The organism is Pseudomonas sp. DF5, assembly GCF_058148225.1.
Genome location: NZ_JBYVYM010000004.1, coordinates 229,509 through 319,095, shown reverse-complemented (window position 1 = coordinate 319,095; position 89,587 = coordinate 229,509). Strand labels below are relative to the sequence as shown.

The window sequence follows — 89,587 nt, the reverse complement described above, 5'->3', positions numbered from 1 at the left end:
CGCCCAGGCCCACCCGGATGAAATGGAAAAACTCGGCTTCGCCGCAGGCTCCATGGGACCAAAGGTCCAGGCGGCTTGCGAGTTCGCCCGCCATACTGGAAAGGTCGCGGTGATCGGCTCACTCGCGGACATCGAAGCGATCACCCAGGGCAAGGCCGGCACCCGCATCAGTACAGCGACGCCTGGCATTAGCTATCAATAAAAAGAAACTCCGGGGGCAGGCGTGAGGTCTGCCCTGATTCAATGCCTTTGAAGGAGAGACGCCAATGGCTACGTTCGAACCCGGACACCTGCACATCGAGCGGCATGCGCTGAACAAGGACGATTACAGCTACAACCTGCACATCGAATACAAAATTGCTCAGGATCCCAAGGAAGGCCAAGGCATGCTCTTCACGCTGCGTGGTTCGGTCGAGGGCAAGGAGCTGAATGAAGCGTTTTTTCTGCCCAAGGACCAGGCCTTCGACTTCGCCCGCCATGCCACGCGCATTGCGCAAAAGTACGGCATGCCCAAGACCGCCAACATCGGCGCCATGCACAAGTACTACGACGAAATGTTTGAAGACGTGCGAGCCCAACTCGACGTCAAATCCGGCGACCCGGTAAAACCCGAACACCTGGGATAAAACGGTGAACGCTGAACCTGTGGGAGCGGGCTTGCTCGCGAAAGCGGTCTGACAGCCAACATCGACAGTGACTGACACTCCGCTTTCGCGAGCAAGCCCGCTCCCACAGGTGATCATCGTTGTCATGAAGTCCTGCGCCAGATTTCACCATTGACCCGCCCCAAGGCATACTTGCCAACCTCCGCACTCCAGAACCAAACCGCCCCATGCGCATCCACGTCAGTTTCATCGACCGCGTCGGTATCACCCAGGAAGTCCTGGCCTTGCTCGGTGGGCGCAATCTCAATCTGGATGCGGTGGAAATGGTGCCGCCGAACGTCTACATCGACGCCCCGACCTTGAGCCCGGCCGTGCTCGAAGAGCTGCGCGATGCGCTGTTCAGCGTGCGCGGCGTGCAAGCGGTGACGGTGGTCGACATCCTTCCCGGCCAGCGCCGTCACTTGCAGCTCGATGCGCTGCTCGCCGCCATGACCGACCCGGTGCTGGCCCTGGACAGCGCCGGCAAGGTGCTGCTGGCCAACCCGGCATTGATTGCCCTGTACGGGCGCGAACCGGCAGGTGAAAGCATCAGCGAGCTGTTTGCCGACCCGGCGCTGCTCGACACATTGCTGGAAAACGGTTTCCGCCTGCCGCTGCGCGAGATCACCGTCAACGGCCAAACCCTGCTGCTGGACGCCACGCCGATCACCGACGCTGGCGCCCTGCTGACCCTGTATCAACCGAACCGCATCGGTGAACGCCTCTCGGCGCTGCACCACGACCATGCTGAAGGCTTCGATGCGCTGCTCGGCGAATCCCCGGCGATTCGTACGCTCAAGGCCCGCGCCCAGCGGGTTGCAGCCCTCGATGCGCCGCTGCTGATTCAGGGCGAAACCGGCACCGGTAAAGAACTGGTGGCCCGTGCCTGCCACGCCATCAGCGCCCGCCACAGTTCGCCGTTCCTGGCCTTGAACTGCGCGGCACTGCCGGAAAACCTCGCCGAAAGCGAACTGTTCGGCTACGCCCCCGGCGCCTTCACCGGGGCGCAACGGGGCGGTAAACCGGGGCTGATGGAACTGGCCAACCAGGGCACGGTATTTCTCGACGAAATCGGTGAGATGTCGCCGTACTTGCAGGCGAAATTGCTGCGATTCCTCAACGATGGCAGCTTCCGTCGGGTCGGTGGCGATCGCGAAGTGAAGGTCAACGTGCGAATCCTCAGCGCCACCCACCGCGATCTGGAAAAAATGGTCAGCGAAGGCGCCTTCCGTGAAGACCTGTTCTATCGCCTCAATGTGTTGAATGTCGAAGTTCCGCCGCTGCGCGAGCGAGGCCAGGACATTCTGCTGCTGGCGCGCTACTTCATGCAGCAGGCCTGCGCGCAGATCCAGCGCCCGGTCTGTCGCCTGGCTCCCGGCACCTACCCGGCGCTGCTGGGCAACCGCTGGCCAGGCAACGTGCGGCAATTGCAAAACGTGATCTTCCGCGCCGCAGCGATTTGCGAAAGCAGCCTGGTGGACATCGGCGACCTCGACATCGCCGGCACTTCCGTGGCACGCCAGAGCGACATCGAGGTCGACAGCCTCGAACAGGCCATGGAAGCGTTCGAGAAAGACCTGCTGGAAAAGCTCTACGTCAACTACCCCTCGACCCGCCAACTGGCCAGCCGCCTGCAAACCTCCCACACCGCGATTGCTCATCGGTTGCGTAAGTACGGCATACCCAATAAGCCGTAAGGCTTGTGGCTGAAACACAATCCCCTCAACACCACAAAACCCTGTGGGAGCGGGCTTGCCCGCGATGGCGATATGAAATTCAACATAAATGTTGAATGCGACGGCCTCATCGCGGGCAAGCCCGCTCCCACAGATTCTGCGCGGGTTTTCAAAATCGTTTTCAAAAGCGACCTCCAACTGTACTGAAAGCGCTACAGTGGAACGATATCGATACACCCTGTCCTAATCAGCGCTGCGCAAGGCTTTGATCCACCTAGGCTTTTTTCTTCGGCTTGAGCTGTAGCGATTTCGCTACAGTCGCAGAAATGCAACGACCCGCACAAATATCTAAATCATTGTTTTTAAACAATAAAATAACATTGGCCGCATTTTTGCTTAGTAACCTCCCATAAAGCAGGGTTTTTGCCCCTGCATTCCATCGCGTCCACCAGACGAGTCTGGCCCCCTTAGGAGTTTCCATGAGCGAGTTGCGTTTTACTGAAGATCACGAATGGCTGCGCACCGAAGCTGACGGCACCGTTACGGTCGGCATCACCGCTTTCGCACAGAACGCACTGGGCGACGTGGTTTTCGTACAACTGCCTGAGCTGCAGTCCTACGACAAAGGCGCAGAAGCCGCCACCGTGGAGTCGGTAAAAGCTGCCAGCGGCGTGTACATGCCTCTGGACGGAGAAGTGGTCGAGACCAACCCGGCCCTCGATAGCAGCCCTGAACTGGTCAACGAAGATCCGCTGGGCGAAGGCTGGTTCTTCCGCTTCAAGCCAACCGACGCCTCGGCTGTCGGCCAACTGCTGGATCAAGACGCTTACGACCGTCTGATTGCCCAAGCCTGAGGAGCGCCGACATGACTCAAGTCAATCTGACGACCGCCAACGAATTCATCACCCGCCACATCGGCCCGCGCGCAGGTGATGAGCAAGCCATGCTCAACAGCCTGGGCTTTGATTCCCTGGAAGCCCTGAGCGCCAGCGTGATTCCCGACAGCATCAAAGGCACCAGCATCCTCGGCCTTGAAGACGGCCTGAGCGAAGCCGATGCCCTGGCGTTGATCAAATCCATCGCCGGTAAAAACCAGCTGTTCAAGACTTACATCGGTCAGGGCTACTACGGCACTCACACGCCGTCGCCGATCCTGCGCAACCTGCTGGAAAATCCGGCCTGGTACACCGCCTACACCCCATACCAGCCAGAAATTTCCCAGGGCCGTCTCGAAGCGCTGTTGAACTTCCAGACCCTGATCAGCGACCTGACCGGCCTGCCGATCGCCAACGCCTCGCTGCTGGACGAAGCCACCGCTGCTGCCGAAGCCATGACCTTCTGCAAACGCCTGAGCAAGAACAAAGGCAGCCACGCCTTCTTCGCCTCCGTTCATTGCCACCCGCAAACCCTCGACGTTTTGCGCACCCGTGCCGAGCCTTTGGGCATCGACGTTGTGGTGGGCGACGAGCGTGAACTGACCGACGTGACGCCGTTCTTCGGCGCCTTGTTGCAATACCCGGCCAGCAACGGTGACGTGTTCGACTACCGCGAACTGACCGAGCGCTTCCACGCGGCGAATGCGCTGGTCGCGGTCGCTGCTGACCTGCTGGCCCTGACCGTGCTGACCCCGCCGGGCGAGTTCGGCGCCGACGTGGCCATCGGCAGCGCGCAACGCTTCGGCGTTCCGCTGGGCTTCGGTGGCCCGCACGCAGCGTACTTCTCCACCAAGGATGCGTTCAAGCGCGACATGCCGGGCCGTCTGGTCGGCGTTTCCGTGGACCGTTTCGGCAAGCCGGCCCTGCGCCTGGCCATGCAGACCCGCGAGCAACATATCCGTCGCGAGAAAGCCACCAGCAACATCTGCACCGCCCAGGTTCTGTTGGCCAACATCGCCAGCATGTACGCCGTGTACCACGGCCCGAAAGGCCTGACGCAGATCGCCAATCGCATTCATCACCTGACCGCGATCCTCGCCAAAGGCTTGAGCGCACTGGGCCTGAGCGTCGAGCAAGCCAGCTTCTTCGACACCTTGACGATCAAAACCGGCGCGCAAACGGCGGCCCTGCACGACAAGGCTCATGCGCAGAAGATCAACCTGCGCGTGGTCGATGCTGAGCGTCTGGGTCTGTCCCTCGACGAAACCAGCAGCCAGGCTGACGTCGAAACCCTGTGGAACCTGCTGGCCGACGGCAAGGCACTGCCGGACTTCGCTGCATTGGCCGCTTCGGTCCAAAGCACCCTCCCGGCCGCACTGGTTCGCCAATCGCCAATCCTCAGCCACCCGGTGTTCAACCGTTATCACTCCGAAACCGAGCTGATGCGCTACCTGCGCAAACTGGCGGACAAGGACCTGGCCCTGGATCGCACCATGATCCCGCTGGGTTCCTGCACCATGAAACTCAACGCCGCCAGCGAAATGATCCCGGTGACCTGGGCTGAATTCGGTGCCCTGCACCCGTTCGCTCCGGCCGAGCAAAGCGCCGGTTATCAGCAACTGACCGATGAACTGGAAGCGATGCTCTGCGCCGCCACCGGTTACGACTCGATCTCCCTGCAACCGAACGCCGGTTCCCAGGGTGAATACGCCGGTCTGTTGGCGATCCGTGCCTACCACCAGAGCCGTGGCGAAGACCGTCGCGACATCTGCCTGATCCCGTCGTCCGCCCACGGCACCAACCCGGCCACCGCCAACATGGCCGGCATGCGTGTGGTTGTGACCGCGTGCGATGCCCGCGGCAACGTCGACATCGAAGACCTGCGTGCCAAGGCCATCGAGCACCGCGAACACCTCGCCGCGCTGATGATCACCTACCCGTCGACCCACGGTGTGTTCGAAGAAGGCATCCGTGAAATCTGCGGCATCATTCACGACAACGGCGGCCAGGTGTATATCGATGGCGCGAACATGAACGCCATGGTCGGCCTCTGCGCACCGGGCAAGTTCGGCGGCGACGTATCGCACCTGAACCTGCACAAAACCTTCTGCATCCCACACGGCGGTGGCGGCCCGGGCGTCGGCCCGATTGGCGTCAAGTCGCACCTGACGCCGTTCCTGCCGGGCCACGCCCAGATGAAACGCAAGGAAGGCGCGGTCTGCGCGGCACCGTTCGGCAGCGCGAGCATTCTGCCGATCACCTGGATGTACATTCGTATGATGGGTGGCGCCGGCCTCAAGCGCGCTTCGCAATTGGCGATCCTGAATGCCAACTACATTTCCCGTCGCCTCGAAGAGCACTATCCAGTGCTGTACACCGGCAGCAACGGTCTGGTGGCGCACGAATGCATCCTCGACCTGCGTCCGCTGAAAGACAGCAGCGGCATCAGCGTCGATGACGTGGCCAAGCGCCTGATCGACTTCGGCTTCCACGCCCCGACCATGTCGTTCCCGGTGGCCGGCACGTTGATGATCGAGCCGACCGAGAGCGAATCCAAGGAAGAACTGGACCGCTTCTGCGACGCCATGATCCGCATCCGCGAAGAAATCCGCGCGGTGGAAAACGGCACGCTGGACAAGGATGACAACCCGCTGAAAAACGCCCCGCACACCGCTGCGGAAATCGTCGGCGAGTGGACTCATCCGTACAGCCGCGAGCAAGCCGTTTACCCGGTAGCGTCGCTGATCGAAGCCAAGTACTGGCCACCGGTCGGTCGCGTCGACAACGTGTTTGGCGATCGCAACCTGGTCTGCGCCTGCCCGTCGATCGAAAGCTACGCTTGATCTAAGGGGGGCGAGTTGCTCGCCCCCCTCAAGAACACCGCACTCTCTGTAGGAGCGAGGCTTGCCCGCGAAGGCGATTTCATATTCAGCATTGATGGTGGCTGATACAACGCCTTCGCGGGCAAGCCTCGCTCCTACGGTTTCATCTAACGCCTATAACAAGAAAACCGGAGAACAACCATGTCGTTAAGCGTGTTCGACCTGTTCAAAATTGGTATCGGCCCCTCCAGCTCCCACACCGTCGGCCCGATGCGTGCCGCTGCGCGCTTCGCCGAAGGTCTGCGCCGTGAAGGGCTGCTATCGGCAACCACCTGCGTCAAAGTCGAGCTCTACGGCTCGCTCGGCGCCACCGGCAAAGGCCACGGCAGCGACAAGGCCGTATTGCTGGGCTTGGAAGGCGAACACCCGGACACCGTGGACACCGAAACCGTCACCGCCCGCCTGCAAGAGATTCGCAGCAGCGGTCGCTTGAACCTGCTCGGTGAACACAGCATCGCGTTCAACGAGAAAGAACACCTGGCAATGATTCGTAAACCGTTGGCCTATCACCCCAACGGCATGATCTTTCGCGCGTTCGACGCGGCCGGCCTGCAAGTGCGCAGCCGCGAGTATTACTCGGTCGGTGGCGGGTTCGTGGTCGATGAAGACGCGGCCGGTGCCGATCGCATCGTTGAAGACGCCACACCGCTGACCTTCCCGTTCAAAAGCGCCAAAGACCTGCTTGGTCACTGCAGCACCTACGGTTTATCGATCAGTCAGGTGATGCTGACCAACGAAAGCGCCTGGCGCCCGGAAGCAGAAACCCGCGCCGGCCTGCTGAAGATCTGGCAAGTGATGCAAGACTGCGTCGCCGCCGGTTGCCGCAACGAAGGCATCCTGCCCGGTGGACTGAAGGTCAAACGGCGGGCGGCGGCGCTGCATCGGCAACTGTGCAAAAACCCGGAATCGTCGCTGCGCGATCCACTGTCGGTGCTGGACTGGGTCAACCTGTACGCCCTGGCGGTCAATGAAGAAAACGCCAACGGCGGACGCGTGGTCACTGCGCCCACCAATGGTGCAGCCGGCATCATCCCGGCGGTGCTGCATTACTACATGCGCTTCATCCCCGGAGCCAACGAAGACGGCGTGGTGCGTTTTCTACTGACGGCCGCTGCAATCGGCATTCTGTACAAGGAAAACGCCTCGATCTCCGGCGCCGAAGTCGGCTGTCAGGGTGAAGTCGGCGTTGCCTGTTCCATGGCGGCCGGGGCCTTGTGCGAAGTGCTCGGCGGTACGGTGCAGCAGGTGGAAAACGCGGCCGAAATCGGCATGGAACACAACCTCGGCCTGACCTGCGACCCGATTGGCGGACTGGTGCAAGTGCCTTGCATCGAGCGCAACGCCATGGGTTCGGTCAAGGCCATCAATGCGGTGCGCATGGCCCTGCGTGGCGACGGTCAGCACTTCGTCTCCCTCGACAAGGTCATCCGCACCATGCGCCAGACCGGCGCCGACATGAAAAGCAAATACAAGGAAACCGCCCGTGGCGGTTTGGCGGTCAACATTATCGAGTGCTGATGCGCGCATCTGCACTATTTTCAGGAGCTGTATATGTCCACCGAACAACTGTTGAAGACCCCGTTGCACGCACTGCACCTCGAACTCGGCGCCCGCATGGTGCCGTTCGCCGGTTATGACATGCCGGTGCAATACCCGTTGGGCGTGATGAAAGAACACCAGCACACCCGTGATCAGGCCGGGCTGTTCGATGTGTCGCACATGGGCCAGATCCGCCTGACCGGCGCCAACGCCGCCAAAGCCCTGGAAACCCTGGTACCGGTGGACATCATCGACCTGCCGGTGGGCATGCAGCGCTACGCGATGTTCACCAACGAGGCCGGTGGCATCCTCGACGACCTGATGGTCGCCAACCTCGGTAATGACGAACTGTTCCTGGTGGTCAACGCCGCCTGCAAGGACCAGGACCTGGCGCACCTGCGCAAGCACATCGGCGACCAGTGCACCATTGAACCGCTGTTCGAAGAGCGTGCCCTGCTGGCGTTGCAAGGCCCGGCCGCCGTCACCGTGCTCGCGCGCCTGGCGCCGGAAGTTGCGAAGATGACCTTCATGCAGTTCACCCGCGTGAAACTGTTGGGCGTGGACTGCTTTGTCAGCCGTTCGGGCTACACCGGCGAAGACGGTTACGAAATCTCCGTGCCGGCGGCCAACGCCGAAGCGCTGGCTCGCGCCCTGCTGGCCGAACCGGAAGTCGAGGCCATCGGCCTCGGCGCCCGCGATTCCCTGCGCCTGGAAGCCGGTCTGTGCCTGTACGGCCACGACATGAACACCGAAACCACGCCGATCGAAGCAAGCCTGCTGTGGGCCATCTCCAAGCCTCGACGTGCCGATGGTGCGCGGGCCGGCGGCTTCCCTGGCGCCGAAACCGTGTTCGCCCAACAGCAAACCGGTGTCAGCCGCAAGCGCGTTGGCCTGCTGCCGCAGGAACGTACACCGGTGCGTGAAGGTGCAGAGATCGTCAACGAAGCTGGCGAAATCATCGGCAGCGTTTGCAGCGGCGGCTTCGGTCCGACCTTGGGCGGTCCTTTGGCCATGGGTTACCTCGACAGCGCTTATACCGTTTTGGAAACGCCAGTTTGGGCCATTGTGCGTGGGAAAAAGGTGCCTTTGCTTGTAAGCAAAATGCCATTTGTTCCACAACGCTACTATCGTGGCTGATTGACTGTTTCTATAAGTAACGCGGTTGCGTTAACAGTGCACTAATCTGTAACGCAACCGCCATAAAATAGTGCATGTGTTTCGTTTATGAACGTTACTTATAACAATCGAAAAGCAATGAACAACTCGATCGAATAAGCCCGCACTAGTGACCACTCTAATTGCCATCAACCTGAGGAAATCCGGGCCTTCGCGGGGCTTGTTTTTTCTCCCGTAGTTGGCGTAGAGTTTGTTCACTGTGTTTGCATGGGTCGCTTGGAAATCGTGACCTGGGCAGTAGCCTACAAGTTAGCTACATCCCGTTCGACGTCTTCTTACTCTCCTGCAACCAGCCCCAGTACTCTTTCACGAGAAGGAGACTGTCATTCATTTTTGCGTCAAAGGAAATAAGAAATGTCCCAACGTCAGAGCGGTACCGTCAAGTGGTTTAACGACGAGAAAGGTTTTGGTTTTATCACTCCAGAAAGCGGTCCGGATCTGTTCGTGCATTTCCGCGCTATTCAGGGCAACGGCTTCAAGAGCCTGAAAGAAGGCCAGAAAGTGACGTTCGTTGCTGTGCAAGGCCAGAAAGGCATGCAGGCTGACGAAGTACAAGCAGAAGGCTAATCTTCTGTTACGAAAAAGCCCCTGATGCTGACATCAGGGGCTTTTTTGTGCGCGCAAATCCGTAAAATGGCTTCTTTTTTCCGTTCTGAGGCAGCCATGTCGAAACACCTGCTCAACCCCCAAGGCGACTTTCCCGCCGTCGGCCTGGGTCGTCGCCTGGCAGCGATGTTCTACGACTTCCTGCTGTGCACCGCGCTGCTGATCGTCACCAGCGGCATTTACAAGATGATCCAGATGGCGATCATCGGCGAAGACCGAATGCGCACCCTGACCGAGGCCGGCGCCCTGGACGGTGACCCACTGCTGTCGACGGTGCTGCTGTTCGTCCTGTTCGCCTTCTTCGCCAAGTTCTGGACCTGGTCGGGCCAGACCCTGGGCATGCAGGTGTGGTGCATCCGTGTGCAAAACGCCGACGGCTCATCCATCAGCCTCTGGCAGGCGCTGCTGCGCTTTGTGGTCTCGATCGCGTCCTGGCTTTGCCTCGGGCTGGGGTTCTTCTGGTCGCTGTTCGACAAGCAGAAGCGCGGCTGGCATGACATCTACTCCAACACCCAGCTGGTACGCATTCCAAAGAAGACAAAATAACTGTGGCGAGGGAGCTTGCTCCCGCTGGGGTGCGAAGCGCCCCCAAATGCGGCTGCTGCGCAACCGAACGGGAGCAAGCTCCCTCGCCACAACAGCTCTTGCCACAGTAAGTGTCAGGCGTTGCCGGCCAGCTTCATCCGCGCCGCCTGCGTGAAATCGAGCATGCGCTTCAACGGCCGAATCGCCTGCGGAATCAACGCCGGGTCGACGAAGATCTCGTTGGTCCCCTCCTTCAAGCTCTTCAGCGTGCGTTCAAGGGTGTTCATCGCCATCCACGGGCAATGCGCGCAACTGCGGCAAGCCGCGCCGTTACCGGCCGTTGGCGCTTCGATAAAGACCTTGTCCGGGCACAGCTGCTGCATCTTGTAGAAGATGCCGCGGTCGGTGGCAACGATCAGGGTCTTGTTCGGCAGGCTTTGCGCAGCAGCGATCAGCTGACTGGTGGAACCCACCGCATCGGCCAATTCGATCACGGCGGTCGGCGACTCCGGGTGCACCAGAATGGCCGCGTCCGGGTACAGCGCCTTCATGTCTTCGAGCTGCTTGGCCTTGAACTCTTCGTGAACGATGCAGGCACCGTCCCACAGCAACATGTCTGCGCCGGTCTTGCGCTGGATATAAGTGCCCAAGTGCTTGTCCGGGCCCCAGATAATGGTTTCACCGTTATCCATCAGGCTTTCGACGATTTCCAGCGCGCAACTGGAAGTCACCACCCAATCCGCCCGGGCTTTGACTGCTGCCGAGGTGTTGGCATATACCACCACCGTGCGTTCCGGGTGCTGATCGCAGAACGCCGAGAACTCGTCCACCGGGCAACCCAGGTCCAGCGAGCAGGTCGCTTCCAAGGTTGGCATCAGCACACGTTTTTCAGGGTTGAGGATCTTGGCGGTTTCGCCCATGAATTTCACACCGGCGACCACTACGGTCTTGGCCGGGTGAGCATTGCCGAAGCGGGCCATCTCCAGAGAGTCGGAGACGCAGCCACCGGTTTCTTCGGCCAAGGCCTGAATGACTGGATCGCAATAGAAGTGGGCAACCAGCACCGCGTCCTGAGCTTTGAGCTCGGCTGCGATGGCTGTGCGGTAATAAGCCTCTTCCTCGGCCGTCAGCGGCTTGGGCTGCTTGGCGTCGAGGTGGGCTTGAACCAGAAGGCGTTCGGAAATCTGCGTCATGTTCGCAAGACCTGCAGGCGCTTTCGCGCGAAAGTCGAGTATACACCCGGCTCCGGACCCTTCGGGGTACCGCCGGGAGAGTGAGTATTCATCAGGCACGGACAGCGTTGAAGCTGCGCAAGGCTACAGAATATCCGGTGGATGCAAAAGATGATTCTGACCTGCGTCACGCAGAGCGATCCCGGGCGAGGACAACCTCAAATCGCGGGCAAAAAAAAACCCGGAAATCCTCACTTACGTGGGCCTTCCAGATTTTTTAAAATGGTGGGTCGTGTGGGATTCGAACCTACGACCAATTGGTTAAAAGCCAACTGCTCTACCAACTGAGCTAACGACCCGCTGTGTGGTGGCGCGTATAATACTGATTTTTAAGGACTATTCAACACCTAATTTGAAATAAATCAAAAATAAGGTGTCGGGTCGCTGATTCCGGCCGCTGCAAAGCCTTCTGCACGCAGACGGCAGCTGTCGCATTTGCCGCAAGCACGGCCGTTATCGTCCGCCTGATAGCAGGAAACGGTCAGCCCGTAATCGACGCCAAGCTTCACGCCCGCCTGAACGATCTGCGCCTTGCTCAGGTTCTGCAGGGGCGCCTGGATACGGAAGCCATTCCCTTCTACACCGGCTTTGGTCGCCAGATTAGCCATGCGCTCGAAGGCTTCGATGAACTCGGGACGGCAATCCGGGTAACCGGAATAATCCACCGCGTTTACACCGATAAAGATGTCACGCGCACCCAGCACTTCGGCCCAACCCAACGCCAGGGACAGAAACACCGTGTTGCGCGCCGGCACATAGGTCACCGGAATGCCTTCGCTCGGCGCCTCCGGTACGTCGATGGAACTGTCGGTCAGGGCCGAGCCGCCGATACCGTTCAGGTTCAGGCCGATCACCTTGTGCTCGATCACACCCAAGTCGCGGGCAACACGCTCGGCGGCCTGCAGTTCGGCACGGTGGCGCTGACCGTAATCGAAGCTCATGGTGTAGCAGCTATAGCCTTCGGCACGGGCCATGGCCACGACCGTCGCCGAGTCCAGGCCGCCGGACAGCAGGATGACCGCACGTTTTTCAGCAGTGTTCAGTTGTTCAGTCATTTCAGCGCCCCGGCTCGTCATTCCAAAGATATTTATGCAGCTGCAGTTGCAGACGCACAGGCAGATTGTCCGCCACCACCCAGTCCGCCAGGTCACGCGCATTCAGGTCATGGTGGCTCGGCGAGAACAGGACTTCGCCGGCACGCTCGTTCAAACCGTACTGAATCAGCTTGGACACGGCCCAGTCATAGTCTTCCCGCGAGCAGATGACAAACTTCACCTGATCGTTGGGCGTGAGCAGTTCTATGTTCTCGTAGCGGTTGCGGTGGGCTTCTTTCGAACCCGGGGTTTTCAGGTCGACGACGCGACTGACCCGTGGATCGACCGCCGAGATGTCCAGTGCACCGCTGGTTTCCAGCGACACTTCATAACCGGCGTCACACAACTGCTTGAGCAAGGGAATGGCATTGGGTTGTGCCAGGGGCTCGCCACCCGTGACACAAACGTAGCGCGGGCGAAAACCGGCCACTTGCTCAAGGATGTCGTCGAGCGTGCGAATGGTGCCGCCTGTGAACGCGTAGGCGCTGTCGCAGTATTGGCAACGCAATGGGCAACCGGTCAGGCGCACAAAAACAGTGGGCAGCCCGGCAGTCCGCGTTTCACCCTGCAACGAGTAGAAAACTTCGGTGATTCTCAATGTGTCTTGCATAGTCGCCACGGGCGTAACAGCTAAACAGGCTGTCCGCCTCCGTCAGGCACTTCAAGGAACCCCGCCAACGCGCAGATCCCAAAAAGCGTGTTTCATAAAAAGGGCATGAATTCTAACGAAAAAACCCGCGACAAGCGCGGGTTTCTTCAAAACGGGCTAAACAGGCTTACATGCGCTGCAAGTCCCGTTGCGCCAGCTGAGCGGCGGAAGTGCCCGGATATTGGGACACGACCTGTTGCAGAATGCCTTTGACCCGGTCGGTATGACCGAGACGACGCTCTACATCAGCGAGCTTGTACAGCGAATCAGGCACTTTGGGGTGCTTGGGGTACAACTGCGAAACCTTGGCAAATGCCTGACCTGCACCTTGCAGATCGCCTTTGGCCAGGTTCACTTCACCCAACCAGTACTGGGCGTTGCCCGCGTATTGGCTATTCGGGTATTTGCGCAGGAATGCGGCGAAAGCCTGGCTGGCCTTGTCGAAATCCTTGGCTTTGATCAGGTCGAAGGCTGCATCGTAATACAGTTTTTCCTTCGCCGGATCAGCCGGCTCGCCACCCGCGGCCGGGGCTTGAGCGGCAGCCGCTCCCGCACCTGCGCCGGCTGCTGCACCGGGGGCATTCAAATTGCCACCGGCGGAAGAATTATCAGGAGTCGCGGCTGGTGCAACGCCGGTTCCTATGCGCCGATCAAGATCCTGATATCGCTCCAGGTTCTCTTGCTTCATGCGCGCTACATCGTTTTGCAGAACTTCGATGATGCCTTGTTGGCGCGAGATCTGCTCCTGCATCGATTGCAGTTGGTTGAACAGCTCGCCCTGTGCCGAGACAGGGGCCGAAACCCCTCCCCCGGCATAGGCGCCGTTCGTACCGTAACCCGCAGGCGGATAACTGCTCCCGCTATTGTTATAGCCGGAGTTGTCCTCGACCACAGGAACCGCAGCCCACACCGCAAGCGGTGCGAGACTGAGAGCCAAAACAGTTACAGCACGACGGCACGTTCGCATGACGAATTACTTACGCAGTTCGACGCGACGGTTTTGAGCCCAGGACTGCTCGTCGTTGCCGGTAGCAACTGGACGCTCTTCGCCGTAGGAAACCAGTTCCAGCTGAGCTGGGGAAACACCTTGCAGTACCAGGTAGCGCTGAACGGCTTTCGCACGACGCTCGCCCAGTGCCATGTTGTACTCACGAGTACCACGTTCGTCGGTGTTGCCTTCCAGAACAACGCGAGCGCCGTTTGCTTTCAGGTCTTTGGCGTGAACGTCCAGAGCGCGCATGGCTTCTGGCTTCAGGTCCGAGCTGTCGTATTCGAAGTAGAAGGTGGTGATTGCGCGCAGAGCAGCTTCTTCGCTCAGGGAGCCGTCAACAGCACCAGTGTTAGCGCCGTAACCAGCGTTTGGATCAACAGCGCCTTCACCGGCGTTGTCGCCGCCTTTGGACGAGCAACCTACAGCTACAGCCATGGCCAGAGCCAGCGCAGCAAATTTACCAAACTTCAGCATTTCCATCGTGAAACTCCTAATGAACCCCAGTGTGTTAAGTAAAACGTATAGCGCCGCGTCAGTTCAGGTAAGGGGACCAGGACGGTTCTCTGACTTCGCCTTGTGCGGTAGGAAGCGGGAGCCTCACGCGTCCATTAATGGACACGAGCATCAAGACTCCCCGGCCCTGCTGGCGGGTGGCGTAGATTACCATGGTGCCGTTGGGCGCAACAGTAGGAGACTCGTCCAGAGTGCTATCAGTGAGGATCTTTACACTACCGCGCTGCAAATCCTGGGCCGCCACCTTGAAGTTGGTGAAACCGTCCTGGCGGTGAATCATTACCAGGGTCTTTTCATCGGCCGACAGTTTAGGGTTGGCGTTGTAGTTACCGATGAAGGTCACACGCTCCGCTCCACCACCGCCTGCGCTGGTTTTATAGATCTGAGGCTTGCCGCCACGGTCGGAGGTGAAGTAGATGGTCGAACCATCCTTACCCCAGAACGGTTCGGTGTTGATGCCAGGACCATTGGTGACTCGAGTGATCTGACGCGACCCCAGGTTCATCACGTAGATGTCCGGGTTGCCGTCTTTCGACAATACGAATGCCAGGCGATTGCCATCCGGCGACCAGGCTGGCGCGCCATTCAGGCCTTCGAAGTTGGTGATCTGCTCACGGCGACCGGTGTCGATGTTCTGCATGAAAATGCGCGGACGCTTCTGCTCGAACGACACGTAGGCAATGCGCTTGCCATCCGGTGCGAAACGCGGCGACAGGATTGGCTCGCGCGATTGCAGCAGCGTCACGGCACGGGCACCGTCGTAGTCCGAACGTTGCAGTGTGTAGCGAGTGTTCTTCTCGGAGAAACGCTCGGCCGTCACGTACAGCAGACGCGTCGAGAACGCACCTTTGATACCGGTGAGTTTTTCGAACGACTGGTCGGAGATGTAGTGCGCCATGTCGCGCAGTTGATCGACGCCGCCCGACACGCTGCCGGTCAGCACTTGCTGCTCGGTGGCGACGTTGAACAGTGCGTATTGCACCTGCAGGCGACCGCCCGCCGGAACAATACTGCCGACCATGACGTACTGGGCACCCACCGCCTTGAAGTCACGGTAGATGATTTCGCTGGCCTGGCTTGGCTGGCTGATCATGTTCTGCTTTGGAATTGGCGCGTAGTAACCCGAATTGCGCAGGTCGTTACCGATAATCTCAGCCATGTCGTCCGGCAGCACGCTGCCGCCCTGGAAGCCGAAAGGCACAACGGCAATTGGAGTTGCCTGGGAGCTGCCACTGCTGACCAGGATATTTTTTTCATCTGCCGTGGCCAGTCCTGCAAAGCAGAACATGACTACAAGCAGTCCTCGAAGAAGGTTTCTCACAAGGCTAGATCCTCAGGTGTGAATGTCATCTTGAATGAACGATAGGGTGCGAAATCAGCTGGCTTCAGACCCTGCATTTCGGTCAATCGACCAATATTTTTTACAGCCGCGACTGCAGAACTGTCGAACGGCGCGTCACCGCTGGAATGAGCAACCGAAACACCGGAAATCGTTCCGTCAGGGAGCATGTTGATTTGCAGAATCACCTTCATGCCCTTGCGGGCCGACGGTGGCTGCGCCCAACCTTCAGATGCTCGCGAACGAATCAGATCATCAAAGTTACCCGCGGTTTCATCGCCCTGCTCATCCGCCAAAGCCTGCTGACGCTCGGTCTTATCGGACAGCAAGTCAGCCAGAGCCTGAGCCTTCTTGTCCTCTACCGATTTACGTGCCGCATCCTGCGCTTTCTTCTTCGCGGCATCGGCAGTCGCTTTCTTCTTCGCGTCTTCGGCGATTTTCTTTTTCGCCTCTTCAGCTTCAGCTTTCTTCTTGGCGTCTTCCGCGGCTTTCTTCTTCGCGTCTTCGACGATCTTTTTCTTTGCTTCTTCAGCGGCCGCTTTCTTGGCCTCTTCTTCAGCAGCTTTCTTGGCTTCTTCTTCGGCTTTCTTCTTGGCTATATCAGCCAATTGTTTCTCTTCGGCCTTTTTGGCTTCGGCGGTCTTCTTCGCTTCGTCGGCTTTCTTGGCTTCATCAGCCTTTTTCGCCTCTTCCGCTTTCTTCGACTCGTCGGCCTTCTTGGCTTCTTCGGCCTTTTGAGCCGCCTCTTCTTTCTTTTGTTCCGCAGCCTTCACCGCTTCCTGCTCGACCTTCTTCTGTTCCATCTGCTCGACTTCGGTCTGACGCGCAGCAGATTTCTGCGCCTCACCCGCGATCTTCTGATTGGTCTGGGTGGTCGCCCGACTTTTCGATTTCAGCTGGTACAGGGTTGCCTGGACAATCGGTTTGGCCGGCGGCAGCTCCGGTGTGAAGGCAAAACTGACAAACAGCATGCCGAACACCAGCACGTGCAAGACAATCGCCCAGACACTAGGCCAGAAGTAGCTTTCCGAGGCGGACGGCTCTCGCAGTTGCTGCATCAGGGCGCCTCGGTAATCAAGCCAACATTACCGACCCCGGCTTTCTGCAACCCACCCATCGCGCCCATGACGGAGCCGTAATCGACGGTTTTGTCGCCGCGAATGAACACCTGAGTGCGCTTACCGTTACCGTTGCCGGCGTCGATAATCTTTTTCACGGCGCTGGTCATTTGCGGCAAGGTCATGGCCTTGTCCTGCTGCTTATCGGTGTCGACTTCACTGCCAAGGTTCCAGTAGTAGGTCTTGTCAGCCTTGATCGAAATGGTCAGGACCTGAGTGTTGTTGTCTTGCGGCAAGGCTTCGCTGGAAACCTTGGGCAAATCAACTTTCACGCCCTGATTGAGCATCGGCGCGGTCACCATGAAGATGACCAGCAGTACCAGCATCACGTCGATGTAAGGCACCACGTTCATCTCGGCAACCGGCTTGCGCTTTTTGCGAGCTCGAGCGATTAAAGCCATTGGAAATTACCTGCTTATTCTTCGCTGGTGTGCACTTTGCGGTGCAGGATCGCCTGGAATTCATCGGCGAAGGTGTAGTAGCGGCCCAGCAGGGTTTCGCTGCGGGCAGCAAAACGGTTGTAGGCGATAACGGCCGGGATGGCGGCGAACAGACCGATCGCGGTAGCAATCAGTGCTTCGGCGATACCTGGGGCCACAGTGGCCAGGGTCGCTTGCTGGGCAGTCGCCAGACCACGGAAGGAGTTCATGATGCCCCAGACAGTACCGAACAGACCGATGTACGGGCTGACGGAACCGACGGTGGCGAGGAACGGCAGGCTCTGCTCGAGTTTTTCTTCCTCGCGGGAGATGGCGACGCGCATGGCACGCGCCACGCCTTCCATGACTGCTTCCGGATCAACGCCCGCTTGCTGACGCAGACGGGAGAATTCCTTGAAGCCGGCACGGAAGATCTGCTCGACGCCGGAATCCGGATCAGGGTTGCTGCCAGCCTGACGGTAGAGTTTGGACAAGTCGATACCGGACCAGAAGCGCTCTTCAAAGCTCTCCAGGGCACGTCGACCGGCGCGCAGCAAGTTGCTGCGCTGAAAGATCATGATCCACGAGGTCACCGATGCGGCTACCAGGGTCAGCATTACCAATTGCACCACGACACTGGCATTGCTGACCAGGCTCCACATGGAGGAATGGTCGACGACGTTAGCTTCCACGCTTTATCTCCTGCTTTGAGTGTGTACCCGCGCCGCTCACGTCGGCAAAGGCCGCACGTAGAGTTTCGGGAATGGCCCGGGGTTTCAAACTGTTAGTGCGCACACAGGCCACCAGAAACTGCCCTTCGCAGAGCAGCGCATTATCCGTAGCCCGCCTGACCTGCTGTTTGAAGCGCAGGCTGACCCGGTTCAATTCAATTACTTCAGCGCTTACCAGCAGTTCGTCATCCAGTCGCGCCGGCGCGTGGTAACGCGCTTCGCTGGAATGCACGACGAACAACAGATCCTCCCCTGCCAGCGCCGACTGGGCAAAGCCCAGCTCTCGGAGCCGCTCGGTTCGAGCCCGTTCCATAAACTTGAGGTAATTGACGTAATACACGATGCCGCCGGCATCGGTGTCCTCGTAATAAACGCGACAACGATGTGCGAACGGCTCAAGCCCGTTTTGCGCGCGCATACTCTAGTGCTTACTCCTCAGGTTGCCAATCCGGCCAGGCAACTGTTTTTCATTGATTCGCGGCTTTCTGGCGAAAGTACCGTCCTGGGACAGCACAAACCCCGAATAAATCAGCGCGCAAAGGTGATTAATCGTCCACGGCATCGAGGAACTCGTCTACCACGGGCATCTCGCCCAATCGTGACGGGATGTTTAAGCCAAAGTGCAAATACGCATGCCGGGTCACCACCCGCCCCCGCGGTGTGCGCATGATGTAGCCCTGCTGGATCAGGTACGGTTCCAGCACGTCTTCAATGGTGTGGCGTTCTTCGCTGATCGCAGCGGCCAGACTGTCCACCCCTACCGGCCCACCGTCGAACTTCTCGATCATGGTCAACAGCAGGCGTCGGTCCTGATGATCGAAACCACGCTCATCGACATCCAGCAGGTTCAAGGCCAGATCGGCGATTGGTTTGGTGATGTGGCCCTTGGCACGAACCTCGGCAAAATCCCGGACCCGGCGCAGCAAGCGGTTGGCGATTCGCGGTGTGCCACGGGCACGCCGGGCGATTTCAAAGGCGCCTTCCGGGTCCAGCGGCAAACCGAGAATGTTCGCCGAACGACTGACAATCGTCGCCAGGTCAGCGGTGCTGTAGAACTCCAGGCGCTGGACGATCCCGAAACGGTCGCGCAACGGGTTGGTCAGCATACCGGCACGGGTCGTCGCGCCAACCAGGGTAAACGGTGGCAGATCGAGCTTGATCGAGCGCGCCGCCGGCCCTTCGCCGATCATGATGTCGAGCTGGAAATCTTCCATGGCCGGGTACAGCACTTCTTCGACGATCGGCGACAACCGATGGATCTCGTCGATGAACAGCACGTCATGGGGCTCAAGGTTGGTCAGCAATGCAGCCAGATCACCAGGACGCTCGAGGACCGGCCCCGAGGTGCTTTTGATCGACACGCCCATTTCCTGGGCAATGATGTTGGCCAGGGTGGTTTTACCCAGACCCGGCGGGCCGAAAATCAGGGTGTGATCCAGCGATTCATTGCGCCCGCGCGCGGCCTGGATGAACAACTCCATTTGCTCGCGAACGGTCGGCTGGCCAATGTATTCGGCCAGGCTGACGGGACGAATCGCCCGGTCCTGGACTTCTTCGCGCTCACGGGGGCCACCCGTAGCGGCGATCAGACGATCAGCTTCAATCACTTAGATCATTCCCTTCAGGGCACGACGAATCATGTCTTCACTGCTCAAACCTTTCTCCTTGATCGCGGAAATCGCCTTGCTGGCTTCCTGCGGCTTGTAGCCCAGGGAAATCAGCGCGCTGACCGCGTCATTTTCGGCGGCAGCGACTTGTTGCGCTGGCGCATCCGGCTGGTTCGGCACCAACGCAAACATGCTCGGTACGGTTTCCCAGGCTTTGAAGCGATCCTTGAGTTCCACCAGCAAACGCTCGGCAGTCTTCTTGCCAACACCCGGCACCTTGGTCAGTGCCGAGGTGTCCTGGGACTGCACGCAACGGATCAACTCGTCGACTTCCAGGCTCGACATCAGGGCCAGCGCCAGTTTCGGCCCTACCCCATTGAGACGGATCAGTTCGCGAAAAAAGTCTCGCTCACGCTTGCCGAAGAAGCCATAGAGTAACTGCGCGTCTTCGCGTACGACCAAATGGGTGTGCAGGGTCAGCGGTTCACCGACCGACGGCAAGCGATAAAGCGTGGTCATGGGCACTTCCAGCTCATACCCCAGACCGTTTACATCCAGAATCAGGTGCGGCGGCTGTTTCTCAGCCAAAGTGCCGCGCAAGCGTCCAATCACGTTTCAGATCCTTGAGCGTTGGCCAGATCAGTGCTGGCGACTGACAGAACAAGGGTTTTGCGCCGACAACACAGGCGCAAAACCCTCATTCCACAAAAAATGATTGCTGATGCTATCAGAGACGCAGGCGCCCGCCACGACTGCGTGCCGCGCCCAGGCCATGGGGCAACAGACTGGAACGGGTGTGAGCGTGGCAAATGGCGATGGCCAGGGCATCCGAGGCATCGATTTGCGGCTTGCTGGTCAGTTTCAGCATGTGCATGACCATCATTTGCACTTGTTCTTTATTGGCGGCGCCGGTGCCGACCACGGCCTGCTTGACCTGAGTTGCGGTGTACTCGGCAATTTCCAGGCTCTCTTCGGCGCCGGCGACAATCGCCGCGCCACGGGCCTGCCCCAGTTTCAGCGCAGAGTCGGCATTACGCGCCATGAACACCTTTTCGATGCCCATGGTGACCGGGCCATATGTCTGAATGATTTCACGCACGCCGCGATAGACGATCTGCAAACGCTCATGCAACTCGCCGGCACCGGTGCGGATACAGCCCGATGCCACGTAAACACAACCACGGCCAGTATCGCGAACAATGCCGTAACCGGTGATACGCGAGCCGGGGTCGATACCAAGAATTAAAGTCATAACGCCTGCGAAGCTAGTGCGAATATCTGAGAGTAACCGTAGGAGCTGCCGAAGGCTCGGGCCGCGTTCGGACGATCTTTAAAATAAATAGCTGAAAATCAAAAGATCGCAGGCTTCGCCAGCACCTGCAGGGCTGATGAAGGCTGCGATCTTTATAAAGGCATCAACCGAGCTGTGCGGCCACCGCCTCCGGAATGTCCGCGTTGGAATACACGTTCTGCACGTCATCCAGGTCTTCGAGCATGTCGATCAGCTTGAGAACCTTCTCGGCGCCTTCCAGATCCAGTTCGGCACTGGTGGTCGGCAACATGACGATTTCCGCATCGCTGCCCTTGAAGCCTGCGGCCTCCAAGGCGTTGCGCACGGAATAGAAGCCGGCGAACGAGGTGAACACGTCGATGGAACCGTCTTCGTTGGTCACCACGTCATCGGCGTCGGCTTCCATGGCGGCTTCCATCAGCGCGTCTTCATCAACCCCTGGCGCGAAGGAAATCTGCCCTTTGCGTTCGAACAGATAAGCCACCGAACCGTCGGTACCGAGGTTGCCGCCGCACTTGCTGAACGCATGGCGAACAGCGGCTGCGGTGCGGTTGCGGTTGTCGGTCATGCATTCGACCATCACCGCCACGCCGCCCGGGCCATAGCCTTCGTAGGTCAGCTCGACCATGTCATCGGTATCGGCAGCGCCGGCACCTCGGGCCACCGCGCGGTCGATGATGTCACGGCTCATGTTCGCACCCAGCGCTTTATCCAGCGCCAGGCGCAGACGCGGGTTGGAGCCCGGATCAGCGCCGCCCTGACGGGCAGCGACCGTCAGTTCACGAATCCACTTGGTGAAAATCTTGCCCTTCTTGGCATCCTGACGTTCTTTGCGGTGCTTGATGTTCGCCCACTTGGAATGACCCGCCATAACTCGCTCCGAATTTCTCTTTGAAACATCGCCCGCCACACAGGAAGTGTCGGCCAGCAACAAAAAAATCTCGACCTAAAGAAAAGGCGCATCCCACAGGATGCGCCTTTGCGGTCAGCCTTACTCTGCCTTTGGCGTTTCGCGCAGACGAATGTGCAGCTCACGCAACGCCTTGGCATCTACCACACCCGGAGCCTGCGTCATCACGTCCGCAGCACTCTGGGTTTTCGGGAAGGCGATCACTTCACGAATCGACTGGGCGCCAGTCATCAGCATCACCAGACGGTCCAGACCGAAGGCCAGACCACCGTGCGGCGGTGCGCCGTACTTCAGGGCGTCGAGCAGGAAGCCGAATTTCTCTTCCTGTTCCGCTTCGTTGATACCCAACAGACGGAACACCGACTGTTGCATTTCCTTGCGGTGGATACGGATCGAACCGCCACCCAGCTCGGTGCCGTTCAGAACCATGTCGTAGGCACGGGACAAAGCGCCGGCCGGGTTGGCTTCCAGCTCTTCAGGAGTGCACTTCGGCGCGGTGAACGGGTGGTGCAAGGCGCTGAAGCTGCCGTCGTCATTCTCTTCGAACATCGGGAAGTCGACGACCCACATTGGTGCCCACTTGCAGGTCAGCAGCTCGAGGTCATGGCCCAGCTTGATCCGCAGCGCGCCCAGGGCTTCGCTGACGATCTTGGCTTTGTCGGCGCCGAAGAACACGATGTCGCCATCGACTGCACCGACGCGATCGAGGATCACGTTCAGGTTGGCTTCCGGGATGTTTTTCACGATCGGCGACTGCAGACCTTCAACACCGGCAGCACGCTCGTTGACCTTGATGTACGCCAGGCCCTTGGCACCGTAGATGCCGACGAACTTGGTGTAATCGTCGATCTGCTTGCGCGGCATGCTCGCCCCGCCTGGAACGCGCAAGGCGGCGATACGGCATTTAGGGTCGTTGGCCGGGCCGCTGAACACCTTGAAATCGACTTCCTTGAGCTGATCGGCAACGTCCACCAGTTCCAGCGGGTTGCGCAGGTCTGGCTTGTCGGAACCGTAGCGGCGCATGGCCTCTTCGAAGGTCATGTGCGGGAATTCGCCGAATTCCAGACCCAGCACTTCCTTGAACAGGTTGCGGATCATGCCTTCGGTCAGGCCCATGATGTCTTTTTCATCGAGGAAGCTGGTCTCGATGTCGATCTGAGTGAATTCCGGCTGGCGATCAGCCCGCAGGTCTTCGTCGCGGAAACACTTGGCGATCTGGTAGTAGCGATCGAAGCCGGCCACCATCAGCAGTTGCTTGAACAGCTGCGGCGATTGCGGCAAGGCGAAAAACGAACCGGCGTGAGTACGGCTCGGCACCAGATAGTCACGCGCGCCTTCCGGCGTCGCACGGGTCAGGATCGGCGTCTCGACGTCGAGGAAACCGTTCTCGTCCAGATAACGGCGGATGCTGGTGGTCATGCGCGAACGCAGACGCAGCTTCTCGGCCATTTCAGGGCGACGCAGATCAAGGAAGCGATAACGCAGGCGGGTTTCTTCGCCAACGTCGGAGAACTCGTTCAGCGGGAACGGCGGGGTTTCCGATTCGTTCAGCACTTCCAGTTCGTAGCCCAGGACCTCGATCATGCCCGACGCCATGTTGGCGTTGGTTGCACCGGCCGGACGCAGGCGAACCTTGCCGGTGATCTTCACGACGTACTCGCTGCGCACGCGATCGGCGGCGGCGAAGCTCTCGGCACGGTCCGGATCGAACACCACTTGGGCCAGACCGTCACGATCACGGATATCGAGGAAAATCACCCCGCCATGGTCACGGCGACGGTGAACCCATCCGCAAAGGGTAATTTCCTGGCCTTCCAGGCTTTCGTTCAGTTGGCCGCAATAATGGCTGCGCATCATGGTAGTGGTTTCACTTCTCGTAATTCGAAATTCGGGTGGAGGTCTTGCCGCACCACCGCACTTGAATAAGGTGCCAGATGATGCAAGAGCTCACGCGTGTCGTTCAACCCGGGCGCTAGACCCTAGTCAGCTTTGTCGCCACCGGCCAGATTTTTCTTGGAACCGGTCTTGAAGTCGGTTTCGTACCAGCCGGTGCCACTGAGGCGGAAACCGGGCATGGACAGCATCTTTTTAAGCTCTGGCGCCTGGCAGGCAGGGCAGTCGACCAGCGGTGCTGCGCTGATCTTTTGAATGGCTTCCAACTGATGACCACAGGAAGCACATTGGTAATCGTACATCGGCATGGGGGTTGTCTCGGCGATCAGATTGCTACCGCGCATGCAGGGCTTTGCGGCAAAGAGCGGGATTATATCCATTAAATGCAGCCTGTGCAGCCGTAAGACTGCACAGACCGACACTCGACTCATTCAACTGCTCTCGCTAAGCCATGACGGCGCAATTGCCCTCCTTCAGGCTGTGCACGACGCAGACAACCCGCACCAGCCCGGTGAAGTTTTTCACCCCGCCATGGCGCAAGTGCACCTCGCGATCCACATGGGACAGCAGCGCACTGACCGAGCAGCAATTAACCTTGGCCATGTCGCCCAAAATATCCCAATAGACCTGCTCAAGCCGCAAACAGGTGGCAAAGCCATTCAAACGCACTGACCGGGACAAGGGCTGGGCCAGCCCCATATCGAATTCGCTGACAAGTGAATCAATCCTTATATCCTTGAGCGGACCGTTCCTCCCCTCGCCTTGTCTGTCTTCATGAACCATACCGTTGACACTCCTTTGTCATCCTTGCTGCCTGTAAAGGCCATATTCCGTTTCCTTATAAAAGCGCAGGCGCACCGGTATATCCAGATGACTTTATGACCATCAACGTAGGATAAGCCAACAACGGAGGAGCGATCATGGAGCTCGTCCTAGGCCGGATGATCTCCTACGAGAACTGACGCAACGTCACTCAACGAAAAGGCGAAAGATCCGAGAAACACAGCGCGCGAAAAACACTCAGCGGCGCCATCCGCACAGCATGCCAATGGAAGCGCCGCCGGACCGCCTGATTTGAGTAGCCGCAGGCTTTGCTGTTAAATAGGCAGTGTGTCGCTACCGCCTATTTTCCGGGGGCTGCGCATAGGCTGATATCAGGTACGTGCCCAACGCCTCTTATTGTTCTGAAGCGAACCGTGCTCTATCAGCTCTTCCTTGTGATCCGTCTTAACGTGAGTTAATCAAAATGTTGAAAATCGTCCACCTGCTAATGGGCGCAGCAGCCCTGCTGCTGTCCTTCATCCCTAGCCTGCGATCCGAAGCGGTACCTTACCTGCAACAACCCGATGCGCTGTACCTGGCCTTTTTCGGCCTGCTCAACCTCACCCTCGCTCCTGTTATCCCTTACTGGAACAAAGGGCCGCGTCATCAATTGCAAAACCTGGTCAGCGCCTTGCTGGTTCTGGCTGTCGTACTGCAAACCCTGACGCTGATCGCCCCGATGCCTGTCATCGCCGGTCAACCTGCCGTTCTGTTCAGCCTGGTCGCTGCCCTGATCGCCGTATTCCTGCACTTGGCCATCAGTTTCTACAAATCTTCACCGGCCGCCGCCGCGCCAAGCTATGACATGAGCAACCGCGATACTGGCACCGTCAAATGGTTCAACACCTCCAAAGGCTTCGGCTTTATTTCCCGCGACTCCGGCGATGATATTTTCGTGCATTTCCGGGCGATTCGCGGTGAAGGCCACCGCGTTCTGGTGGAAGGCCAGCGCGTGGAGTTCTCCGTCATGAATCGTGACAAAGGCCTGCAAGCCGAAGATGTGATCGCCGCACTGCCGCGCCGCTGATTCAAGGCTAAAAAAAACCGCGAACAGCTTGGCTGTTCGCGGTTTTTTATTGCCTGTTTCTTAGTAATGAGGCGGTGGCGCCTCTTCTTCTTCAAGCGTCGCAAACTGGCCGGCCATTTCCTCCTGCCGCTTGAGCAACGCCGATATTTGCAATTGCAGACGCTCGACCATCCGCTGCTGCGCCACCAGCACATCATTCAATGCCTGGATGGTGTCATCCTGAAATGCCAGTCGGCTTTCCAGATCGGTAACGCGTTCGCCCAGGCTCATAATTCAGCCCTCCAGAAACTTGAAATCATCGGTCAACACCAGACGCAGTCGCTCGCGAATCGTCGCGATCTGTTCTGGGCTGTATGGTTTGGCCTCCTGTTTTCCCCAAACCGGGGCTGGCCAGGCGGCATCCTCACGCTTGCGCACAATCACATGCATGTGCAACTGACTGACGACGTTACCCAAGGCCGCGACGTTCAACTTGTCCGCGTCGAACGAATCCTTGAGGATTTCCGCCAGCTCAGTCGTTTCCCGCCACAGCTGCTGTTGATCTGCGCCATCCAGCTGAAATATTTCACTGATATCCTCGCGGCGTGGCACGAGGATGAACCAGGGGTAATTCGAATCATTGGACAGCAGTAACCGGCAGAGCGGGAAATCGCCGATTGGCAACGTGTCTTGTTGAAGTCGTGGATCTAAAGCGAACACAGCGCACACTCCCCTCTGGTCATCTTTTTTCAGCTTAGCGCCCCCACCGAAAGACGGCGCACCAAGCGACAGGACGGCAGCATACCTGCGAACGCCACGCGCTTCACGATGAACCGCCGCCGGCACCGTCCTGCGGGCGCTCCGAGATGCGCCACTTTGATTCGGGACGCACCATGACAGAACCGGTCGTCACAAAAAAAACATCGAACACCTCATAAACAACGCACTGTTCGAACCCACGGCGAAGGCAAAATGTGTGAATTCAGTACAAGAAATAAAATTTTTTGCACCAAAACCGTACAACGCGTCTACGCTCAGTGCGTCAGCATCCGCCAATTACTCACTGGCGGGGTGAACCGGTAACGCTTTTGGTTGTCACCCCCGCAGCTTCGATGTGGTAACCACGATGCAAAGCATGGCGTCAAGCCCACATAAAATGAGCTTGAACCCCCCGGTTTTATGAGGTTTTTACGGCAATAGGCAGGCTTTTGGAAAAAAACAGCAACAGAATTCCGATTTGTGCACGCTTGTTGCATCAACACCCGTATCGTCTATAAGCGCTCCGCTGGAAGTGGAAGCCTGAAGACCAATAAAAACAGTGGCAGGATTGCCCGATGGAGATTCAAGTGCAGGACAAGGGACTCTTTTTTACCGATGCTCAAGCCCTGGAAAACAGCGCTGAAGTTGTCAGTCCGATTGTGTCGGGATTGTGAATTTGCGACATTGATCAAGCCATTTGCGACAGGGTCGTAAAGAAGCTGAAAGGTTAGATGCGCAAGTATCGCCAATAGGGTCGGCGTGATATAAGTTTGCGCCGACACAAAAAGAAAGAGCCGCCCAGATAATAAAACAGGTGGGACGGCAGTACTCTTCTAAAAACCAAAGGAGCAAATCACGATGCGCGTGATGAAGTGGAGCATGATCGCACTGGCAGTTGCAGCAGCAGCCAGTACTCAATTGGCTACGGCCGCACCTTTCGTAAGTGACCAGGCTGACGCCAAAGGTTTTGTTGAAGATAGCAAGCTCGACTTGCTGGTTCGCAACTACTACTACAACCGTAACAAGAAAGACGGCGCCGACGATGACAAAGACTGGACCCAGGGCATCCAGGGCATGTACAGCTCGGGCTACACCCAAGGTCTGATCGGTGTTGGCGTTGAAGCTTGGGGCCAACTGGCCATTAAGCTGGACGGTTCCGACAAATATGGTGGTACCGGCAACATGCCCGTGGGCAGTGATGGCGAGGTCGAAAACAACCAGGGCAAAGCCGGCGCTGCCGCCAAGTTCCGCATCTCCAAGACCGAGCTGAAAATCGGCGACATGCAGCCAAGCACTGCCCCGGTGTTCGCTGTTGGCGGCTCCCGCATCCTTCACCAAACTGCCAGCGGTATCCAACTGCAGAGCAGCGAAGTCAAAGACCTTGACCTCGAAGGCGGTCACTTCTACTCGGCGACCAGCCAGGACAGCAACGCCCGTGACGGTGACCTGTGGGCTAACTACGCTGGCGTGAAAGCCAACTCCATCGACTACCTCGGTGGCAAGTACGGCATTACCCCAGACCTGAGCGTGTCGCTCTACGGTGCCAAGCTCGAAGACATCTGGAACCAATACTACGCCAACGCGAACTACACCCTCGCATTGGGTGGCGACAACTCGATCAACTTCGACGGTAACATCTACAACACCAGGGACACCGGTAGCGCTAAAGCAGGCGAAATCAATAACACCGCCTACTCGCTGGCCGCTGCTTACTCGTTCCTGAAAGCGCACACCGTCACCGTGGGCTTCCAGAAAGTGAATGGCGATACTCCGTTCGACTATGTCGGCGTGGGTAAAAACAACCGCGGTGGCGACTCGATCTTCCTCGCCAACTCCATCCAGTACTCTGACTTCAACGCCCCTGGCGAGAAATCGGTACAAGTCCGTTATGACCTGAAAATGGCCGAATACGGCGTACCTGGTCTGAGCTTCATGACCCGTTACGTGAAAGGTTGGGACATCGACGGTACCAACACTCCGGCGGGCAGTGCCTACACCGGCTTCTACGGTGAAGATGGCAAACACCACGAAACCAACGTCGAAGCCAAGTACGTCGTTCAATCCGGCCCGGCCAAGGATCTGTCCTTCCGTATTCGTCAAGCATGGCATCGCGCCAACCATGACGACTCGTTTGAAGGTAATATCGACGAGTTCCGCCTGATCGTCGACTACCCGATTTCGGTTCTGTAATTGCCGAAAGCCAGTTCGCGGTAATCAAAAAAAGGCCCATCTTCAGATGGGCCTTTTTTATTGGCTACAGTACTTATGGTCTTGCAAGATGCCTGACCAAACGGTCAGACATTAGTTGAAAGACAGATCATTAAACCGTTGCCGATTCCTGCACCACGCGAATAACCCGCTGCGGAAATGGAATATCGATACCGGCATTCTTCAAACGATCACGCGATTGCTCGTTAAACATGAACATCACATTCCAATAGTCGGCAGTCTTCACCCACACCCGCAGAGAAACAGTGATCGAACTGTCACCCAGCAAGGAAATCACCGCTTCCGGTGCCGGATCAGCCAATACTCGCGGATCCTTGGCCAGTTCCAGCAACACTTCACGGGCCTTTTGCAAGTCCGCTTCGTAAGCCACACCTACATCAAACACAACCTTGCGGGTCGGCTGACGGTTAGTGTTGGTGATAATGCCGTTCGACAGATTACCGTTAGGCACGATGATGGTTTTGTTATCGCCAGTGCGCAGTACGGTGTGGAAGATCTGGATGCTGTCGACAGTACCGGCAACACCTTGGGCTTCGATCCAGTCACCGATACGGAACGGACGGAACAACAGAATCAGCACGCCGCCGGCGAAGTTCGCCAGGCTGCCCTGCAACGCCAGACCGATGGCAAGGCCAGCCGCACCGATGGCCGCGACGAAGGAGGTGGTTTCCACACCGATCATCGACGCCACGCTGACGATCAGCAGCACCTTGAGGATGATGTTCGCCAGGCTGCTGATGAAACCTTGCAGCGCCAGGTCGGCGTTGCGCAATGCCAACAGGCCGCCCAGTTTTTGCGTGACTTTGTTGATCAGCCACCAGCCAATGGCCAGGGTGATCACCGCCAGCAACACGCGGCTGCCGTATTCCATGATCATCGGAATCCAGGCTTGAGACGCCTTGACCAGGTTGTCCACTTCAGCATTCAAATCCATCTTTTTTCTCCTGATTTCCGGCTACCCGGCACGCAAAAATGAGCGGCAGAAAGACCCGCCGGGTTAAACACAATCGAGGTGGGAGCGGGCTTGCTCGCGAAAGAGGTGTGTCATTCAACAGTGATGTCGACTGATACGCCCTCTTCGCGAGCAAGCCCGCTCCCACAAGGTTCCCGCTTGAAAGATCAGTCGCGGAAGTTGTTGAACTGCAGCGGCATGTCGAAAGTTTTGGCGCGCAGGGCGGCGATGGCTTCCTGCAGATCGTCACGCTTTTTACCGGTAATACGCACCTGCTCGCCTTGAATGGCAGCCTGGACCTTGAGCTTGGCATCTTTGACGTGGGCGACGATTTTCTTCGCCAGCTCTTTGTCGATGCCTTCTTTGAGGACCGCTTCCTGCTTCATCAGCTTGCCCGACGCATAGGCATCCTTGACTTCAAGGCATTGCACGTCGATCTTGCGCTTGACCAGGGCCAGCTTGAGGATCTCGATCATCGCTTCGAGCTGGAAATCGGCTTCAGCGGTCAGGTTGACGGTCAGGTCTTTTTCCTTGAACTCGAAGCTGCCCTTGCCTTTCAAGTCATAACGACGATCGAGTTCCTTGACGGCGTTCTCGACCGCGTTGGTGACTTCGTGTTTGTCCAGTTCGGATACCACGTCGAACGACGGCATGTAATTTCTCCAATAAAAAGGCGCGCTCGATAACGATGGAGCGCGCTTGGCTTGCGGTTAAAATCGGGCTCATTATAACGGGTCTTTTCCAACCGATACTGCGAGCCTCACATGCCAGCCTCAAACCGAGCAAAAAGCTGATGTCTACCCCTTGGCATGTTCTGGGCGCCGGCAGCCTCGGCACGTTGTGGGCCACCCGTCTGGCACGGGCCTCAGTGCCGGTCAGGCTGATCGTACGAGACGCGGCACGCCTGCAGGCCTATCAGGCGGCGGGCGGGCTGACGCTGGTCGAACACGGCGAAACGCAGCTGTACCCGATACCCGGCGAAACAGCCGACAGCGACGAGCCGATCAGCCGCCTGCTGGTGGCCTGCAAAGCCTACGACGCTGTAACGGCTGTGGCCCGACTTGCCCACCGCCTGACCCCGGACGCCGAACTGATCCTGTTGCAAAACGGCCTCGGCAGCCAGGACGCCGTTGCCGCGCAAGTCCCGCATGCCCGCTGCATCTTCGCCTCCAGCACCGAAGGCGCGTTTCGCGATGGCGACTGGCGAGTGGTGTTTGCCGGCCATGGTTACACCTGGCTGGGTGATGTCGGTCATCCAGTGGCCCCCTTCTGGCTGGAGGACTTGAGCGACGCTGACATTCCCCACGAGTGGAGCACAGATATCCTCACCAGGCTGTGGCGCAAACTGGCGCTCAATTGTGCGATCAACCCGTTGACCGTCCTGCACGAATGCCGCAACGGCGGTTTGCAGCAACATCAGTGCGAAGTGGCCACCCTGTGCGCCGAACTCACCGAACTGCTGGAGCGCTGCGGCCAGCCGGCAGCGGCTGAAAACCTCCAGGAGGAAGTCGAACGGGTGATCAAGGCCACCGCGACCAATTACTCCTCGATGTATCAGGATGTCGCCAATCAGCGCCGCACCGAAATCAGCTACCTGCTGGGCCATGCCTGCAAAGTTGCGTCGCGACATCAGTTGAACCTGCCTCACCTCAATCAATTGCAGCAGCGCTTGATCGCTCATCTGCACAGCCTTGGATTGCCCAGCGACTGAGCAGCGGCTACGCTGGCCACTTGTTCCTTTTCAGCGATAAACCTGATGCCATTGCGCCAGCGCCTTGAAAACCTTCCAGTCGGCCAGAAATTGCTGGCCGCCCTGCTGGTGCTGTTGACCACCGTTTTGCTGGTCGCCAACCTGACCTTTATCAGTGCCGCGTATTACATCTCCCAGGAAAGCATGGCCCCCCAGGCCCTGCAGACCATCGGCCGACTGGTGTCCAACCCGAGCCTGGTGTCCGACGCCCTGAAGTCACCACAAAATGCCGAACGCCTGCTCAACGAACTCAACAGTTATTCACCACTGCGTGCGGCAGCCCTTTACGACGGCACGGGTACGCGTCTGGCGCAGCTGCAACACGGCGACACGCTGAACCTGCCAGAACACTACCGGCACCTCGAAGCCTGGCAAGCCACGGAGTTTCGCAGCAATCAAGTGATCACCCTGCCCCGCCCCGGCACCGCACCCGGGCATCTGCTACTGGTGGCCAGCAGCGAATTGCCGATGGCGTTCTACACGGGCACCCTGACCGCCAGCCTGGGGATTCTGATCTTCAGCGTGCTGTTGTGGCTGGTGATCGCCCGGCAGATCAAACGCCTGATTACCCAACCGATCCACCAGCTCGAAGAGCTGTCCCGGCAAGTCACTCGGGAAGAGAACTACGCCCTGCGCGCCTCTCGCGGCAACCACGATGAAATCGGCAGCCTCGCCGAAGCGTTCAACACCATGCTTTCTCGCATTGAGGCCCGCGAACAGCAACTCAAACGTGCCCGCGACGATTCCCAGGCGGCTTACGACCAGGCCCAGGGGCTGGCCGAAGAAACCCGTCACACCAACCGCAAGCTGGAGCTGGAAGTTCAGGTGCGGAGCAAGATCGAGAAAAAACTCACCGGTTTCCAGAACTACCTCAACAGCATCATCGACTCGATGCCATCAGCCCTGATCGCCCTTGATGAACAGCTCTACGTGACCCAATGGAATCAGGAGGCCAGCGCCCTGTCCGGAACCCCTCTGGACGAAGCCTTGAACCAGCCGATCTTCCTCGCCTTCGAACCGCTCAAGCCATTCCTGCCGCAGCTCAAGCAAACTGTCGAGCAGCACACGGTGGCCAAGATCGAACGCGTCACCTGGCTCAAGGACGACGAACCCCGGCATTACGCCCTGACGTTCTATCCGTTGATGGGCGGTGCCGGACGCGGCGTGGTGATCCGGATCGACGACATCACCCAGCGCCTGTCCCTGGAAGAAATGATGGTGCAGTCGGAAAAAATGCTCTCGGTCGGCGGCCTCGCCGCCGGCATGGCCCACGAGATCAATAACCCGCTGGGCGCGATCCTGCACAACGTGCAGAACATTCGTCGACGCCTGTCCCCCGACCTGCCGAAGAACCTCGAGCAGGCCGAGCAAATGGGCATCGAACTGGAAACGGTCAATAAGTACCTGAAAGCCCGCGAAGTGCCGCAGCTGCTCGACGGCATTCAACAGGCCGGGGCACGGGCGGCGAAGATCGTGACCCACATGCTCAGCTTCAGCCGCCGCAGCACTCGACAAATGGCGCCATGCGACCTGCCGGCGCTGATCGATCAAGCGGTGGAAATCGCCGGCAACGACTTCGACCTGGCCATCGGCTTCGACTTCAAGGGCCAGGCGATCATTCGACAATTCGATCCGGCGCTGGGCCCGGTGCCCGGCACCGCCAACGAACTGGAACAGGTGTTGCTCAACCTGCTGAAAAACGCCGCGCAAGCCATTCACCAGCGCACGGACGACCGCGAGCCGGGGCGGATCATCCTGCGTACGAAACTGAATCCGCCGTGGGCGGAAATCCAGGTCGAAGACAACGGTATCGGTATGACCGAGAGTGTGCGCAAGCGCACGTTCGAGCCGTTCTTCACCACTAAGGAAATCGGTCAGGGCACCGGTCTTGGGCTCTCGGTCTCGTATTTCATCATCACCAACAACCACAAGGGCCAGATGGAAGTGCAATCGACGCCGGGCCAAGGCACTTGCTTCACCTTGCGCCTGCCTTTGTCGGGCACTCCGGTGGCCGCTCAAGAACTCAATCAGGTGTCGAGGTAACCATGGGCTTTCGCTTGTCGAAGATTTACACCCGTACTGGCGACAAAGGCGAAACCGGGCTTGGCGACGGTCGCCGGGTGCCCAAGGACCATCCACGGATCGAGGCCATCGGCGAAGTCGATACGCTGAACAGCCAGGTGGGCGTGCTGTTGGCCGGGTTGGCGGCGCAAAGTGGCGAGTTTCCCGGGCTTGGCGAAGTGATCGAGGTATTGGCGCCCTGCCAGCATCGGTTGTTCGACCTCGGTGGCGAACTGGCGATGCCGGCGTATCAGGCGCTGAACGCAGCAGAAATCGAACGCCTGGAAGCGGCGATCGATGTGTGGAATGAAGAGTTGGGGCCACTGGAGAATTTCATTCTGCCCGGCGGCTCGGCGCTGATTGCCCAGGCCCACGTATGCCGCAGCCTGGCGCGCAGTGCCGAGCGGCGCTGCCAGCATTTGAATGCGATCGAGCCGCTGGCCGGGGTTGGCCTGGCGTATATCAATCGGTTATCGGATTTGTTGTTCGTGGCGGCACGGTTGATTGCCAAGCGCCAGGGGGTTGCCGAGATTTTGTGGCAGCCGGCAACCAAACCCGGGGTTTAGTCGGCGTACTTGAGGACGCCTTCGCGGGCAAGCCTCGCTCCTACAAGTGGAGTGATCTGTAGGAGCGAGGCTTGCCCGCGAAGAGGCCAGTAGCCTCAACGCAGAATCAAGCCTCAGGCCAGAACGCCCGAATCCCCGCCACACCTTGCGCGCCCGCTTCCCAGGCTTTCTGCCGCTCTACCGGGCCAACCCCACCCAACAAGAACACCGGTTTGCTGAAGCCTTCGATCAAAGTCGAAGCCTGCTCCCAACCCAATGGCAGCGCATCCGGGTGCGTCTGCGTCGGCTGTACCGGCGACAGGGTCACAAAGTCCACGCCCATCTGCTCGGCCAGCGCCAGTTCTTCAGCGTTGTGACAGGACGCCGCCAACCAGCGCGACGCCGGCAGCGGTCGCCCGGCCTCCGCGTACTTGCGCAACTGCGCGGCCGTGATGTGCCAACCGGCTGACGGGAAATCCCCCAGCCATTCAAACGGCCCCTTGATCATCAACTGCGCCTTGCCGGCACACAACCCCGCCGCGTCTACCGCCAGATCGCGGTACTGCGGGTCGTAGCCGTTGGGCGCGCGCAACTGAATCAGCTTGATACCGCCAGCAATGGCTTTCTGGATACCGCGCAGCAAGGCCGGGGTTTCCAGGCCGTCCGGGGTGATCAGATATTCGCCAGGTAAGCGTGCAGCGGCGACGATCGGCTGGTTGGCGGCCGGGAACTCGTAGTCCAACAGCTCCCGAGCGGTCACCCAGGCCAAAGGTTGACCTTCGGCGCCATGGGGTTCGCCGGTAAACGCCGAGACTTCCCAGACATCCAGCAACACCTGCTTGTCCGGGTAGTCGTGGCGAACCTTGATCAACGGTCGCGCGGTATTGACCACAATGCCCAACTCTTCGTGAAGCTCGCGGGCCAGGGCGGTTTCGACGGATTCGTTATCCTCGACCTTGCCACCGGGGAACTCCCACAAGCCGCCCTGATGCTGGGTGTCGGCACGCCGGGCGATGAGGATCTTGCCGTTGCTATCGCGGATAACCGCCGCGGCCACGTGTACTCGTTTCACTGCCCGACCTCCTCCAGACCCGCCTTCTGCCAGGCCTTGAAGGCTGGCCATTGGTAAATGGTTTCGACATAAGCTGCGTCGACCTCGGGCAGCTTCACTTGATAGGTGCGCAGGCGCACGGCGATCGGTGCGAAAAACGCATCTACCAGGGTCGCGCCACCGAACAGGAACGGGCCGGTATCAGTAGCGGCAGCCCGACATTCAGCCCACAACGCCAGCATGCGCTCGATTTCGGCCTGAACGTCAGGCGGGGTCGGCGACAACGGCGCATTGTGGCTCAGGTCGAACGGCATGTTGCCGCGCATGGCGAAGAAACCGCTGTGCATCTGCGCGCACGCCGAACGCGCCTGGGCACGGGCGGCGGTGTCTTTGGGCCAAAGGCCGGCGTCGGGGAATTGCTCGGCCAGGTACTCGGCAATCGCCAGAGAATCGGCGATGGTGCCGTGTTCGCTTTTCAGCAGTGGGACTTTCCCGGTCGGCGAATGCTTGAGCACGCGTGCGCGGGTATCCGGCTGGTTCAGCTTGATCAGTTCTTCGGTGTAGGACGCGCCGGTCAGGTCGAGGGCCAGCGCGGCGCGCAGGGACCAGGAAGAATACAGTTTGTCGCCGATGATCAGGTGGAGGCTCATGTTCGGGCGCCTTTTGGTAAGAGTACAAGCCAGAATTTTTAGCGTCTGGTGGTCGGTCTTCGCGGGCAAGCCTCGCTCCTACAGGTCACACCACCTGTAGGCGCAAGGCTTGCCCGCGAAAGCGATCTTTCTTACGTGCGGTACTCGGCGTTGATCTTCACGTATTCGTGGGACAGGTCGGTGGTCCAGATGGTTTCGCTGCAATCGCCGCGACCCAGCTCGATGCGGATGGTGATTTCTTCCTGCTGCATCACCGCCGCGCCCTGGGCTTCGGTGTAGGTGGCAGAACGCGCGCCACGGCTGGCGATGCACACCTCGCCAAGGAATACGTCGATCTTGCTCACGTCCAGGTTCGGTACACCGGCACGGCCTACAGCGGCCAGGATGCGGCCCCAGTTCGGATCGGAGGCGAACAGCGCAGTCTTGATCAGCGGCGAGTGGGCCACGGTGTAACCGACGTCCAGGCATTCCTGGTGATTGCCGCCGCCGTTGACTTCAACAGTGACGAACTTGGTCGCGCCTTCGCCGTCACGCACGATAGCCTGGGCCACGTCCATGCACACTTCGAATACCGCTTGTTTCAACTTGGCGAACAGCTCGCCTTCGGCACGGCTGATTTCCGGCAGTGCAGCCTTGCCGGTGGCGATCAGCATGCAGCAGTCGTTGGTCGAGGTGTCGCCGTCGATGGTGATGCGGTTGAACGACTTGTTGGCGCCGTCCAGCAGCAGGTTTTGCAGCACTTCGCGGGAGACTTTGGCGTCGGTGGCGATGTAACCGAGCATGGTCGCCATGTTCGGGCGAATCATGCCCGCGCCTTTGCTGATGCCGGTGACGGTGATGGTCACGCCGTCATGCTGGAACTGACGGCTGGCGCCCTTGGGCAGGGTGTCGGTGGTCATGATGCCGGTGGCGGCAGCTTCCCAGTTGTTTTCCGACAAGTCATCAAGGGCGGCTTGCAACGCGCCTTCGATTTTCTCGACCGGCAGCGGTTCGCCGATCACGCCGGTGGAATACGGCAGCACCAGGCTGGCATCGACGCCGGTCAGCTCGGCCAGCTTGGCGCAGGTGCGCTCGGCGGCGGCCAGGCCTGGTTCGCCGGTGCCGGCGTTGGCATTGCCGGTGTTGGTCAGCAGGTAACGTACCGGGCCTTGCACGCGTTGCTTGGCCAGGATCACGGGAGCGGCGCAAAAGGCGTTCAGGGTGAACACGCCCGCCACGGTGGAACCTTCGGCACAGCGCATGACCACGACATCCTTGCGCCCCGGGCGCTTGATACCGGCCGAGGCGATACCGAGTTCAAAACCGGCAACCGGGTGCAACGTTGGCAAAGGACCAAGACCAACAGCCATGAATGCGCTCCTTAAAAAATGTTGTCTGCACCGTCATTGCGATAGACGGTGGTTTGAATGGCAAAACGCCGCGACGGCATAAGCCGGTCGCGGCGCGGGTATTTCAGCGTTTGAAACGGGTTTTACTGGATCTGCCCGTGGCAATGCTTGAACTTCTTGCCCGAGCCGCAGTAGCACAGCTCGTTGCGGCCCAGTTTCTGCTCGTTGCGTACCGGTGCGGTGGCGAGAGCTACATCGATCTCTTCACCCAACACTTCCGGTTGCTCCAGGCCAGGCGCTTCGTCGTGCTGGAACTGCATGCGCGCAGCCAGCGCCTCGGCTTCCTGACGCAGGCGTTGCTCTTCGGCTTCCGGATCTTCGCGGCGCACCTGAACGTGCGACAGCACACGGATCGAGTCGCGCTTGATCGAATCCAGCAGCTCGGAGAACAAGGTGAAGGACTCGCGCTTGTACTCTTGCTTCGGGTTCTTCTGCGCATAACCACGCAAGTGGATGCCGTGACGCAGGTGATCCATGGTCGACAGGTGGTCTTTCCACAGGTCGTCGAGCACTCGCAGTACGATTTGCTTCTCGAAGGAGCGCAGTGCTTCGGCACCGGCCTGGTCTTCTTTCTCGTTGTACGCGGCGATCAGTTCGTTGAGCAGCTTCTCACGCAGGGTTTCTTCGTACAGGTGGTCGTCTTCGTCGAGCCATTGCTGGATCGGCAGCGCCACACCGAAGTCGCTCTGCAACGCCGCTTCCAGACCGGACACGTCCCACTGCTCAGGCAGCGATTGTGGCGGAATGTGTGCGCTGACGGTTGCGTTGAGCACGTCCTGACGGAAATCGGCAATGGTTTCGCCAATGTTGTCAGCGGCCAACAAACTGTTACGCATGTGATAGATCACTTTACGTTGTTCGTTGTTGACGTCGTCGAACTCAAGCAGCTGCTTACGGATGTCGAAGTTGCGGCCTTCAACCTTGCGCTGAGCCTTCTCGATGGCGTTGGTCACCATGCGGTGTTCAATCGCTTCACCGGACTGCATGCCCAGCGCCTTCATGAAGTTCTTCACCCGGTCAGAGGCGAAGATGCGCATCAGGCTGTCTTCCAGCGACAGGTAGAAACGGCTGGAACCGGCGTCGCCCTGACGACCGGCACGACCGCGCAACTGGTTATCGATACGACGCGATTCGTGACGCTCGGAAGCGATCACCTGCAAGCCGCCCGACTCCAGCACTTGCTGGTGACGTTTCTGCCAGTCGGCCTTGATCTGGGCAATCTGCTCAGGAGTCGGGTCTTCCAAGGACGCCACTTCCACTTCCCAGTTACCGCCCAACAGGATGTCGGTACCACGACCGGCCATGTTGGTGGCGATGGTCAGTGCACCCGGACGACCGGCCTGAGCGATGATTTCGGCTTCTTTTTCGTGGAACTTGGCGTTCAGAACCTTGTGTTCGATGCCTTCCTTCTGAAGCAGGCCGGACATGTGCTCGGACGTTTCGATGGTGGCGGTACCCACCAGCACCGGACGGCCCTGAGCCATGCACTCCTTGATGTCAGTGATGATCGCCGCGTATTTCTCTTCGGCGGTCAGGAACACCAGGTCGTTGTAGTCTTTACGCGCCAACGGCTTGTTCGGCGGGATGACCATGACCTGCAGGCCATAGATCTGATGGAATTCGAACGCTTCGGTGTCTGCGGTACCGGTCATGCCGGACAGCTTGTTGTACAGACGGAAGTAGTTCTGGAACGTGGTCGACGCCAGGGTCTGGCTCTCGGCCTGGATGTTCAGGTTTTCCTTGGCTTCGATGGCCTGGTGAAGGCCTTCGGACAAACGGCGACCCGGCATGGTACGACCGGTGTGTTCGTCGACCAGTACGACCTGACCGTCCTGCACGATGTACTCGACATTGCGATGGAACAGTTTGTGCGCACGCAGACCGGCATAGACGTGAGTCAGCAAGCCCAGGTTATGCGCCGAGTACAGGCTCTCGCCTTCAGCCAGCAGGCCGACTCGGGTGAGCATTTCTTCGATGAACTGGTGACCGGCTTCGTTGAGCTCGACCTGACGGGTTTTCTCGTCCACGGTGTAGTGGCCGGCCTTGGTGACTTCGCCTTCGACTTCTTCGACATGCAATTCAAGCTGCGGGATCAGTTTGTTGATCTCGATATACAGCTTGGAGCTGTCCTCGGCCTGACCGGAGATGATCAGCGGGGTACGGGCTTCGTCGATGAGGATGGAGTCGACTTCGTCGATCACGGCAAAATTGAGTTCGCGCTGGAATTTTTCTTCCATGCTGAACGCCATGTTGTCGCGCAGGTAGTCGAAACCGAATTCGTTGTTGGTGCCGTAGGTGATGTCGGCGGCGTAAGCGGCGCGCTTCTCTTCCGGCGGCTGGAATGGCGTGACCACGCCGACCGTCATGCCGAGGAATTCGTAGAGCGGACGCATCCAGTTGGCATCACGGCGAGCCAGGTAGTCGTTCACCGTCACAACGTGCACGCCCTTGCCGGACAGCGCGTTGAGGTAAACGCCCAGTGTTGCCACCAGGGTCTTGCCTTCACCGGTGCGCATTTCCGCGATCATGCCTTCATGCAAGGTCATGCCGCCGATCAGCTGGACATCGAAGTGGCGCATACCCATGACGCGCTTGCCGGCTTCGCGGGCGACCGCAAAGGCTTCTGGCAGCAGTTTGTCCAGGGTTTCCCCTTTGGCGAGGCGGGCCTTGAACTCGCCTGTCTTGGCACGCAATTGATCGTCCGAAAGGGCTACCATTTGCTCTTCGAAGGCATTGACGAGCTGCACCGTCTTGAGCATGCGTTTGACTTCACGCTCGTTCTTGCTTCCAAAAAGTTTCTTTAACAAAGGCGCAAACATATCGGCAGGATCTTCCACACTAAAGGGATGGAGGGCGGCCCCGTGAGTCGCCCGAGCAGCCCTCATGGCCGCATGCGAACGAGCATTCTACCCGGAAACGATGGTGAGGAAAGTGGCGTTGTTCCACGATGCATGCACTGCGCTGTAACGGGGCTCACTTAAAATAAGGGCTTTTTACTGAACTTCAACCCGTTCCGGGTACAAGTTATCCGTTGATTTAATGAGTAAAGCGCTCACAAAGCAATGGGGCGGGAGCAACCAGTGCTTTCTGTTACCATGGCCGCTCTGTTACTTCAGGTGTTCGATCATGGCATTTCGCCCTCTCACGGCCAGAGCACCCGCCGTTCTGCTTCGCGAAGCCAAACCGCTGAAAGCCATCTTTGGCCACGCTCAACGCCTGGGTCATTTGCAGCGTCTGGTGGAAAGCCAGCTGCAACCGGCTGCCCGCGAGCATTGTCATGTGGCGTCGTGGCGCGAAGGCAGTCTATTGCTGATCGTCACCGACGGTCACTGGGCCACCCGCCTGCGTTATCAACAAAAACGTCTGCAACGCCAGTTACAGCTGTTCGACGAGTTCGCCAGCCTGACGCGGATCCTGTTCAAGGTGCAACCACCGACCGTTCAGCAAGGAGCGGCTGGGCATACCATGGATTTGTCGACGGATGCCGCGGCGACCATTCAGGCGACGGCTGACGGGATTACCGACCCGAATTTAAGGGCGGCGCTGGAGCGCCTTGCGGCGCACGCAAAACCTAAATCCTGAACCCCTGTAGGAGCGAGGCTTGCCCGAGAAGAGGCCCCCCGAGGGCGCCAAAAGCTTCGCGGGCAAGCCTCGCGCCTACAGGTGATTGCATTCCAATTCATTCAGCGGCGTTTGCTACCGCCGAGCAATGACCCCATCAACCCGCGTACCAGTTGTCGGCCCAATTGATTGGCCGCCTGTCGCATCGCCGATTTAAGCGCCTGTCCTGCCGCCGTACCGAGGAATTCCCCGGCCTGTTCGGTGAAGCTCGGCTCTTCGGGGGCAGGTTTGCCCGGCGCGGCTTCAGGCTCCGGCGCCAGCCCCTTGCGCCCCATCAGCACTTCATAGGCCGATTCGCGATCGACCGGTTTGTCATATCGCCCTTTAAACGGCGAACCGGCAATCAGCACCGTGCGCTCAGTCTCGGTCAGCGGCCCGATCCGCGATTGCGGCGGTGCGACCAGTACACGCTGGACCATCTCCGGCGTGCCCTTGTCCTGCAAGGTGCCGACCAACGCCTCGCCGATGCCCAGCTCAGTCAACACCGACAAGGCATCAAATGCCGGGTTCGGCCGAAAGCCCTCGGCCACTGCCCGCAGGGATTTCTGCTCCTTGGCGGTGAACGCGCGCAAGCCATGCTGAACACGCAGGCCCAACTGAGCCAGCACATCATCCGGCAAGTCCCCCGGCGATTGGGTGACGAAATACACGCCCACGCCTTTCGAACGGATCAGCCGCACCACTTGTTCCAGACGATCCTGCAACGCCTTGGGCGTACCGGCGAACAACAAGTGCGCCTCGTCGAAAAACAGCGCCAGCAGCGGTTTATCGGCATCGCCGCGTTCCGGCAGTTGCTCGAACAGTTCGGCCAGCAACCACAACAGGAACGTCGCATAGACCTTCGGCGCTTCGTGCACCAGACGGCTGGCGTCGAGCAAATGAATGCGCCCGCGACCATCCACGGCCGGTTGCAACATGTCTTCCAGTTGCAGCGCCGGCTCGCCGAACAACGCTTCGGCGCCCTGCTGCTCCAGCGTCGCCAAACGGCGCAACAGCGCCTGGCTGGAACCGGTGGTCATCAGCGCCGCGTCATCCCCCAGCAATTCGGGGTTATCACGCAGGTGATTGAGCAATGCCTTCAAATCTTTCAAATCCAGCAGCAACAGCCCTTCGCGGTCGGCCACCTTGAACGCCGCATAAAGTGCGGACTGCTGACTGTCGGTCAGCTCCAGCAGGCTACCGAGCAGCAACGGCCCCATTTCGCTCAAGGTGGTGCGCAATGGATGACCGGACTGACCCTGAATGTCCCACAGGGTTACCGGATATGCCTGAGGCTTATGGTTCAGCCAGGGCATGCCGGCTATTCGCTCCGCGACCTTGCCTTGCGGGTTGCCGGCGGCGCCCAGGCCGCACAAATCGCCTTTGATGTCCGCCGCGAACACCGCCACGCCTGCATCGCTGAACGCTTCGGCCAGACGCTGCAACGTGACGGTTTTACCGGTACCGGTAGCGCCCGCTACCAAACCGTGACGGTTCGCCAGGCGCATGGCCTGGGCGATTGGCTGGCCCGCGAGGTCAGCGCCGATAACGAGTTGCGATGAGTCAGGCATTTTGTCACCCATGGTTAATCTTTGATCCTTCATGGCCGATAAGAACCGAGAGACCAGACTGAAAATAGCGTCGGTAATTCCCTAAGGAGAGGCGGAAATATCAGCTTACTTTCAACACTGCCCATTCTGCGCGCCTTTATAAAAGCACGCCCTGGACATTAAGACCTAGCGGACCCCCAAGCCATGAACAAAAACCTGCGCTTCAGCCATAAAATACTGCTTGCCGCCGCCCTGATCGTTATCGCCGCATTCGCTTCGTTCACACTGTACAACGACTATTTGCAGCGCAATGCGATACGCCGCGACCTGGACAACTACCTGCAAGAAATGGGTAACGTCACCGCCAAGAATATTCAGACCTGGCTGGCTGGCCGCAGCCTGTTGATCGAAAACCTGTCACAGACCGTTGCCCTGAACGCCGAGACAGATAACGTCGCCAAACTGCTGGAACAGAAGGCTGTCACATCGACCTTCATGGGTGCCTACCTGGGCAATAAGGATGGCACCTTCATTATCCGCCCGGACAGCAAGATGCCCGACGGCTATGACCCTCGCGTCCGCCCCTGGTACAAGAGCGCGCAGAGCACCAGCGGTTCTGCCTTGACCGAACCTTACATCGATCTGGCGTCTGGCCAGTTGGTGATTTCCATCGTCGACAGCGTCCTCAAGGACGGTCAGAACATCGGCGTGGTCGGTGGCGACCTGAGCCTGCAAGTGATCACCGACAGCCTCAATGCGCTGGATTTCGACGGCATGGGCTATGCATTCCTGGTCAGCGCCGACGGCAAGATCCTGGTTCACCCGGACAAAGCGCTGGCGATGAAAAACCTCAAGGATGTCTACCCAAAAGACACACCCGTTATCGGTAATAAGCCGAGCGAGATCGAAGTCGACGGCAAAACCCGCATCGTGACCTTCACCCCGATCAAGGGGCTGTCCTCGGTCAACTGGTACATCGGCCTGTCGGTAGATAAAGACAAAGCGTTCTCCAGGCTCAGCGAGTTCCGCGCCTCGGCGATCATCGCGACTCTGATTGCCGTGGCCATCATCATTGGCTTGCTGGGCATGCTGATCCGCCTGCTGATCCAGCCGCTGCACGTGATGACCCGCGCCATGGAAGACATCGCCGACGGTGAAGGCGACCTGACCAAACGCCTGACCATCCAGAATCAGGACGAATTCGGCATCCTCGGCACGGCGTTCAACCGTTTCGTGGAGCGGATTCATACCTCGATCCGCGAAGTGTCCTCGGCCACCGGCCAAGTCAACGAAGTGGCCTTGCGGGTAGTGGCGGCCTCGAACTCGTCGATGTTCAATTCCGACCAGCAAGCGTCGCGCACCAGCAGCGTGGCCGCAGCGATCAACCAACTCGGCGCCGCCGCCCAGGAGATCGCCCGTAACGCCGCCCAGGCGTCGAATCAGGCCAGCGATGCCCGCAGCCTGGCCGAAGACGGCCAGCAAGTGGTGGACCGCAGCATTGCCGCGATGAATCAGCTGTCGAGCATGCTCAGCGCTTCGAGCACCAATATCGAATCGCTGAACAGCAAAACCGTGAACATCGGGCAGATTCTAGAAGTAATCACCAGCATCTCCCAGCAAACCAACCTGCTGGCACTCAACGCCGCCATCGAAGCGGCGCGGGCAGGCGAAGCCGGGCGCGGTTTTGCCGTGGTGGCCGACGAGGTGCGCAACCTGGCGCACCGCACGCAGGAATCGGCGCAACAGGTGCAGACCATGATCGAGGAACTGCAAGTCGGCGCCCGCGAATCCGTCAGCACCATGAGCGACAGCCAGCGCCACAGCCAGGACAGCGTGGAAATCGCCAACCTGGCCGGCGAGCGCCTGAACAGCGTGACATTGCGCATCGGCGAAATCGACGGCATGAACCAATCGGTAGCCACGGCGACCGAGGAACAGACGGCGGTGGTGGAGTCGATCAACGTGGACATCACCGAGATCAACACACTGAACCAGGAAGGCGTGGAAAACCTGCAATCGACCTTGCGGGCGTGCTCGGACCTTGAGCAACAGGCTTCGCGACTGAAACAGTTGGTGGGCAGTTTCCGTATCTAGCGTCTGAACTGGCCTCTTCGCGGGCAAGCCTCGCTCCTACACAGGTATATGCGTAGGAGCGAGGCTTGCCCGCGAAGGCGTCCATCCAGACACCGCAAATCCCGCTGCGCCCCCCCACCGCAAAACCCAACCGAACATCTATCCTTCATATAGGTCAACCAAAGGGAGCACATCGAACCCGGAGGGATGTTCATCGTGCATATCGCTGACATAACCATGTTCTACGCCCCTGCCAGCGGTGGCGTGCGCACGTATCTGGATGCCAAGCACCGTCGTTTGGGCATCAAACCCGGCATTTGCCATAGCCTGCTGATCCCAGGGGCGCATTTGAGTGAACAGGATGGTGTCTATACGGTTCCGGCCCCCGCCCTGCCCTTCGGCAAGGGTTATCGCTTCCCCCTCCGTCTCGGGCCGTGGCGCAATGTTCTGCGAGATTTACAACCCGATCTGATTGAAGTCGGCGACCCTTACCTGACCGCCTGGGCTGCCTTGGACGCCAAGCGACAACTCGATGTGCCAGTGATCGGCTTTTATCACTCCGACCTGCCGATGCTGGTCAGTAATCGCATGGGCAACTGGGTTACACCCAATGTCGAGGCTTATGTCAGCAAGCTCTACGGCAACTTCGACCGGGTTCTGGCGCCAAGCCGGGTCATGGCCGACAAACTGATCGGGTTGGGGGTGAAGAACGTTTTCGTACAGCCCCTGGGCGTCGACCTGCAAACGTTCAACCCCAGCGTTCGGGATCCAGGCCTGCGGGCCGAGTTGGGCATCGATGAAAACACTCACCTGCTGATCTTCGCCGGCCGTGGCTCCAAGGAAAAAAACCTGCCGGTGCTGCTCAACTGCATGAAACGCCTGGGTCGTCGCTACCACTTGCTGCTGGTGGGCTCGTCGATGCCGACCCTGGTGCCGCGCAATGTCACCGTCGTCGACGAATTCTGCCCGGCAGCGCAAGTGGCGCGCCTGATGGCCAGTGCCGACGCACTGGTGCATGCCGGGGATCAGGAAACCTTTGGCCTGGTGGTGCTCGAAGCCATGGCCAGTGGCATTCCCGTGGTGGCCGTGGCGGCCGGGGCTTTTCAGGAAATTGTCACCGATCAATGCGGCCTGCTCTGCGCGCCGAACAATCCAGTAGCGATGGCCAACACCGTTCGCGAACTGTTCAGCCAAGGCAGCGCCGCGCTGGGCAAGCAGGCCCGCCGGCATGTCGAGCAACATTACGCCTGGGACACGGTGGTCCACAGTCTGCTGGGGCACTATCACGCCGTACTCGGCACGCAATGGCCGTTGATCGCCAATGGCTGAGCCCATGAACACGCCCAGTCTGTTGTTGGTGCTGCACGACGTTGCGCCGCAAACCTGGCCCGACTACCAGGCGTTCGTCGAAGCCGTCGACGCACTGGGTACAGTGCCAATGACCTGGCTGGTAGTACCGAACTTCCATAAACATAACGGCCTGGACGCCTATCCGGCATTTCGACGGTTGCTGAGCCATCGTGTCGCTCGCGGCGACGAACTGGCACTGCACGGTTACTACCATTGCGATGAAGGGCCGATTCCCACCACTCCCCGGGACTGGTTCATGCGCCGGATCTACACCCATGAAGGCGAGTTCTATGACCTGCCTCTGGACGCCGCCCTCGCCCGCCTGCGCGCCGGAATAGAGATGTTCCATCGCTACAACTGGCCGCTCGAAGGCTTCGTCGCCCCCGCCTGGCTGATGAGCGAAGGCACCCGCCAGGCATTGCGTCAGTTACCGCTGCACTACACCAGCGATTCGCAGCACCTGTATCGGTTGCCGGATTTCACCGTAATCGATGCCCCCGGTCTGGTCTGGAGCGCGCGCAGCGCCTGGCGCCGTGGCCTGTCGAAAATCGTCAGCGACCAGCGCGAACAGCACTGGCGCCAGGCACCGGTGATTCGTCTTGGCCTGCACCCGGTGGATATGCGCCATGAGTTCTCGCGTCAGTATTGGCTGCAAACTCTCAAGCGCTTGCTCGAGCAGGGCCGTGTGCCGATGACCAAGGCCGGTTGGCTGAAACTGCAACGCGACCCTATCGGTCGCGCAGCATGAGCCGGGGAATTCTGCTGGTCATCGCGCTGCTCGCTGCAGTGCTTATCCCGTCGTTGCTGGGCGGCGGCGAGACATGGTCGCGGCTGCAAAGTTTTCCGTTGGAATGGCTGCTGATCATGTTCGGCATGATCCTGCTGTGCTGGGTGATAAACACCTTGCGCTTGCGCCTGTTGATGGGTGATCAGTGCATCAAGGTGAGCCGCCTCAAGAGCCTCGGGGTGGTGATGTCCGCCGAGTTCGCCTATTGCGCCACCCCCGGTGGTAGTGGCGGCCCGCTGACCATCATGGCCTTGTTGGCGCGCCACGGCGTGCGGCCGGCCAGGGGCAGCGCCGTGTTCGCCATGGACCAATTGAGCGATCTGCTGTTTTTTCTCTGCGCGCTGAGCGCGATTCTGATTTATGCACTGTTCCAGCACCTCAGTCAGCGCCTGGAATGGATGCTGACCGTCAGCGCCATCTCGTTGTTCGGCGGGCTGTTCAGTTGTGTGTTGATGGCTCGCTGCCACCGTTCACTGATTCGCCTGAGCGGTCGTTTGCTCGCCCGGCTCAATGTCAAAGAGGCGACCCGGCTTCGTTGGGCACGAAAGCTCCTGCACTTCCTGGCGGCGTTCACTGACACACTGAAGTTACCCTTTCAGACATTGATCACGGTGTTCGCCCTGACCTGCCTGCATTGGGTCTTGCGGTATAGCGTGCTGTATCTGGCGTTACGCGGGCTGGGCGTGGACTTGCAATGGGCCTGGTGCTTTCTGATCCAGATGCTGTCATTGAGTGCGGGGCAATTCAGTCTGTTGCCGGGCGGTGCCGGGGCGGCGGAACTGACGTCGGCGGCGCTGCTGGCGTCCATGGTGGGGAAATCCACCGCGGCGGCGGCGATTCTGATCTGGCGGACAGTGACTTATTACTTCTATCTGGTGGTCGGTGGCCCGGTGTTTCTGCTGATGCTCGGGCGGCCATTGCTGAAGAAATTGATGAAGTTCAAGCAAGCTTAAAGATCGCCACAGGATCTTTTCAGACACCTTCGGCGGTATCGTCGGAATCATCCCGCAACTGCTCCCACAACTCGGCGGCGCCGGGAAACTCCGTGCCGTCTTCGGGGCTCAGGTCATCCGGGTCGTAGCGGCTCAAACAGCCCTCACCCAATGTGGCGGGCGCCTTGGAAACGGCTTTGTCCAGCGGATCAGCCATGGTCATGTCCTCGGTGCAGAAACGGCGAAGGGCCTGAAGCGATTGAACGCCCAGGCCCTTCGGATTTCAACCGTATGGTTGTCAGAACACGACGGTTTTGTTTCCGTGCACCAGCACCCGGTCTTCCAGGTGATAACGCAGACCACGGGCCAGCACCATTTTCTCGACGTCACGACCGAAGCGCACCATGTCTTCAATACTGTCGCTGTGGCTGACACGCACCACGTCTTGCTCGATGATCGGACCGGCGTCCAGCTCTTCGGTGACATAGTGGCAAGTGGCACCGATCAACTTCACACCGCGCATCGAAGCCTGATGATACGGCTTGGCGCCAACGAACGACGGCAGGAAGCTGTGGTGAATGTTGATGACTTTGTGGGCATATTCGCTGCACAAGTCGGGCGGCAGAATCTGCATGTAACGGGCAAGTACCACCACTTCGGCGTCGTGCTGTTTGACCAGGCGCGAGACTTCGGCGAAGGCCGGCTCCTTGTCCTGCGGGTTGACCGGTACATGGTAGTAAGGAATACCGTGCCACTCGACCATGCTGCGCAAATCGTCATGGTTGGAAATCACGCAAGCGATTTCGCAGTCCAGTTCGTCGCTGTGCCAGCGGTGCAACAAGTCGGCCAGGCAATGGGACTCACGGCTGGCCATCAACACCACGCGCTTCTTCTGCTCGGTGTCGGTGATGCGCCAGTCCATCGAGAACTCTTGGGCAATCGGTGCAAACGCTTCGCGAAAGGCTTCGATACCGAAAGGCAGCGAATCGGCACGAATTTCGTGACGCATGAAGAACCAGCCACTGAGATTGTCCGAGTGATGGCTCGCTTCAGTGATCCAGCCGTTATGTGACGCCAGAAAGTTACTGACTTTAGCAACGATGCCGACGCGGTCCGGGCAAGCAATCACCAGCCGAAAAGTGCGCATGAGGGGGAAACTCCAGAACTTCGCAAAGGCCGCCATTCTAGCGATTGCGCAGCAAAACTGCAGTATTGATGACGCGCGGGCCGCGCATGGCGGTCAGCGGCACAGGTTCAGGAACGCCATACGCCAGTGCATGGTGCTCTTGTAGCCAGTCTTCAAGAGGTCAACTGTGAATATTTGTGACGCTATTTAACTGTCTCTCCAATGTGCGTCCTATTCACCGCAACTAATTTAAATAAAACTCCGGTTAAATGTTTACTTGGTGAAACACCCTGACTATTATTGTCGCACTGTCACCCTGTCATCCAGCGCCAACATAAGGTAGTCCTCATGTCCTTGATCAACGAATATCGCGCCACCGAAGAAGCTATCAAAGAGCTGCAAGCCCGTTTGAAGAACCTGTCCCAAGACGACAAACTGCAAACCGAGCTGGAATTCGAAGGCAAACTGCGCACCCTGATGGGCGAATACTCCAAATCCCTGCGTGACATCATTGCCCTGTTGGATCCAGAGTCCAAAACCAAGGCTCCACGTGGCGGCGCAGTAAAAACTACCGGCACCAAGCGTGCTCGCAAAGTTAAACAATACAAAAACCCGCACAACGGCGAAGTCATCGAAACCAAAGGTGGCAACCACAAAACTCTGAAAGAGTGGAAAGCCAAGTGGGGCGGTGACGTGGTTGAAGGCTGGGCTACCCTGCTGGGCTAAGCCGCAAGCCAGTCGCAGACTGATCCGCGACCAAAAGAACGCCAGCAAATGCTGGCGTTTTTTTATGCCCGGAATTTAAGCGAAAGTCGTTTTCGTTTTCAAAGATTCAAACGTTTGCGTAATGCCTGGACATGAATCTGCCATTCATCCAGAACCTCTTGCTGAAACGATGTAGGACTAATCGCCAATTGGGCGGCAGCTGTCAGAAAACTTTCCAGCGTATTGGGAGCGCCCCACTCCGGTACGGACAAACGTTGCTGACAAAATATTCGCCAGCGTTCTTGCTCTTCCGGGCTCAACGTATCGGGAAAGTTGCGTGCGCGATAACGAAACAATAATTCGGGCAAACGTTCATCATCGAAAGGCCACTGCTCTTGTGCTAATTGCGCAGGGTCAGCGGCTCTGACTTGCTCACATAGTCGCCTATCCCGATCACCGATAAAACCGTCGTATAACTGTTGCTCGGGGTCCAGGCTCGCGGCGAAATCCTCGCGGGCATAAATTCCCGAGACTTTATCTTGCCAAAGTTGTTGTGCGGCACTTAGCCGCAGCGCCCGTTCCTGATAGAGCGCCATGTCCAGCCCCAAACGTTGCTGATCTTCAGGGCGAAGTACCGATAGCGGCGCCACGACCGGGCACTTGTTGATGTGGATGAGCTTGAGCGGCACCGGCAGTTCGCCTTCGGCCAGATCGTCACGGCGGGTATAAAGCCGCTGACGCAAGGTTTCCGTATCCAGATCGAGTAGCCCCAGAGGGTCCAGGTGCAGGTCACAGACAATCAGCGCGTTGCGATTACGTGGATGCCAGGCCAATGGCAGTACCACGCCTACATAATGGCGAGCCGCCGAAAAGCGTCCGGAAATGTGCACCATCGGCTGCAACAGCCGAATCTGGTCCATCACCTTTTGTTTGCTGCGCAACTGAAACAGCCAGTCATACAACTTCGGCTGTTTTTCGCGTATCAGACGCGCCAGGGCGATGGTGGCGCGAACATCCGATAGCGCCTCGTGGGCATTTCCGTGATCGATGCCATTGGCGGCGGTCAGGCGTTCGAGCTTGAGCGTCACCCGCCCTTCGTCATCCGTGGGCCAGACAAAGCCATCGGGACGCAACGCATAAGCCGCGCGCACGATGTCGATCAGGTCCCAGCGGCTATTGCCGCCCTGCCACTCCCGTGCGTAGGGGTCGAAAAAGTTTCGATACAGGCTGTAACGGGTCATCTCGTCGTCGAAACGCAGCGTGTTATACCCCGCCCCACAAGTACCGGGCAGAGCGAGCTGGGCATGCACCCGGGTCATGAAGTCGGCTTCGCTCAAACCTTGCTCGGCCAGAAGGCCAGGCGTAATACCAGTGATTGCGCAAGCCGCCGGATGCGGCAGGATGTCGTCACTGGGCTGGCAGTAGAGATTGACTGGCTCGTCTATTTCATTGAGATCGAAGTCGGTGCGAATCCCCGCCACTTGCAACGGACGGTCGCAACGGGGGTTGATGCCAGTGGTTTCGTAGTCGTACCAGAAGATCGAGGTCACGGGTTGTTCCTGAACTGAAGACCGGCGAAGTCTAGGCGCACACAGGCTGCCCCGACCAGAATTCTTGTTATTCAATCACCTCTGGCCACGCACCGTGCAATACATAGTTATGTCGTTTTCCCCCGAGAGGCTGCTAGCATCGGACGGACATCGATTCGCAAACCAGCCACACCAAGGTTGCCCATGCTCGAGACCACAGCACTGCCACGGAAAGCAACGCTGGCCCCGCCACTGGATACGCGGTATCACGTCGAAACGCCCGAAGGCATCGACTTGCCACTGCGCCCGGCCGGGATGATGGTCCGTGCGCTGGCATTCGCCATCGACCTGGGCCTGCGCGGGTTGATCCTGGGCCTGCTGTTCATGGTGCTGGCGTTCCTCGGCAAACTCGGCGCGGGGCTTGGCTCGATTCTGCTGTTCGTGGTGAGTTGGTGGTACATGGTGCTGTTCGAAGTGCTCAATCAGGGGCGCTCACCGGGCAAACAATGGATGGGGTTGCGCGTGGTGCACGACGATGGCACGCCGATCGGCTGGTCCGCGTCCTTGCTGCGCAACCTGTTGCGATTTGTCGACATGTTGCCGTTCGGCTACTTCCTCGGGGCTATCAGTTGCCTGCAACATCCCACCTTCAAACGCCTCGGCGACCTGGCTGCCGGCACGCTGGTGATCTACCGCGAACAACCGCTCACCCGACCGCAGTTACCCGATGCCCCGCCGCGCCGCGCCGCTTTCGCGCTGACGCTGACCGAGCAACGCGCCATCCTCGGGTTTGCCGAGCGCCAGGGTGAACTCTCCGAGGCGCGGGCAGGCGAACTCGCCTCGATACTCGCGCAACCGCTGCACGTTTCAGCGCCGCAGGCCGTGGCCGAACTCAACGGTATCGCCCGCGGACTGCTGGGCCCGACATGAAGCAAAGCCTTTTCGAAAGCCGCCACAAGGCCGAATGGGAGCAGTTTGCACTCTCGCTCGAACGGCTGGAACGAGGCAAGGAAACCTCGCGGGTCGCCAGCTTCCCCAGCGATTATCGACGGATCTGCCAACACCTGGCCCTGGCTCAGGAACGCGGTTACAGCAGCTTTTTGGTCGATTCGCTACAGCAACAGGTGTTGCGCGGGCATCAACAACTTTATCGGCATCGCAGCTGGCTGGGTGCCACTGTGCTGGGTTTCATCCTTGCCGACTTCCCGCGACTGGTGCGCGAACAGTGGCGCTTCGTGCTTGCCGCCAGCCTGATATTTTTTGGCAGCCTGATTGGCATCGCACTGCTGGTGTATCTGTTCCCGGAACTGGTCTACAACCTGATCCCGGCCGAGCAGGTCAGTGAGATGCAAAGCATGTACGACCCTGTCGCCGGTCATCTGGGGCGCGTGGCAGAACGGGCGGCCAGCGAAGACTGGGTGATGTTCGGTTACTACATCATGCACAACATCGGCATCGCGTTTCAGACCTTTGCCAGCGGTTTGCTGTTTGGCCTGGGCAGCGCGTTTTTCCTGTTCTTCAACGGCCTGATCATCGGTGCGGTGGCCGGGCACCTGACATACATCGGCTACGGCCAAACCTTCTGGTCGTTCGTTATCGGCCATGGCGCCTTCGAACTGAGCGCCATAGCTCTTGCCGGTGCCGCCGGCCTGCAACTGGGCTGGGCATTGATCGCGCCAGGGCGTCTGCCCCGTGCCGAAGCCCTGCGACTGGCGGCGAGCAAGAGTGTGTTGCTGATTTGCGGGGTCATGCTGTTTTTGCTGATTGCGGCGTTTATCGAAGCCTACTGGTCGTCGCGGACCGGAATCACGCCGCTGACCAAATACCTGGTTGGCGCAGCGCTCTGGGTACTGGTCGCGACTTATCTGCTGTTTGCCGGACGGACTCGCCATGCGCCTGAGTGATGCCAGTGCGGTGATTCGCCCGCGCACAAACTGGGAAGCCATGGACCTCGGGGTGCTGCTGAGTCAGCGCCATCGACGCCTGTTAATGACCAGTTGGGCGATCGTGACCTTGCCGATCTTTACCCTGCTCACCCTGATGCTGTGGGAATCGCCCTCCCTTGCCCTCTTCCTGTTCTGGTGGCTTAAACCGGCGTTCGACCGGCTGCCACTGTACATCCTGTCCAAAGCCATGTTCGGCGAAACACCCACGCTAAAACAGGCCCTGCGCCAATGGCCGCGCCTGCTCCCGCCGCAACTGCTGGCCAGTCTGACCTGGCGTCGCCTGAGCCTGAGCCGCAGCTTTCTGATGCCTGTGGTGCAACTCGAAGGCCTGGAAGGCGAAGCACGGCAACAACGTTTGCGCGTGCTGTTGCAACGCAATGCCGGTGCCGCGCAATGGCTGACGATCATCGGCGTGCACCTGGAAAGCGCGTTGTGGATCGGCCTGATGGTGCTGTTCTACATGCTCTTGCCGCTGCAGGTCGAACTCGACTGGGGCTGGCAAACCTTGATTGCCGCCGCCACACAAGACTGGCGCTGGCTGGAACACCTGACCAATGCTTTTTACGCCCTGGTGCTGGTGGTCTGGGAACCGATTTATGTCGCCTGTGGTTTCAGCCTTTACCTGAACCGGCGCACACGACTGGAAGCCTGGGACATCGAACTGGTGTTCCGCCGCTTGCGCCAACGCCTGAGCAGCGCAGTCATCACGTTGCTGCTGGCGGCGTTTGTGCTGGTGCCGACGGGGCAAAGCGTCTGGGCCGCCGAACCGGACATGTCACCGGACAGCCCGCGTCTGCTGGAGCAACCGCTGACCAGTCAGGCATCCCGAGACAGCATCAAGGCCATCCTCGATCAGCCACCGTTCAAGAACAAGGAAACGGTGACCCGCTATCGGTTTGGCGAAGACAAGCCCGCCACCGACACTGCGCACGATGGTCAAGCGCCCGCCTGGTTGAAGGCGCTATTCCGTTTGCTCGACAGCCAGCGTTTCGGCGCTTTGGCCAACCTGATCGAGGTGTTGCTGTGGGGCACGGTGATCGGCGCCATCGGCCTGTTGATCTGGCGTTACCGCGACTGGTTGCAGGCGTTCGTCAACCGCCGGCCAGCGCTCAACCGAAAAGTGACGCGACCGTTGCCGCAGCAGGCGTTCGGCCTGGACCTCAACCGCGAAACCCTGCCCGCCGATATCGCGGCCAGCGCCGAAAGCCTCTGGCAGACCCACCCGCGTGAAGCCCTTGGCTTGCTCTATCGCGCCTTGCTCAGCCACTTGCTGAACGACTTCAACATGACGCTCAAACCCGCCGACACCGAAGGCGAGGTGCTTCAGCGCGTTGAACAATTGAAGCAACCGGCGTTGCTGGCCTTCAGTAAAAACCTCACCGGGCACTGGCAAAACATGGCCTACGGGCATCGCCTGCCGCCAGCGCATATGCAACAGGAACTGTGTGACGGCTGGCGCGCGTTGTTCGGCCCGGGAGCGGTCCGTTGAATCGCAGGGCATGGCTGGCGCTCGGCGTGTTCATCGTCGCGCTTCTGGGCGCGCTGAGTGTTTACCTGTACTTCAAGACCACGCCCTATCAGGTACAAATCGAACACGGCCCGTCTCCCGAAGCCCAGGCCAATCCGTATCTAGCCGCCGAGCATTTTCTGCGCAAGCAAGGCCTGACCGTCAGCCACGCCAACAGCCTCGACATCCTGCCGACCCTCGAACCGCGTCAGCACAGCCTGTTGTTGCTCGGCGACCGGTCGAACATGTCGCCGCGCCAGGTGGATCAGGTATTGAACTGGACCCGGGCCGGTGGGCGCCTGCTATTCGTCGCCGAAGCCCTGTGGGATGAAAAGACCGGTCAGAGCAATGACCTGCTGCTCGACCGGGTGCAGTTGCACCAGTTCCTGAGCAAAGACCTCAAGGACTCGCCTCCCGATCTGCGCGATGATCCCTACCCCAAACTGACCAAGCTCTATCTGGAAAACGAAGAGGCGCCGGCCTACTTCAGCTTCGATACCGCGTTCCACCTCGACGACCCGAAAAACCTCGCCCAGGCCTGGGCCAATAGCGGCAAGGCCACGCACATGATGCAGCTGAGCCACGGGCTGGGTTCGATCACCGTGGTCACCGACGCCGACCTCTGGAAAACCTCGGCCATCGACCAGTACGACAACGCCTGGCTGCTGTGGTATCTGACAGCCGACACGGACGTGACCCTGCTGTTCAATACCGAGCACGACAGTCTGCTAACCTTGTTGTGGCGTTACTTTCCACAAGCCCTGGTGGCCCTGGTCGCCTTGATCGCTTTGGGCTTCTGGCACGTTAGCGTGCGCAGCGGCCCGTTGCTGGAACCGGCCCCAAGGGCGCGTCGGCATCTTCAGGAACACCTGCGCGCAAGCGCCGATTTCATGCTGCGTCGCAGCGGTCAGCACAGTCTGCTACACGCCTTGCAACAAGACATCCTGCGCCGTGTCCGCCACCGTCATCCCGGTTTTGAACAACTCGGCGTCGCCGAACAATGGCTGGTGCTCGCACGCCTGACTGGCCAACCCACACGCGCCATCAGCCAGGCCATGAGCCCGCGACCGAAACAGCGGCTGTCCAGCGCTGAATTCAGCCGTCAGGTCGCCCACCTGCAAATTTTGAGGAACGCCTTATGAGTGAACAGATCGAGCCCGGCACCCAGACCCACGCCACCCAGCAGCGCCAGCGCGCCAGCCAATTGGCCCAGGCGGTAAGATCGGAGTTGCAAAAAGCGGTGATCGGCCAGAACGGCGTGATCGACGATGTACTCACCGCCCTGATCGCCGGCGGTCATGTGCTGCTCGAAGGCGTACCGGGATTGGGCAAGACGTTGCTGGTGCGCGCCCTCGCCCGTTGCTTCGGTGGCGAATACGCCCGCATCCAGTTCACCCCGGACCTGATGCCCAGCGACGTTACCGGGCACGCGGTGTACGACCTGCAGACCGAGCAATTCAAACTGCGCAAAGGCCCGTTGTTCACCAACCTGTTATTAGCCGACGAGATCAACCGCGCCCCGGCAAAAACCCAGGCCGCGCTGCTCGAAGCCATGCAGGAACGCCAGGTCACCCTCGAAGGCCGCGCCCTGCCCATCGCGCAACCGTTTATGGTGTTGGCCACGCAAAACCCCATCGAACAGGAAGGCACCTACCCGCTGCCCGAAGCCGAGCTCGACCGCTTCATGCTCAAGGTACGCATGGACTACCCCGAGACCGATCAGGAACTGGACATGGTGCGCCAGGTCAGCCGCTCGACCCGCGCCGACATGCTCGACGTGCAACCGCTGCGCACGGTGTTGCAAGCCAAGGACGTGCTGGCCTTGCAGCGCATTGCCAGCGATCTGCCGCTGGACGATCAGGTACTTGATTACGCCGTGCGCCTGGCCCGCACCACCCGCACCTGGCCAGGCCTGACCCTCGGCGCCGGACCTCGCGCCTCCATCGCCCTGGTGCGCTGCGCCCGCGCCCGTGCTTTGTTGCGCGGCGGCGAGTTCGTGATTCCCGACGACATCAAAGGTTGCGCTCTGGCGGTACTGCGTCACCGGGTGCGGATTGCCCCGGAGCTGGACATCGAAGGGCTGGAAGTCGATCAGGTGCTCAAGCAACTGCTCGACCAAGTGCCGGCGCCACGCCTGTGAACATGGCCACAGGAACTGTGTGCCGATGAAACCATCCCGGCTTCTACTGGCCTGGCTTGCGGCCTTGCTGGCCATCGGCATCGTGCTGGGCGCCTTACGGACGCTGGACATCGCCGTTCCATCAAGCCTTTTATCGATCAACTGGGGATTACTGCTAGCCCTGCTGGCCCTGGCGATACTCGACGCCATTCGCCTCAAGCGTTTGCCCTCACCGCGCCTCCAGCGACAAATGCCCGGCAGCCTGGCGCTCGGTCGATGGAGCGAAGTGCGACTGGAGGTCGAGCATAATTTTACCCAGCCACTGAACATTCAGATCTTCGACCACGTACCCGACGGCCTGAGCTTCGAAAACCTGCCCCTGTCGGTCGAACTACAACCTGGCCAACAGAGCCAGATCAGCTACCGCCTGCGCCCGCTCATGCGCGGCCATTTCAGCTTCGAATACTGCGAAATCAACCTGCCGAGCCCCATGGGCTTGTGGTCCGACAAACGCCTGCTCCACATATCCGACACTACCCGCGTCTACCCCGACTTCGCCCGCCTCTACGGCGGCCAGTTGCTGGCGGTGGACAACTGGCTCAGCCAACTCGGCGTACGCCAGCGCCAACGTCGCGGCCTGGGCCTGGAGTTCCATCAACTGCGCGAATTCCGCGAAGGCGACAGCCTGCGCCAGATCGACTGGAAAGCCACCGCCCGCCAACGCACCCCCATCGCCCGCGAGTACCAGGACGAGCGCGACCAGCAAATCATCTTCATGCTCGACTGCGGCCGCCGCATGCGCAGCCAGGACGGCGAGCTTGCGCATTTCGATCACGCCCTCAATGCCTGCCTGTTGCTCAGCTACATCGCGTTGCGCCAGGGCGACGCGGTGGGCTTGAGCACCTTCGCCAGCAACCATCCGCACTACCTTGCCCCGGTCAAGGGCACAGGCCAGCTCAACGTGTTGCTCAACACCGTCTACGACCTCGACAGCACCCAACGCCCGGCCGACTACCAGGCTGCCGTCACGCAACTGCTGGCCCGACAAAAACGCCGGGCGCTGGTGGTGCTGGTCACCAACTTGAGGGATGAAGACGACGAAGAACTGCTGACCGCCGTCAAACGCCTGAGCAAACTGCATCGGGTGCTGGTGGCGAGCCTGCGCGAAGACTTGCTCGACAGCCTGCGGCAAACGCCGGTGCAAACCTTGCCAGAGGCGCTGGCCTATTGTGGGACGGTGGATTATTTGAATGACCGGGCGCAGCTCCATGAGCGTTTGAGTGCTCATGGAGTGCCGGTGGTGGATGCCCGGCCCACAGAGTTGGGGGCCGAGTTGGTGACGGCGTATTTGGGGTGGAAAAAAGCTGGGACGATGTAACGTCGAATCGTATATAAAATCGTCATGACACGACATCTACATGAATATGACGTGCGAGCACGTACGACAAACCCTCAATCCGGGTGCTTACGAAAACCAATCCTACTCAACAACCTGAAAGCTCTATCGCAAGGAATCAATCATGGACGAGACAAGCCTATTTGCATCAGTACTAACGCAGATCAATGAGAACCAACTGGCTTTGTGTGCTGCTATAGAAGAACTATCGAATTGGGTGGCGCAACGAGGGGCTACCGAAGTAGCGGATAACATCCGATGTGCATTACAAACGATAGATCGAAACCAAGAATTCATCTCTTTGGCACTTATTTCTGTCTCCACCGACTTTAAAGAATCACAGACTCCAAAGAAGCATGACCCTAATGTCTAGCTAACCATCAAGAATCGTAATTCTCCTCAGCTATTACCCGATGCCCCTCATCGGGTAACAACTGACGTTCATGGTCAGTAATCTGCTTGTTGCCCTCCTCCCGACTTCTCGAATAGCAGCGCTAACGGCTACAAAATGAAGCGCATCTGCCTACAAGTGTCAGCGACCCAGTCTGATTGTGGGTGGTGTCCGTCCCGACATAAGGTTCTCCTTCCCTCGCTACCGCCCATTCGTCTACCTCCGAATCGGCGGTAGCTCCAACAAGGAGTTAACCGTGTTAATGCCTCGACCCAATCTATTCAAAACCATCCCCCATCCCCCCTACGGAACCCTCGACTCAAGAAAACTCCACAAAGCTGCCGACAGGGCTCTAGATCACTATCTCAAACGGGAAAACACTGAACCGTGTTTTGCCAACAGACGCCCCACCGAGGAACGATCCATGAAAATGTTCACCGTTATCCCCAATGCCAATCCTGAAGCCTTGACCATCGAGACCTACGAAACCTTCTCGACGGTCAGCATTCTGCTGCTCGACCTGGCTGAAAGCCTGAACGACAAGCCGCGGCATCTGGCCATGGCGATTTATCGGATGAGTGAGTTGGGGTTGATGCTGGTGGAGCGGTCGCTGGATAACGAGAAGGCGATCAAAACGACCTAGTCTTTATCCCGTTATTCTTTGGTGTATAAACTGATGCCATCGAGAGCAGGCTCGCTCCCACAGGTAATCTTCGGTGGACACAGCATTTGTGGGCACCAGATAACCTTGTGGGAGCGAGCCTGCTCGCGATGGCGATTGCTTAGACGCCGCAGACTTCAGGCAGAAGCAGGCAACGGCTGAAAGCTGAAGTACTGCGTCAACGCCTCCATCAGCTGCCCATATTCCGGCGGTGCCCGTTGCAGGCTGAACCCGGCGTCGTAATGGTGCGGTGTAGCGTCTTCGTGGCACCACAGACAACAGGCCGCCAGGTCAATAACCTGCTGGCAGCCGTCGCTGGCGGGGATTTTTAATCGAAGGTCAAAGTCGGCGCCCACCATCATCGGTAACTGGCTGATGAGCATCAGCCCGTCGGCAGACACATTGCCCAGAAAACCGATGGGTTTATCGGTGACGCTGTTGAATACTCTCAGAAAATACGGCAGTTGATGCCGCTCGATCCGGCGGTCGGTGAACATGGGTCATTCGCCATGCAAGGCCCTTAAGCAGGGCCGCACTAATGCTTCGGAACGGGCCTGCTTCTATTGATAGAGGCATGGGCGCGCTCTCCCCGATCCTGTTGCGACAGTCCAACCTTCCGCTGCCGATCACAGGTGTAACCTCGGTTAGAGGCAAGGCTCTAATCGATCTATTCGACTATAGCTCACCACCGCCAGTCAGCCAGCCTTTGTAGGACAACCTCAATCAGAACCGGGTCGGGCGTACCTGCGTCGCGCTGCGGGTCGGGTAATGCCCCAGGCTCTCCAGGGTTTCCAGCCGGGCACGGGCGCGGTAGGCATATTCGCTTTGCGGGTAGGCCGCGATGATGAACTGGTAAGTCTGGGCCGCATCGATAAACAGCTTCTGCCGCTCCAGGCACTGGCCGCGCATCATCGTCACTTCCGGCTGCACGTAACGACGGGAACGGCTTTCGCGATCGACCTTGGACAGTTCGAGCATCACCTGCTCGCAGTTGCCGCGTTCGTAGGCGCTGTAGGCATTGTTCAAATGATGGTCCATCGACCAACGGGTGCAGCCCGCAGCACTGAGGGCAAGGACGGCAATGAGCACGAATCGCATAGGGGGATCTCCTGTCTTGTGCTCTGTATCGACCCGCTGTCGGAAATCTTCAGGATGGCGTGCTGCAAAGTTGCGGGGTTCAATAAAGAAAGAAAAAAGTAGTGCAAACGAACAATGACTACACCCCGGGACCATAGTAGCCTCTGCTTGCGCTTGAACTCAGGAGTCTTTGCATGTCCGTCCGTCGTACCAAAATCGTCGCTACCCTTGGCCCGGCCAGTAACTCGCCGGAAGTTCTCGAACAGCTGATTCTGGCTGGCCTGGACGTCGCCCGTCTGAACTTCTCCCACGGCACCCCCGACGAGCACAAGGCTCGCGCGAAGCTGGTGCGTGACCTCGCTGCCAAGCACGGCCGCTTCGTCGCCCTGCTGGGTGACCTGCAAGGCCCGAAAATTCGTATCGCCAAATTCGCCAACAAGCGGATCGAGCTGAAGATCGGTGATCAGTTCACCTTCTCCACCAGCCATCCACTGACCGAAGGCAACCAGCAAGTGGTCGGCATCGACTACCCGGACCTGGTAAAAGACTGCGGCGTGGGCGACGAGCTGCTGCTCGACGACGGCCGCGTAGTGATGCGCGTCGATACCGCCACCGCTACCGAACTGCATTGCACCGTGACCATCGGCGGCCCGCTGTCGGACCACAAAGGCATCAACCGTCGTGGTGGTGGCCTGACGGCGCCGGCCCTGACCGAGAAAGACAAGGCCGACATCAAGCTCGCTGCCGAAATGGAAGTCGACTACCTCGCGGTGTCCTTCCCACGTGACGCCGCCGACATGGAATACGCCCGTCAACTGCGCGACGAAGCCGGCGGTACCGCCTGGCTGGTGGCGAAGATCGAACGCGCCGAAGCCGTGGCCGACGACGAAACCCTCGACGGCCTGATCAAGGCTTCCGACGCGGTGATGGTTGCCCGTGGTGACCTGGGTGTGGAAATCGGCGATGCCGAGCTGGTAGGCATTCAGAAGAAAATCATTCTGCACGCACGCCGCCACAACAAGGCTGTGATCGTCGCGACCCAGATGATGGAGTCGATGATCCAGAACCCGATGCCGACCCGCGCCGAAGTGTCCGACGTAGCCAACGCCGTGCTCGACTACACCGACGCCGTGATGCTCTCGGCCGAAAGTGCCGCCGGCCTGTACCCGCTGGAAGCGGTGCAAGCCATGGCGCGCATCTGCGTCGGCGCTGAAAAGCACCCGACCAGCAAGACCTCCAGCCACCGCATCGGCAAGGAATTCGAGCGCTGCGACGAGAGCATCGCGCTGGCAACCATGTACACCGCCAACCACTTCCCGGGTGTGAAAGCGATCATCGCGCTGACCGAAAGCGGCTACACCCCGCTGATCATGTCGCGTATCCGTTCGTCGGTGCCGATTTACGCGTTCACCCCGCACCGCGAAGCCCAGGCCCGCGCAGCGATGTTCCGTGGCGTGTACACCGTTCCGTTCGACCCGGCCTCACTGGCACCGAACGAAGTCAGCCAGAAAGCCATCGACGAGCTGGTCAAGCGCGGCGTTGTGCAGAAAGGCGACTGGGTGATCCTGACCAAGGGCGACAGCTACCACACCACCGGCGGCACCAACGGCATGAAGATCCTGCACGTGGGCGACCCGCAGGTCTGAGTGACCGGTTGCTGAAAAACAAAAGCCCCGCCATGTGAATGGCGGGGCTTTTTGGTTTTTGATCCACAAGTTGTGTTGCCCAGGCGGGCCTCTTCGCGGGCAAGCCGCTGCCAACCAAGTCAGAGCTCAACACAAAACCTGTGGGAGCGAGGCTTGCCCGCGAAGAGGCCCGCACGATCACCGAAGATTCAATGCCTGCTGATAAACCCCGTCAACGCCGCAATCGCTTCCGGCGAACGCAGCCGTTGGGTGAACAACGCGCCCTCCTCCTCGATCACTTTACGGATCAACTCGCGATCCGGTGCCTTCATCAATTGCTTGCTGATGCGCACTGCCTCCGGCGGCAACTCATCAAAGCGCAACGCCATCTCCCGCGCCTTGGCCAATGCCGCTTCGCCACTGCCCAAGGCCTCAGTCGCGATCCCCCACGCGACAGCCTGTTCACCGCTGAAACCTTCGCCGAGCAACAGCAACTGCGCCGCTCTGGCCTGCCCGAGCAAACGCGGCAGGATCAGGCTGGAACCGAACTCCGGGCATAACCCGAGATTGACGAACGGCATGCGCAACCGCGCGTCCGCACTGACATAAACCAGATCGCAATGCAGCAGCATCGTCGTGCCAATCCCCACCGCCGCACCGGCCACCCCAGCGACCACTGGTTTACGGCACTCCAGCAAATTGAGCATGAAGTGAAACACCGGGCTGTCGAGGTTGCTCGGCGGTTGCTGGATGAAGTCGGCGATGTCGTTGCCAGCCGTGAAGCATTCGGCGCTGCCGGTGATCAGTACCGCATTGATCTCGGGGTCGCTGTCGGCGAGCCGCAAACCCTCTGCCAGTTGGCTGTACATGGCGCGGGTCAGGGCGTTTTTCTTTTCGGGACGGTTGAGGCGCAGGGTCAGTAAACCGCGCTCACGTTCAAACTGGATGGCATCGGGCATGGCGAGTCCTGATCTGAGAGGATCCACTGTGGCGAGGGAGCTCGCCCCCTCGCCACAGCAAGCTCCCTCGCCACAAAAATCAGCGCTCAACCATGGGGTACAAAGACATCCGCCAGCAGTTGATTGCGCGGCAAACCCGCCAGGTACAAGCGCCGGGCAAAGGCGTCGACGCTGTCGGGTGCTCCGCAGACTAAGGCCAGGGTTTGCCGGGAAACAAGGCGCAGTTGCGCCAAAGCGGCGGGCAACTCGGCCGCCGTCCACAGCTCGACATTAAGGTTTTCACGGCCCTCGGCCATGGCTTGCAGGGGTTTGGCCAGATAATGCTCACTGGCATCATGGGCCAGGTGAATGACGCGGATGGCGCCCTGGTGATGCTGACGCAACGCTTCACGCAAGATGCCGAACAACGGCCCCAGACCGGTGCCAGCCGCCAGCAACCACAGCGGTCGGGTGTGCCAGTCAGGATCGTAATGCAGCGCCCCGCCGCGCAACTCGCCGAGGCGGATCGAATCGCCGATTTTCAAGCGACGCGCCGCGTCACTGAATTCCCCCGGCTGGCGGCAATCGAGGTGGAACTCCAGGAAGCGGTCCTCTTCCGGCAGGCTGGCAAGGGAATATGGCCGCGCCACCTGCCCCGCCCACAACACCAGATGCTGCCCCGCCTGATAGCGCAACGGGCGCTCGCTGGTCAGGCGCAAGCGCAACACGCTGGCGCTCAGCCAATCGCTGGCGACCACTTGCGCGGCAAGACCATCGCGCAGCGGGTCAAAGGTTTCGACGTGCAGATCGTCAACCACCTGGCACTGACAGGCCAACCGCCAACCCTGCTGGCGCTGCTCATTGCTCAAGGCATCGGGACGGCTGTCGCTGGGCAGGCCCACGACACATTTGACCAGGCACGCGTGGCAACTGCCGGCGCGGCAGCTATAGGGCACCGGCACGCCGTTTTGATTGAGGGCATCGAGCAGATTGCTCCCCGCCGCCACCGTCCAATGGCGTTCGCCGACCCGTAACTCAGGCATCGACATTCTCCCAGGCGGCCGCGCAACGGTTACGGCCGTCACGCTTGGCGCGGTACAGCGCCTGATCGGCGCAATGCAAGGCGTAATCCAGATCGTCGCCCAGTTCCAACAAGGTCATGCCCGCCGACAGACTGAGGTGAGCGATCTCCAGGCCGACCAATTCGACATCCATGAAGGCTATGCGCAAGCGCTCGCAACAGGCCGTCAGGCGCTCGGCATCGCAATCGGGCAACAGCACCACGAATTCTTCACCGCCATAACGGGCCAGAATATCGCCATCGCGCAGGCAGGCCGTGGCCACTCCGGCGAACGCTTGCAGCACCTGATCGCCGGCGGCGTGACCATGAACGTCGTTGATGCGCTTGAAGTGGTCGAGGTCGATCAGCGCCAGGCCATGCAACACACCGACTTCCAAGGCGTTCAGCTCGCGGGAGGCCAGGCGCAGGAAATGCCGACGGTTGAACAGCCCGGTGAGTTCGTCGGTCGCCACCAGGCCTTCGAGCTGGCGCATCATTCCGCGCAGGGTGTCTTGATGCGCCTGCAAGGCGAACCGCCGCTGACGCATACGCTGGCGCGACATCTGCACGTAGCGGGCGTAAAGCACTAACCAGCCGAGCACCACAAACAGCACGCACACCTGCAACAGCGCCAGCGTCGGGTCGGACAGCTGAAAGTGGTAGCCCTCCCACAACGTGATGGCGCTGAAACTGAAAAACACAAAAAGCGCACATCGCAAGAATGCCGTGCGCGGTAAATGAAACAAGCCGAACAGCAGAATCAGCAGGTAAAACACCAGAAACGCACCGCGCGCCTCGTCCAGATGGGCGATCAGCCACGTTTGCCATCCCAGCCCTAACAACACTTGCGCTTCGGTCAGGCTGGGGTCGGAAAAACGCAGGTTGGTGCCGCTGTAAAACACCGCGAACAGCACCGCCTGGCTGAGCAACACCAATGCACTGCCGACCACCATGCCAACGATGGAATCGTGGTAATGGCCGGTGAAAAACGCCAGCCACAGCAGCAGCAAGGCCAGGGCATAAGTGCCGGCCGCAAGGGCGAAGCGTTTGAGCAAAAGCCGCTGGATGGCGTTATGGGTCAATCGTTGATTCACCTGGGATAGGAGGCTGTCAGAGTGTCCTACTCTACAGGCCGGATGCCACTTTAGTGGCGAGTCTGATAAATGACCATTCAATTTTTGGGGCGAAAATTTGGCGTCAAACCCATGACTTGGGCTACGGATAACCTGTGGCGAGGGGGCTTGTCGGAACGCTGCACCGCCCCCGCTCGGCTGCGAAGCAGTTGTAAAATCTGCCAATGCGGTGTGTGGGAGGGGAAGCAAGGGGAGCGCTTCGCGCTCCAACGGGGGCAAGCCCCCTCGCCACAGGCAAGCCCCCTCGCCACAGGCAAGCCCCCTTCACCACAGCGAGCTCCTTCGTCACAAAAGCCCTTCTATCCATGTGTGGGCGGTATGCGACCAACGTTTGGCTGTCAACGGATGTACCCGCCTTTGATGCGCGGTATACTGCCGCGCCTTTTTAGCGTCGCGCCAGCATGCCCGGCGTGCCTTGAAAGGTGTCTGCGACCGACCGATGCACCCAAGCCGCAGGCACCTTATTGAATGTTCCCGTCTTTTAGAGGAGCGCGACTCGATGACCGTGATCAAGCAAGACGACCTGATTCAGAGCGTTGCCGACGCCCTGCAATTCATTTCCTACTACCACCCCGTGGATTTCATCCAGGCGATGCACGAGGCCTACCTGCGTGAAGAATCGCCGGCAGCCCGCGATTCCATCGCGCAAATCCTGATCAACTCGCGCATGTGCGCCACCGGCCACCGCCCGATCTGCCAGGACACCGGCATCGTGACCGTGTTCGTACGCGTAGGCATGGACGTACGTTGGGATGGCGCCACCATGGGCCTGGACGACATGATCAACGAAGGCGTGCGCCGGGCTTACAACCTGCCGGAAAACGTCCTGCGTGCCTCGATCCTCGCCGACCCGGCGGGTGCTCGCAAAAACACCAAGGACAACACCCCGGCTGTTATCCACTACTCCATCGTTCCGGGTAACACCGTGGAAGTGGACGTGGCAGCCAAGGGCGGCGGCTCCGAGAACAAGTCGAAAATGGCCATGCTCAACCCGTCCGACTCGATCGTCGACTGGGTGCTGAAAACCGTTCCGACCATGGGCGCCGGCTGGTGCCCACCGGGCATGCTCGGCATCGGCATCGGCGGCACCGCCGAGAAAGCCGCCGTGATGGCCAAGGAAGTGTTGATGGAATCCATCGACATTCACGAGCTCAAAGCACGCGGCCCGCAGAACCGTATCGAAGAGATGCGCCTGGAGCTGTTCGAGAAGGTCAACCAACTGGGCATCGGCGCCCAGGGCCTGGGTGGCCTGACCACCGTGCTCGACGTGAAGATCATGGATTACCCGACCCACGCCGCCTCCCTGCCGGTGTGCATGATCCCCAACTGCGCCGCCACCCGTCACGCGCACTTCGTGCTCGACGGTTCCGGCCCGGCCTCGCTGGAAGCGCCACCGTTGGACGCCTACCCGGAAATCGTCTGGGAAGCCGGCCCGTCGGCCCGTCGCGTCAACCTCGACACCCTGACGCCAGAAGAAGTGCAGAGCTGGAAGCCGGGCGAAACCGTCCTGCTCAACGGCAAAATGCTCACCGGTCGCGATGCGGCGCACAAGCGCATGGTCGAGATGCTGAACAAGGGTGAAACCCTGCCGGTGGACCTGAAAGGTCGCTTCATCTACTACGTCGGCCCGGTTGATCCGGTGCGCGAAGAAGTGGTTGGCCCGGCTGGCCCGACTACCGCCACGCGGATGGACAAGTTCACCCGTCAGATCCTCGAGCAAACCGGCCTGCTGGGCATGATCGGCAAATCCGAGCGCGGCCCGACCGCGATCGAAGCGATCAAGGACCACAAAGCCGTTTACCTGATGGCGGTCGGCGGCGCGGCTTACCTGGTGGCGCAAGCGATCAAGAAGTCCCGCGTGGTGGCGTTCGCCGAACTTGGGATGGAAGCGATCTACGAGTTCGACGTGAAAGACATGCCAGTGACCGTTGCGGTTGATAGCAAGGGTGAGTCGGTACACATCACCGGCCCTGCGATCTGGCAGCAGAAGATCAGCGAAAGCCTGGCGGTAGAAGTGCAGTAAGCACTTCAGATTGCCAAAGCGGCCGGTTCATCGTTATGGATGACCCGGCCGTTTTTTTATCCAGCGTCCAAACCGTTTGCGGTAGAAAAACCTGGCGCGCAGCCGATTTAATCTTAAGAAATCGCTCTCCCTTGTCAGATCTGAGAGGTTACGTCTGCCCATAAACTTGATAGCGTTTATCCACCCACGCGATTGGCAATCGTTTGCCTGAAATCAATCAATGGCGCAATTTTGGCAGCTCTCAAGCCTGTCGGTCGCCCGAACGATCGGTGAGGGCGCGAACAGCGCGCCGAGCCAATCGCCTGCATGGTATGGTGCCCGCCCGTCCTGCCATCCGTTTGCCCCAGCATGCTGCCGACTTCCCGTACCTTGCGCCTGTCGTTGTACACACTGCTGATCCTTGCCGGTGCCGCACTGGCAGCCGGTTTTGCCGTCCGCCACGCCGAACGCCAGGCTCTGGAAGAAGACGCCGCCCGCGCCAACCAGCAACTGGCGCTGTACGCCAATTCCCTACACACCCTGATCGACCGCTACCGCGCGCTGCCCGCCGTTTTGGCGCTGGATCCGGAACTGCGTTCGGCATTAAACGGTCCGGTCAGCGCCGAACAGCAGGCTGCCCTGAACCGCAAACTGGAGAAAATCAACGGCGCGGCGCATTCCTCGACCCTCGAATTGCTCGACCGCACCGGCCTGGCCGTGGCCGCCAGCAACTGGCGTTTGCCCAGCAGCTACGTCGGCCACAACTATGGCTTTCGCCCCTACTTCAGCCAGACCCGCACCCAGGGCACCGGACGCTTTTATGCGGTGGGCGTGACCAGTGGCATTCCCGGTTACTTCCTGTCCAGCGCGGTGACCGACGACAGCGGCGAGTTCATCGGCGCGATGGTGGTGAAACTCGAATTCCCCGAGCTTGAGCGCGAATGGCGTCAGGGCAGCGACACATTGCTGGTCAGCGATGCGCGCGGAATCATCTTCATTGCCAACCAGCCGGGCTGGCGCTATCGCCTGTTGAAACCGCTGAGCGACAGCGACCGCGCCGAACTAAAGGCCACCCGCCAATACGACAAGCAACCGCTGACTCCGCTTGAGTTTCAACCGGTGCGGCGCTTCGATGACAACAGTGCATTGACGAGGGTCGACGGTCCCGACGGAATGACGGATTACCTCTGGGAATCACTGCCGCTGGCTGCCGAAGACTGGACGCTGCACCTGTTGCGCCGCCCGCAGATAGCCCTGGAAGACAGCCGCAACGCCGGGCTCGCCGCTGCCGGCGCGTGGTTGACGCTGGTGTTTCTGTTGTTGTTCCTCAATCAGCGTTGGCGCCTGGCGAAATTGCGTCAGCGCAGCCGTGAAGAACTCGAGCAACTGGTGGAAGAACGCACACGCGACTTGCGCACCGCCCAGGACGGGCTGGTGCAGTCGGCCAAACTCGCGGCGCTGGGGCAGATGTCCGCAGCGCTGGCCCATGAAATCAATCAGCCCCTGACCGCCCAGCGCATGCAGCTTGCTACGCTGAGGTTGCTACTCGATCACGGCCGGGTCGACGACGCCTACAAGGCGCTCAAACCGGTGGACGACATGCTCACGCGCATGGCCGCCCTCACCGGCCACCTGAAAACCTTCGCACGCAAAAGCCCCAGCGGTTTGCGCGAACGGCTGGATCTGGCGGCGGTGGTGGATCAGGCCCTGCAATTGCTCGATGCGCGCCTGCGCGATGAGCAGGTCAGCCTGGTGCTGCACCTGACCCGTCCGGCCTGGGTGCGTGGTGATGCGATCCGTCTGGAACAAGTGCTGATCAACCTGCTGCGCAACGCCCTGGACGCCATGCAGGGCAAACCCTGCAAGCGTCTGGAGATTCGCCTCGAGGCCGATGAACAGCTGTGGCGCCTGAGTGTCATCGACAATGGCGGCGGCATTGCCGAAGAACATTTGAGCCAGGTGTTCGATCCGTTCTTCACCACCAAACCGGTGGGTGACGGCCTGGGCCTGGGGCTGGCCGTGTCCTTTGCCATCGTCCACGAAGCAGGCGGACGCCTGAGCGCCGATAATGGCGAAAAAGGCGCGGTATTCACCCTGACGTTGCCCGTTGATCTGGAGGTATTTGCCTGATGCTCAATTCGGTGATGGTGGTCGATGACGAAAGCAGCATCCGTAGCGCCGTCGAACAGTGGCTGAGCCTGTCGGGGTTCGAGGTGCAACTGTTCAGCCGCGCCGATGAATGCCTGGCGCAACTGCCGAAACACTTCCCCGGGGTGATTCTCAGCGATGTGCGCATGCCAGGCATGAGCGGGTTGGAGCTGCTGGCCGAAGTGCAGCGCCGCGACGCCGATTTGCCGGTGATCTTGCTGACCGGTCACGGCGATGTGCCGATGGCCGTCGAAGCGATGCGCGATGGCGCCTACGATTTCCTCGAAAAACCCTTCAGCCCGGAAACCCTGCTGAGCAGCCTGCGTCGGGCGCTGGACAAGCGCCGGCTGGTGCTGGAAAACCGTGCCCTGCACGAACAGGCCGACAATCGCGCCAAACTCGATGCCACCCTGCTGGGAGTGTCCCGTGGTTTGCAGACATTGCGTCGGCAGGTGCTGGATCTGGCGACGCTGCCGGTCAATGTGCTGATCCGTGGCGAAACAGGCAGCGGCAAGGAACTGGTTGCCCGCTGCCTGCACGACTTCGGTCCCCGTGCCGACAAGCCCTTCGTCGCCTTGAACTGCGCAGCGATTCCCGAGCAGTTGTTCGAGGCCGAACTGTTCGGTCATGAGAGTGGCGCGTTCACCGGCGCCCAGGGCAAGCGCATCGGCAAGCTCGAATACGCCGACGGCGGCACGCTGTTTCTCGATGAAATCGAAAGCATGCCGCTGGCGCAGCAGGTGAAACTGCTGCGGGTGTTGCAGGAGCAGAAGCTTGAACGCTTGGGCTCCAATCAGAGCATCCGCGTGGATTTGCGAATCATCGCCGCGACCAAACCCGACTTGCTGGATGAAGCCCGGGCTGGGCGTTTTCGCGAGGATCTGGCGTATCGCTTGAACGTCGCCGAGCTGCGGCTGCCGCCGTTGCGTGATCGGCGTGAAGACATTCCACTGTTGTTCGAGTTCTTCGCACAGAGTGCCGCCGAACGTCTTGGCCGTACCTTTCCACCGTTGAGCGGGCCGCAATTGAGCCATCTGCTGAGCCACGACTGGCCGGGCAATGTGCGCGAGCTGGCGAACGTCGCCGAGCGCCAGGTGCTGGGCCTCGGCGAACCGGAACCGGTGGGGATCGATCCCGGCCAGTCACTGGCGGCGCAGCAGGAAGCTTTCGAAGCGCATTGCTTGCGCGCGGCGCTGACCCGGCATAAGGGCGATGTGAAAGCGGTGCTTGAAGAACTGCAACTGCCGCGCCGTACCTTCAATGAAAAGATGCAGCGCCATGGGTTGAGTCGCGAGATGTTCATCTGACAGGAACGCCCTCGAACACCCGGAATGCCCTGGACCTGTAGGAGCGAGGCTTGCCCGCGAAGCTTTTTAGCGGTCTTGATGGCCTCTTCGCGGGCAAGCCTCGCTCCTACAGGGGTTGGTCGTGCGCGGAAATCCGCTTGTTACCTTGTACGCAATAAGCGGATTTCCGCTCAGCAAAACCCGTCACCCCCTCTAAACCGGCCCTCCTCCCCTTGGCACAGCTCCTGCTATAGCCCCTGCAGGCTGCGTTTCAACGCGCTCCACAAAAACAATTAAACGAAGGATCCTTCAATGGATAACTCCAACGCCCTGCCCCTTGGGTCGGCTGCCGTGCCGGCTAAAGAAAGAAGCACCGCCAGCCGGATCAAATCGATCTTCAGCGGCTCTGTCGGCAATATGGTCGAGTGGTACGACTGGTACGTCTACGCCGCCTTCTCCCTGTACTTCGCCAAAGTCTTCTTCCCCAAAGGCGACACCACCGCCCAACTGCTCAACACCGCCGCAATCTTCGCCGTGGGCTTTTTGATGCGCCCGATCGGTGGCTGGCTGATGGGCCTCTACGCTGACAAGGCCGGCCGTAAAGCCGCGCTCATGGCCTCGGTCTACCTGATGTGCTTCGGCTCGCTGCTGATCGCCCTGAGCCCAGGCTATGAAACCATCGGTATCGGCGCACCGATCCTGCTGGTTTTCGCCCGCCTGCTGCAAGGTTTGTCGGTGGGGGGTGAGTACGGCACCTCGGCGACGTACCTCAGCGAGATGGCGACCAAGGAACGTCGTGGTTTCTACTCCAGCTTCCAGTACGTGACGCTGATCTCCGGCCAGCTCATCGCCCTGGGTGTGCTGATCGTGCTGCAAAATTTCCTGACCACCGAAGAGCTGTACGCCTGGGGCTGGCGCATTCCATTCGCCATCGGCGCGCTGTGTGCCGTGGTCGCGCTGTACCTGCGTCGTGGCATGGAAGAAACCGAGTCGTTCACCAAGAAAGAGAAGGCCAAGGAAAGCGCGATGCGCACCTTGCTGCGCCATCCCAAGGAACTGATGACCGTGGTCGGCCTGACCATGGGCGGTACGCTGGCGTTCTACACCTACACCACGTACATGCAGAAATACCTGGTGAACACCGTCGGCATGAGCATTTCCGACTCCACCACGATTTCCGCGGCGACGCTGTTCCTGTTCATGTGCCTGCAACCGATCATCGGCGGGCTGTCGGATAAAGTCGGTCGTCGACCGATCCTGATCGCCTTCGGCATTCTCGGGACACTGTTCACCGTGCCGATCCTGACCGCCCTGCACACCATCCAGAGCTGGTGGGGTGCGTTCTTCCTGATCATGGCGGCGCTGATCATCGTCAGCGGCTACACCTCGATCAACGCGGTGGTCAAAGCTGAATTGTTCCCCACCGAAATCCGTGCCCTGGGCGTCGGCCTGCCATACGCACTGACCGTGTCGATCTTCGGCGGCACCGCTGAATACATCGCCCTGTGGTTCAAGAGCATCGGCATGGAAACCGGTTACTACTGGTATGTCACAGCGTGCATCGCGGTGTCGTTGCTGGTGTACGTGACCATGAAAGACACCCGCAAGCATTCGCGGATCGAGACCGACTGACAGCAACATTGATGGAGGCTGTACCGGCCTCTTCGCGGGCAAGCCTCGCTCCTACAGGGGTACGCGATCATCTGTAGGAGCGAGGCTTGCCCGCGAACGGGACACCTCGGTATCAGGTCAACTCAGCCGCCGTCTGCTTCGCGTACTTGCCCTGCACGTAAGATGCCCCTGCAATCATCACCACCAGAATCCCCGCCAACACCAGCGACGAGCCGATGGTGCCGAAATCCAGGCCACCCTTTGCATGGGGTTTGGTCAGGAAGTCGCCCAAGGTTGCGCCGAATGGCCGCGTCAACACGAACGCCACCCAGAACAGCAGCACCGACGAAATCTTCGTGAAGTATTTCAACAGCACCACCAGCGCAATGGTCGAACCGATCAACAGTGCGCCGCCGGCAAAACCCAGGCCCGAGTCGTCGGCCAGGTAATCGCCAAGCGCCGTGCCCAAGGTGTTGGAAAACAGAATCGCCATCCAATAGAACATCTCGCCCCGGAAGGTCTGGACCTTGGTGACGTTCAGCGAATCGCCGCTCAAGCGCCAGGCCGCGAAAATCCCCAGCAGAATCGCAATCAGGATCATCGAACCGGTGGCGTAGCCCAGTTCGAGGGTGCGGTCCATGAAGTCGGACATGGTGGTGCCGGCGGTGCTGGTCGACAGAATCACGATCCAGTACAGCACCGGCTTGTAGGTTTTGGACATCAACTGCGTGACCAGCGTCAGCACAAAGACGCTGATCAGAATCAGCGAGCTGATGGCGTAACCGACATTGAGGGTCATCGACAACAAATCCCCCGCGGTTTCACCCAGGGTCGTCGCGCAGATTTTCATGACCCAGAACGCCAGGGTGATCTGAGGAAGTTTATTCATTCAAGGCAAGCTCCAGTTCGTGACGGTCGTTTCTTCGGGTTATTGACCGGTGCGCAGACTGGCGGTGGAGCGGTGAAAAATAGGTAAGTGCAGGATGAAAATTCTGTCACGCAGACAAGAGAGCCCGATTAATCGCTGGTTAATGCCCAGTACGCATCCTGCCCCCCGTCTGATCAATTCATTGCGCTGTGCAAACTGGAGTTACCCATGAAAACCAAACTGATGCTCGTTCTGGCCCTCTCTGTGCTGGCCGCCAACACCTTCGCCGCCGATGGTTACGACCGCACCGGTTCCGCCGTCTTCACTGCACAAAGCAACGTCGCTGGCGACAGCCGCACCGACGCAGCCACAGTCGCTACCGACAGCGTCGATCGCACCGATGCAGCTCGCACCAACTGATCCCTGAACGCACCACACAGCCCGGCTTTGGCCGGGCTTAGTCATTTTTGGGGGAAGCAAAACCCGGTGATCGCCACAGAAGCCCCACTCCCACTGATTGAAATCTGCCGCTGGCCCTTGCACCATGCTCACCTCCCGGACGCCCTCAGGAATTCACTCCATGCCCGACGATATCCATTTCTACGAACCCGCCAACGGCCACGGCCTTCCCCATGACCCGTTCAACGCCATCGTCGGCCCGCGCCCCATCGGCTGGATTTCCTCCCAGGACGCCAACGGTCGCCTGAACCTGGCGCCCTACAGCTTCTTCAATGCCTTCAACTACATTCCGCCGATCATCGGGTTCTCCAGTGTCGGGCGCAAAGACAGCTTGAACAACATCGAGCAGACCGGCGAGTTCGCCTGGAACCTGGCGACGCGCCCACTGGCCGAGCAGATGAACCAGAGTTGCGCGATGGTTGGGCCCGAGGTCAACGAGTTCGAACTGTCCGGGCTGACCACTGCCGCGTCGAAAATCATTCAGGTGCCACGGGTCGCCGAAAGCCCGGTGTCCTTCGAGTGCAAGGTCACGCAGATCATTCAGTTGCAGCGTGCCAACAAGGAAGTGGTGCCGAGCTGGCTGATTCTCGGCGAAGTAGTCGCCGTGCACATTGCCAAATGGCTGTTGAAGGATGGGGTGTACGACACCGCCGCGGCAGAACCGATTCTGCGCGGCGGCGGGCCAGCCGATTATTTTCAGCTGGGGCCAGAGGCACTGTTCAAGATGTTCCGCCCGGGAGCGGTCAAGTGATTACCAGAGCAGGTCAGCGTCTTGTTTGACGTCTTTGAGGTGGGTCAGCTCTTTGGCCGCAGCCTCGTCGGCTTCATGAGCGGTCTTGAACGTCTGGCTTTCCAGCACTTTGTGAAAGACCGGAGCACCGGAACCACCGAGGGCTTTGACGGCAATCGCGGCGTGGTAACCGCCCTCGCTCGGTACTACTGCTGAAACGGCTTCGAAGTGTTCAAAGGCTTTGCGTGCCATGTCGCGGATCCTGGCTAATGGAGAGTTGCGCCATTAAACCCTCAACCGGCCAGTTTGTGTACCGCTGCCTGGGACTGGCCGAGGGCCTGGGTCGCCGAGACATCCTTGAAAGTATGGAAATCCAGGCTGTTGACCACCATTTCCTGCACCAGTTCGGCAAAAATCTGCATCGCCGGGCTGCCGAAGTAAGCGGTCATCGCCTGTTGGCTGGCCCAGAAACCGGACACCAGCCACAGCTCGGGATCACATTGCGAGTGCTGCAGGGCGAAGCTCAGGCAACCCGGCGCGTTGCGCGACGGTTCGATCAGGGCGCTCAGGCGCGCACCGAGTTCTGCCGAACGCCCGGCGCGGGCGCGAACGAAGGCCATATGACTGACGGGGATCTGCGTAGACATGTTCAACCCTCCCAGGGAGTCGAGTGGCAGCCGTGGGACGGGCTGCGACAGGATCCAAGATTAGGCGGCGCATCACAGTCACCGTTAGTCGATTTCTGCCGGCTTATTGCACAATCCTGCGCAACTGCAAAAAGCCTCTGTAACAGCGCGCAAAGTACTGTCACACCGCTGTCACACCACTTTTAAGCAAGTTTCATCCACATTGCCCTGCTATGGCAGCCTCGTGTATTCACCCCGCGCAGAATCAGGCAAGCTTTTGACAGGATGTGTCTACCGCTGTCCCTTGCACAAATTTAAGCTCGGCCCATGACCAACACTTCACGGAGGATTCCCTGCATGTCGTCGCTCGATCACTTTCAGGCTCCGCTTCCCGCCGACATGGAAAAACAGCGCGCGGAACTGGCCGACCTCATCCGTCGCAACACGCTGGAGGATGGCTCCTATGCCACCGCCGTCGATTCGCTGTTTATGTCGCGCCACAGCCAGAACCATAATTTTGCCCCGGTGCTGGCCCAACCTGCGCTGTGCATCATGGCCCAGGGGCGCAAGGAAGTGCGGCTGGCGGATGAATACTTCAATTACGACCCGCTGAATTACCTGGTGGTATCGGTCTCGATGCCTTTGAGTGGGCGGGTGGTGAATGTCTCGCCTGACGAACCGATCCTCGCCGTGCGGCTGGACATCGATCCGGCGGAAATCACCGCACTGATTGCCGACGCCGGCCCCATCGGCGTGCCCACACGACCCACGGGGCGCGGCCTGTATGTCGAGCGGATCGACGCGGCGATGCTCGACGCCGTACTGCGTCTGGCGCGTTTGCTGGACACACCGAAAGACATCGCCATGCTCGCGCCGCTGATTCGCCGGGAGATCCTGTATCGGTTGTTGCGCAGCCAGCAGGGACATCGGCTGTATGAGATTGCCATCGCCAACAGCCAGAGCCATCGCATCAGCCAAGCGATCAAATGGCTCAACGGCAATTATGAACAGCCGCTGCGCATCGATGATCTGGCGCGAGAAGTGAACCTGAGCGTGTCGACGCTGCATCACCGCTTCAAGGCGATGACGGCGATGAGCCCGCTGCAGTATCAGAAACAGCTGCGCCTGCAAGAAGCGCGACGGTTGATGCTGGCCGAAGGGCTGGAAGCGTCGGCGGCGGGTTATCGGGTGGGGTATGAAAGCCCTTCGCAGTTCAGCCGCGAGTACAGCCGATTGTTCGGGGCACCGCCGTTGCGGGATTTGGCGCGGTTGCGGTTGTCCGTGTAATCAGATTCACACCCTGTAGGAGCGAGGCTTGCCCGCGAAGGCGTCGTATCAGCCAGCATCAATGCTGAGTATGAAATAGCCTTCGCGGGCAAGCCTCGCTCCTACGAGGATGGGGGTGTTTGTTCAGGCGCTTAGTACTCGGCAAGCCTCAGCCGGCAAGGTCACCGACACCGGATGGCCAATACCCAACCCAACCCCCTGACACGGCGTACTCAACGCAGTAAACGACACTCCGGAACACTCGACAGTGGTTTCGATGGTCGCGCCGATATCCCGCACAAACGTCACCTTGCCCAGCAAGCGATTCCCCGCCGTGGCCAGGGGTTGCGACAGTTGCAGGTCTTCGGGGCGGATCAGCATCTTGACCTTCTCCCCCACCGCAATGCTGCTGCAGATCGGCACTTGCAGCGCATCACCGCCGGGCAAGCTGACCTTGCCGTTGCCCAACGCCGTGGCCGGAAAAATATTGCCCGAGCCGATAAAGTCCGCGACGAATTCATTGGCCGGGTGCCGATAAATCTCAATCGGCGTGCCCACCTGCTGCACCCGATGCTCACCGAGCACCACCACGATGTCGGCCATGGTCATGGCTTCGCGCTGGTCGTGGGTAACCATGATGGTGGTGATGTTCAAACGCTGTTGCAGCTGACGGATTTCCACCTGCATCGACTCGCGTAACTTGGCGTCCAGCGCCGACAGCGGTTCGTCGAGCAGGAGGATTTTCGGGTGGCTGGCAATCGCCCGGGCAATCGCCACCCGCTGACGCTGGCCGCCGGAGAGTTTTGCCACCGGGCGATCAATCATTTCCTGCAGTTGAATCAGCTCAAGCAACTCCACCACCCGCGCCTGTTGATCAGCCTTGCTGACCCCACGCAGTTTCAGCGGATAGGCAATGTTCTCCCCCACCGTCATGTGCGGGAACAGCGCCAGGGATTGAAACACCATGCCGAAATTGCGCTGATGCGCCGGCGTGTGGCCGATGTCTTCACCGTCCAGGCGAATCTCGCCGCCGGTCAGGGTTTCGAGCCCGGCGATCATCCGCAGCAAAGTGGTTTTACCGCAGCCCGACGGGCCGAGGAAACACACCAATTTGCCCTCGGGCAAATGCAGGTTTACATCCTTTACCGCGCAGGCCGAGCCGTAATGTTTCTCGACGTTTTCCAGAATCAGACCAGTCATGTTGCACCTCAAGAATCAGAACGAAACGCCGCCTTCGCCAACCAACTTTTCCAGCGCCCAAATGAGCACGAAGTCGATCAGCACGATCAGCACGGCAAACGAGAAAACGGTAGGGTCGAGCGATGACACGGTGCGGCTGTACATCCAGATCGGCACGGTCATGACGTCGATGGTGTAGAGGAAATAGGTCACGGTGAATTCGTTGAACGAGACGATGAACGCCAGCAGCATGCCCGCCAGAATCCCCGACTTCATCAACGGCACCACCACATCGACAATCGCCCGCAGCGGTGAAGCGCCGAGCATTTGCGCGGCCTCTTCGACCTCGCTGCCGATGGAGAGCATCGCTGCCGTGCAGTTTTTCACCACGAACGGCAGCGCCAGAATCACATGGGCGATCACCAGCCGCGAGGTGGTGATCTGGAACGGCAGGCTGTCGAACACCAACAACAAGGCCAGGCCCAACACCACCATCGGGAACACCAGTGGCAGCGACATCAATTGCAGCGCCACGGCCTTGCCACGGAACTCGCAACGGGTCAGCGCGTAAGCCGCCGGCACCGCGATGATCGTGGCGAAGATCATGGTCAGGCAGGCCACCAGCAAACTGGTGCTCATGGCTTTGCCCAGGCTCAGCACATCACTGGCGTCCGGCGAGACGAAGGTGTGCCAGGCGGCCTTGTACCATTGCAGGCTGTAGCTGCTGGGCGGAAAGTCGAGGTTCGAGGCGCCGCTGAACGACATGACGATCATGGTCAGGATCGGCAGCACCGCCAACAGCAAAATGAAGCCCGAGAGGATACCGGCGAACTTGCCGGTATCGCCCGGCAACAGCGACTGACGCTTCTTGATCAAGGTGCTCATTGGGAAGCCTCCAGCATGCGCCGACGACGGCCAGTGATGTATTCGGACAAGGTCATGATTGCCAGGGTGGTAACGATCAGCACCACGCCGGCAGCGGACGCGGCGGGCCAGTTCATCAGCGGGGCGATCTGGTCATGGACCATCACCGCCAGCATCGGCACACGCCGACCGCCGAGCAACAAAGGCACCACGAAGCTGCTGGCGTTGTAGGCAAACACCAGCGTCGCGCCGGTGATGATCCCCGGAAAACTCATCGGCAACACCACTTGGCGAAACACCTGCAGGCGACTGGCGCCCAAGGTGGCAGCGGCTTCTTCGTAAGTGCGGGCGACACCGCGCATGGCGCTGGCAATCGGCAGCACAGCCAGCGGGAACGCGGTTTGCACCAGGCCCATCAATACGCCGTTCTGGTTGTACAGCAGCATGATCGGCCGCTTGATCAGGCCCAGGCCCATCAGCGCCTGATTGAGCATCCCGCCCGGGCCGAGAATCACCAGCCAGCCATAGCTTTGCAGCAACAGGTTGACCAGCAATGGCAGCAACACCGCCGCCAGGAAAATCCGCCGCACGAACGGTGAGGTCAGCCGCGACATGGTGTAGGCCACCGGGATCGCCAGCAGCACCGCGATCACCGCACTGATCAGCGCCAGGCGCAGAGTCAGCAGCAAGGATTTGAGGTAGTACGGTTCCAGCAATTGCGCGTAACTGGCCAGGCTGAAGCCGGACCACTCCGCGCCTTTGGTGCCGACGCTCATGCGCAGCACCAGGAGGCTCGCGGCAATCAGCACGCCGAGAAACAGCATCGACGGCGAGAGAAAAAACCACGCACGCACTGTCGGTGAGACACCCCGATTAGCGCGCGTGGGTGCGACGCTTACCGGATGGGTCAGAGGTTGGTGTTCCATAGCAAGGGTCTCGTCAATGGAAAGCAGCTGAGCGAGCACAACCTTCAAAACCACCGTTAACCCTGTGGGAGCGGGCTTGCCCGCGATAGCAATCTGTCAGTCACATCATTATCGACAGGGAGGCCGTCATCGCGGGCAAGCCCGCTCCCACAGTGTTTTGCAGTGTTCTGAAAACCTGCGTTCGCCACTCGATCAGGAAGAAAAGATTTCCGTGTAGCGACGAATCCATTGGTCATGCACGGTGGCCAGGAAGGCGTTGTCGTGCATGATCGCCTTCTCGGCAATCTGCTCCGGCGTAAGGATGTACGGGCTCTTGCGCGCTTCGGCGGAGATAATCGCCTTGGCGTTGACCGGGCCGTTGTAGATGTCTTCGGCCATCTTGCCCTGCACCAGCGGGTCCAGAGAGTGGTTGATGAAGGCGTAGGCCAGGTCGGTATCGCCCGGACGGTTTTTCGGCATCACCGAGAGCATCAGGTCGGTGTAGAAACCTTCCTTCATGCCGAACGTGGCGCCCAGACCGTAGGCCGGGTCGCGGATCTGTTTCGGGAAAAACGCCGGCGCGTACAAGCCGCCCATGTCCAGGGAGCCTGTGCGGAACAGCTCGGCGATCTGGTTCGGGTTTTCACCCAGGGTCACCACGCGGCTCTTGAGCTCGGCGAGTTTCTTGAAGCCTGGCTCGATGTTGTGTTCGTCACCACCGGCCAGTTTGGCGGCGATGATGATCAGGTCCATAGCCTCGGTCCAGTTCGGCGGCGGCAGGAAAATGTTCGGCGCCAGGTCGGCGTCCCACATCGCGGCATAGCTGTCCGGGGCTTCTTTCTGGGTACGGGTGCTGTAGACCAGGCTGTTGCACCACAGCAGGTAACCGATACCGTGGCCATTGGCGCCGGTGCGATATTTCTCCGGCACGTCCACCAGGTTGGGGATGCGGTTGAGGTCGGGTTTTTCCAGCAGGTTGGCGGCGGCCAGGCCTTCGGCGCCGACGCCGGCCAGGGTGATGATGTCGTACTGTGGACGATCACCGCCGGCCTTGAGTTTGGCGACCATTTCCGAGGTACTGCCGGTACGGTCAGCGATGACCTTGCAGCCGTACTTGTCTTCGAAGGTCGCCGCAATATTGCGCAGTGCTGCCAGGCCAGTGTCATCGGACCAGGTCAGCAGGCGCAGGGTCTTGCCCTGAAAGCGCGTATCGCTGGCATTGGCCCGGATGAACGGCATGCTCATGGCTGCCGCTGCAACTGAGGCCACACCCACGGTTTTGATGAATTGACGTCTGTTCAGATCATGCTTGCCCATGAAGGACTCCCTTTGTTTTTTTAAGTATGAGGTTGGTCGCAACCGTTGCATCCGCGCGGCCAGATCGGCTTGAAGTCCCCGGTTTCAAAGGACTTGAGCTGTGCCGGCGGGTTCATCCTGAGGTCGTGCAAAACACCTGACTATCGATAAAAACTCATTGAAGCCATGACGTGAGTGCATGCCTCCTTTCGAGGCATGCGCTCACTGTTTTCGTGCTGTCAGACGGCCCGAATCACATGCTTGATTTCCTGGAACGCCTGCAAACCCCACGGCCCCAATTCGCGGCCGATGCTGCTCTGTTTGTAGCCACCCCAGGCGGTCTGCGGGAAGATCACTTGCGGCGCGTTGATCCACACAAGCCCCGCCTGCAAAGCGTTGGCGACCCGATCGGCGGCCTCGCTGTCGCGCGTGACCACACTGGCTACCAGACCGAACGGGCTGTCGTTGGCCAAGGCGATCGCCTCGGCTTCAGAGCTGAAACTGCGCACGCAAATCACTGGGCCGAAAATCTCTTCGCACCACAACGCACTCTCGAGGGGCGCGTCGATGAAAACGGTCGGCTGCAAAAAGTAGCCGCGCGACAACTCTGCCGGGCGATTGCCGCCGCAGATCAGCTTCGCGCCAGCGCTCAAACCGCGATCGATGTGGCCCAGCACCCGCTGGTATTGCGCCTGGTTGACCAGTGCGCCCATCTCCACGTTCGGGTCGAACGGGTCGGCCACGCGGATAGCTTCGGCACGGGCCTTCAATCGCGCAACAAATTCATCCGCCAACTCATCGGCCACCAGCACGCGACTGGTCGCGGAACACATCTGCCCGGCGTTGAAGAAACCGCCACCGCAGGCCACTTCCACAGCCAGTTCGATATCGGCATCGGCGAGCACCAGCAGCGAGGATTTACCGCCCAGTTCCAGGCTCACGCCTTTCACGGTTTCCGCCGCCCGCTGCATCACCTGCACGCCCACCGCGTTGCTGCCGGTGAAGGAAATCTTGGCGATGCGCGGGTCAGCCGAGAGCGGTGCGCCGACCGCAAGGCCGGTGCCGCAGACCAGGTTGAACACACCGTTTGGCACACCGGCCTCGGCAATGATCGTCGCCAGTTCCAGCTCCGGCAGCGGCGTCACTTCAGACGGTTTGAGCACCACGCAGCAACCGGCGGCCAGGGCCGGGGCGAGTTTCCAGGCGGTGGTGACCATCGGGAAATTCCACGGCACGATCAGCCCCACTACACCGCATGGTTCACGGCGCAAACGGGCGCTGAAATCATCGCTCGGCAGTTCCACTTTGCTGTCTTGCCTGGCATCGAGGCCTTCAGCCAGACCGGCGTAATACTCGAAGGTGGCGATCACGTCGTCGACGTCGATGGCCGCTTCAAACAGCGGTTTGCCGTTGTTGCTCGACTGCAACTTCATCAACTGCTCGCGCCCGGCCTGCACGCCTGCGGCGATTCTGCGCAGGATCGCCCCGCGCTCGGCACCGGTGGTTTTCGACCATTGCTTGAAAGCGTTGGCTGCAGCGGTGACGGCCTGATCGACAGCGTGTGCATCGCCGCCGTTGACGGTGGTTAGCAGGGCTTCGGTCGCCGGGTTGATCACACGCAGATGTTCGTTGCCAGCGGACCATTGGCCGTCGATGAACAGGCCATCAAGAGTGGTAGGAAAACTCATTGCGACACCGCCTTCATCCACTGGGTCTGGTCGATTTCAATCAGGGTCGGACCCTGGCGGTCGGTGGCCAGGCGCAACGCATCACGCAATCCGTCAACACTGCTGACCGCTTCGGCCGCGCAGCCCAGCGCTTTGGCCACACCAATGAAATCGGGGGTATAGATGTCCACGCCCACCGGCTCGATGGCGCGGTTGACCATGTATTTCTTGATCTCTTCGTAGCCCTGGTTATTCCACAGCAACACGATCACCGGCGTGCGGGCTTCCACCGCGCTGGCCAGTTCCGGCAAGGTGAATTGCAGGCCGCCGTCGCCGATCAGGCACACCACCGGCGGACGCGTGCCGCCTTCGACGCTGCCACCGAGCCAGGCGCCAATCGCCGCCGGCAAGGCGTAACCGAGGGTGCCGTAACCGGTGGACGAGTTGAACCAGCGACGCGGACGCTCCGGGTTGAAGGTCAGGTTGCCGGTGTACACCGGTTGGGTCGAATCGCCGACGAACACCGCGTTCGGCAATTCGTACAGCACGGTTTCCAGGAAGCGGGTCTGGGCCAGGGTCGGGGCGTCCCAGGTCGCGGCAAGCTCTTCTCGCAAGCGAGCGGCGCGCACCTGGCCCCAGTCGTTGCGGCGCTCGGCCAGCGACTTGTGGGACAGCGCGCTCAGCAGGGCCTGGGCGGCATTGCGCGAGTCAGCCACCAACGCCACCTTCGGCGGGTAATTACGCACGGTCTGGTCTGGGTCGATGTCCACGCGCAGCAGCACGCCCGGGATTTCGAAGCCGCCGGCGAAGGTGATGTCGTAATCGGTTTCGGCCAGTTCGGTGCCGATGGCCAGCACCACGTCGGCCTCGGCCACCAGCGCACGTGTGGCCACCAGGCTTTGGGTCGAACCGATCAGCAATGGGTGGCTGGATTCGAGCATGCCTTTGGCATTGATGGTCAGGGCCACTGGCGCATCCAACAGCTCGGCCAGTTCAGTCAGCTCGGCCGCCGCATCGATGGCGCCGCCACCGGCGAGAATCAATGGGCGCTTGGCACCGGCCAGCAGGTCGGTCATGCGGCTGATCGCGCTGGGCGAAGCACCGGCACGATCGATGTTCACCGGCATGCTGGCGAGCAAGTCATCGGCCTCTTCGACCAGTACGTCCAACGGGATTTCGATGTGCACCGGACGCGGGCGACCGGCCTGGAACAGCGCGAAGGCCCGCGCCAACACACCCGGCAATTCCGCCGCCGACATCAAGGTATGGGAGAACGCCGCCACGCCGCCGACCAGTGTGCTCTGGTTCGGCAGCTCATGCAGCTTGCCGCGCCCGCCGCCCAATTGGCTGCGCGATTGCACGCTGGAGATCACCAGCATCGGGATCGAGTCGGCGTAAGCCTGGCCCATGGCGGTGGTGATGTTGGTCATGCCGGGGCCGGTGATGATGAAACACACACCCGGTTTGCCGCTGGTGCGGGCATAACCGTCGGCCATGAAACCGGCGCCCTGTTCGTGACGTGGAGTGACGTGGTTGATGCTCGAACGGGCCAGCCCGCGATACAGCTCCACGGTATGCACCCCGGGAATGCCGAACACCTGCTCGACCCCGTAATCTTCGAGTAACTTGACCAATACTTCGCCGCACGTCGCCATGTGTTTGCCCTTTTTGTTCGTTTGAGACGCCGGACCTGCCCAGTGTTTATGATGGATTGGCGGGTCCAGGGATGGCCTCATTGGAACGGGCGACACATAGCCGCAACAATGGATAAAAAGTCATACTAGCCATGTCCTCACGTCATACCTTGGATCCCAATGAAACGACTTCCTCCCCTGCCGGCGCTGCACACTTTTCTGATCACCGCGCAGTGCTGCAACTTCACCCGGGCCGCCGAACAGCTGCACATCACCCAAGGCGCGGTGAGCCGGCAGATCGCAGGGCTGGAAGATCATCTGGGTTATGAGCTGTTCATTCGCCAGGCGCGGGGCTTGAGCCTGACCGCCGAAGGGCGGGAGTGGTTGCCACGGGTGCAGCAGATTTTCGGCCTGATCGACGAGGCCGTGGAGCAGATCGGCGAGAAGCGCGAAACCTTGCAACTCAAGGCGCCGACCTGCGTGATGCGCTGGCTGTTGCCGCGCCTGTTGCAGTGGCAAAAGGAACGTCCGGATGTGCCGGTGGAGTTGACCACCACGGTGAAACACGGCGTGGATTTTCATCGCGAGCAGTTCGATGCGGCGGTGATGTACGGCGCGCCGCCGGACAGCTCGCTGGCCTCCCATCATCTGTTCGATGAGCAACTGACGCCGGTTTGCTCCCGTCCTCTGCTGGAAGGTCCCGTGCCACTTTTAACCCCCGATGATCTGGAGCACCATCTGTTGCTGCATCCGACTCGCGATGAAAGGGACTGGAAAGCCTGGCTCAAAACTGCCGACGTTCACTTAAGCAATGTCGGCAAGGGGCAGCATTTCGAAACCCTGGATCTGGCCATGTCGATGGCTTCTCAGGGCACAGGTGTAGCGATCGGAGATTGGTCGTTGATTGGCGATGACTTGCGCGCAGGGCGGTTGGTGATGCCGTTTGCACTGAAAGTACGTACAGGATTGGCCTACTACCTTGTCCACCCTCAACGACCGGCCCCGAGCGCTCCGTTGGCTGAGCTGCTCGATTGGCTGCAAGCTCAGGCGCGTGCTACGTCATAGGCGAGCAGCCACTCAACGCCAGGCAATTGCACCCAGGTAATTCAGCATGGCCGTATAGCGCCCGGCCATTGCCTGAATCGACAGCACATCACGAATCAATTGCGGCTCGTTCGTTTGTAAAAAGTGCTCGTACGCCGTCAATAGTTTTTGTGCTTCTTGCACCCAGTTTCGAGTGACCTGATCGAGCGATGCAATGGCTTCAAGTTTCTGCAGGCGACTGCCCGCATCCTGGATCTGGGCCTCGGTATCTGTCAGCGCCTTTTGCACCTCATCCAGTCGGGTTCGAACACCGTCTCGAGCCTGTGTCAGGTTGGAGTAGCGGCGTCCATTCTCAATCCCTTCCAGATTGCCTTTGAGGCGTGCGAGCACCAGTTCAAGGAATTCACGATCCGGCTTTTTGGTGGTCACCAGTTTGATTGCCGACTCGATTTCCCGTGCACTAGGGATCAGGCTATCAAAAATATCCAGCCAACCCGGGGCCTGGAAATGCTCAATCTGAGCATCAATGGTGCGTTTTTCCTCCTGAAGCTTTGCCTGATCTTCCCTGTACCCGGCACCTGCCTGCTCCAGGCGTATGCGTCGATCCGTTTCGATCCGGACCAGATCGATACCATCTTCGGCAAAACGGATGGCCTCCAGATTGCCCAATCCCTGATGTAAATACTGGGTGGCAGTCTGTATCGGCCCCCGCGTACTCTCAACACGACGCGCGCAGTATTTCACCAGCTCAATGAGCTTCTCTTCACGCAGGCTGGCCGTTGCGGAGGGATGACTCTGAATCTCTTCAAGGCGCGCCAGCACACTGGCGAACCCTACGTTGCCCAGCGACGCAACGGCCCTTTTTATATGGTCGCCTATGTGCTGATCATCGGTATTGAGCTGAGCACGCAGGCGCAAAGTCTTGTCCATTACCGCCGGCAAAAAGGCAAACGTATTATCGGCCACCAAGGTATTGAAGTGGCTTTGGCTCGCCTTCATCACCTGCCGGTCGGGTGTCGCGTAATCAGGAGCGCCGTTAACAGCATTGTTCATCATGAACATTTCATCCTTGAAAATATTAAAAATAGAATTTAACCAACCACTTCATTGAAAACCTTTGACAGGGCTCTGGCATGCCCTTGAATAACATCCCAAGGCTCGACCACCGCCTGCAAGTCCAAAACCAATATATTTAAATCAAATGCATTATCGACTTGAGCCAAGCGGATAGCAGACTCCTGAACATTGACCCACAGAATCGCCCATACATCCTCCAGATTCTTCGCGCCTTTCTCTGCATCCACCATCAGCGACTTTATATTACTCAATTGCCCAGCCAAACCGCTCAACAACGTCGAAAGAGTTGCCCCTTCCATTCCTTTCAGCAATTCGGCCCGACGCTCGTTCAAGGTATTTTTCAGACCTCTGACAGTTTCCGCCTTCGATCCGAATATACCGCCGGTAACAGCAACACCGATAGGGCCGAACACCAACCCCGTAAAGGCATACCCGACCAGGCTATCGTACTCCGCGACTTTCTCCGCAATCTGTTGATCCAAGTCTTTAATCTGATCTCTTAGATTCTTAAGCCGCTTGGGCTCTTCGATACCAGCCTTTTCAATATTGCCCAGTTTGGCATCGACTATTGGTATGAGATCTGCTGAAATCTTGCGGGAAAATTCGATGGCCAACGCTTTGACGGCCGTTATGCGGGTATAAAAAACTTCAATATCACTTTTCATTCTCCCGAGATACCTGACCAGACTTTGTACCTTCTCTGTGTCGGAGTTCCCCATCGGGATAGCCATCAATACCGCGCGTTCCGCGTCCGATAAGGTATCGATCGTGCCGCTTAAATCCTTGTACCCGCTGAATTTCTCCAGATGACCGATCACCAGCCGTCCGGTGTTGATGAACCCCTTGGCAAAAAGATCCAGCCGTGTCCCCAGGTCTTTGGTATCGCGCTCCAGCGTTGCCCAGGAAAGCGCATGCTGATGAATTTTCTGATGCAAATTCTGAATATCACGAGGCTCCAGTCCATCCACATTGATCTGGGTATAACCGAGCAGTTTTTCTACGGCGCTCAGGTCAACCGGTTGGAGAAGGCTCTGGCTGACATACTTTCTGATGGCAACGATATTTTCCTTTTTAACAATAAAGGTTCCATCCTGGTAATGAGGTGCATCGTAACCCGCCATAACACCAAAATATTGAACAGGTACATATTTTGCCGCTTCCGCGACCGTATCCACGCCTTGTAGTTCTGCAACCGCTTCTAGCGCAACGCGCGTTAATTTAGTTTCAGTATCTTCTGCCGCATCCGCGCCTTGTAGTTCTACAAACGACTCCAGCGCAGCACGCCTTATCTCACTTCCCTGATCGTGACCCATAGTGCCATCCCTAACAGCTTCAGCTGACTGAGTTATATATCAATAAATTACAGGATTTACATTTCCCACCACGCATCGTGGCAGTGCCCACGGTAACCTTCTAAATCCTCCTCATCAACTCTCCACATAAGGGCGCAGACTGTAGGAAATCAAACCCACGACACTGCCGATTTTTAACCTTACGAAAAAGCCACAATACGCAAACAGCCCACTAACTAACCCGAACTAGAAAATTTACCGAAAGACACATTTTCAACACGCATAAAAAAGCACAAGTCACCGAAATAACTTGTGCTTCTTGTTTCGCGATATATCAGTAGCCGACGGTGAACCGCTGTCGCGCGTGGGACATACTTTCAACTTCATCCATCATCGCAATTGCATAATCGGCAAAACTAATCCAGCTTCGCCCTTGTGCACTGACCAGTAAGTCGTTTTTGCCTAGCCGAAACTTGCCCGTACGCTCACCTTCGACAAACTCCGCCGACGGCGACAGGAAGGTCCAGTCCAGCTCCTTTTCCTGATGCAAGGTATTGAGGAACTCGGCACCGGCGCTGGCCTCAGCCTTGTACTCCGGCGGAAAGCCTTCACTGTCGATCACTCGAGTACCGTCCGGCAGCAACAGCGAACCGGCACCGCCCACCACCAGCAGACGTTTGACACCAGCCTTCTTCACCGGCTCGATAACCGCGCTGGCGGGGATGGTAGAGAAATGCGCCGCGCTGATCACCACGTCATGGCCGGCTACTGCCGCTTGCAAAGCCACGGCATCGAGCACGTCGACGTTTTTGCTGACGACACCGGCACGCTGGCCGATTTTCGAGGTGTCGCGGGCGATGGCGGTGACGCTGTGACCGCGACGCAGGGCTTCTTCCAACAGTTGGCTACCGGCACGACCGGTGGCACCGATGATTGCGATTTTGCTCATGACGTTCTCCAGTTGGCTTGGGTGAATCTGTATTGATGTGTATGGCACGGGGCGACGAAAATCCTGTGGGAGCGAGGCTTGCCCGCGAAGAAGGCGCCGCGGTTTTTTCAGGGATTACGCGTCATCGTTCTTCGCGGGCAAGCCTCGCTCCTACAGGTTCTGCGTCGCCCCCCTCGCCACTGTTCAGCGGGTTACCACTTCATCTCGCCCTTGGCGACTTTGGCGCTCAGCTCCAACGAGCTTTCTTCGCCCAGGGTCGGGTAGCGTTTTTTCATCGCGCCGATCAGTTCGGCTGAATCTTTCGCCTTGGCGGTTTCTTCGTCGAAAGCCTTGATGTAATCGGCGGTGAACTGCACAGCCGCCAGCGAACGAGCGCTCTCACCGAGGTAATGGCCCGGCACGATGGTGTTCGGCTTCAAGGCTTCGATCGTGTGCAACGTCGTCAGCCAATCGGCATGGGACTGCGGGGTCTGGGTATCAGCCATCCACACATGAATGTTCTCGGCGACAACCACGCCACCGACCACTGCCTTGATCGACGGTATCCACACAAAGCTGCGATCCGGTTGCTTGCCATCCAGGCCGAGCACCTGCAGTTTCTGCCCTTCCAGCATCAGGCTATCGCCCTTGAGCACGTGCGGCACGATGGTTTTGTTCGGCACGTCGGCGCCCATTTTCGGACCCCAGAACGCCAGTTTGCCGTCGACGGTTTTCTTGATGTGGTCAACGGTCGGTTGCGAAGCCAGTACCTTGGCGTTCGGGAATGCCTGGGTGATGGTGTCGAGGCCGAAGTAGTAATCCGGGTCACCATGGCTGATGTAGATGGTGGTCAGTTGCTTGCCGCTGGCGCGGATTTTTTCCACCACTTGTTCGGCCTGGGATTTGCCGAATTGTGCGTCCACCAGAATCGCTTCCTTCTCGCCGCTGACCAGTACCGAGGTCACCGGGAAGATCGCGTTGGTGCCCGGGTTGTAGACGTCCAGCGTCAGGGTCGACGCCGCAGCGGCATGGGCCGCGAAGCCCAGTGCGGCGGTTGCCAGAAGAATGCGTTTGATTGAAGAGAAGCCGATCATCTGTTGCTCCGTTGTCCGAATGCCGTGCTTGGCGATGGGACAGAGCTTAGTTGCCTGGTTCGATACAAAAAATGCGATGCTTGAACATAGTTTGTTTCTGAAAGCGGGCAAATCATGGATCGTCTACAAGCAATGCGGGTGTTCGTTACGGTGGTGGACCTGGGCAGCCAATCGGCCGCCGCCGATCACCTGGACCTGTCGCGGCCGGTGGTTTCACGGTATCTGGCGGAGCTGGAGAATTGGGTCGGCGCACGCCTGATGCACCGCACCACGCGCAAATTGAGCCTGACCGCCGCCGGTAGCGAAATCCTGCCCCGGTGCCGGCAGATGCTCGATTTATCCAGCGACATGCAAGCCGCCGTCAGCGAGCCGGACGACGCACCGCGCGGCCTGCTGCGGATCAGCGTCAGCACCTCGTTCGGCCAGGCGCAACTGGCGGATGCCATGGCCGCCTACGTCAAACGTTACCCCGGCGTAAGCATCGATCTGCAAATGCTCGACCGCACGGTGAACCTGGTGGATGAGCGCATCGACCTGGCCATCCGCACCAGCAACGACCTGGACCCGAATCTGATCGCCCGGCGCCTGACGGTGTGCCGCTCGGTGATCTGCGCCTCCCCCGCTTACCTGCGCGAGCACCCCGCGCCGCAACGAGTCGAAGACCTGAGCCTGCACAATTGCCTGACCCACTCTTACTTCGGCAAAAGCCTCTGGCATTTCCAGCAGGATGGCGAGCCGGTCTCGGTGCCGGTGCAGGGCAACATCAGCGCCAACGAAGCCAGCACGCTGCTGCGCGCGGCGATGGCCGGGGCCGGGGTGGCGATGCTGCCCAGTTACCAGGCTGGGGTGCATATCCACAGCGGCGAACTGATCCGCCTGCTGCCCCAGGCCGAACCCCGGCAGATGAATATCTATGCGGTGTATGCCTCACGCAAGCACATGCCGGTGGCGTTGCGCAGCATGCTGGATTTTCTGGTGCTCAGATTTCCCGAAGAACCGGCGTGGGATGTGGGCCTTTAACCGGAGCGAATGTGGGGTGGTTTTGATGGCAACTCACCGGCGCTGACCTATGCTCAAAGCAGTACCCAAGGGTATTCGTTCAGAGGTCAACGCCATGAACATCAAAACAAAAAGATACCTCGCCATTTTCATCACTTGCGCGGCGACGCTGGCGCTGTATGGC

Annotated in this window: 86 protein-coding genes, 1 tRNA gene and 2 pseudogenes (1 of these 89 running past the window's edge); 40 read left to right on the top strand and 49 right to left on the bottom strand. The window is 59.5% G+C overall.

Going from position 1 to position 89,587, the window contains the following annotated elements:
• From AC30D7_RS06300 to AC30D7_RS06290, 3 genes and pseudogenes are all read left to right on the top strand, one after another.
• A pseudogene (locus AC30D7_RS06300) lies at positions 1-202 on the top strand (carbamate kinase); the annotation flags it as partial.
• Positions 203-266: 64 nt separating this feature from the next.
• Positions 267-626, top strand: coding sequence for a DUF5064 family protein (locus AC30D7_RS06295; RefSeq protein WP_490133463.1), 360 nt, complete (start codon positions 267-269; stop codon positions 624-626).
• A gap of 206 nt (positions 627-832) precedes the next feature.
• Positions 833-2,341: a sigma-54-dependent transcriptional regulator gene (locus AC30D7_RS06290; RefSeq protein ID WP_490133462.1), complete on the top strand. Its 1,509-nt coding sequence runs from the start codon at positions 833-835 to the stop codon at positions 2,339-2,341.
• A gap of 253 nt (positions 2,342-2,594) precedes the next feature.
• Here AC30D7_RS06290 and AC30D7_RS06285 read toward each other — a convergent pair whose 3' ends face one another.
• Positions 2,595-2,801 carry a hypothetical protein gene (locus AC30D7_RS06285; protein ID WP_490133461.1) on the bottom strand — a complete coding sequence of 69 codons (207 nt, stop codon included), beginning with the start codon at positions 2,799-2,801 and terminating at the stop codon, positions 2,595-2,597.
• On the opposite strand from AC30D7_RS06285, the gene gcvH reads away from it, so the two are divergent.
• From gcvH to AC30D7_RS06255, 6 genes are all read left to right on the top strand, one after another.
• Positions 2,800-3,174: a glycine cleavage system protein GcvH gene (gcvH, locus tag AC30D7_RS06280; RefSeq protein WP_018926486.1), complete on the top strand. Its 375-nt coding sequence runs from the start codon at positions 2,800-2,802 to the stop codon at positions 3,172-3,174. The genes AC30D7_RS06285 and gcvH overlap by 2 nt on opposite strands.
• 11 nt (positions 3,175-3,185) lie before the next feature.
• On the top strand, positions 3,186-6,038 hold the full coding sequence (gene gcvP / locus AC30D7_RS06275) for an aminomethyl-transferring glycine dehydrogenase (RefSeq protein ID WP_490133460.1): 2,853 nt from the start codon (positions 3,186-3,188) through the stop codon (positions 6,036-6,038).
• Between the two features lie 180 nt (positions 6,039-6,218).
• Positions 6,219-7,595, top strand: coding sequence for an L-serine ammonia-lyase (locus AC30D7_RS06270; RefSeq protein WP_018926488.1), 1,377 nt, complete (start codon positions 6,219-6,221; stop codon positions 7,593-7,595).
• A 33-nt stretch (positions 7,596-7,628) separates the two neighbouring features.
• A complete protein-coding gene (gene gcvT / locus AC30D7_RS06265) occupies positions 7,629-8,753 on the top strand; it encodes a glycine cleavage system aminomethyltransferase GcvT (protein WP_018926489.1) in 1,125 nt (374 codons plus the stop codon).
• 393 nt (positions 8,754-9,146) lie between these two features.
• Positions 9,147-9,359 (top strand): cold-shock protein, encoded by a 213-nt coding sequence (locus AC30D7_RS06260; protein ID WP_007934683.1) that lies wholly within the window; start codon positions 9,147-9,149, stop codon positions 9,357-9,359.
• A gap of 96 nt (positions 9,360-9,455) precedes the next feature.
• Positions 9,456-9,944 (top strand): RDD family protein, encoded by a 489-nt coding sequence (locus AC30D7_RS06255; protein ID WP_490133459.1) that lies wholly within the window; start codon positions 9,456-9,458, stop codon positions 9,942-9,944.
• A gap of 113 nt (positions 9,945-10,057) precedes the next feature.
• Here AC30D7_RS06255 and nadA read toward each other — a convergent pair whose 3' ends face one another.
• The 18 genes from nadA to AC30D7_RS06165 form a co-directional block, all read right to left on the bottom strand.
• The gene (nadA, locus tag AC30D7_RS06250; RefSeq protein ID WP_413695053.1) at positions 10,058-11,116 is read right to left on the bottom strand and encodes a quinolinate synthase NadA; all 1,059 of its coding nucleotides are present in this window, start codon (positions 11,114-11,116) and stop codon (positions 10,058-10,060) included.
• A 262-nt stretch (positions 11,117-11,378) separates the two neighbouring features.
• A tRNA-Lys gene (locus AC30D7_RS06245) sits at positions 11,379-11,454 on the bottom strand.
• Positions 11,455-11,517: 63 nt separating this feature from the next.
• Positions 11,518-12,210, bottom strand: coding sequence for a 7-cyano-7-deazaguanine synthase QueC (gene queC, locus AC30D7_RS06240; RefSeq protein ID WP_490133458.1), 693 nt, complete (start codon positions 12,208-12,210; stop codon positions 11,518-11,520).
• A 1-nt stretch (position 12,211) separates the two neighbouring features.
• Positions 12,212-12,859: a 7-carboxy-7-deazaguanine synthase QueE gene (gene queE, locus AC30D7_RS06235; protein ID WP_086944498.1), complete on the bottom strand. Its 648-nt coding sequence runs from the start codon at positions 12,857-12,859 to the stop codon at positions 12,212-12,214.
• Positions 12,860-13,025: 166 nt separating this feature from the next.
• Positions 13,026-13,865 (bottom strand): tol-pal system protein YbgF, encoded by an 840-nt coding sequence (ybgF, locus tag AC30D7_RS06230; protein WP_490133457.1) that lies wholly within the window; start codon positions 13,863-13,865, stop codon positions 13,026-13,028.
• Between the two features lie 6 nt (positions 13,866-13,871).
• Positions 13,872-14,369: a peptidoglycan-associated lipoprotein Pal gene (gene pal, locus AC30D7_RS06225; RefSeq protein ID WP_003178634.1), complete on the bottom strand. Its 498-nt coding sequence runs from the start codon at positions 14,367-14,369 to the stop codon at positions 13,872-13,874.
• 52 nt (positions 14,370-14,421) lie between these two features.
• Entirely contained in the window at positions 14,422-15,690 is a 1,269-nt protein-coding gene (gene tolB / locus AC30D7_RS06220) for a Tol-Pal system beta propeller repeat protein TolB (protein ID WP_018926495.1), read from the bottom strand.
• 29 nt (positions 15,691-15,719) lie between these two features.
• Complete coding sequence (gene tolA / locus AC30D7_RS06215; RefSeq protein WP_018926496.1) at positions 15,720-16,799, bottom strand: cell envelope integrity protein TolA; 1,080 nt, start codon at positions 16,797-16,799, stop codon at positions 15,720-15,722.
• On the bottom strand, positions 16,799-17,251 hold the full coding sequence (gene tolR / locus AC30D7_RS06210) for a protein TolR (RefSeq protein ID WP_490133467.1): 453 nt from the start codon (positions 17,249-17,251) through the stop codon (positions 16,799-16,801). Before tolR ends, tolA begins: the two co-directional genes overlap by 1 nt.
• A 23-nt stretch (positions 17,252-17,274) precedes the next feature.
• A complete protein-coding gene (tolQ, locus tag AC30D7_RS06205) occupies positions 17,275-17,970 on the bottom strand; it encodes a protein TolQ (RefSeq protein WP_490133456.1) in 696 nt (231 codons plus the stop codon).
• A complete protein-coding gene (gene ybgC, locus AC30D7_RS06200) occupies positions 17,960-18,427 on the bottom strand; it encodes a tol-pal system-associated acyl-CoA thioesterase (protein ID WP_490133455.1) in 468 nt (155 codons plus the stop codon). Before ybgC ends, tolQ begins: the two co-directional genes overlap by 11 nt.
• Positions 18,428-18,554: 127 nt before the next feature.
• Positions 18,555-19,616 carry a Holliday junction branch migration DNA helicase RuvB gene (ruvB, locus tag AC30D7_RS06195; protein ID WP_018926499.1) on the bottom strand — a complete coding sequence of 354 codons (1,062 nt, stop codon included), beginning with the start codon at positions 19,614-19,616 and terminating at the stop codon, positions 18,555-18,557.
• Positions 19,617-20,228, bottom strand: coding sequence for a Holliday junction branch migration protein RuvA (gene ruvA / locus AC30D7_RS06190; protein ID WP_007933256.1), 612 nt, complete (start codon positions 20,226-20,228; stop codon positions 19,617-19,619).
• Positions 20,229-20,343: 115 nt separating this feature from the next.
• Entirely contained in the window at positions 20,344-20,868 is a 525-nt protein-coding gene (gene ruvC, locus AC30D7_RS06185; RefSeq protein ID WP_018926500.1) for a crossover junction endodeoxyribonuclease RuvC, read from the bottom strand.
• A 163-nt stretch (positions 20,869-21,031) separates the two neighbouring features.
• Positions 21,032-21,778 carry a YebC/PmpR family DNA-binding transcriptional regulator gene (locus AC30D7_RS06180; protein WP_018926501.1) on the bottom strand — a complete coding sequence of 249 codons (747 nt, stop codon included), beginning with the start codon at positions 21,776-21,778 and terminating at the stop codon, positions 21,032-21,034.
• A gap of 120 nt (positions 21,779-21,898) precedes the next feature.
• Complete coding sequence (gene aspS / locus AC30D7_RS06175) at positions 21,899-23,674, bottom strand: aspartate--tRNA ligase (protein ID WP_018926502.1); 1,776 nt, start codon at positions 23,672-23,674, stop codon at positions 21,899-21,901.
• Positions 23,675-23,796: 122 nt separating this feature from the next.
• Positions 23,797-24,018, bottom strand: coding sequence for an FmdB family zinc ribbon protein (locus AC30D7_RS06170; protein ID WP_010457489.1), 222 nt, complete (start codon positions 24,016-24,018; stop codon positions 23,797-23,799).
• 136 nt (positions 24,019-24,154) lie between these two features.
• Positions 24,155-24,493: a ribbon-helix-helix domain-containing protein gene (locus AC30D7_RS06165; protein ID WP_490133454.1), complete on the bottom strand. Its 339-nt coding sequence runs from the start codon at positions 24,491-24,493 to the stop codon at positions 24,155-24,157.
• Positions 24,494-24,956: 463 nt separating this feature from the next.
• Here AC30D7_RS06165 and AC30D7_RS06160 point away from each other — a divergent pair, with 463 nt between their 5' ends.
• Positions 24,957-25,559 (top strand): cold-shock protein, encoded by a 603-nt coding sequence (locus AC30D7_RS06160; RefSeq protein WP_019651434.1) that lies wholly within the window; start codon positions 24,957-24,959, stop codon positions 25,557-25,559.
• Between the two features lie 60 nt (positions 25,560-25,619).
• Here the strand turns inward: AC30D7_RS06160 and AC30D7_RS06155 are convergent, their stop codons facing one another.
• Together AC30D7_RS06155 and AC30D7_RS06150 are read right to left on the bottom strand one after the other, a co-directional pair.
• Positions 25,620-25,829: a SlyX family protein gene (locus AC30D7_RS06155; protein ID WP_490133453.1), complete on the bottom strand. Its 210-nt coding sequence runs from the start codon at positions 25,827-25,829 to the stop codon at positions 25,620-25,622.
• Positions 25,830-25,832: 3 nt separating this feature from the next.
• Positions 25,833-26,258, bottom strand: a complete 426-nt coding sequence (locus tag AC30D7_RS06150; protein ID WP_490133466.1) for an HIT family protein — start codon at positions 26,256-26,258, stop codon at positions 25,833-25,835.
• 897 nt (positions 26,259-27,155) lie between these two features.
• Here AC30D7_RS06150 and AC30D7_RS06145 point away from each other — a divergent pair.
• Complete coding sequence (locus AC30D7_RS06145) at positions 27,156-28,487, top strand: OprD family porin (RefSeq protein WP_490133452.1); 1,332 nt, start codon at positions 27,156-27,158, stop codon at positions 28,485-28,487.
• 130 nt (positions 28,488-28,617) lie between these two features.
• Here AC30D7_RS06145 and AC30D7_RS06140 read toward each other — a convergent pair whose 3' ends face one another.
• Together AC30D7_RS06140 and AC30D7_RS06135 are read right to left on the bottom strand one after the other, a co-directional pair.
• Entirely contained in the window at positions 28,618-29,460 is an 843-nt protein-coding gene (locus AC30D7_RS06140; RefSeq protein WP_490133451.1) for a mechanosensitive ion channel family protein, read from the bottom strand.
• A 185-nt stretch (positions 29,461-29,645) separates the two neighbouring features.
• Entirely contained in the window at positions 29,646-30,131 is a 486-nt protein-coding gene (locus AC30D7_RS06135; protein ID WP_018926510.1) for a YajQ family cyclic di-GMP-binding protein, read from the bottom strand.
• A 140-nt stretch (positions 30,132-30,271) separates the two neighbouring features.
• Here AC30D7_RS06135 and AC30D7_RS06130 point away from each other — a divergent pair, with 140 nt between their 5' ends.
• Genes AC30D7_RS06130 through AC30D7_RS06120 form a run of 3 tightly spaced genes read left to right on the top strand, consistent with a single transcriptional unit; the run spans position 30,272 to position 33,855 of the window.
• Complete coding sequence (locus tag AC30D7_RS06130; protein ID WP_490133450.1) at positions 30,272-31,189, top strand: putative 2-dehydropantoate 2-reductase; 918 nt, start codon at positions 30,272-30,274, stop codon at positions 31,187-31,189.
• A 45-nt stretch (positions 31,190-31,234) separates the two neighbouring features.
• The gene (locus tag AC30D7_RS06125) at positions 31,235-33,271 is read left to right on the top strand and encodes a sensor histidine kinase (RefSeq protein WP_490133449.1); all 2,037 of its coding nucleotides are present in this window, start codon (positions 31,235-31,237) and stop codon (positions 33,269-33,271) included.
• 2 nt (positions 33,272-33,273) lie between these two features.
• Positions 33,274-33,855 carry a cob(I)yrinic acid a,c-diamide adenosyltransferase gene (locus AC30D7_RS06120; protein ID WP_490133448.1) on the top strand — a complete coding sequence of 194 codons (582 nt, stop codon included), beginning with the start codon at positions 33,274-33,276 and terminating at the stop codon, positions 33,853-33,855.
• A gap of 106 nt (positions 33,856-33,961) precedes the next feature.
• On the opposite strand, the gene AC30D7_RS06115 is transcribed toward AC30D7_RS06120, so the two are convergent.
• From AC30D7_RS06115 to secA, 4 genes are all read right to left on the bottom strand, one after another.
• Positions 33,962-34,906, bottom strand: coding sequence for a Nudix family hydrolase (locus tag AC30D7_RS06115; protein ID WP_490133447.1), 945 nt, complete (start codon positions 34,904-34,906; stop codon positions 33,962-33,964).
• A complete protein-coding gene (locus AC30D7_RS06110) occupies positions 34,903-35,535 on the bottom strand; it encodes a glutathione S-transferase family protein (RefSeq protein WP_490133446.1) in 633 nt (210 codons plus the stop codon). The genes AC30D7_RS06115 and AC30D7_RS06110 overlap by 4 nt, the downstream gene beginning before the upstream one ends.
• Before the next feature lie 131 nt (positions 35,536-35,666).
• The gene (argJ, locus tag AC30D7_RS06105; RefSeq protein WP_433785375.1) at positions 35,667-36,884 is read right to left on the bottom strand and encodes a bifunctional glutamate N-acetyltransferase/amino-acid acetyltransferase ArgJ; all 1,218 of its coding nucleotides are present in this window, start codon (positions 36,882-36,884) and stop codon (positions 35,667-35,669) included.
• A gap of 122 nt (positions 36,885-37,006) precedes the next feature.
• Positions 37,007-39,742, bottom strand: a complete 2,736-nt coding sequence (secA, locus tag AC30D7_RS06100) for a preprotein translocase subunit SecA (protein ID WP_490133445.1) — start codon at positions 39,740-39,742, stop codon at positions 37,007-37,009.
• 307 nt (positions 39,743-40,049) lie between these two features.
• Here secA and AC30D7_RS06095 point away from each other — a divergent pair, with 307 nt between their 5' ends.
• A complete protein-coding gene (locus tag AC30D7_RS06095) occupies positions 40,050-40,505 on the top strand; it encodes a DUF721 domain-containing protein (protein WP_018926518.1) in 456 nt (151 codons plus the stop codon).
• A gap of 101 nt (positions 40,506-40,606) precedes the next feature.
• Here AC30D7_RS06095 and AC30D7_RS06090 read toward each other — a convergent pair whose 3' ends face one another.
• The gene (locus AC30D7_RS06090; protein WP_490133444.1) at positions 40,607-42,094 is read right to left on the bottom strand and encodes a helicase HerA-like domain-containing protein; all 1,488 of its coding nucleotides are present in this window, start codon (positions 42,092-42,094) and stop codon (positions 40,607-40,609) included.
• A gap of 183 nt (positions 42,095-42,277) precedes the next feature.
• Between AC30D7_RS06090 and AC30D7_RS06085 the strand changes: the two are divergent.
• The 5 genes and pseudogenes from AC30D7_RS06085 to gpgF all read left to right on the top strand — a co-directional run.
• A pseudogene (locus AC30D7_RS06085) lies at positions 42,278-43,309 on the top strand (HAMP domain-containing protein); the annotation flags it as partial.
• 93 nt (positions 43,310-43,402) lie between these two features.
• Positions 43,403-44,167, top strand: a complete 765-nt coding sequence (locus AC30D7_RS06080) for a methyl-accepting chemotaxis protein (protein WP_425439644.1) — start codon at positions 43,403-43,405, stop codon at positions 44,165-44,167.
• 186 nt (positions 44,168-44,353) lie between these two features.
• Positions 44,354-45,475: an N-acetylglucosaminyl phosphatidylglycerol synthase gene (gene gpgS, locus AC30D7_RS06075; RefSeq protein WP_490133443.1), complete on the top strand. Its 1,122-nt coding sequence runs from the start codon at positions 44,354-44,356 to the stop codon at positions 45,473-45,475.
• Positions 45,468-46,244 carry an N-acetylglucosaminyl phosphatidylglycerol deacetylase gene (gene gpgD / locus AC30D7_RS06070; protein ID WP_490133442.1) on the top strand — a complete coding sequence of 259 codons (777 nt, stop codon included), beginning with the start codon at positions 45,468-45,470 and terminating at the stop codon, positions 46,242-46,244. Before gpgS ends, gpgD begins: the two co-directional genes overlap by 8 nt.
• Positions 46,241-47,236, top strand: a complete 996-nt coding sequence (gene gpgF, locus AC30D7_RS06065) for a glucosaminyl phosphatidylglycerol flippase (RefSeq protein WP_490133441.1) — start codon at positions 46,241-46,243, stop codon at positions 47,234-47,236. The genes gpgD and gpgF overlap by 4 nt, the downstream gene beginning before the upstream one ends.
• A 19-nt stretch (positions 47,237-47,255) precedes the next feature.
• Here the strand turns inward: gpgF and AC30D7_RS06060 are convergent, their stop codons facing one another.
• Both AC30D7_RS06060 and purU read right to left on the bottom strand, forming a co-directional pair.
• On the bottom strand, positions 47,256-47,432 hold the full coding sequence (locus tag AC30D7_RS06060) for a hypothetical protein (protein WP_305409996.1): 177 nt from the start codon (positions 47,430-47,432) through the stop codon (positions 47,256-47,258).
• 81 nt (positions 47,433-47,513) lie between these two features.
• A complete protein-coding gene (gene purU / locus AC30D7_RS06055) occupies positions 47,514-48,362 on the bottom strand; it encodes a formyltetrahydrofolate deformylase (RefSeq protein ID WP_305409997.1) in 849 nt (282 codons plus the stop codon).
• 327 nt (positions 48,363-48,689) lie between these two features.
• Here purU and mvaT point away from each other — a divergent pair, with 327 nt between their 5' ends.
• Positions 48,690-49,067, top strand: a complete 378-nt coding sequence (gene mvaT, locus AC30D7_RS06050; RefSeq protein WP_007933316.1) for a histone-like nucleoid-structuring protein MvaT — start codon at positions 48,690-48,692, stop codon at positions 49,065-49,067.
• Between the two features lie 98 nt (positions 49,068-49,165).
• On the opposite strand, the gene sbcB is transcribed toward mvaT, so the two are convergent.
• The gene (gene sbcB / locus AC30D7_RS06045) at positions 49,166-50,596 is read right to left on the bottom strand and encodes an exodeoxyribonuclease I (RefSeq protein ID WP_490133440.1); all 1,431 of its coding nucleotides are present in this window, start codon (positions 50,594-50,596) and stop codon (positions 49,166-49,168) included.
• A 183-nt stretch (positions 50,597-50,779) separates the two neighbouring features.
• Here sbcB and AC30D7_RS06040 point away from each other — a divergent pair, with 183 nt between their 5' ends.
• The 8 genes from AC30D7_RS06040 to AC30D7_RS06005 all read left to right on the top strand — a co-directional run bounded on the left by AC30D7_RS06040 (position 50,780) and on the right by AC30D7_RS06005 (position 58,577).
• Positions 50,780-51,505, top strand: a complete 726-nt coding sequence (locus AC30D7_RS06040; protein ID WP_490133439.1) for an RDD family protein — start codon at positions 50,780-50,782, stop codon at positions 51,503-51,505.
• Positions 51,502-52,479, top strand: a complete 978-nt coding sequence (locus AC30D7_RS06035) for a stage II sporulation protein M (protein WP_490133438.1) — start codon at positions 51,502-51,504, stop codon at positions 52,477-52,479. The genes AC30D7_RS06040 and AC30D7_RS06035 overlap by 4 nt, the downstream gene beginning before the upstream one ends.
• Positions 52,466-54,010 (top strand): DUF4129 domain-containing protein, encoded by a 1,545-nt coding sequence (locus tag AC30D7_RS06030; RefSeq protein ID WP_490133437.1) that lies wholly within the window; start codon positions 52,466-52,468, stop codon positions 54,008-54,010. Before AC30D7_RS06035 ends, AC30D7_RS06030 begins: the two co-directional genes overlap by 14 nt.
• The gene (locus tag AC30D7_RS06025) at positions 54,007-55,170 is read left to right on the top strand and encodes a DUF4350 domain-containing protein (protein WP_490133436.1); all 1,164 of its coding nucleotides are present in this window, start codon (positions 54,007-54,009) and stop codon (positions 55,168-55,170) included. The genes AC30D7_RS06030 and AC30D7_RS06025 overlap by 4 nt, the downstream gene beginning before the upstream one ends.
• Positions 55,167-56,168, top strand: a complete 1,002-nt coding sequence (locus tag AC30D7_RS06020) for an AAA family ATPase (RefSeq protein ID WP_490133435.1) — start codon at positions 55,167-55,169, stop codon at positions 56,166-56,168. The genes AC30D7_RS06025 and AC30D7_RS06020 overlap by 4 nt, the downstream gene beginning before the upstream one ends.
• A gap of 25 nt (positions 56,169-56,193) precedes the next feature.
• Complete coding sequence (locus tag AC30D7_RS06015; RefSeq protein ID WP_490133434.1) at positions 56,194-57,525, top strand: DUF58 domain-containing protein; 1,332 nt, start codon at positions 56,194-56,196, stop codon at positions 57,523-57,525.
• Positions 57,526-57,667: 142 nt separating this feature from the next.
• On the top strand, positions 57,668-57,916 hold the full coding sequence (locus AC30D7_RS06010) for a hypothetical protein (RefSeq protein WP_490133433.1): 249 nt from the start codon (positions 57,668-57,670) through the stop codon (positions 57,914-57,916).
• Positions 57,917-58,196: 280 nt separating this feature from the next.
• Positions 58,197-58,577 (top strand): DUF6124 family protein, encoded by a 381-nt coding sequence (locus AC30D7_RS06005; RefSeq protein WP_490133432.1) that lies wholly within the window; start codon positions 58,197-58,199, stop codon positions 58,575-58,577.
• A gap of 155 nt (positions 58,578-58,732) precedes the next feature.
• Here AC30D7_RS06005 and AC30D7_RS06000 read toward each other — a convergent pair whose 3' ends face one another.
• Together AC30D7_RS06000 and AC30D7_RS05995 are read right to left on the bottom strand one after the other, a co-directional pair.
• A complete protein-coding gene (locus tag AC30D7_RS06000) occupies positions 58,733-59,092 on the bottom strand; it encodes a PilZ domain-containing protein (protein WP_490133431.1) in 360 nt (119 codons plus the stop codon).
• A 226-nt stretch (positions 59,093-59,318) separates the two neighbouring features.
• Positions 59,319-59,693, bottom strand: coding sequence for a tetratricopeptide repeat protein (locus tag AC30D7_RS05995; RefSeq protein WP_413695032.1), 375 nt, complete (start codon positions 59,691-59,693; stop codon positions 59,319-59,321).
• A gap of 173 nt (positions 59,694-59,866) precedes the next feature.
• Here AC30D7_RS05995 and pyk point away from each other — a divergent pair, with 173 nt between their 5' ends.
• Positions 59,867-61,318, top strand: a complete 1,452-nt coding sequence (gene pyk / locus AC30D7_RS05990) for a pyruvate kinase (RefSeq protein ID WP_490133430.1) — start codon at positions 59,867-59,869, stop codon at positions 61,316-61,318.
• A 188-nt stretch (positions 61,319-61,506) separates the two neighbouring features.
• Here pyk and AC30D7_RS05985 read toward each other — a convergent pair whose 3' ends face one another.
• The 3 genes from AC30D7_RS05985 to AC30D7_RS05975 form a co-directional block, all read right to left on the bottom strand.
• Complete coding sequence (locus tag AC30D7_RS05985; RefSeq protein ID WP_490133429.1) at positions 61,507-62,256, bottom strand: enoyl-CoA hydratase-related protein; 750 nt, start codon at positions 62,254-62,256, stop codon at positions 61,507-61,509.
• 86 nt (positions 62,257-62,342) lie between these two features.
• Positions 62,343-63,278: an iron-sulfur-binding ferredoxin reductase gene (locus tag AC30D7_RS05980; RefSeq protein WP_490133428.1), complete on the bottom strand. Its 936-nt coding sequence runs from the start codon at positions 63,276-63,278 to the stop codon at positions 62,343-62,345.
• Positions 63,271-64,377 carry a GGDEF domain-containing protein gene (locus AC30D7_RS05975; RefSeq protein WP_490133427.1) on the bottom strand — a complete coding sequence of 369 codons (1,107 nt, stop codon included), beginning with the start codon at positions 64,375-64,377 and terminating at the stop codon, positions 63,271-63,273. Before AC30D7_RS05975 ends, AC30D7_RS05980 begins: the two co-directional genes overlap by 8 nt.
• Before the next feature lie 550 nt (positions 64,378-64,927).
• Between AC30D7_RS05975 and AC30D7_RS05970 the strand changes: the two genes are divergently transcribed.
• The 4 genes from AC30D7_RS05970 (at position 64,928) to AC30D7_RS05955 (ending at position 71,496) form a co-directional block, all read left to right on the top strand.
• Complete coding sequence (locus AC30D7_RS05970) at positions 64,928-66,451, top strand: fumarate hydratase (RefSeq protein ID WP_007938826.1); 1,524 nt, start codon at positions 64,928-64,930, stop codon at positions 66,449-66,451.
• 348 nt (positions 66,452-66,799) lie between these two features.
• A complete protein-coding gene (locus AC30D7_RS05965; protein WP_490133426.1) occupies positions 66,800-68,560 on the top strand; it encodes a sensor histidine kinase in 1,761 nt (586 codons plus the stop codon).
• On the top strand, positions 68,560-69,885 hold the full coding sequence (locus AC30D7_RS05960; protein WP_490133425.1) for a sigma-54-dependent transcriptional regulator: 1,326 nt from the start codon (positions 68,560-68,562) through the stop codon (positions 69,883-69,885). The genes AC30D7_RS05965 and AC30D7_RS05960 overlap by 1 nt, the downstream gene beginning before the upstream one ends.
• 291 nt (positions 69,886-70,176) lie before the next feature.
• Positions 70,177-71,496 (top strand): MFS transporter, encoded by a 1,320-nt coding sequence (locus AC30D7_RS05955; protein WP_490133424.1) that lies wholly within the window; start codon positions 70,177-70,179, stop codon positions 71,494-71,496.
• 112 nt (positions 71,497-71,608) lie between these two features.
• Here the strand turns inward: AC30D7_RS05955 and AC30D7_RS05950 are convergent, their stop codons facing one another.
• On the bottom strand, positions 71,609-72,364 hold the full coding sequence (locus AC30D7_RS05950; RefSeq protein ID WP_019581516.1) for a COG4705 family protein: 756 nt from the start codon (positions 72,362-72,364) through the stop codon (positions 71,609-71,611).
• Positions 72,365-72,571: 207 nt separating this feature from the next.
• Here AC30D7_RS05950 and AC30D7_RS05945 point away from each other — a divergent pair, with 207 nt between their 5' ends.
• Both AC30D7_RS05945 and AC30D7_RS05940 read left to right on the top strand, forming a co-directional pair.
• Positions 72,572-72,763: a hypothetical protein gene (locus AC30D7_RS05945; protein ID WP_096480976.1), complete on the top strand. Its 192-nt coding sequence runs from the start codon at positions 72,572-72,574 to the stop codon at positions 72,761-72,763.
• A 160-nt stretch (positions 72,764-72,923) separates the two neighbouring features.
• A complete protein-coding gene (locus tag AC30D7_RS05940) occupies positions 72,924-73,553 on the top strand; it encodes a flavin reductase family protein (protein ID WP_018926552.1) in 630 nt (209 codons plus the stop codon).
• Here AC30D7_RS05940 and AC30D7_RS05935 read toward each other — a convergent pair whose 3' ends face one another.
• Together AC30D7_RS05935 and AC30D7_RS05930 are read right to left on the bottom strand one after the other, a co-directional pair.
• Complete coding sequence (locus tag AC30D7_RS05935) at positions 73,554-73,784, bottom strand: hypothetical protein (RefSeq protein WP_490133423.1); 231 nt, start codon at positions 73,782-73,784, stop codon at positions 73,554-73,556.
• Between the two features lie 41 nt (positions 73,785-73,825).
• Positions 73,826-74,179 (bottom strand): putative quinol monooxygenase, encoded by a 354-nt coding sequence (locus AC30D7_RS05930; RefSeq protein ID WP_026286455.1) that lies wholly within the window; start codon positions 74,177-74,179, stop codon positions 73,826-73,828.
• Positions 74,180-74,515: 336 nt separating this feature from the next.
• Here AC30D7_RS05930 and AC30D7_RS05925 point away from each other — a divergent pair, with 336 nt between their 5' ends.
• Positions 74,516-75,445, top strand: coding sequence for an AraC family transcriptional regulator (locus AC30D7_RS05925; protein ID WP_490133422.1), 930 nt, complete (start codon positions 74,516-74,518; stop codon positions 75,443-75,445).
• Positions 75,446-75,568: 123 nt separating this feature from the next.
• On the opposite strand, the gene AC30D7_RS05920 is transcribed toward AC30D7_RS05925, so the two are convergent.
• From AC30D7_RS05920 to AC30D7_RS05895, 6 genes are all read right to left on the bottom strand, one after another.
• Positions 75,569-76,624 (bottom strand): ABC transporter ATP-binding protein, encoded by a 1,056-nt coding sequence (locus AC30D7_RS05920; RefSeq protein ID WP_490133421.1) that lies wholly within the window; start codon positions 76,622-76,624, stop codon positions 75,569-75,571.
• A 15-nt stretch (positions 76,625-76,639) separates the two neighbouring features.
• Entirely contained in the window at positions 76,640-77,488 is an 849-nt protein-coding gene (locus AC30D7_RS05915; RefSeq protein ID WP_019581521.1) for an ABC transporter permease, read from the bottom strand.
• A complete protein-coding gene (locus AC30D7_RS05910; protein ID WP_019581522.1) occupies positions 77,485-78,393 on the bottom strand; it encodes an ABC transporter permease in 909 nt (302 codons plus the stop codon). The genes AC30D7_RS05915 and AC30D7_RS05910 overlap by 4 nt, the downstream gene beginning before the upstream one ends.
• A gap of 192 nt (positions 78,394-78,585) precedes the next feature.
• Positions 78,586-79,689: an extracellular solute-binding protein gene (locus AC30D7_RS05905; protein ID WP_105345173.1), complete on the bottom strand. Its 1,104-nt coding sequence runs from the start codon at positions 79,687-79,689 to the stop codon at positions 78,586-78,588.
• Positions 79,690-79,907: 218 nt separating this feature from the next.
• Positions 79,908-81,356, bottom strand: coding sequence for an aldehyde dehydrogenase family protein (locus AC30D7_RS05900; protein WP_490133420.1), 1,449 nt, complete (start codon positions 81,354-81,356; stop codon positions 79,908-79,910).
• On the bottom strand, positions 81,353-82,990 hold the full coding sequence (locus AC30D7_RS05895) for a 5-guanidino-2-oxopentanoate decarboxylase (protein WP_490133419.1): 1,638 nt from the start codon (positions 82,988-82,990) through the stop codon (positions 81,353-81,355). Before AC30D7_RS05895 ends, AC30D7_RS05900 begins: the two co-directional genes overlap by 4 nt.
• Positions 82,991-83,149: 159 nt before the next feature.
• Between AC30D7_RS05895 and AC30D7_RS05890 the strand changes: the two genes are divergently transcribed.
• A complete protein-coding gene (locus tag AC30D7_RS05890) occupies positions 83,150-84,034 on the top strand; it encodes a LysR substrate-binding domain-containing protein (RefSeq protein WP_204124668.1) in 885 nt (294 codons plus the stop codon).
• A gap of 12 nt (positions 84,035-84,046) precedes the next feature.
• Here AC30D7_RS05890 and AC30D7_RS05885 read toward each other — a convergent pair whose 3' ends face one another.
• The 4 genes from AC30D7_RS05885 to AC30D7_RS05870 all read right to left on the bottom strand — a co-directional run bounded on the left by AC30D7_RS05885 (position 84,047) and on the right by AC30D7_RS05870 (position 88,404).
• Complete coding sequence (locus tag AC30D7_RS05885) at positions 84,047-85,069, bottom strand: alpha-xenorhabdolysin family binary toxin subunit B (RefSeq protein ID WP_433785341.1); 1,023 nt, start codon at positions 85,067-85,069, stop codon at positions 84,047-84,049.
• A gap of 35 nt (positions 85,070-85,104) precedes the next feature.
• Complete coding sequence (locus AC30D7_RS05880) at positions 85,105-86,403, bottom strand: alpha-xenorhabdolysin family binary toxin subunit A (protein WP_490133418.1); 1,299 nt, start codon at positions 86,401-86,403, stop codon at positions 85,105-85,107.
• A 313-nt stretch (positions 86,404-86,716) separates the two neighbouring features.
• The gene (locus AC30D7_RS05875; protein WP_096480981.1) at positions 86,717-87,331 is read right to left on the bottom strand and encodes an NAD(P)-dependent oxidoreductase; all 615 of its coding nucleotides are present in this window, start codon (positions 87,329-87,331) and stop codon (positions 86,717-86,719) included.
• Positions 87,332-87,522: 191 nt separating this feature from the next.
• The gene (locus AC30D7_RS05870) at positions 87,523-88,404 is read right to left on the bottom strand and encodes an MBL fold metallo-hydrolase (protein WP_490133417.1); all 882 of its coding nucleotides are present in this window, start codon (positions 88,402-88,404) and stop codon (positions 87,523-87,525) included.
• 114 nt (positions 88,405-88,518) lie between these two features.
• Between AC30D7_RS05870 and AC30D7_RS05865 the strand changes: the two genes are divergently transcribed.
• Positions 88,519-89,424, top strand: a complete 906-nt coding sequence (locus AC30D7_RS05865) for a LysR family transcriptional regulator (protein WP_490133416.1) — start codon at positions 88,519-88,521, stop codon at positions 89,422-89,424.
• 94 nt (positions 89,425-89,518) lie between these two features.
• On the top strand, positions 89,519-89,587 hold the start of the coding sequence (locus AC30D7_RS05860; RefSeq protein WP_490133415.1) for a hypothetical protein. The gene runs 108 nt beyond the window's last position; only the first 69 of its 177 coding nucleotides appear in the window; the start codon lies at positions 89,519-89,521; its stop codon lies off the right edge, out of view.

Coding starts and splice junctions, on each gene's coding strand:
- AC30D7_RS05995 (WP_413695032.1), bottom strand. CDS start 59,693: ATGCGATTCGTGCTCATTGCCGTCCTTGCCCTCAGTGCTGCGGGCTGC.
- AC30D7_RS05875 (WP_096480981.1), bottom strand. CDS start 87,331: ATGAGCAAAATCGCAATCATCGGTGCCACCGGTCGTGCCGGTAGCCAA.
- AC30D7_RS05985 (WP_490133429.1), bottom strand. CDS start 62,256: ATGCCCGATGCCATCCAGTTTGAACGTGAGCGCGGTTTACTGACCCTG.
- AC30D7_RS05980 (WP_490133428.1), bottom strand. CDS start 63,278: ATGCCTGAGTTACGGGTCGGCGAACGCCATTGGACGGTGGCGGCGGGG.
- AC30D7_RS05965 (WP_490133426.1), top strand. CDS start 66,800: ATGCTGCCGACTTCCCGTACCTTGCGCCTGTCGTTGTACACACTGCTG.
- AC30D7_RS06000 (WP_490133431.1), bottom strand. CDS start 59,092: ATGTTCACCGACCGCCGGATCGAGCGGCATCAACTGCCGTATTTTCTG.
- pyk (WP_490133430.1), top strand. CDS start 59,867: ATGTCCGTCCGTCGTACCAAAATCGTCGCTACCCTTGGCCCGGCCAGT.
- AC30D7_RS05945 (WP_096480976.1), top strand. CDS start 72,572: ATGAAAACCAAACTGATGCTCGTTCTGGCCCTCTCTGTGCTGGCCGCC.
- tolB (WP_018926495.1), bottom strand. CDS start 15,690: ATGTTCTGCTTTGCAGGACTGGCCACGGCAGATGAAAAAAATATCCTG.
- purU (WP_305409997.1), bottom strand. CDS start 48,362: ATGCGCACTTTTCGGCTGGTGATTGCTTGCCCGGACCGCGTCGGCATC.
- AC30D7_RS06005 (WP_490133432.1), top strand. CDS start 58,197: ATGCCTCGACCCAATCTATTCAAAACCATCCCCCATCCCCCCTACGGA.
- ruvC (WP_018926500.1), bottom strand. CDS start 20,868: ATGACTTTAATTCTTGGTATCGACCCCGGCTCGCGTATCACCGGTTAC.
- queC (WP_490133458.1), bottom strand. CDS start 12,210: ATGACTGAACAACTGAACACTGCTGAAAAACGTGCGGTCATCCTGCTG.
- AC30D7_RS05910 (WP_019581522.1), bottom strand. CDS start 78,393: ATGGAACACCAACCTCTGACCCATCCGGTAAGCGTCGCACCCACGCGC.
- gpgS (WP_490133443.1), top strand. CDS start 44,354: ATGTTCATCGTGCATATCGCTGACATAACCATGTTCTACGCCCCTGCC.
- AC30D7_RS06130 (WP_490133450.1), top strand. CDS start 30,272: ATGTCTACCCCTTGGCATGTTCTGGGCGCCGGCAGCCTCGGCACGTTG.
- AC30D7_RS06040 (WP_490133439.1), top strand. CDS start 50,780: ATGCTCGAGACCACAGCACTGCCACGGAAAGCAACGCTGGCCCCGCCA.
- ybgF (WP_490133457.1), bottom strand. CDS start 13,865: ATGCGAACGTGCCGTCGTGCTGTAACTGTTTTGGCTCTCAGTCTCGCA.
- nadA (WP_413695053.1), bottom strand. CDS start 11,116: ATGACGCAGATTTCCGAACGCCTTCTGGTTCAAGCCCACCTCGACGCC.
- AC30D7_RS05890 (WP_204124668.1), top strand. CDS start 83,150: ATGAAACGACTTCCTCCCCTGCCGGCGCTGCACACTTTTCTGATCACC.
- AC30D7_RS06155 (WP_490133453.1), bottom strand. CDS start 25,829: ATGAGCCTGGGCGAACGCGTTACCGATCTGGAAAGCCGACTGGCATTT.
- AC30D7_RS06165 (WP_490133454.1), bottom strand. CDS start 24,493: ATGGTTCATGAAGACAGACAAGGCGAGGGGAGGAACGGTCCGCTCAAG.
- AC30D7_RS05955 (WP_490133424.1), top strand. CDS start 70,177: ATGGATAACTCCAACGCCCTGCCCCTTGGGTCGGCTGCCGTGCCGGCT.
- AC30D7_RS06160 (WP_019651434.1), top strand. CDS start 24,957: ATGTTGAAAATCGTCCACCTGCTAATGGGCGCAGCAGCCCTGCTGCTG.
- AC30D7_RS05960 (WP_490133425.1), top strand. CDS start 68,560: ATGCTCAATTCGGTGATGGTGGTCGATGACGAAAGCAGCATCCGTAGC.
- AC30D7_RS06270 (WP_018926488.1), top strand. CDS start 6,219: ATGTCGTTAAGCGTGTTCGACCTGTTCAAAATTGGTATCGGCCCCTCC.
- gcvT (WP_018926489.1), top strand. CDS start 7,629: ATGTCCACCGAACAACTGTTGAAGACCCCGTTGCACGCACTGCACCTC.
- AC30D7_RS06120 (WP_490133448.1), top strand. CDS start 33,274: ATGGGCTTTCGCTTGTCGAAGATTTACACCCGTACTGGCGACAAAGGC.
- AC30D7_RS05885 (WP_433785341.1), bottom strand. CDS start 85,069: ATGATGAACAATGCTGTTAACGGCGCTCCTGATTACGCGACACCCGAC.
- AC30D7_RS06010 (WP_490133433.1), top strand. CDS start 57,668: ATGGACGAGACAAGCCTATTTGCATCAGTACTAACGCAGATCAATGAG.
- AC30D7_RS06255 (WP_490133459.1), top strand. CDS start 9,456: ATGTCGAAACACCTGCTCAACCCCCAAGGCGACTTTCCCGCCGTCGGC.
- pal (WP_003178634.1), bottom strand. CDS start 14,369: ATGGAAATGCTGAAGTTTGGTAAATTTGCTGCGCTGGCTCTGGCCATG.
- gpgD (WP_490133442.1), top strand. CDS start 45,468: ATGGCTGAGCCCATGAACACGCCCAGTCTGTTGTTGGTGCTGCACGAC.
- AC30D7_RS06295 (WP_490133463.1), top strand. CDS start 267: ATGGCTACGTTCGAACCCGGACACCTGCACATCGAGCGGCATGCGCTG.
- AC30D7_RS06260 (WP_007934683.1), top strand. CDS start 9,147: ATGTCCCAACGTCAGAGCGGTACCGTCAAGTGGTTTAACGACGAGAAA.
- AC30D7_RS06090 (WP_490133444.1), bottom strand. CDS start 42,094: ATGCCTGACTCATCGCAACTCGTTATCGGCGCTGACCTCGCGGGCCAG.
- AC30D7_RS06135 (WP_018926510.1), bottom strand. CDS start 30,131: ATGCCGTCGTTCGACGTGGTATCCGAACTGGACAAACACGAAGTCACC.
- AC30D7_RS05905 (WP_105345173.1), bottom strand. CDS start 79,689: ATGGGCAAGCATGATCTGAACAGACGTCAATTCATCAAAACCGTGGGT.
- secA (WP_490133445.1), bottom strand. CDS start 39,742: ATGTTTGCGCCTTTGTTAAAGAAACTTTTTGGAAGCAAGAACGAGCGT.
- AC30D7_RS06080 (WP_425439644.1), top strand. CDS start 43,403: ATGTTCAATTCCGACCAGCAAGCGTCGCGCACCAGCAGCGTGGCCGCA.
- argJ (WP_433785375.1), bottom strand. CDS start 36,884: ATGGCTGTTGGTCTTGGTCCTTTGCCAACGTTGCACCCGGTTGCCGGT.
- AC30D7_RS06015 (WP_490133434.1), top strand. CDS start 56,194: ATGAAACCATCCCGGCTTCTACTGGCCTGGCTTGCGGCCTTGCTGGCC.
- queE (WP_086944498.1), bottom strand. CDS start 12,859: ATGCAAGACACATTGAGAATCACCGAAGTTTTCTACTCGTTGCAGGGT.
- AC30D7_RS05940 (WP_018926552.1), top strand. CDS start 72,924: ATGCCCGACGATATCCATTTCTACGAACCCGCCAACGGCCACGGCCTT.
- AC30D7_RS05865 (WP_490133416.1), top strand. CDS start 88,519: ATGGATCGTCTACAAGCAATGCGGGTGTTCGTTACGGTGGTGGACCTG.
- ybgC (WP_490133455.1), bottom strand. CDS start 18,427: ATGCGCGCGCAAAACGGGCTTGAGCCGTTCGCACATCGTTGTCGCGTT.
- gcvP (WP_490133460.1), top strand. CDS start 3,186: ATGACTCAAGTCAATCTGACGACCGCCAACGAATTCATCACCCGCCAC.
- AC30D7_RS06125 (WP_490133449.1), top strand. CDS start 31,235: ATGCCATTGCGCCAGCGCCTTGAAAACCTTCCAGTCGGCCAGAAATTG.
- AC30D7_RS06095 (WP_018926518.1), top strand. CDS start 40,050: ATGGCATTTCGCCCTCTCACGGCCAGAGCACCCGCCGTTCTGCTTCGC.
- aspS (WP_018926502.1), bottom strand. CDS start 23,674: ATGATGCGCAGCCATTATTGCGGCCAACTGAACGAAAGCCTGGAAGGC.
- AC30D7_RS05915 (WP_019581521.1), bottom strand. CDS start 77,488: ATGAGCACCTTGATCAAGAAGCGTCAGTCGCTGTTGCCGGGCGATACC.
- tolA (WP_018926496.1), bottom strand. CDS start 16,799: ATGCAGCAACTGCGAGAGCCGTCCGCCTCGGAAAGCTACTTCTGGCCT.
- AC30D7_RS05950 (WP_019581516.1), bottom strand. CDS start 72,364: ATGAATAAACTTCCTCAGATCACCCTGGCGTTCTGGGTCATGAAAATC.
- AC30D7_RS05930 (WP_026286455.1), bottom strand. CDS start 74,179: ATGTCTACGCAGATCCCCGTCAGTCATATGGCCTTCGTTCGCGCCCGC.
- gcvH (WP_018926486.1), top strand. CDS start 2,800: ATGAGCGAGTTGCGTTTTACTGAAGATCACGAATGGCTGCGCACCGAA.
- AC30D7_RS06140 (WP_490133451.1), bottom strand. CDS start 29,460: ATGGATTTGAATGCTGAAGTGGACAACCTGGTCAAGGCGTCTCAAGCC.
- mvaT (WP_007933316.1), top strand. CDS start 48,690: ATGTCCTTGATCAACGAATATCGCGCCACCGAAGAAGCTATCAAAGAG.
- AC30D7_RS05895 (WP_490133419.1), bottom strand. CDS start 82,990: ATGGCGACGTGCGGCGAAGTATTGGTCAAGTTACTCGAAGATTACGGG.
- AC30D7_RS06020 (WP_490133435.1), top strand. CDS start 55,167: ATGAGTGAACAGATCGAGCCCGGCACCCAGACCCACGCCACCCAGCAG.
- AC30D7_RS06110 (WP_490133446.1), bottom strand. CDS start 35,535: ATGAGCCTCCACCTGATCATCGGCGACAAACTGTATTCTTCCTGGTCC.
- AC30D7_RS05880 (WP_490133418.1), bottom strand. CDS start 86,403: ATGGGTCACGATCAGGGAAGTGAGATAAGGCGTGCTGCGCTGGAGTCG.
- AC30D7_RS06290 (WP_490133462.1), top strand. CDS start 833: ATGCGCATCCACGTCAGTTTCATCGACCGCGTCGGTATCACCCAGGAA.
- AC30D7_RS05900 (WP_490133420.1), bottom strand. CDS start 81,356: ATGAGTTTTCCTACCACTCTTGATGGCCTGTTCATCGACGGCCAATGG.
- AC30D7_RS05925 (WP_490133422.1), top strand. CDS start 74,516: ATGTCGTCGCTCGATCACTTTCAGGCTCCGCTTCCCGCCGACATGGAA.
- AC30D7_RS05920 (WP_490133421.1), bottom strand. CDS start 76,624: ATGACTGGTCTGATTCTGGAAAACGTCGAGAAACATTACGGCTCGGCC.
- AC30D7_RS05870 (WP_490133417.1), bottom strand. CDS start 88,404: ATGATCGGCTTCTCTTCAATCAAACGCATTCTTCTGGCAACCGCCGCA.
- AC30D7_RS06035 (WP_490133438.1), top strand. CDS start 51,502: ATGAAGCAAAGCCTTTTCGAAAGCCGCCACAAGGCCGAATGGGAGCAG.
- AC30D7_RS06145 (WP_490133452.1), top strand. CDS start 27,156: ATGCGCGTGATGAAGTGGAGCATGATCGCACTGGCAGTTGCAGCAGCA.
- gpgF (WP_490133441.1), top strand. CDS start 46,241: ATGAGCCGGGGAATTCTGCTGGTCATCGCGCTGCTCGCTGCAGTGCTT.
- AC30D7_RS06285 (WP_490133461.1), bottom strand. CDS start 2,801: ATGGAAACTCCTAAGGGGGCCAGACTCGTCTGGTGGACGCGATGGAAT.
- AC30D7_RS06030 (WP_490133437.1), top strand. CDS start 52,466: ATGCGCCTGAGTGATGCCAGTGCGGTGATTCGCCCGCGCACAAACTGG.
- AC30D7_RS06180 (WP_018926501.1), bottom strand. CDS start 21,778: ATGGCGGGTCATTCCAAGTGGGCGAACATCAAGCACCGCAAAGAACGT.
- AC30D7_RS06060 (WP_305409996.1), bottom strand. CDS start 47,432: ATGGCTGATCCGCTGGACAAAGCCGTTTCCAAGGCGCCCGCCACATTG.
- AC30D7_RS06170 (WP_010457489.1), bottom strand. CDS start 24,018: ATGCCGATGTACGATTACCAATGTGCTTCCTGTGGTCATCAGTTGGAA.
- AC30D7_RS05970 (WP_007938826.1), top strand. CDS start 64,928: ATGACCGTGATCAAGCAAGACGACCTGATTCAGAGCGTTGCCGACGCC.
- AC30D7_RS05935 (WP_490133423.1), bottom strand. CDS start 73,784: ATGGCACGCAAAGCCTTTGAACACTTCGAAGCCGTTTCAGCAGTAGTA.